The sequence below is a fragment of the Cryobacterium sp. TMT2-10 genome (assembly GCF_004403075.1).
GTDB classification, from domain to species: domain Bacteria; phylum Actinomycetota; class Actinomycetes; order Actinomycetales; family Microbacteriaceae; genus Cryobacterium; species Cryobacterium shii.
The window spans coordinates 1-113,396 of record NZ_SOGW01000120.1; the positions used below are offsets into that span (position 1 = coordinate 1).

Consider the following 113,396-nt stretch of genomic DNA (forward strand, 5'->3'; position numbering starts at 1 on the left):
GCCCGAGCGTGCCGACCGCGGCGACCGCGCCGAGCGCGCCCGCGCCGATGCCGGTCGCGGTGACCGCCGTGACGACCGCGGCGAACGCGGCGAACGCGGCGAACGCGTGGAGCGCGTGGAACGACGCCCCCGCGACAGCAACCGGTCGATGGCCTCGTACCGGATCGAGGTCGGCAAGCGCCACAAGGTGGAGCCCCGGCAGATCGTCGGAGCGCTCGCCAACGAGGGTGGCCTGAGCCGCGAGGACTTCGGTCACATCCAGATCAACCCCGAGTATTCGCTCGTCGAACTGCCCGCCGACCTTCCCAGCGACGTTCTGGCCCGCTTGGACAACACCCGCATCAGCGGCAAGCTGATCGAGATCCGCGCCGACGGCGGCCCGGTGCGCCGTGAGGACCGGGCCGAACGCCCGCCGCGCCGGCCTCGCGACTAGTCGCGACGCTGATAACGACGTGAGGGGCTCGGAGTAGCCGGCTCAGCCCGCGAGGCCGCTGTTGGCCACTTCGAACTCCTCCACGTCGATGATCTGCATGGCCTGCTCCGCGCTGCTGTCGGCGCGGACGGCACTCGCTGCCTCCCGGCTCGCCGCGAGGGCATACGTCGTCTCCCACAGGGTGATCGACAGGGCCTTGCCCTCCTCCAGGCTGGTTAGAAAGTAGACCCCGCGGCATCCGGGGATTGCCAGCACCCGCGCAACGGTCTCCTCGGTGTGGTCCACGACGGTTTCCGGCCCTGTCCGATAGGTGCTGACTCGAGCGAACATGACTTCTCTCCTTCTGGCGACGGCTTCTCACGAGTACTGACACCAGTAAGGACCGAAGGTCGTCCTCGCACAATGCGGCTATGACACAACCCGGATTCGAGGAACACTGGGCGTAGGCCCGAGGGCAGGACGCATTCTCGGATCTCACGGCGGGAGATGAGCATGCGATCTGTGGTGAAGGGTGGTGCGCTGGTCGTCGCGGCAACGACGTTCCTGACCGGGTGCACGGCGCAGGCAGCCACGGATGCGCCGGACGGCCTGACCTGGGCCGAGCGCTGGTCCGAGACCTGGAACGGCTTCTTCGACAGTTGGCTGGCACCGCTCGCGTCGCCGGGGTGGGCAATGCTCATGCTGGCCGCGCTTGCCCTCGTCCTCGCCCGGCTGCTCGCGTTCATCCCGATCATGTGGAGGGGCAGGACCAGCCAGACAACCGTGAATCGATTCAAAGGGTGGGGACTCGCACTGATCCTGACCGGAGCCGTGGCGGTGGTCTCGTGGGCGGGCGGCGCCGGGGCCCGCTGGCTGTTGGCCGCTGCCGGGACCCTTGCGGTCGTCGCCGGCACGGCCGCCTTCTCCCGCGGGCTGGCCACCGACCGCCGGATCTCCGTTCAGGTCCGCGACGACACCGGCAAACCCGTCGAGTCGCGCACGAGGAATGTCATGGTCCTGTTGACCGGGCTCGGCGGGAGCAAACCCGAAGGATTGCACTTCGCGATCGGGAGCGACGTCGAGGTCCTCTCCGATGCGTCGCTCTCGGGCGTGCTGCCGGGCAAGGTGCTGGCCGTGCTGCAGGCCGTTTCGACCTTCGTCTTCGGCACCGCTCCCTGGCGTCTGTGGGTGGATGCCACGAGCCAGGACAATCTCGCCGTGAGCCTGACCCGCCACGGCCGGCAGGTTGACGCCACGGCCATCAACCGTGACGAGCTGAGATTGACCGAGGTCGATGGGGGCGGCGACGTCGACCTGGACAAGTTCGTGGCGGCATTCGCGCTGACGGCCCTCACCGAGGGCTACACGGATCTTGAGGGGCTCGCCGGCGCATCATCCTGGCGTGCGCTCGGACTGCACTACGTCGCGTCCACCGATTTCTACGACGACGACCGTGCCGCGAGTGCTCTCCGGCTCCTGAGCAGCGCCGTCAACCTCGACCCGAACAGCCACGCCGCGAGGCTCCTGCTTCAGTTCAGACAGCACCGCTCCGCAACGGAGTTCGAGGAGCTCCGGCGCTACGCCGACTGGCTCAGCAATGAAGCGGACCATCTGGAGGCGAAGCACCAGCCCGCGCACAGGTCGCCGTGGTGGTCGCGGACCCCCGCATTCCCCGTTCCCACCGAGACGGATCCCGTGGCCGCGGATTTTGCGATGCACTACCGACGGGTGCTCCTGAACTATGTGATCACCGTGGAGAACCTCGCGTCGATCCCGGATCAAGGGTCCGACCCGAGTACCACTCCGCAGGTGAGCCACGCGAGGGAGCGGGCTCTGCAACTGGTGCGCCTGATCGATGGCAGCAGAGGCGCGGAGGGCAGTCGGGGGCCAGAACTCACCCTGCTGGAACAGAACATGCGACTGGTGGCCGCCACCGGCTACGTCGCCCTGGGCGGGTCACAGGACCTCGCCGAGATCAATGGCCGGATCAAGGAAGCCGGCATGTCTGCCTCGCCCTGGGTGCGCTACGACCTGGCGTGCATGCTCTACGCCCAAAGCCGGGAGCAGACGAACGAGAAATGGAAGGAAGAGTTGCGGAATCTCGCCCTCGAGCACCTCGAGTACGCGATGATCGCCGAGCGACCGCGCAACTTCGTCTGGAAGGACCCGATGCTGGTCGAGCTGCACCCCGATCCCCGGTTCCAGAAGCTGGCGCGCATACCCCGCACCGACTTCTGGGATCTGGACCCGCTCGCGCCCTACCGGGAGAAGTTCGCCGACCTCGGCATCAGCAGCCCGCTTCATCTGTCGACTTTCGTGGGAACCAGGGCGGAGCTCAGCGACCATCTCGGGGCCAGCCGGCTGCACACGGCGCTTCTGCTGGACATCTCCGAACTCGCGAACCGCACGGAAACCCTCTCGCTCCTGCCGTGGGCGGGGCCTCTGCACAGCACGTACAAAGTGGAACTCGTATCCGCACTCCTCAAGGAGGGCATTGTCAGCGCCGCGGAACTCGGAAAGCTGGGCGAGCAGGAGCGGGACCTGCTGATCGCGAAGGTATTCCGCTCACTGGACCAGGGGTTCCCCTACGAGACGTTCGACTTCCTGATTGTCGCCGCCTGGGTGGATTCCCTGGTGCCGTGAGCCGGTGCCGTGACCCGGTGCCACTAGGCGGACTGGGTTCGCGTCGTCAGTGAGGCAATCACGCCGCCGTCGACGAGCAGGTCGGTTCCGGTGATGAAGGTGGAGTCCGGACCGGTCAGGAAGGCGACGGCCGCGGCAATGTCAGCCGGCGTTCCGATCCGGCCGGTCGCGCTGCCCGCGATCATGCCCCGCATCTGTTCACCATTGGGACCCGCGAGCTCCTGGGCGCCCATGGGTGTCGAGATGATCCCCGGGCTGATCGAGTTCACGCGGGCACCCCGCTCGCCCCAGGCCACCGACGCCGCGCACACCCGCACCGCGTTCGCCCGCTTCGAGAGGGAGTACGCGGCACCGGAGTCGGTGATCCCGCTCACTTCCAGCTCGGCCAGCCGGAGCAACTCTGCCGTGGGCGTCATCGCCAGCTTCACCTCCAGCTCCGGGGTGAGCCGGGCCAGATGGCCCGCCATCGAGGCGATGAAGACCCCGGAACCACCGGGCGCGATCACCGCGCCGAAGGCGTCCAGGACGAGGGCGGTGCCGAGCAGGTCCACCGTCAGGATCGCGTCGACGGAGGCCTGAACGGGTGAGAGTCCGGCGGTGTGGATGACGGTGCTCACCGGGCCCAGGGCCGCGGCATCCGTCGCCAGCCTGTGCACCGACTTCGCCTGCGCGACGTCGACGAGGTGTACCACGACGTCGAAGCCCTCGCCGCGAAGTCTGTCGGCCGCCGCCTGCAGCGCGACCTCGTCGAAGTCGGCAAGCACAACCGTGGCACCGAGACCCGTGCGGCGAACCGCCGCCAGCCCCATCCCGCCGGTGCCGATACAGACAACGATTCGCTTCTGAACGCTCATGGGAACCGGACCTCCAGGGCCTCATCATCACGGGACGCGCCGTCCCGTGCCTCTTCGCGTCCACCGTGGTCCAGGTCCAGCGGGAAATCAACTCCGGGAAGCCAGTCCAGGCCCTCACGTTTGCGCCGATGAGTGCGAGTATTGCGGATTCCACCGAATCCCCTCAAGCTCTGGGCATGGCCCTCCACCTCGACCGACAGGCAGAAATCGTTCGGATTCTCTCCCGCAACGGCTTTCACCTGCTCGCCGCGCGGTCGGGGCTGGCCCGGCGGATCCTGAAACCGGGATTCCTCGACGCTTTCACGCCGGACGGACCGCCCCACGACGAAGCCTTCGAATCACCGGAGATCATCCGTCGCACCCTGCAGGAACTCGGCCCGACCTTCATCAAGCTCGGCCAGATCCTGTCGACCCGGCCAGACCTCGTGCACCCGGACCTCGCGACCCAGCTGGCGAAGCTTCAGGACCAGGACCCGCCGATGCCGATAGACCAGACCCGGCGCCTCATCGCCCGGGAGCTGGGCACCCCGATCGACGAGGCGTTCTTGTCCTTCGACGAGGAGGTCGTCGGAAGCGGGTCCCTCGCCCAGGCCCACGGCGCGGTGCTGCCCGACGGGTCACGGGTGGTCGTGAAAATCCAGCGCGAGGGGATCGTCCACACGATCAACGCCGACCTGGAGATCCTGCAGAACGTCGTGCGCGAGCTGGCGAGACAGTCGCCGTCCATCAATGAACTCGGGGTGGCGGGTTTCTTCGAGGAGTTCAGCCGGCAGCTGAGGGGGGAGCTCGATTTCGAAGCCGAGGGACGCAACGCCGAGCGAATCCAGGCGAACTTCGCGCAAAGCCCCGGGCTGCACATTCCGCGCATCGACTGGTCGCGCACCACCACCCGGATGCTCACCGAGGAGCGCCTGTCGGGCGTCAAGATCACCGATGTGGACGCGCTGGACCTGCTCGGCGTCGATCGCAGCGCGCTGGCCGATCGGGCCACGACGGTGATCCTCGACATGGTGCTGCGCGACGGGTTCTTCCACGCCGATCCCCATCCCGGCAACATGCTCGTTCAGCCGGACGGGGTGATCGGTCTGCTCGACTACGGCATGGTGGGGTCGCTGACCGACAACATCCGTAATCAATTGATCGACGTGGTGATCGCGCTGTCCCTGCAGCATTCCGACCGGCTCGCCGCGATGCTGCTCCGGCTGGCCCCGCCGCCAGGCCGCATCGATCGCACGGATTTCGCCGAGGCGCTGGCGCGGATCATCGACCGGTACACCGGGCTGACGCTCAAGGAACTGCCCGCGGGCGAGCTGATCACGGCAGTCATGGACCTGATGCGCCGGTACCACCTGCAGGTTCCGCCCGCGGTGGCGATGGTGTCGAAGATGCTCGTGATGTGCGAGGGCACGGGACTGGTGCTCGACCCGGAGTTCAGCATCAGCACCGCACTCAAGCCCTACGCACTCGACCTCCTGCAGCGCAGACTGCAGCCGTCGTACCTCGGGGGGAGGCTCCTGACCGGCTTTCTGGACGTGGCCGACCTGGGGCTCCCCCTGCCCGCACGCCTGACCCGGATCCTGGACCGCTACGAGCAGGAGGGCATGGGCATCAGCATCGACCCGGAACAGGCCGAACCCTACGTGCGCCGGGTGGAAGACATCAGCGAGCGCCTGGTGGCCGGGATGCTGCTGGCGTCGCTGATCAATGCGATCGGCGTGCTGGGCTCCACCGACAATCGATGGCTGTCCCGGGTTCGCGGCCCGCTGCTGGTGATCGGCTCGGTTGCGGCAGCGGGCCTGGTGGCATTCATCGCCATCAACACCAGGCTGGCCCTGGTGCGGCTGGAGCGGATAAGGTGACACCGCGTGTTTGTTCCGCCCCCGGGCAGACCCCGTACAGGTCTCCGTCACCTGCCGGAAACCTGGGCGGACTTGTCTGATCTGCGGGTCGGGCACCAGCCCCCCCCCCCNGAGGAGGACACGATGAAGTTCACGAAAATCGGTGTGACCACGGCGGTGGGCCTGGGACTGGGTCTGGCCGTGCTCACCACAGCCTCGCTTCCCGCGACGGCGACGCCGGACTCGGGCACCGCCGGAGTCGCAGCCAACTCCGCGTTCGGCGTCCAGAACAATGTGCTCGCTGCCGGCCTCGAGCAGAGCCCCGTTGCCTACGGCCAGCTTCCACTGGCAAACCCGCACGGCGGAGTGTCCCACTACGGGTACAACACGGCCAACGGCGGACCGCTGACTCAGGACGCGAAAGAGGCGTTCAAGACCGAGCCGGACAAGAACGTCTACCTCGTCTTCGGCGCAAAGCACTACCTGTTCCAGGGCCACGAAGGCGGACCGCAGGGCTACGTCACCCGCATCGATCTCGACGAAAAGGACCTGACCAAGAGGGTCACCCTGATCGCGGACACCCGTTCGGACGGGGCCGCCGTTCCCACCTTCGACGGCATCACCTGGGATCCGTTCACACACCAGCTCCTCTTGGCCGCCGAAGCCACGGCGCCCAAGGGCGGCGTCTTCGGCATCACCCTCGATGACAAGGGCGACCCGGTCGACGGCAAGATCGTGCCGCTCCCGGCGCTCGGCTCCGGCGGCTATGAGGGCATTCAGAACGACTCCGCCGGCAACGTGTGGCTGGTTGAGGACATCGGCGGCGCCAAGAAGGCCGGCGGCAAGGTCCCCAACAGCTACGTCTACCGCTTCACCCCGACGAAGGCGGGCGACCTGTCCACCGGCACCCTGCAGGCCCTGCAGGTGAACCGTGCCGACGGCTCCCCCGTCACGGCCAAGCAGCTCGCGGACAACCCGTCCGACCAGTTCGTCACCGACCTGCACAGCTACGGTGCGTCATTCAACACGACGTGGGTCACGGTCACCACCGGGGCCAACAACAGCGCGACCGCTGCCGCCGCGGCCGCCGGCGCCACCCCGTTCAAACGTCCCGAGAACGGCGTCTTCCGCCCCGGAACGAATTTCGGCGAGTTCTACTTCACCGAGACCGGCGACACCGACAAGGGCAGCACCCTCCCGGGCGCCTTCGGCGGCGTGTTCCGCCTGAGCCAGTCGTCTCCGACGGCGCAGACCGGCAAGCTGTCCCCCGCGTTCCTCGGCGACCTGGAGCACACGGGCCTGGACAACATCCAGTTCGCGAGCAAGGACAAGCTGATGGTGGTCGAGGATGCCGGCGACTCCCTGCACGCCCAGCGCGACGCCCTCGACTCCGGCTACCTTCTGGACCTCGCCGGGAAGGGCAAGAAGGCTCCGGAGGCCGTGCGCTGGCTGGCCGAGGGCCGCGACGCCTCCGCGACCTACGACCACAACACCAGCCCCGGCTACAACGACGGCGACAACGAGATCACGGGCATCCACGTTTCCAACGGTGACCCGACGGCCGCCGGAATCCTCGGCGCCCAGACCCCGCAGATGATGGGCGGCGACTGGCGCACGTTCTGGACCCAGCAGCACGGCGACAACGTGACGTGGGAGCTGCACACCGCGGCCGCCGCGGACTCGCACGGCGACGACCGGCACGACGGCAAGAACGACCGGGACTAGCCCGCAACCCGTTCCGCACCACGAGAGATGCCCCGGTTGCCGCCAGCAACCGGGGCATCTCTCGTGTGTGAGAGCGAACCCGCGGTTCGTGGCGCACCCTGTGACCGGCGGCGCATGGTCTAACGGGCGCCCGCGTCCCCAGGGTGGGCCGCGAGTGGGAGCCTGCCGAGGACTGCGGCACGATCAGGCACCCGCTCAGGCGCTGACGTCCTCGGCGAGCAGCGTATCGATCTGCCCCAGTGCCTGCCGCATGCCCTCTTCCATGCCCATCTCGGTCATCTTCTGCAGCTGGTCCAGGCTCTCGAACGTGGACACCATGGTCATTCGGGTGCGCCCTCCGGCTTCGTCCAGGGTCACCACCGCCCGCACCGAGCCCATCTGGGCGACCGGATCGCCGTTCTCGTCGGCGAACCCGTCCTCGAACTCCAACCGGTGCGGCGGCTCAATCAGCGTGGTCACCCACCAGCCGGCCCCCTTCTCGCCCTCCGGGCCGGTCATGAAGTAATTCGACCGGCCGCCGGGCACGAAGTCGTGCCGCTCGAAGGTGGCCGGCCAGGTCGGCGGGCCCCACCACCGCTCGAGCTGGCGAGGGTCCTGCCAGAGGCGCCACACCCGCTGCACGCTCGCGTCGAAATCGGCCACGAATGTGAGGGTGAGCGCCTCGGTGTCGGTTTGTGAACTAACGACGGTCATGATTTCTCTCCTTCTCGATCCTGTTCATTTCCTGGTTCATTGGGGTCTTCCCGCAGGATGTCGCTAATGCTCTGGGCGCGAAACCGCCACACTTCCTCGTAGTGCTCGAGCAGGCGGGCCGCCCGGCGCACGGTCTCGAGGTTTCCGTGCACGATCTGCTCCCTTCCCCGGCGTTCCTTGACGACGAGGGACGCGCGTTCCAGCACCGCCACGTGCTTCTGCACCGCGGCGAAGCTCATGGCGTAGCTCGCGGCGAGCGCCGTCACCGACTGCTCGCGCTGCGCGACGCGCACCACGATGTCCCGGCGGGTCGCATCGGCGAGCGCCTGGAAGATGCGATCCACTTCGTCGTCCTGCATGTTTTGTGCAACCATTTGGTTGTACTTTAGACCTCCTGGGCACCGAGGCGCAAGCATTATTTCCGATCCATAGATACCCCACGGGTATAGGGGTGGTGTCGACGCAACAGCACCGTTACTGAAAATGTGGGGTCTGAAATGGCACATGTCGTCGTCCTGGGAGCCGGGGTATCCGGCCACACCGCAGCGCTCTATCTGAAGAAGCGTCTCGGCAAGCGCCACGAGGTCGTCGTGGTGTCGCCCAATTCGAAGTGGAACTGGATCCCCTCCAACATCTGGGTCGGGGTCGGCAGGATGAGCCCGTCCAGGGTCGTCTTCCCGCTGGCCCCGATCTACCGGCGCAAGGGCATCGGCTTCCGGCAGGCGAAGGCGGTGACGCTCTACCCGGAGGGCGATGCGGAAAGCCCCCGCGGCGCCGTCGACGTGGTCTACACCGACCCCGCGCGCGTGGGCCGGACGGAGCGCATCCGTTATGACTACCTGGTGAACGCCACCGGGCCGAAACTCAATTTCGAGGCCACGCCCGGTCTGGGCCCGGATGCCGGGAACACCGTGTCGGTGTGCACTCCGAGCCATGCGGTGGATGCCGCCGCCCGGCTCGCGGAGGTCATCGCCACACTCAGGGCGGGCACCCCTCAGACGCTCGTCGTGGGCGTCGGACACGGTACCTGCACCTGCGAGGGCGCCGCCTTCGAGTACGCCTTCAACGTGGAGCAGGAGCTGCGGAACGCCGGGGTTCGCGACCTGGCCCAGGTGATCTACCTCACCAACGAGCACGAACTCGGCGACGTCGGCGTGGGCGGCATGACCTTCTCCACTGGGGGCCGGCGCGTCACCAGCGAGGCGTGGATGGAGTCGCTCTTCCGGGAACGCACGATGAAGGCGATCACCCAGGCCGCCGTCACCGGGATCGAGCCGGGACTGATCCACTACACCCAGATCGACGGATCAGAGAACACTCAGTCGTTCGATTTTGCGATGCTCCTGCCCCCGTTCCGCGGGGTCGAGCTAACGGCCTTCGACCGAGACGGCGTCGAGATCACCGACAAGGTCTTCGCCCCCAGCGGGTTCATGCGCGTCGACGCGAACTACGAGGCCAAGCCCTACGAGCAGTGGACGGCGCAGGACTGGCCGAGAACCTACCAGACGCCCTCGTACCGGAACGTGTTCGGCGTCGGGATCGCCTTCGCCCCGCCGCATGCCATCTCCCGCCCCTACGCCACACCGGGCGACGTCGCCATCGCGCCTTCTCCCCCGCGCACCGGCATGCCGTCGGGCGCGATGGGCAAGATCGTCGCCCTGACGATCGCGGACATGATCCTCACCGGAGCGACGGAGCCCACCCACCACGGGTCAATGGGAGAGATGGCGGCTGCCTGCATCGCCTCCACCGGCACCGGGATCCTCTCCGGCACCGCGGCGGCCATGTCGATGTCCCCGATCGTGCCCGACCACGCCCGCCACCCGAACACGGGCGGACGGGATCCGAAGGAGACAACCGGCGACATCGGTCTCGCCGCCCACTGGGTCAAGCGAGTGCTGCACACCATGTTCATCTACAAGGCCAAGGCGTACCCGCTCTGGTATCTGATCCCCGAAATAACCGAGACCCGGCTCCAGGAGAACCCCATGGACAACGCACAGCATCGAATCGACACCGCCCCGCTGCCCGACGCGAGGGAGTTGCGTCGGCGCAGCAACCTCTTCGTTCAGTTCGTCCGGTTCCTCAGGCTGAACTTCACGATGTTCATGCCGGCCAAGCGGCATCACTAGTCGAGTGAGTCGTCACGGACGTGGCCGATGAGGATGCGCGGAGGACGTTCTGAGGCGTGACGCCTCAGAGCACGTCCGTCCCTGACGAATTCGACGGAGATTTTGCCCGGATCGGCCCAGAACACTCCAAAAAGGGGGTTTTAGGCGAAAATCTCCGTCGAATTGGTTCGCGAGGGGGGTGGGAGCGGGGTGGTCAGGTCGGCGGGCGCAGCCAGCGGAGGTTCTCGGCGTCGCCGAGCAGTTCCAGCCGGCGCCACAACACGCTTCCGGGCACGGCCTGGCTGGCGTGAGCCTGGATCGCGGCGTGCTGCCTCTCCCGGTCGACGCTGATCCGCAGATCGATCTCGGCGTCGGGGTGCCCCGTGAAGGCGGCTCCGTATTCCCGGTTCAGGTCCAGCGCCACGCTGCCCGGAAGGGTCCAGCCCAGGACCGGGAGGTTCAGGGTCTCTGCCGCGGCCAGGGCGACCGCCGTGGCCGCAACGTGGTCGGGGTGACCGGTCACGCCGGAGTCGTCGAAGACCAGAAGCCCGTCGGGACGCGCGGATTCGGCCGCGGCGACCACCTCCGCCGCCAGAGTGTCCAGATTCACGGCGTCGAGCGCACCGTCCGCGTAGTCGCGGAGCGTGGTCCGCTGCACGCCCAGGGCCGACGCCGCGGCATCCAGCTCGGCCTTGCGCACCTGGGCGAGGTCCCCGGGGACTCCGTGCAGCGTGGACGCCTCCCCCTGGGTGAAGCAGAGCAGGTCGACTCCGGCTCCGGCACCGGAGAAGGCGTTGAGGATCGCGCCCAGCCCGAATGACTCGTCATCGGGGTGCGCGACGACCACGAGCACGGAGGACCAGGTGGGGAGAGAGCTGGCAGTGGGATGCGGCATGGTCTCGACAGTACCGCCCACCCTGGCCCAGTGCGTCAGTCAGTGCGTGAGGGGCACGACCGTCGGGAAGCCCAGGGCCGCCCACTCGAGCATGCCGCCGGCCATCGTATACGCGTCGAACCCCACCTGGGACAGCTGATCGGCCGCGCTGGCACTCCGGCGGCCGCTGCGGCAGACCACGATGACCGGCCTGGCCCTGTCCAACTCGCCGTGGCGTTCGGGAACGGTACTGAGCGGGATGTGGATGGCGCCGTCGATCATGCCGTCGGCGAGCTCCGCCGTTTCCCGAACGTCGACGATCTGGGCGTCGGCGAGTGGGGTGTCGGCCAGCCGGGCGAAGACCTGCTGCGGGGTGATTTCCATCATGGGTGCCTTTCGGGTGAAGGGGCGGAGCGGAATCTCCACCACAGGGTCGCGGAGAGCCAGGCCAGCGCGAAGGCGCCGATCAGGATCACGCCGAAGAATTCAAGGTCGACCGCCGCGAACAGGTCCGCGGTTCCGCCGCCGATTCCGAGGTCCGCGAGCATGGACATCAGGCCCATCCCGCCGACGAAAAAGGCGACGAACACGGACACGCCGGTCACGATCAGGTTGTAGTACACCTTCCGCAGCGGGTCGACGGATGCCCACTGGTAGACGTGGTTCATCAGGATTCCGTCCGCGCTGTCGAACAGGGTCATCCCGGCCATGAACACGACCGGGAGGACCACGGCCGCATACCAGGGCAGCTCCGGCGTGAGGGCGCCGGCGAAGACGAACAGGCTGACGGATGCCGCCGTGTCCAGGCCGAGGCCGAAAAGCACCCCGATCGGGAACATCTTCCAGGGGGCATCCACGAGCCGTGACATCGGTCGGAGCAGCCGGTTGACCAGGCCGCGGTTGTCCAGGTGCCTGTCGAGTTCGCTCGGCACGAACCGCCCGGCGCGGATGTCCCGCAGCACCTGTCGCAGACCTTTCAGGGAAGACAGGTTGAGGGCCCCCATCAGGATGAGGAACCCGCCGGAGACGGCGGCGCCCCACACGCCGGTGACCTGGCGGAGCGCGGAACCCTCGTCCGCGAGGCTGCCGGCGAAGGCGTTGATGCCGACGACCAGCAGCACCACGGAGACCAGGACGACGGTGGAGTGCCCCAGCGCGAACCAGAACCCCACCGAGACGGGACGGCGCCCGGCGGCGACCAGCCGGCGGGTGGTGTTGTCGATCGCGACGATGTGGTCGGCGTCGAAGGCGTGCCGAACCCCCAGCAGGTAGGCGCTGACCGCCAGCCCGAGCAGGACGGCGGTGTTGCCGCCGGACCGCGCCAGGTGCGGCAGCACCAACAGGAACAGGGTGCCCCAGCCGATGACGTGGAGGGCCAGAACGGCCGCCCCCATGCCGAGGAGGCTTCGCTTCTCGGCCGGGAGGGCGGCCGTTCGGAGCACCGTCACGGGATCAGGCGGCCTGCGCGGCCATCGTGACTCCGGCAGCCTCGGCGTCGCCGAAGTTCGCGTCGACGTGGACGACGTCCCGTCCGGCGCGCTGCAACAGGCTGGCAGCGACGCCAGCCCGGTAGCCGGAACCGCAGTGCACCCAGACCTTGCCCGCGGGGATCTCGTCCATCCGGGACAGGATCTCGTGCAGGGGAACATTAACGGCGCCGAGCAGGTGGGACGCGGCGAACTCGTCGATTCGACGCGTGTCCAGGAGCACGTCTTCGGCCGCACGGCCCTGCAGCATCCCGTCCCAGCCCACGCGGTCGTAGGAGGCGAGCGGGGCGTCCGGGGCCAGGGCGTGCGGGTCGGTGCCGATGGCGGCATCCGGGGAATCGATGCCGATCCTGGACAGGTCACGGATCGCGTCTTCGACGTCGGCGTGGGCGCCGACGAGGGTGAGCTGCTCGTTCCAGGGCAGAACCCAGCCGAGATAGGTGGTGAAGTTGGATCCGTTGCCGTATTCGAAGCTCACGGCGCCCTGCAGGTGGTTGCTGGAGAACGCGACCCGGTTGCGCAGGTCGATCACCCATTCCCCGTCGGCGAGCCGGCGGGTGAGTTCGGCGGCGTCCAGGGACTCGGGCACCTGCAGGTTCGCCGGGCCCGGACCCTGGGTGTTGGCGGGCGCCATGTGCGCGTAGTACGACGGGTAGGCGGTGAGGTTGGCGATGAGGTCGCGCACGAAGTGCTCCTCATCGGCATCGGTCAGGGCGTGGTTGGCCGTGAGCTGTTCTCCGATGGTGGAGGAGCCTGCGCCGGTCGCCGGGCCGCTGGAGCAGAACGAGCCGAACCCGTGGGTCGGGAAGAGGGCGGCGTCATGCTCGGCCTCGTGCACGAGCTTGCGCACCGAGGCGTACTGGTCGTGGGTGAGTCCGACCGTGTCGGTGGCCGCGACCAGGTCGGTGCGCCCGACGGATCCGAACAGCAGGCTGCCGCCGGAGAACACGGCCTCGGTGGTGCCGTCGCTGACGATGTAGGAGACGTGCGTGTGGGTGTGACCCGGGGTGGCGACAACGGTGACCGTCAGGTTTCCGACCGCGATGACCTGGCCGTCCGTCACGGGCTCCCGCTCGAACTTCACCGGGTCGGCGGCGTTGACCAGGTACTTCGCATCGTGCGAGCGAGCCAGCTCGAAACCCCCGGTCACGTAGTCGTTGTGCAAGTGAGTCTCGGCGACGTGGGTGATGCTGACTCCGGCTTCACGGGCCGCGTTCTCCACGCGGTCGGTGTCCCGCTGGGGGTCGATGACCAGCGCGACAGCGCCGTCATGGACCAGATAGCTGCGGTCCCCCAACTGCGGGGTTTCGATAACGATGACGTCCATGGTTCGAAGTCCTCCAGGTCTGAATGCGGATCGGGTTTCAGGCCAACATACCCCCCGGGGTATCTGGAAGCAAGTCCTTGCACAAAATACCCCAGGGGGTATATTCTGGATGCATGGCAACCATTGACATCACCGAGAAGACGTTCGACGAGACCATCACGACCAACAGCATTGTGCTGGTGGATTTCTGGGCCGGCTGGTGCGGCCCGTGCCGCATGTTCGCGCCCACCTTCACCGCGGCATCCGAGAAGCACCCGGACATCGCCTTCGCCAAGGTCGACACCGAGGCAGAGCAGAGCCTGGCCGCCGCCGCCGGCATCCGCTCGATTCCAACCCTGATGGCCTTCCGTGACAAGGTGCTCGTGTTCTCCCAGCCCGGCGCGCTGAATGCGTCTTCCCTGGACGAGCTCATCGCGGGTGTGCGGAACCTGGACATGGACGAGGTGCGCACCACCATCGCCGCCCAGCAGGCCGCCGCCCAGGCCCAACCGGCCTCCGCCTAACCGGCAGTCTCGGCAGCCGACCGCCGTGAGCGCCCGCAATACCCCCGCGACGGAACGAGTACCGATGCTGGGAACAGTCGCGCTCGGCCTGCGGCAGAACCTGCCCCAATTCATGCTGCTGGTGGCCGTCAACGCCCTCGTCGGCGGCACCCTCGGCCAGGAACGCACGGTCCTGCCGCTCCTGGCGGACCAGGTCTTCCACCTCGACCGCTACACGAGCGCGCTGACCTACATCGTCGCGTTCGGCCTGGCCAAGGCCGGCACCAACTACTTCGCCGGCACCCTCTCCGACCGGTTCGGGCGCAAGCCCGTGCTCGTCGCCGGCTGGTTGATTGCGCTGCCCGTGCCGTTGCTGCTGATCTTCGGCCCGACCTGGGGCTGGATCGTGGCCGCCAACGTCATCCTCGGCATCAGCCAGGGACTGACCTGGTCCACCACGGTGATGATGAAGATGGACCTCGTCGGCCCGAACCGGCGAGGCCTGGCCATGGGGTTCAACGAGGCGGCCGGCTACCTGGGCCTGGCCAGCACGGCCCTGGCCACCGGGTACATCGCCGCCGAGTACGGGCTGCGTCCCGGCCCCTTCCTGCTCGGCGCCGTCTACATCGCCCTGGGCACCGGGCTCTCGGTGGTCTTCGTGCGCGAAACACACCAGCACGCGAAAGCGGAGGCGGCCGGCCATGTGTCCGTGCACGCCCATGCCGGCGGCGACCTGAGCAACCGGCAGGTGTTCACCCTCACCAGTTTCCGGGACCGGTCGCTGTCCTCGGTCAGCCAGGCCGGCCTGGTCAACAATCTCAACGACGGCTTGGCCTGGGGGTTGTTCCCGATCCTGTTCGCCGCAGGCGGCCTGAGCATCGCGCGCATCGGCATCCTGGCGGCCGTCTACCCGGCCGTCTGGGGAGCCGGCCAGCTCATCACCGGCGGCCTGTCCGACCGGATCGGCCGCAAGTGGTTGATCGTCGGCGGGATGATCGTGCAGGCACTCGCCCTCGGCCTGGTCGCCGGCGGCCACAGCTTCGAGATCTGGCTGGTCGCCGCCGTGCTGCTCGGCGCCGGAACGGCCATGGTCTACCCGACCCTGCTGGCCGCGATCGGGGACGTCGCCCACCCGGAGTGGCGAGCCCGATCCGTGGGCATCTACCGCCTGTGGCGTGACGGCGGATTCGCCGTGGGCGCGCTGCTCTCCGGCCTGCTGGCCGACGCCTTCGGAATCCCCGCCGCGGTCGCCGTCGTCGCGGTCCTCACCGCCGCCTCTGGGCTGATCGTCGCCGTCCGAATGCGCGGCAGCGACCACGTCCCACGGACCGCCTGAATAGGTGACCGTATACCCCATGGGGTATCTTGGTTTTAACGAGTTCAACGAACAGGAGAAACATATGTGCCGAGCGGTTACGTGCAAGAAGTGCGGGAAAACGACATGGGCGGGGTGCGGTCAGCACGTCGACCAGGTGATGCGCGGCGTCCCCGGCGCCGAGCGGTGCCGCGGACACGAGAATGACGCCCCGACCAAGGGCTTCTTCGCCCGGCTGTTCTCCGGCAGCTGATCAGTTCAAAGAAAGACAGAAGTCGCCCCTGAGTATCCTCAGGGGCGATTTTTTTGATTGCCCTGTCGCCGACCCCGGGCAACACTGGGGAACGCGGTCTGTTGCTCTTCACTTCCGACAAGGAGGCCGGTTATGGGCAAGAAGAAGAAGAAAAATTCCGACCGCAGGACGGGGCGAAGCTCCGCCGCAAGCAGTACGAGGCAGAACTGGCCCCGCTGCAGGGCGAGTTGGTCGCCATGCAGGAGTGGGTGAAATCCACCGGGGCCAAGATCTGCATCGTCTTCGAGGGACGCGACACGGCCGGCAAGGGCGGCACGATCAAGCGCATCGTCGAGCGGGTCAGCCCCCGGGTGTTCCGGGTGGTGGCGCTCCCCACCCCGACCGAGCGGGAAAAGTCCCAGATGCACATCCAGCGCTACATGGAGCACTTCCCGGCCGCGGGCGAGGTGGTCATCTTCGACCGCAGCTGGTACAACCGCGCGGGCGTCGAGCCCGTGATGGGCTTCTGCACGCCGGAACAGACCGAGCATTTCCTGAGCATGACGCCGCTGGTCGAGAAGGCGATGGAAGACTCCGGGATCATCCTGCTCACGTACTGGCTGGAGGTCAGCGCGGACGAGCAGACCCGGCGACTCGAGAGCCGCATCAACGATCCCCGCAAGACCTGGAAACTCTCGCCGATGGACCTCAAGTCCTACGGCCGCTGGTACGACTACTCGCGCGCCAGGGACGCCATGTTCGAGGCGACCGACACCGCCTGGGCGCCCTGGTACGTCGCACACACCGACGACAAGAAGCGCGGCCGGCCCAATATTATCAGCCACCTGCTCAGCCAGGTGCCGTACGAACCGTTCCCCGGGCTCGACGTCGAGCTGCCGAAACGGCAGAAGGCCGGCCACTACCGCGAACCGACACTGATGATGCGGCAGATCCCAACCCCGTACTGAGCGATGCCCCGCGTTGGACAGCGGTGCCCGAAGAAGTCACTGCTGGGAGAAAACACGGGGGAACAGGTGATCAGGAGAAGCTCATGAAGCACAGTTACGAAGTCCCCGCAGGGCCCGCGGCTGCCGCCTCGGCGGCGAGCTGGTACGCACTCACACCCGAGGAGGTGGCGAGCCGGCTGGGGGTGGACCCGGCCACGGGGCTGAGCGCCGACACGGCCCGGCAGCGGATGCAGGAGAAGGGCCCGAACGCGCTGGTCGCCGCCAAGCCGGAGCCGGTCTGGAAGCGGTTCTTCAAGCACTATCGCGACTACATGCAGATCGTGCTCGTCGCCGCCGTGCTGGTCAGCCTGCTGATCAATGAGTACGGGACCGCTGTGGGGCTGGCCGTGCTGACGCTGTTCAACGCCTGGCTGGGATACCACCAGGAGGGCAAGGCTGAAGCGGCCGCGGCCTCCCTGGGGAAGATGATGAAGTCGGTGGCCAAGGTGCGCCGCGACGGCGACATCGCCGAGATCCCCGCCGACCAGATCGTGCCGGGCGACATCGTGGTCGTCGATGCGGGCGACCGCGTGCCCGCCGACGGCCGCGTGATCCTGGCGGCGACCCTGCAGGTGGAGGAAGGCGCCCTGACCGGCGAGAGCGTGGCGGTCGAGAAGAACACCGAGGCCATCGGGCGTTCCGACGTGCCGCTCGGCGACCGCCTCAACATGGCGTTCATGAACACCAACGTGACCCGCGGCCACGGTGAAATCCTCGTCACCACGACGGGCATGGGCTCAGAGGTCGGCCACATCGCCAACATGCTGGCCAGCCAGAAGGTGGAGAAGAGCCCGCTCACCAGGCAGGTGGACCGGCTCACCATCTTCATCATCATCGCGGCACTCTTCGCCTTCGTGGCGATCGTGGTGATGGGCCTGATCCAGGGCGAATCCTTCACGGTGCTCTTCGGCATCGGCGTGGCCCTGGCCGTCGGCTCCATCCCCGACGCGCTGCCTGCCGTCGTGACGACGATCCTGTCCGTGGGCTCGGTCAACATGGCCCGGAAGAACGCCATCATGAAGGTCCTGCCCGCGGCCCCGACGCTGGGCTCCACGTCGGCCATCAACTCCGACAAGGCCGGAACCCTGACACTGAACCAGATGACGGCGCGAGAGATCACAACCGTGCAGCACCACTACACCGTGAGTGGGGAGGGCTACAGCTTCGACGGTCAGGTGCAGCGCACGACCGGCGACGCCGAGCGCAACCTGGACTACGTGATGTTCTCGTGCGCACTGTGCAACGACTCCGACATCTAGGACGGCCAGGTGGTCGGTGACCCCACCGAGGGTGCCCTGTACGTGCTCGCCCAGAAGGGCGGCATGGACGTGCGGGAGTTCCGCCGGAGTCATCCGCGCGTGGCGTCGGTGCCGTTCGACTCCGACTACAAGTTCATGGCCACCTTCCACCTGATGACCGGGGCCGACGGCCGGCCGGTGATCCGGGCCTATGTGAAGGGCGCCCCCGACGTGCTCCTCTCCCGGTCTTCGTCGGGACGGATGCCGGGCGGCCGAGCGGAACCCCTCAGCGCGGAGACGCGCAAGAAGGTGCTGGCCGAGAACGACCGGATCGCGGCCAGGGTCGACGGGTGCTCGCCCTGGCCCAGCGCGAGTTCGACCCGTCGACGTTCGACCCGGCCGGCGGCCTGATGGCGTTGATGCAGGATCTGGAACTGTCGGCGCTGATCGGCGAGGTCGACCCGCCGCGCGCCGAGGCGGTGGCCGCGATCGCCACGGCGAAGCGGGCCGGCATCCGGGTGCGGATGATCACCGGCGACCAAGCCGTCACCGCGGCCGCGATTGCGGCGGAGCTGGGCATCGAGGGCCGCGCGGTGACCGGTGCGGAGTTCGCAGCCATGAGCGACGCGGAGGCCGACAGCCAGGTGGACGAGATCGGCGTGATCGCCCGGGTAGCCCCGGAGCACAAGGTCAGGCTCGTGCAGGTGCTCAAACGCAAGGGCCACATCGTCGCGATGACCGGCGACGGCGTGAACGACGCGCCGGCCATCGCTGCGACCGACATCGGGATCGCGATGGGCATCACGGGCACCGACGTCGCCAAGCAAGCGGCCAAGATGATCCTGGCCGACGACAACTTCGCCACCATCGTGGCCGCGGTCGAGCAGGGCCGGCTGGTCTATGACAACCTGCAGAAGTTCATTCGCGTCCAGGTTGCCAACCTGTTCATGTTCATCCTGGCGTTCCTCGGCTCGTCGGCCTTCGCCATCGCGGGGACGGCGCTGCTCGACCCGGCCCAGGTGCTCTGGATCCACATGGCGATCGTCGCACCCATCGGCGCCGTGATGGGCCTGGACCTGTCGACGCCGGGCATCATGGACCGAAGGCCCCGGCCGTTCAACGAACCGATCATCGTGCGCGCGATGATGATCCGGCTGCTCCTGGTGGGGCTGTTCATGGCCGCCGCGACGCTGGTCCTCGTGCAGATCGGCAAGACCAGCTATGACTCGCTCGAGGTCGAACAGACCATGGCCATCGTCGGCCTCGGGTTGATGAACATCAGCGTCGCGCTCAACCTGCGCTACCCCACCGAGAGCGCCTTCGGGCCGTCCACGTTGTCCAACTCGAGACTGCTCTGGGCCTTCGCCCGGGCCGTCATCGGCTCGATGCTGATCACGCAGATCCGGCTGCTGCAGGACGTGTTCGGCACCGTTCCCCTCACCGGCGCCCAGTGGGCGATCTGCCTGGTGCCGGCCGTGGCACTGCTGCTGCTCGGCGAGCTGGGCAAGTTCTTCATCCGGGCCCGGACCCGGACCCGATACGCCGAGCCGGCCACGGCCCAGGTGGCTCTGCCCGTGGCCGCCGACCGGGTGGACTTGTAGTCAGAACAGACCGCGGCGTTCAGGGGCGCGGAGGCCGCGCCCCGGTCGTGTCGGCGGGATCGCGCTGTCGTCGGCTGGCGAACAGAATCGGGATCCCGATGAGTTCCACGAGGCCGCCGATCACCAGCGAGGTCCCGTATCCCCAGAGGTCGGCGGAGCGACCGAGGCCCGGCTGGATGAATACCCCACCGAAGCTTCCGAACAGCGAGTCGAAGGACAGCACGGTCGCGCGCTGCTTCGACGGGATCATGTCGTTGAGGTAACCCTGCCGCACCGGTGCGGCGACGGCGACCACGAACCCCCAGACCGCCAGGAATACGACCGCGAGGGAGAACAGACTGTTCAGGCCGAGCACGACGAGCGCGGCGACGCTGGTGAGGGAAGCCCCGATCACCATGGTGGTGCGCCGGGCGAACAGGCCGCGGATCCGGGGCGCAAGAATGCCGCCGGCCACCTGCGCCACGGAGAGGATCGCAGCGGCCAGCCCGGCGATGGAATACGCCGACGGGTCGCCGTAGAGGTCGAGCAGGTAGGGCTGCAGCGCATAGAAGGCATAGATCCCGACTCCGGAGGCGAACGGCGCGGACAGAATCACGTAGCGCACGGAGCGCTTCCCGAGCCCGTGCTCGATCGACTGGGTCAGCACGTTCCGGGTCGCCTTGAGCGGACCCGTCCCGCGATCAGGGGTGAAACCGAGGTCCTTCATCACGACGGACGCGAACAGGAACATCAGGATCAGCACCCCGGCGCGCAGCAGGAACGGAACCCCGAGATCGGTCGCCTGCGCGATCACGCCGCCGAGCACCGAGCCGGCGAACATCGCGATGCCCGTCACTGCGAGCCCGCGGCCGAACACGGCCTCCCAGCTGCCGGTGTACCCGGTCCACGTCAGCGCGTCGAACAGCCAGGCGTCCACCGCGCCGGAAAAGAAGGTGAAGCCGAGCCCCAGCAACACGGACACGACCGCCCACCAGACGAACGAAGCATGCCAGAGCCACAGCATCCAGTACAGCCCGGTGGTGACGGACAGGGTGACCGTCCCGAGCAGATAGGAGACCTTCCTCCCCGCCGTATCGGCGACCACCCCGGTCGGGATCTCGAAAATCACCATGCCCACGGTGAAGAACGCGTTCGCGGCGAAGGCTTCGAAGTTCGACAGCCCCGCGTCGAGCAGGAACAGGGTGTTGATGCCCCAGATGAACGACGCCGCCAGCGTGTTGCCGAGCAGCAGGACCAGGTAGATTCGCTGCACCCGCAGCGCCGCGGGGTTCACACCCCACGACCCATCGGCACGCTCCAGCCCGTCACACCTGCAATCATCGACCCGGTCGGCGTGGATGGCTACGCCTCGGAAGCCACGAAGAGCGGATGATCGCGGCCGGACGGCGACGATGACCGGCGGTCACGTCGCCGCCCGAGCGGCGCCCCGGGTAACCCCCGGCGTTACTTCAGGATGCGGATGAGCTTCTTGTTGGCGAACTCCGCGATGCCGAAGCGGCCCAGTTCCCGTCCGAAGCCGGACCGCTTCACTCCGCCGAAGGGAAGTTCCGGACCGTCGAGGAGCGAGCCGTTGATGAAGACCATCCCGGCGTCGATCTGATCGGCGATGCGCAGGGCCTGCTCCGGATCCGTCGTGAAGAGGTAGGACCCCAGGCCGTAGGGGATGTCGTTGGCCACCTGCACGGCCTCGGCCTCGTCCTGCACGCGGTAGACGGCCGCGACCGGGCCGAAGAACTCTTCCCGGTAGGCGTCGCTCTGCGGGGAGACTCCGGTGAGTACCGTGGGCGAGAAGAAGGCGCCGTCGCGGCGCCCGCGGGCGTGAACGGTGGCGCCCTGGGTCTCGGCGCGCTGGAGCTGCTCCTCGAGGCCCTCGGCGGCACCGAGGGACGAGAGCGGGCCCAGCGTCGTGTCCGGAGACAGGGGGTCTGCAGGGATCTTGCCGGTCATCTTCGCCGTGAAGCTCTCCACGAAGGCGTCGTACAGGCCGTCGATCACGATGAACCGCTTGGCCGCGTTGCAGGACTGGCCGGAGTTGTCCATGCGAGCCTCGACGGCGGCGTCGACGGCTTCCTCGAGGTCGTCCGTGCTGAGCAGAATGAACGGGTCGGATCCGCCGAGTTCGAGCACGACCTTCTTGAGGTTGCGGCCTGCGACCTCGGCGACGGCGGCTCCCGCCCCCTCAGAACCGGTCAGGGACACGCCGCAGACGCGGGGATCCGGGATGATGATGTCGGCGATCTGGGCGCTGGACGCGTAGAGGTTGCGGTACGCGCCCTCCGGGAAGCCGGCATCCGTGAATATCTGCTCGATGGCGGCGGCCGATTCGGGGCACTGCGAGGCGTGCTTGAGCAGGATCGTGTTGCCGAGCACCAGGTTCGGGCCGGCGAAGCGGGCGACCTGGTAGTAGGGGAAGTTCCACGGCATGATCCCGAGGAGCACGCCGAGGGAGGCGTTGCGGATGAAGGCGGAGCCTTCCCCGCCGAGGAGCTCGATCGGTTCGTCGGCGAGGAACGCCTCGCCGTGGGTCGCGTAGTAGGAGTAGATGTCGGCGGAGAAGTCGACCTCGCCGAGCGCCTGCTCGACGGGCTTGCCCATCTCGCGCACGATGAGTTCGGCGAGGTGCTCGCGGCGCTCGGTGTGCAAGTCGGCGACGCGCTGCATCAGGGCGGCACGCTCGGCCACCGACGTGCGGCGGGAGAAGTCGCTGTGGGCACGGTCCGCGGTGCCGACGGCGTCGGTCACCTCCGTGTCCGTTGCCAGGGCAAAGCTGGTTCCGCTGGCCCCGGTGGCGGGGTTCGTGACTACGTATTTGTTCATGTTTTCTCCACAGGTTTCTTCGCTGACGCCGATTGAGAATGGGCCCGTTGCTGCCGGAGCAGGCCGGGTTCGTGTCGTTACAGTCTGCCGCAATCAGAGCTTTTAGGGAGCATTTGCGCCGACCGATCTCGGGCCCGCCGGCTCTCACACCCGGCCCCGGCGCTCAACGGAGGTTGTAGTACTCCCGGTGCACGTTCGCCGCCCTGACGCCTGACCGCTGCAGGCCCTTCTGGAAGGCGTTCACCATCACCTCGGGCCCGCAGATGAACGCTGACAGTTCCCGGGGCGGGCACTCGGCCGCCCCGAGGACGCCCGCCAGGCTCAGCCGCGGCTCGGTTGAGGTGTCGATCAGGTGCAGGTGGATGGAATCGTGGCGGGCCGCCAGCTCGCGGATCTCCGCGCCGTACGGTGCGGGCCCTCGGGAACTGAAGTAGAGGTCGACGCGGGTGGGCAGAGTGCCGGGTGTGGCGTCCCGGAGCCAGCTGAGGATCGGCGCGACGCCGATGCCGCCGGCGATCCACACCTGCCGCTCGGTGCCCCGACGGTAGTCGAAGTGACCGTGCGGGCTGTTGATCACCGCCGGCATGCCCGGGGCGACCAGGTTCGCGATGTCGGAGGTGAAGTCCCCGAGCGCCCCGACCGCGACCCGCACGTTGGCGTCCGCGGGTGCGCTGGCGATGCTGAACGGATGCCGGTGCCAGCCGTCCCTGGCCTCGAGGTGCAGGATGGCGAACTGGCCGGCCCGGTACTCGAAGCGTCGGCCCAGCGGCTTCAGCGCAATCTCGACCAGCTTGTCGGAGATCGGCTGCACGGACTCCACCTGGTAGTCGTAGGTGCGGGCGAAGCGACGGGCGAGCAGTTCCCGGTAGAGGTAGAAGGCCAGCCCCGTGCCGCCGATGACGAGGTAGGTCCACCGGAGCACGGCCGAGCCGAACATGCTTCCGTCGAGCAGGCCGTGCACGAAGCCGAAGGCGACGAACACCCCGGTGAAGCGGTGGACGAAGCGCCAGAGGGCGTAACTGCGGAACGGGATGCCGGCCAGGCGCACCACTCTCGAGCCCGTCACTCTGGGGAGACTCCCCAGCACCTGCAGCCGCAGCCGTTTCGGCACGAACGAGAGCCAGCGCGGCGCGATCGCCCAGACGGTGAGCAGGGCGAGGCCGATGAGCCCGATCTGGCCGAGCTTCGGGCCGATGTCCGTTGCCTGCACGTCCGCGGTCACCAGGGCGTGCAGGGAGATCGCGACCATCCCGGCGATGTTGACCCTGCGGTGCCACAGCGCGGCGTGGTCGATCCCGTTGAACCATTGCTCGACCGAGCGGAGGGTGCTGATCAGAACCAGGCCGATGGAGAGCAGGAGCACGCCCTCGGCGCCGAGGAATTCCCCGAGAAGCTGGGGAAGACCTTCGCCGGCCGGCCGGAACACGACCCACAGCACGGCGAGGGCGCCCACGAGCGCGGCGATGCTGAGCGGCCCGATCAGCTTGGCGTCGAGCCAGGCCCTGCGATAGTGCGGTCTCTGCGGGGCAAGCTCGGTATCCGGGGTCATCGGCATACGTTACCCCGGAGCAGAGCACTTCTCCCCCGATTTCCGTTCAGCCGTCGGGTTCGACGACCCGGTCGCGGTCCCACGGCGTCGCCCAGCGGAGCTCTTCGAACATGCGCGAGAGGACGATGGCGGTGAACCCCCAAACCAGTTTGCCGTCGACGGTGAACGCCGGGGCGCGGTAGCTGCGGTTGCCGTAGGTGTGCGTCGTGCTCACCCGGTTGGCCGGGTCGAGCAGGTCCGCCACGGGCATCCGGAACACGTCGACGGTTTCGTCGTGGTCGATCGCGGCCACCTGGGACGGGCGCGTCCACCACGCCGGCACGGGCGTGACGAGATGGTTGCTCACGGGCACCGCCAGCGCCGGAAGGGTGCCGAGCGGTTCGAGCCCGTGCGGGTCGAGTCCCGTCTCCTCGACGGCCTCCCGCAGCGCCGCCGCGATCGGGCCGGCGTCGGCGGCCTCGAGTCGGCCGCCCGGGAAGGCGATCTGCCCCGGGTGACTCCCGAGGGTGGCCGCCCGCCGCAGCAGGAGCACATCCAGATCTCGTCCGACGTGCCCGTTCCCCTGCCCCGGCGTCCGCGCCGGCCCACTGGCGGGCGCACTCGCGGGCGCGGAGTCGAGAACACCGAACAGCACGAGCACGGCGGCGTGGCGGGCGCGGGACGAGTCCGGCAGCACCCGCGACAGGTCGGTGCGCCAGTCGAGACCGCGCTCGCAGAGCGCCGCCAGCTCGGCACTGGGGTGGTCGGCACTGGGGTGCTCGGCACTGGGGTGGTCGGCGCGCGGGTGGTCAGGCACGTCGGGTGGTCAGGCACGTCGGGTGGTCAGGCACGTCGGGTGGTCAGGCACGTCGGGCATGCTACCAGCCATCCTGCAGCACCTCGTCGAGCCGGTCCACGAAGAAGTCGGCGCTCTCCCGGCTCAGGCACAGGGGCGGTTTGATCTTGAGCACGTTCTGCCGCTCCGAGGTGGGCTGCACGATCACGCCGAGCTCCAGCATCCGTTCGCAGATCGCTGTCGTCTCACTGGTCGCCGGTTCCAGGGAGTCCCGATCGCGCACGAGCTCCACTCCCAGATACAGGCCCATGCCGTGCACCATCCCGATCAGAGGATGCCGCTCCGCGAGGAGCGCGAGCCGGCCCGCCAGGTGCCGGCCGACGGCATCCGCATTCTCCTGCAGGGATTCGTCCCGGATGACGTCGAGCACGGCCAGGCCCGCGACGCAGCTGACCGGGCTGCCGCCGGCCGAGGAAAAGAAGTTGCCCTCGCGGGCCAGGGATTCGGCGATGTCGCGGCGGGTGAGCACCGCGCCGAGCGGATAGCCGTTGCCCATGGCCTTGGCCACGGTGATGATGTCCGGGACGACGCCCTGCTGCGCCGAGCCCCAGAAGTGGCTGCCGAGGCGGCCGTAGCCGACCTGCACCTCGTCGGCGATGCACAGCCCGCCGTGGGCACGGATCTGTTCGTAGACGAGGCCGAGGTAGCCCTCCGGGGGCACGACGCCGCCGGCGTTGCCCAGCACGGGCTCGGAGATGAAGGCGGCCAGGTCGCCTCCGGGGCCGTCCGGGTCGGCCAGGAGGTGCGCCAGATCGGCCGCGTAGTCCGCCGCCGCCGCGGCGCCTCGGTGCCGACCCCGATAGGAGTTCGGTGCATCGATGATGTGCACCCAGTCGGGCCGCGAGGCCACGGCGTGCGGGTTGTCGAAGGCGGAGGTCGACACGGCGTCGGACGCCATCGTCCAGCCGTGGTAGCCCTCCCGGAGGGCGACGACGCCGCCCCGGCCGGTGTGGATCCGGGCCAGGCGCAGGGCCAGGTCTACGGCCTCGCTCCCGCTGTTGACCAGCAGCACGGTGTCGAGGCCGGGGTCGGGCGATTTGGCCACGATCCGCTCGCAGAGGTCGGCCAGCGCCGAGTAGAGGAACCGGGAATTCGTGTTCAGCAGCCGCAGCTGGTCGCCCACGGCCCGGCTGAACCGGGGGTGGCTGTGTCCGATCACGGCGACGTTGTTGACCATGTCGACGTAGGAGCGGCCCCGGGTGTCGATGAGCAGTTCGCGCCACCCCCGTTCGATCTGCGGCGGCTGCTCGTAGTACTTCTCCTGCGCGGCGGCCATGACGGCGGCGCGCCGGGCCAGCTCCCCCGCGGGGTCGACGACGGATGCCTGCGGCGCCATCCCGAGCCACCGCGCCGGGTCCGGGGCGAGTCGGGCCCAGGCGGCGGCGCGGGAGGGCTGCGCGAAGTGCGGGGCCGGCAGGCCCGGGCGGGTGAGCTCCTGCACGGTCACCCGGCCGGCCGGGCTCGAAACGCCCAGGGTCTCCCCCGCGGCGACCGCTGCCCCGGGTGTGAGACCCGACGTGACGCCGCCGATGCGCAGCTCGATCCCGGCCAGGGCCAGGACCAGGCTGTCCCCGTCACCCTCCTCTGTGACCTCGACGGCGGTGACCACGGCGTCCGCGGGCGCGATGAGCTCCGATCCGGCGGGCAGGAAGACCTCGGTGAACAGGGCGAACGTGTGCGGTTCCCGCCGCGACAGCGACTGGGTCCGGGTGAGCCGGAACTGGCCGTAGGGGGCGACGGCGACGCGGCGACGGGTGAGGGCTGCGCGCGCGAGCTGCCCCTCGGCATCCGTTTGCTGCCAGAGGCCGTCGGCCAGGGCCGGGCTGGTCACCGTGAAGTCGAGCAGTTCGCAGTCGCCACCGGCGAGCGCGGGGATCAGCGGCACGATCCTGTCGGGGGCGATCGTTTCGGGCTCGGCACCGGCCCGGGACGGCCGGCCCAGCGCCTGCCGGATGGCCGCCTCCGCCTCCTCCCAGCCGATCGCGCTGGCCGCGGCGAACACGTGCCATTCCGCGTCCATCCGGTGGCGGGCGTAGTCGTTGTCCTCGTCGATGCGCACCTGCTGCTCGCCGCTGGCCACCAGCACCGCCCCGCGGAGCACGATCAGCGGCCAGAGCGCTACGATCTCGTCGTCGGTCAGGGGAACCACCTCGTCGAAGGCGACGATCGCCTCGAGGGCCGCGAACGGATTGTCCGGAACGTGGTGCAGCACGGATGCGGTGGTGACCGCGAGCTCCGCGACCAGCCACCCGGTTCCGAGGTCGCCGAAGTCGATGACCCCCTCGGGCAGGTGGTGGCCGTTCGGCAGCACCCGGCAGATCACGTTGTCATCGGTGATGTCCCCGTGGATGGTCTGCAGCCGGAGGCCGGACACCACGCCCGCGAGGCGCGCGGCGGCGCTGTCGGCGATGGCGCTCAGCCGCGCCCGGGTCTCCTCCTCGGGCACCCAGTGCACCAGCAGGTCGATCACGGCTTTCGCGTTGCGCAGGTCCCACTGCAACGTGCGGTCGAGCCCGTCCGCCGCGAAGTCCCGCAGGTGCATTGCCGTCGTGCCCGAGAGCCGGCCCAGCGCCCTGACCACCGGCGGGGCCAGATAGCCCTGCGCCTCGAGCGAGGGCCCTTCGATGAACGTCAGCAGCCGCACGGGGAGGGTGGCCTCCGCGGCCGGCCAGTGCTGACGGATGCTGCCGTTCAGTCCGTGCACCGGCCGCGGCACCCGCATCCCGCGTGCGGACAGGTACTCCATCACCGCGTCCTGCGCGGCCAGCTCCGTGGCGGAGAAGGCGGGGTTGTCGACCTTGAGCACGTACCGCTGGGCGCCTGGAGCCGCGTCATGGCGCGTGATCAGGAAGTTGCGGTCCTGCTGGCTGCCGAGTTCGCGGGCCGTGCCCAGGACCCCGAAAAGCGACGCCGCCATGGACTCGGCGTCCGTCGTGGTGATGTCCGGGCGGACGAGTCCCTCGCCACTGAAGAAATCAAAATCGGACACGTCGACGCTCCTCGCAGTTCGCGCACTGAATCCCGGCCGCCTGCCTGCACGACCACGGAATGCGGATTCCGTACTTTTTGGACTTGTTTTGGTTGTTTACGTCCGTTATTTTGGGTGACAATGACGGATAGCCTAATATAGCTTCAGAGAATGAAAATTCTTCTAGTTGGAGCCGGCGGCGTCGGCGACGCTTTCGCCAAGATCATCGCTCGCCGTTCCTTCTATGAACTGATCGTGGTCAGCGACTACGACCTCCGCCGCGCGGAGCGCACCGTCGCTTCGATCTCAGCCAAGCACGGAGAAGACGTCTCCGCTCGGTTCAAGGCCGTGCAGATCGACGCATCAGACCCCGAGCGGGTGGCAGCAGTTGCCCTCGAGCACGGGGCCACCCACGTGATGAATGCCGTCGAACCGAAGTTCGTTTCCAGCATATTCGCGGGATCCCTCGCTGCCGGTGCCGACTACGTCGACATGGCGATGAGCATGTCAAAGCCGCATCCCACCGACCCGCTCGCCCAGACCGGGGTCAAACTCGGCGACGAGCAGTTCGCGCAGGCCGCCGATTGGGAGAACACCGGACGCCTGGCCCTGGTCGGGATGGGCGTGGAGCCGGGGCTCTCTGACGTGTTCGCGCGGTACGCTTCCGACCACCTGTTCAGCGAGATCGACGAACTCGGCACCCGTGATGGCGCGAACCTGATCGTCCGGGACGAGAACGGCAATGAGATCTTCGCACCGTCGTTCAGCATCTGGACCACAATCGAAGAGTGCCTCAACCCTCCGGTGATCTTCGAAAGGGACCGCGGCTGGTTCACGACGGCCCCGTTCAGCGAGCCCGAGATGTTCGACTTCCCCGAGGGGATCGGCCCGGTCGAGTGCGTGAACGTTGAGCACGAAGAGGTGCTCCTAATGCCGCGCTGGCTAGAAGCGAAGCGGGTCACCTTCAAATACGGGCTCGGTGAGGAATTCATCGGCGTTCTGAAGACCCTGCACCTGCTCGGCCTCGACAGCGTCGAACCGGTGCGAGTGCGAGCCGCGGCCGGTTCCGCGATGGTCGCTCCCCGCGACGTCGTCGCGGCCTGCCTGCCTGACCCGGCGTCAATCGGACCCCGAATGACGGGAAAGACCTGCGCCGGCGTATGGGTCACCGGCTTGGGGCTGGACGGTGCCCCCCGAGAGGTCTACCTGTACCACGTCAGCGACAACGAGTGGACGATGAAGGAATACGACGCCCAGTGCGTGGTGTGGCAGACCGCACTCAATCCGGTGATTGCGTTGGAATTGCTCGCCGGAGGCGAGTGGGGCGGCGTCGGAGTACTGGGCCCGGAAGCCTTTGATGCAAAGCCTTTCCTCGAGTTGATGCAGGCACCCGAGCCCGCCGGCTACGGCCAGTCGTGGGGTTTCCAGGACCGCTTGCGCGGCTGAATGCGAGGAATCAGACCACAGGACGGTCGGTCGACTCGCGGGCACGCAGCACGTTCTTGACGGACGGCGGGCCGCTCCGCGAGTCACCATCGAGCCGGCTGAGCAGGAAATTGACCGCCGCTGTGGCCGTTTCCTCCGGGCTCAGGTCTACGGAGGTGATCGCCGGAGTGCTACTGCGGGTCTGCTCGGAATCAGACCCGGCAACGATCATCACGTCTCCGGGGATGGTGATGCCCGATTCCCAGAGACGCGCCTGCAGTCCGGAGGCATGCCGCCCCGTCAAACAGTAGATTCCGTCGGGTACCGGCTCCCCCGACTGCAGCATCGCCTCGGCGACGATTCGACCACCGCTCTCCCCGGAACGCTCGTCCTCCCGGTAGACGATCGCCTTCTGGCCCCGTCCGGCGCACCAGGAGCGATAGGCAATCTCGCTGTCCGCATTCCAGGCATTGGCATCCGTACCGGCGACGAGTGCGACACGCCGCGCGCCGCGGTCGAGCAGGTGGGCGAAGACCTCCGCCGCATCGGCCACGGTGCCCGTTCCGATCCAGTCAGTAAAGTCAGGCCGTTCCACGTCTCGGCCCACCGACACCAGAGGGATGCCGTTGCGCTTCAGCAATCCGATCACGGGATCGTTGCCGACCGGATCGGAAATGATGAAGCCGTCCACGGCGAGCGCGATCCCCGGCACGCTTCCGGTTGTCGGGTCACGCACCAGCATCAACCCGAACCCGCGGTCAAGCGCGGCCACGGCGGCGGCCCCGGCGAACCGCACGAAGTAGTCCACACCGACCGGCAGGTAGGAATCCAGGGTGTCGAGAGGGCGGATCACCAGCCCGAGAATGCCGAGACGATTGCTGCGGAGCCCCCGCGCGATCGCATCCGCGCTGTAGCCGAGGCTCGAGGCGGCATCGAGGACTCTCTGCCGCGTGGCCTCCGCCACCACACCCTTGCCGTTCAGGGCATGAGAAACAGTTGTGATCGAAACCCCGGCATTGCGCGCGACATCGTGAATGGTGACTCGCCGACCTGAAGTGCTCACGAGGAGCACTCTACTCCGTCAAATCAATTCACAAATCGTTTTGCATATTTCTCGACCAAAACGTTTTGTTCCGCTAGGTTCCTAAACACTGCACGGTCCGCCATCTCCCTCTCCAAGAAAATTAGGGGCTCCATATGAAGAAGAAAGCAGTCACCGCTCTGGCGGTACTCACCCTGGCTCTGACCGGCTGCGCCGGTGCGCCCCAGAGTTCCGAGGGCCCGAGCCTCGCCACCGACGATCTCCTGGTCACCACGCCAGAGGCCGCTGGCGAGCTCGACCTCGCCACCTGGAACCTACCCTTCGGCGAGCCTGCATCGCTCGACCCGATCAAGGCCTTCAACTACCCCGAGAACACTGTCGTCGCAAACCTCTGCGAAGGTCTGATGCAGCTGCAGCCCGACTACAGCATCACACCCAACCTGGCCGAGAAGGTGGAAAGCCCCGACGCGTCGACGTACATCTACACCGTGCGTCAGGGTGTCACCTTCTGGGACGGCCAGCCGATGACCACCGAGGACGTTCTCTTCAGCCTGGGTCGTCAGCTCGACCCGAACGAGGGCAGCTACTGGGCCGGGGGCATTGTCGACAACATCGCTTCCATCAACCAGACCGGTGATTGGGAGGTCACCGTCAAGCTCAAGGCACCGGATGCGACCTTCAACTCCTACATGGTCACCCCCGTGGGCACTGTGGTGGAAAAGGCACACCGCGAAGCCGCCGGCGAAGGCTACGGAACCCCCGCCGGCCTGGTCATGTGCACGGGCCCCTTCTCCGTCGGCGCTTGGAACGAGGGCCAGTCCATCTCCCTCCAGCGCAATGACAGCTATTGGAACGAGGACAGGGCAGCCAAGACCGCGCAGGTCGACATCAATTTCATCGTCGACTCCGCAGCCATCGCCAGCGCCCTGTCCACCGGTGCCATCGACGGCTCCTACGACGTGCCGTTGGGTGCGCTGAGCACCCTTCAGGACTCCACCGAGGGCACTCTCAACCTCGGACGTTCGCTGCAGCTGGTCGCCATCATCGGCACCGGCAAGGGCGCGTTCGCTGACCCTGCCGTGCGCAAGGCCCTCATGATGGCCACCGATCGGGAAGCCATCGCATCTACGGTGTTTGAAGGAACGGCCCAGGCCTCCCGATCGCTGATCCCCGACAACGGCTGGGCTTACGGCACGACAAAGTTCGAATCCGGCCGGGCCAAGCTCGCGCCGACCGGCGTCGACATCGACGGAGCTAAGGAAGCGCTCAAGGCTGCCACGGTCGACCTGACTCAGCCGATCAAGATCGTTTACCCCTCCGAGCGCACGTACTACGCCGACATCATCTCGGAGATCGCCAACGGCGCTGCTGCCATCGGGCTGACGGTGGAGCCGGAAGGAATCCCGAGCGCCCAGTTCGGTGCGTTCTTCTCAGACCCGAAGGCACGCGAGGGCCACGACGCGTTTGTGACCAACAACTACATGGACGTGCCGGACCCGCTCGCCTTCCTCCGGACCATTATGGGCACCGGCGGATCTCAGAACTACAACGAGTACAGCAACCCGGAGGTCGACGACCTGCTCGCCGAGGCCGCCGCCACGACCGACGAAGACAAGCGCGCTGCGCTCGTGAATCAGATCCAGGACATCGCCATGACAGACCTGCCCTGGATCCCGATCGCCGACCCCTCGGTGCGACTGTTCCTCAACAAGCGGGTTACGGGCGTCCCGGCATCCTTCGTCTACCTCTACTACCCCTGGGCCGCTGACCTCGGGGCCGCGGCCAAGTAGTTGATCGGGATCGAGAAGGGGTTATCTCAGTGATGTTCATGACGCGAAGGCTGCTCGCTCTGGCCGGGGTGCTCGTTGTGTCGAGCTTCCTGGTGTTCGCCGCCATGTACGCGGCACCCGGCAGCCCGGAGAACTTCCTGGTTCAGGGGCGCACCGTTTCGCCGGACGTGTTGGCCGCGATCCGCGAACAGTACTCACTGGATGACCCCTTCTTCGTCCGCTTCTGGAACTGGCTCACCAACGTTCTACAGGGCGACTTCGGGCAGTCCCTTGCCAACCGTCAAGAAGTGGGCGATCTGCTCGCCAACCGCCTGCCCACCACGCTGATGCTCGTGCTGCTCGCAGCCATCGTGATCGTGGTGCTAGGTGTCGGACTCGGCATCGGGGCCGGCGTCCGCGATGGAATCGTCGACAAGGTCGTGCTCCTGGGTTCCAACCTGGGATTCGCTGTTCCGACCTTCTTCGCGGCTCTGCTCCTGATGAGCATCTTCAGCGTCGGCCTGGGCTGGTTCCCCGTCTTCGGTTCCGGGACGGGCCTTCTCGATCGCATCTGGCACCTCACGCTCCCGGCGCTCGCCCTTGCCCTGCCGTCCGCTGCCGTGGTCGCCCGCATCACCCGCACCGCCATTCGGGAGGAGCGAGACTCCGAGCACTCCGTCATGGCGAGTGCCCGCGGAGTTCCTGCCATGCTCGTCCTGCGCCGCCACGTCATACGCAATTCCATGCTCCCGGTGAGCACCATTGTCGGCGTTCACATCGCAGGGCTGATCGCCGGATCCTTCGTCGTGGAATACGCCTTCACCCTCGACGGGCTCGGCACTCTGCTGGTGGGAGCGGTTCAGCGAAAAGACTTCGCAGTCGTGCAGGCAATCGCGATCATCCTGGTCGCGGCATTCGGCATCATCAACCTGCTCGTCGACGTGCTGTACGCAGCCATCGACCCGCGGGTAGGAACGAGGCGCAGCAAGTGAGCAGGTTCTTTCAACGAATGGGCCCCCTCGGCTCCATCGCCGTCGGCTTCGTCGCCCTGGTTGTGCTCGGCGCCCTGCTGGCACCGATCATCGCCCCTTACGACCCGACCATCGGCTCCGTCACCCAGCGCTACCAAGGCCCCAGCATGGCCCACCTGCTCGGCACGGACCAGGCAGGTAGAGACATCTTCTCCCGGCTGCTCTGGGGAGCGCGCTCCAGCCTGACCGGCCCATTGATCGTGGTCGTCATCACGGCGGTCTTCGGCACGACGCTGGCACTGACCAGCGTCTGGTGGGGTGGAATCGTGGACTCGTTCATGAGTCGGGTGCTCGACCTTCTGTTCGCATTCCCCAACCTCCTGCTCGCGATGCTCGCCATCGCCGTCTTCGGACCCAGCCTCACCACAGCCGCGCTCGCTCTGTCGATCGCGTACATCCCGTACACGGCCCGAGTCATCCGCAGCACGGCCATGCGCGAACGTAACCTGCCCTACACACGATCGCCACAGCTGCAGGGTATCTCCGGTGTCACCATCACGACCCGGCACCTGCTGCCCAACGTGGCTCCACTCATCGTGACCGGGGCGACGATCAACTTTGGCTTCGCGATGATCGAACTCGCCGCCCTGTCTTTCCTGGGTCTTGGTGTGCAGCCACCCCAGGCCGACTGGGGCCTCATGGTCTCCAACGGGCAGCAATCCCTGCTCAAGGGATACCCGGCCGAGAGTGTCCTTGCCGGGTTGTGCATCGTGCTGACCGTGGCCGCCCTCGGCTACATCGGCGAACGACTGGGTGGCCGCGCGGCCGCCGGAAGGAAGGCCTGATGCTGGACATTCGTGGTCTCAACCTAGCCATCGCCGGTGAGCACTCGTCGCGCCAGATCCTCAATAACGTGTCGATCACCGTCGATTCCGGCGAGGCCGTCGGGTTGGTCGGCGAATCGGGCAGTGGAAAGTCGATGACCCTGCGGTCGATTCTCCGCACTGAACCAAGAAATGCTAGGGTCACCGGCAGCATCACCCTCGACGGGATCGACGTGCTCGCGCTGCGGGGTGAGCCGCTACGCCTGATGCGCGCAAGGGACGTCTCGATGATCGCCCAAAACCCGCACGCGGTGCTCAACCCAGTGCTTCCCATCCGGCAGTACCTCGTCGAGGGCATGCACGATGCCCAGGGGCTCTCCGTTCGATCAGCCCGGCTCCGCGCCGGCGAGCTCCTCGAGCAGGTCGGCATCGACCACGTGGACCGCGTCCTCGGTTCGTACCCACACCAGCTCTCAGGGGGAATGCTCCAGCGGGTCGTGATCGCGGGGGCGATCGCCGGGAGACCGCGACTCATGCTCGCGGACGAGCCGACGACTGCCCTTGACGTCACCACCCAGGCGGAGGTAATGGCGATCCTTGACGATTGCAGGCGTGAACTCGGCATGGCCATGCTGTTCGTCACCCATGATCTCGACCTTGCCGCCGCGATCTGCGACCGGATCAACGTCATGAAGGACGGCGTCGTAGTGGAGACCGGCGCGCCGGAACAGCTCCGCGACGATCCGCAGCATCACTACACACGGGAGTTGATGGACTCCCGCCCGGCCGGCGTGATCTGGACCCGCACAGCAGGAGGCGCCGAATGACCACGCCCGCGATTACCGTCGAGTCGCTCACCAAGACGTTTCACACCGGTCACTCCAGCGGGGCAGTGACGGCGCTCGATGCGGTCACGCTGACGGTCGAGTCCGGGTCTTGTCTGGCCGTGGTCGGCGAGTCAGGGTCAGGCAAGACCACGCTGGCACGCATCATCGTCGGGCTGGAGACCTCAGACTCGGGCACCGTCAGGGTTGCGGGCCACCCGGTCGCAGCCAAGGCGAACCGGCGCGAATTGCGCCGCCGGGCGCGTCAGATCCAGATGGTTTTCCAGGACCCGCAGAGTTCACTCAACCGCCGCCTGCCGGTGCAGACCGCCGTAGACGAGGTCCTGCGCGCCCACACCTCCCTCGATCGTGCGGCCAGACGGGCGCGCTGCATCGAGTTGTTCGCACAGGTGGGCTTGGAACCGCACCAGCTGGGAGCGCTTCCGGGCGAGCTCTCCGGCGGCCAAAGGCAGCGCGTGGCCATTGCCCGCGCCCTCGCCGCTGATCCTGCCGTCATCGTGTTGGACGAGTCTGTGGCGGCGCTCGATGTCACCGTCCAGGCACAAATCCTTGCCCTCCTGACCGAGCTGCGCCAGTCCAGGGGGCTGACCTATCTCTTCATCACACACGATTTGTCGGTCGTACAGATGATCGCCGATCAGGTCGTCGTGATGCGCCGCGGAAGCATTGTGGAGCGCGGCTCCACCGCCGAAGTATTGACCAACCCGCAGCATCCGTACACTCAACTGCTTCTCGAGTGTGCACCTCGCCCCGGCTGGAAACCCCAGCGCGGCGTTATCCGTGCCCTTCGGGAGGAAATCACCTCATGATCACTGACCCTCCGATCACAATCCAAGTCGACTCAACGGATCCCTTCGGGCGCGGTCTGCAACGCGGCCGCGCGATCCGCGATGTGCTGGCCGAGAGCCTCTCCATCTACCTCGCTCTCTTCGCCACTGCCGGCATCAGCCCGGAGACGGTGCAGTTGAACGCGGAACTCGCGCTGCGGGCCACCAGGGAATGGTGCATGGACCTGGCCTCGGAGATGGAGGGAACCGCCGAGGGTTCCGGACTCGCCGTCTGGCAGGTGGCTGCCCTAAACGCACGCACCGAAATCCTCTCTGGAGGCCTCGGTGCGAAGCCGGGTGAATGCTCGACAATCGTGAACGCGCGGAACAATCCCATCGGCGCCCAAACGTGGGACTGGCATGACGAGTTGTCGGACCACTGGCACCTGCAGGAGGTACGCGGGAACGCCCGCGACTTCGTCGGCCTGACCGAGTACGGCATCATCAGCAAAATCGGCATCAACGATGCCGGCGTCGGCATTCTGCTCAATATCCTGGGCCACCGGGCCGACCGGGCCGACGGGGTTCCCGTGCACCTGGTCGGAGCCCGGGTGCTGGCTCAGGCGTCAACCCTTGCAGAGGCGGTCGACATTCTGCTCAGCGCACCCGTCAGCACATCCAGCGCCATTACCGTCGTGAGTCCGGAAGGCGCCGTGATCGTTGAGTTGAGCCCGGTGGGTGCAGCGGTTGTCCAGCCGCAGAACGACGTGCTGCTCCACACGAACCATTTCCTCGATGACCGGCTGGCCCAGGGCGAAAAGCCGGGCCTGTACGACCCGGACTCTCAGTTGCGCCTCGCAACGCTGACAGACCGGGTACGTCTTTCGCCGCTTCCGCCTGATGCGTCAGGCCTCTTGCCGTTCCTCGTATCCCAACCCGGTGACCCGGCCCAGCTCTGCTGCGTTCCCGCGGATGGTGCCGTTCTAGGCGACCGCTGGGCAACCTTGGCAACGATAACCCTGGACTCCGCCGCGCGAGGGATGACGGTGTCGGCGGGCTCTCCTGCGGACACAATCGACACCGAGACGGTGCGATTGGTAGCTGAACACCGAACCGGCGGTGTGGGGCGCTGATCCTGGAGGTGACACCATCTCATCGTCTCGGACATGGACGGCACCCTGCTCGACGACGACGGCCACGTGCCGGACGCGTTCTGGCCTCTCCTCGATGACCTCCTGCGGGCCGGAATCGTCTTCGTTCCCGCCAGCGGCCGGCAGTACCAGACCCTCCACGGCATGTTCGGCGAGCGCGACGGACTGATCTACATCGCGGAAAACGGCACCAGCGTGATGCAGGGCGGCTCCAGCCTGCACCGCGAACCCGTCGAGGACGCGGCCATCGCCCCGCTCGTGGAGTGGGTGCGCACCACCGTGGCCGACGGAGCCGACCTGGGCATCGTCGTCTGCGGCGCCCGGACCGCCTACATCGAGCGCACCGATGCGGCCTTCGTCGACCACGTCCGCCGCTATTACGCCGCCGTCGAGATCGTTGCGGACGTGCACGCCGCCTGCCTCGATGACGATGTGCTGAAGCTGGCAATCTACGACGCAGGCCGGGCCGAGACGCGCAGCGGCCCGGCCATCCGGGGCCTGGGGCTGCCGGCCGATGTCGTGGTCTCGGGCCCGAACTGGGTCGATGTGATGCACCGGGGCGCGAACAAGGGCCGGGCGCTGGTGCGGCTGCAGCGACATCTGGGGGTCAGCCGGGAGCAGACGATGGCATTCGGCGACTACCTCAACGACGCCGAGATGCTCGACGCCGCCGGGCACTCCTACGCGATGGCCAACGCGCACGCAAGCATCCGTGCGCGTGCCCGCCACACCGCGGCGTCGAACGCGGAGGCGGGCGTGGTCAGCAGCATCCGTGAGGCCCTGCCGAACCTGAAGCCGGTGCTTGTCCCCTAGCGCTTGTCTCCTGGCGCGGGCAGCCATATGATATATCATTAGTGAAGCGATAATCGAACTCTGCGTTCTATTATCGAACGCGCGCTTTACCCGCAACAGCCAGCACGCAACGACAGTGACGTCCGTTTCGCCCGCAGATCCGCCCACAAAGAAGTGAGGAAGCCGTGCAGTTCCACCACCACGGATACGTGTCCACAGACCCGCGCATTCAGGACGCCGCGGGGGTCGGCATCGATCGCCCCGACGAGCTCCCCGAGAACGTCGACGTTCTCATCGTCGGAACGGGTCCCGCCGGCATGATCACCGCCGCCCAGCTCTCCCACTTCCCCGGCATCACGACTCGCATCGTGGAGCGTCGCGGCGAGCGCCTGGCGATCGGCCAGGCCGACGGCATCCAGGCCCGCAGCGTCGAGACCTTCCAGGCGTTCGGTTTCGCGGAGCGCATCATCGCGGAGGCGTACCGCATCACCGAGATGGCCTTCTGGACGCCGGACCCCACGGATGCGTCCCGCATCGTCCGCTCCGCCCGCGCGGTCGACGACCCGGCCGGCATCAGCGAGTTTCCGCACCTCATCGTCAACCAGGCCCGCGTGCTGGACTACTTCGCAGAGGTGATGGCCAATTCGCCGACGCGGATGGAGCCGGATTACGGCTTCGACTTCCGCAGCCTGGTGAACACCGACGAGGGCGACTACCCCGTGACGGTGACGCTGGTGCACACCGACGGTGAACGGGCGGGCCAGGAGCGTATCGTCCATGCCAGGTACGTTGTCGGCGCGGACGGCGCCCGCAGCGCCGTGCGCGATTCCATCGGCTGCACGCTCGCCGGCGACCAGGCGTTCCACGCCTGGGGAGTGATGGACGTTCTCGCGGTCACCGACTTCCCGGACATCCGGATGAAGTGCGCGATCCAGTCCGGGACCGGCGGCAACATCCTGCTCATCCCTCGTGAGGGCGGCTATCTGTTCCGCATGTACGTCGACCTGGGCGAGGTGTCCGCCGACGACAACGGAGCGGTGCGCAAGACGACGATCGACGAGATCATCGCGAAGGCCAACGCCATCATCCACCCCTACACGCTGGACGTGAAGAACGTCGCCTGGCACAGCGTCTACGAGGTCGCCCACCGTCTCACCGACCGATTCGACGACGTGCTGCCGGCCGAGGTCGGCACCCGCACACCGCGGGTCTTCATCACCGGCGACGCCTGCCACACGCACAGTGCGAAGGCCGGTCAGGGCATGAACGTGTCGATGCAGGACGGCTTCAACCTGGCCTGGAAGCTCGCCTATGTACTCGAAGGCCGCAGCCCAGAATCCCTGCTCGGCACGTACTCGGCCGAGCGTCAGGTCATCGCCAGGAACCTGATCGACTTCGACAAGCAGTGGTCGACCCTGATGGCGACCAGGCCGGAGGACCTCGAGGTGCCGCTGGAGGACTTCTACACTCGGACGGCGGAGTTCCCGTCCGGGTTCATGACGGAATACCCGCCGTCGATGCTGATCGGTGCGGCGGCCGACCAGCCGCTGGCCGCAGGGTTCCCGCTCGGCAAGCGCTTCAAGTCCGCCTCGGTGGTGCGCGTCGGAGACGCCAACCCCGTGCAGCTCGGACACCACCACCGAGCGGATGGCCGCTGGCGTCTGTACGCGTTCGCGGATGCCGCGGCATCCGGTGAGGCCTCGGCGCTCTCGGACTGGGCCGAATGGTTGCAGACGTCGCCGGAGTCCCCGCTGATCCTGCACACTCCCGGCGGGACCGACATCGACAGTGTCTTCGACGTCAAAGTGATCTACCAGCAGGACCACACCGGCGTGGACATCGGCAGCGTTCCGGCCGCGTTCCTGCCGAAGATCGGCCCGTTCGAGCTGATCGACTACGAGAAGGTGTACTCCACCGACCCGGAGCACGACATCTTCGAACTTCGCGGGATCGACCGCGGCGGCGCCGTCGTGGTGGTTCGACCGGACCAGTACGTGGCGAACGTGCTGCCCCTGGCCGAGACCGAGGAACTGGCGGCGTTCTTCCGGCAGGTGCTGCTCGTTCGGTAGACGCCCCCGCGGGGCGCCCCCTTTGGGGCGCCCCGCGGCTACTCGGCGGTCGGCCGCTGGCGTTGACGTTTGGTTGCCGACCGCTGCTGCTTCGCGGCGAGGTGCCGACGGCCCGAACCCCGGGTGGGTTTCGTCGGCCGGCGGGGCGCCGCGGCGGGAGCCAGGCATCCGGCCACGAGGTCGGCGAGCTTGGCCCGGGCGATTTCTCGATTGCGCAACTGGGAGCGCCGCTCCGACGCTGTCACGGTGATCACCCCGTCGACGAGACGTTTGGCGAGGCGGGAGAGCAGCAGCATCCGCTGTTCATCGGAGAGCGCCGCCGACTCGGCGACGTTCCAGAAAAGCTCGACCCGGCTGTCGGACGTGTTGACGTGCTGACCGCCCGGACCGGAGGACCGCGAGAACCGCCAGCCGAGTTCGCGCTCGGGAACGGTCAACGCGGGCGTTACCTCCAGGTCCATGCACCCAGCGTCGCACGATCTGCGGCATTCGGCCTGAGGGGAGGCCGCATGGTAGCCTTTCCCCCTATTTGAGGAGTGCTGTGAACACGGCTTTGACTAACCCCGCGCCCATCGGCGCTTCTCGTTTCAGCACGCCGATGATGAGAGTTTCCGTCCTCGCCGCGGCGCTCCTCCTCTCGGTTCTGGGCCTGACGTTCGCCCCCTCCGGCGGACCCGCGTCGGCTGCGGAGACGATCGCCCAGTGCAACAATGTGGACAACACCCCCGGTCTGGGCCTGAACTGCGACGTGACCGTGGTCAACAACCTCAACGTCGCCACCGGAGTGGCCAATTCCACCGTCACCGTCAAGGAATGCCACGGCCCCGCGAACACGGAGCCGACCTGCACGACCTCGACGAAGAGCTATGACGCGCTCACCACATCGGTCAGCCAGTGCAACTATGCCGCGAACGGCGGCGGCGCCAGCGTCATCTGCAACGTAGACGTCACCAACAACATCACCGGGGCGGCGTCCACGGGCGTCACCGGCGCAACCGTCAACCAGTGCAACGGATCCGGGGCGGAAGGCACCGCACCGACCCTGAACTGCGACCCGTTCCCCGCCAACGTATCCGGCGCGACGATCACCCAGTGCAACGGATCAGTGAACGGCGGCGGCGCTTCCGATCGCGTCACCTGCACGGTGACCCCCTCGACCATGAGCGCGCAGCTGCCGGTCTCGATCAACCAGTGCAACAACACGGCCAACGGCGGCGGATCCGTCGTCACCTGCGCCGCCTCGCTGAAGAACATCAGCCTTGCCTCCTCGACGACGCCCACACCGAAGGCGTCGCCGGTCGCCAAGAACAAACTGCACGACTCCAAGACCGACGGCTTCACGCACGTCTCAGCCGGCGGTAACGACTCCCCCGTCTTCCTCGGGGCCGGAGCGCTGCTGCTGGCCGGGCTGCTGACCGCAGCCTTCGCCGCACGCCGGATTGGTGCCCGTCGCTAAACCGGCGCTGCTCGGCGGAGTAGCGGCGCTTCTCTTAGTGATGTCGGTCGGGTGGATCCTTCTCCACCCGACCGGCCCGGAGACAGCCCCGACGGCCCTGCCGACACCCTCGATTCACCGCGTCACACCGGCGACACCGGCCGCGCCCCTGCCCGTTGCCCCGGACGTTCCCTCGGCTACACCTGCGCCTGATGTCGTGATCAACGCATCCGTGCCGCTGCGTCTCACGGTCCCCTCGATCGGGATCGACGGAGCCGTCTCCAAATACACGCAGTCGATGATCGACAGCCGTGGCGGCTTCGATCCGACCGAACTCACCACCATCGCCTGGGACACGACCATTGCCGGCGGTCTGGCCGGCACGGACTCGACCAATACGGTCTACCTGTACGGACACTCCTGGGTTGACACCGCGGTCTTCAACGACCTGAAGGATCTGCGTCCCGGAGCCGTCGCGAGCATCGACACGGCAAACGGGAGGCTATGCTACGTCGAGCAGAAGTCCCTCAAGCTGGACAAAGCGCAGTACAAGAACAACGACGAACTCACCGACGCCATCCCCAACCGTCTGGTTCTCGTCAGCTGCTACCGCCCCGTGGGCTACGACCCGAACTCCGCCACCGTGCAGAACATCGTCGCGGTGCTGCAACTGGACCAGGACAAGACAAACGTCGGTTGCTGATCACTCGGCCCGCGCGGCCTCGGCAGGCAACGGAAGTGTTCGCACGCTCTCGAACCGGCGCAGCTCCCCGTCGATGGGATCGGTGAACGTCACCTCACTCGCCAGGAGCTGCAGCGGCCGGGTGAAATCGTCGATCGCGACATCCTGAACGACGGGGTACACCGGGTCATCGATGATCGGGATCCCCAGGCCCAGCATGTGCATCCGCAGCTGATGGGTGCGGCCGGTGCGCGGCGTCAGCCGATAGACGCCGATGTCCTGCACGCCGTCCTGCACACCGCCCTGCAGGACGGTCTCCAGCTCGATCAGCGACTCGGCGTTGGCCGGATCGTCGGTCACCTCGGCCTGCCAGTGGCCTCGCCTGGTGGCGAGGTGGTTGCGGACGGTGACGGGGAGATCAAGTTCCGGCCGCAGGGGGGCCAGCGCACGATACGTCTTGCCGACCTCGCCGCGTTGGAACATCGTTTGATACGCCCCGCGCCACCGTCGCTCGGTCGCGAGGACCAGAAGGCCCGACGTCACCCGGTCCAGGCGATGCAACGGCGAGAGCTCGGGCAGCCCCAACTCGGCGCGCAGGCGCACCACCACACTCTGCAGGACGTGCCGACCACGCGGAATCGTCGACAGAAAGGCCGGCTTGTCGATCACGACGAGTCGGGCGTCCCGATGGACTACGTGGATGATACCGGGCACGAAGGCCTCATCGGCGAGGTCGCGATGAAACCAGACGAAGGTATGGGGCTGGTAGGGGTCGCTGCCGACGACCGGCTCGCCCGACTGATAGGCGAAGCGCTCCCCGGCCAGAAAAGCGGCGACATCGACGAACTCGGCGAGACGCTCGAGCAACCAGGCGCCCATGGTCGGCCACGGATGCGGCCGGGCGCGGTCCCGATCGGGCGTGCTCACCCAGGCGGCATCGAGCCCGTGGCGTTGCGGCAACGGTGAGGGCGGGGGCATTCACTGATCGTACGTCGCCCGGTATCCGTCTCACCAACTCGGTGGCGGCCGCGGCGAGCCGAAGCGAATCGCCGCCAACCCCTACAGGTAGTATGGAGATCACACCCCAACCACTACATATGGTTCCTTCGCCCGGCTCAACCCCCCCGCCCGATTGTCGTGGGTGCTGACCCCAAGGAGATGGCACAGAGTGTTGAAAATGGAAAACCCCGGCGCAGGAACCGTCCCGACGGGGAACACTCCGAGCACGCTCATGGTGGCCAAACGGGATGGACGCCGGCTCGCCTTCGATGACGCCCGCATCTACGCGGCACTCGCCAAGAGCTTCACGGAGGTCAACGGTGAGCTGACCCCGCTCACGCACCGCACCATCCGTGATCTGGTCGCTCGCGTCAATCGCGAGATAGCCTCCCGCTTCGCGGTGGACATAAAAATCTACGAGGTGCAGAACATCGTGGAACATGCCCTGCTGGACAGCAAGGAATACGACGCAGCCGAGGCATACATTAATTACCGCATCCAGCGGGACTTCGCACGCAGCAAAGCCACCGACATCAACCACTCGATCGTCAAACTGATCAGCAAAGACCAATCGGTCGTCAACGAGAACGCCAACAAGGACAGCGACGTCTTCAACACCCAGCGCGACCTGACCGCCGGAGCCGTGGGCAAGGCCATCGGCCTGAAAATGCTGCCCCCGCACGTCGCGAACGCCCACCAGAAGGGCGACCTGCACTACCACGACCTCGACTACCACCCCTATGCGCCGATGACGAACTGCTGCCTCATCGACTTCAAGACCATGCTGAGTCAGGGCTTCCGGATCGGCAACGCCGACGTCGATCCGCCCCGGTCGGTTCAGACGGCCACGGCCCAAATCTCCCAGATCATCGCTAACGTCTCATCGACCCAGTACGGCGGATGCTCCGGCAACCGCATCGACGAGGTGCTCGCCCCCTACGCCGAGAAGAACCTCGAGAAGCACCTGGCCGACGCCCGGAAGTGGATAACGGACGAGTCGCAGCACCAGCCGTACGCCGAGGAGAAGACCCTCAAGGACATCTACGACGCGATGCAGAGCCTCGAGTACGAGATCAACACCCTGTTCACCTCGAACGGGCAGACACCGTTCACTTCCCTCGGCTTCGGCCTCGGCACCAGCTGGTTCGAGCGCGAGATCCAGAAGGCGATCCTGCAGATCCGGATCGAGGGGCTGGGCAGCGAAAAGCGCACGGCGATCTTCCCGAAGCTGATCTTCACCGTCAAGCGGGGCCTCAACCTCGAACCGGCCGACCCGAACTACGACATCAAGCAGCTGGCGCTGGAGTGTTCCACCAAGCGCATGTACCCGGACATCCTCAACTACGACAAGATCGTCGAACTCACCGGCAGCTTCAAGGTGCCGATGGGCTGCCGCTCGTTCCTGCAGGGCTGGACCGACGAGGACGGCAACGACGTCTCCGAAGGCCGGATGAACCTCGGAGTCGTGACGCTCAATCTGCCCCGGATCGCCCTCGAGGCCGCCGGCGACAAGGGAAAGTTCTGGAGCATTCTCGCCGAGCGGGTGAGCACGGCGCGCGACGCTCTGCTCTTTCGAATCGAGCGGTGCAAGGAAGCGACCCCGCAGAACGCCCCGATTCTTTACGTCTACGGCGCCTTCGGCCAGCACCTGTCGGCCGGCCAGCCGGTCGACACCCTCTTCAAGAACAAGCGGGCCACGGTGTCCCTCGGCTACATCGGCCTCTACGAGGTGGCCGCGTCCTTCTACGGCGGCGACTGGGAAACCAACACCGAAGCCCGTGACTTCACCATCGACATCCTGCGCACGCTGCACGAGCGCACCACTGCGTGGAGCAACGAGTACGGCTACCAGTTCAGTGTGTACTCGACGCCGAGCGAGAGTCTGACCGACCGGTTCTGCCGACTCGACACCGAGAAATTCGGCTCCGTGCCGAACATCACCGACAAGGACTACTACACCAACAGCTTCCACTACGACGTGCGCAAGAACCCGACGCCGTTCGAGAAGCTGGACTTCGAGAAGATCTACCCGACGTATTCCTCCGGCGGGTTCATCCACTACTGCGAGTACCCGATCCTGCAGCAGAACCCCAAGGCACTCGAGGCCGTGTGGGACTACTCCTACGATCGGGTCGGCTACCTGGGCACCAACACCCCGATCGACCACTGTTACGCCTGTGGTTTCTCGGGCGACTTCGACGCCACCGAGCGCGGATTCGAATGCCCCGAGTGCGGAAACGCCGACCCGATGACCTGCGACGTCGTCAAGCGCACCTGCGGCTACCTCGGCAACCCGCAGGCCCGCCCGATGGTGCACGGCCGGCACACGGAGATCACCTCCCGGGTCAAGCACATGGCCGGCGCCACCGGCATCCGTGGGGCGGATGCCGCCGCATCCGTGGCCGCGGATGCGTAACCCCCAGCCCGGCGAGTGGCTGTCGGAGAAGCTGAGCCAGCAGCACGTCGGCGACTACAAACCCTTCGTCTTCGTCGACGGCGAGGGGGTGCGGTGCAGCCTGTACCTGTCCGGGTGCCTGTTCGCCTGTGAGGGCTGCTTCAACGAGGCCACCTGGAGTTTTCGCTACGGACAGCCGTACACCGGTGAACTCGAGGACCAGATCCTGGCAGACCTCGGCCAGGAGTATGTGCAGGGCCTCACCCTGCTCGGCGGCGAGCCGTTCCTCAACACCGGGGTGTGCCTGTCGCTCCTCGACCGGGTTCGCCGGGAACTCGGCTCGTCGAAGGACGTGTGGTGCTGGACCGGCTACACGTTCGAAGAGCTGCTGCTGGAAAGTGCGGACAAGCTCGCCCTGCTCGGCGCGATCGACGTTCTGGTCGACGGCCGGTTCGAACTGGGCAAGCGCGACCCGGGCCTGCAGTTCCGGGGCAGCAGCAACCAGCGGATCATCGACGTCAAGGCTTCCCTCGCCAGTGGCCAGGTGACGCTGTGGGGCGAACTAAAGGATGCGACCAGCAGCTATGAACAGATCGAGAAACGCAACCTGATCTAGAAGTTCTGGAAGTCAGAACAGTGGCCAGGGCACCGCGGGCATGTCGCCCCGCGGTGCCGGGAACCGGCCCTCAGTGCGGAGCCGATCGCAGCGCGCGGCCAGGGCGGCGATCTCGACGTCGCTGAGCAGCTCGGCGAGGGTGTCGCCGAGCTCGCCGGTCAGCCGGGACGTGACCCGGTCGATGCCGGCGAGTTCGTCGGCGCTGAGCTCTTCGCCCAGCCAGCCCCAGAGCACGGTGCGCAGCTTGTGGTCGGCGTGGAACGTGAGTCCGTGGTCGACGCCGTGCCGGTGCCCGCCCGGCATGGCGAGGATGTGGTCTCCCTTGCGATCGGCGTTGTTCACGACGATGTCGAACACGGCCATCCGTCGCAGCGCGGCCGAGTCTTCATGGATCAGCGTCACCGCCCGATTGTGCTCGTCCCGGCCGTCGAAGACCCGGCGCCAGCCCGGGGCCGGGGCGGCTTCCCACGGGACCAGATCGACGGCATCCTGTTCGGGATCCGGCTCCTGCCACAGCTGCACCATCCCGGGGCCCATCGGGCCGCCCCGCAGCCAGGTGCGGGGCACGACGTTCCAGTCGAAGGCCTGCGAGACCCGGTAGGCCGCGACCTCCCGGCCGGCCAGGTTGCCGTCCGGGAAATCCCACAGGGGATGCTCTCCGGCGATCGGCTTGTAGACCACTACCACGCCGCCGATGCTGCCGAGAAAGGTCGCGTTCGAGGCCGTCGTGATGCGGCCGGTGAGTTCGAGCTCGCCGTCGGCGAAGTCGGCGGCCATCGTCAGGGGCCGTCGGGGAAGCTGCAGACGTGCCCGTCCGGGTCGATGGGGCTGCCGCAGAGCGGGCAGAGGGGTCGACCGGCCCCGACCACCTCGTGCGTGCGCTTCGCGAATGCCCGGGCGGTGCCGACAGGCATCCGTACCAACAGCAATCCCTGCGGCTCCTTGGGGCCGGTCAGGATTTCGGCGAAGCTCTCGATCTCACCCGGGGCCTGGTGCGCCTCGATCACGATCTGCACGGTGGAGGGGTCCCAGACCAGGCTCATCGCGCCGGTTGTGAATTCTTCCGTGAGGGGCTGCTCCAGCGGCTCGTTGTCGACGAGCTCGATCGGAGTGTCGGTCGGGATGCCGAACGGATTGCCCTCGCGGGCCCGCAACTCGTCGAGCATCTCATCGACGGCATCCGCGAGCACAGCCGCGTGTTGCTTGTCCAGGCCGATGCTGATCAGGTGAGCCCCGGTGCGCGCCTGCAGGTAGAACCTGCGTGACCCGGGGAGGCCGACGGTGCCGACGACGACCCGATCCGGCCAGGCGAACTCATGGACGATAGTTGGCATGTGGGTATTTTAGGGGCCGGATGTGTGCGGCGCCTGACCGGCTCCGCCACCGACCTGCGCGTCGGCCGAGGGGGTGGCTGCGCCGAGCCAGGAGAGGTCGCCGGCGTCGGTGTTGATGGCGTGCACACTCGGGCGATTGACGCCGTATCGAACGATCGACACGGATGCCGGACCGACGTTGATGCGCTGGAACAGGTCAAGATGCATGCCGAGGGCGTCGGCCAGAACGGACTTGATGATGTCGCCGTGGCTCACCGCCACCCACACCGCACCCGGGCCGTGCTGAGCCTCGAACGCCGCGTCGTGACGGCGGATCGTGGCGACCGACCTGGCCTGCATGGCGGCCAGCGACTCGCCGCCGGGGAACACGGCGGCGGACGGCTGGGTCTGCACCACCGACCACAGCGCCTCCTTGGCGAGATCGCCGAGGGCCCGGCCCTGCCATTCTCCGTAGTCGCACTCGGTGATGCCCTCCTCCTCCACCAGGGTGCCCGGCGAGCGAGGCGAGCCCTCCGAGCCCGGCGTTGCCGACGTGATGGGCCCCACCAGCGAGCCGGCCTGGTGGTCGAGGATCAGTTGCGAGGTCTGCCGGCAGCGCTCGAGGGGGCTGGAGACCACGCCGACCAGGTTCACCGCCGCCAGGCGCTGGCCCGTGAGGGCTGCCTGTTCCTGCCCGATCTGGTCGAGCCTGACGCCGGGGGCGCGTCCGGCTAACATTCCGTCGGCATTCGCGGTGGTGCGTCCGTGCCGCACGAGGATGACTGTGGCCATGGGTACAGCCTAGGCATTGGTTCAGGGCAGACTCCCTCTCAGCCACTGGGCCAGTCCGACGCCCGGGGCCCGGCCTCCACCCGTCTGCGACAGCTCCTGTCCCAAGCGCGTCGAACCAATTCGACGGAACCAATTCGACGGAGATTTTGCGGAAAAACGCCCGTTCAGGCCTGTTGCAGCCCGTTTTGGGCAAAATCTCCGTCGAATTGGTTAGGGCACGGATCGCCCTGCACCGCTCGTCTTTCGATCGCGCCGGACCCTCTAGCATTGCCTGATGGACGCGCAGATGAACCCAGAAGTTGCAGCGAAGCCGCGCGCCAAGCGCGTCACGCACTGGTGGCCGCTGGTGAGCGGGCTGATGGCCCTCGGACTGGCCTTCATCCTCGGCGCTCTCATCGTGGTGCGCGACCAGGGCCTGCCCCTCTCCATCGACACCGAGTGGATGAAAGAGCTGATCGAGAATCGGGCGCCCATCTGGCAAACCCTCGCCCTGGCGATGGACACCCTGGGCGGCGGACTGGTCGCGATCATCATCCTGCCCGTTGTGATCGCCGTCGCCCTGCTGCTGGCGAAACGCCCCTGGGCCGCCGGTTACTTTCTCGCCGCAACGGTGGTGACCGGTGGAGTCGTGCAGCTGCTCAAGAATCTCTTCGGTCGGGCCCGCCCGGAGAACCTGATGACGAACCTCGATTTCGGATCGTTCCCCTCCGGGCACGTCGCCAACGCCGCGACCATGGCCGTGGTTCTGGGCATCCTCTTTCCGCGGGTCTGGGTCTGGGTGGCCGGTTCGGTATACACGATCGTCATGATGATGAGCCGCACCTACCTGGGTGCGCACTGGCTCACCGACACCATCGGTGCGCTGCTGCTCGGAATCGGCGTCGCCGTCGTCATCTGGGCGCCACTGGCCGCGAAACTCGACGGTGAGCACGAGCTCGCCAGAAGCCGGCCACCCGGACGGTTCTCCTGGTCGGTCCTTCACGACAAGCTCATGGTCGAACCACGGATGCTCGAAGCCGCCTCCCGCCGCCGGCTCTACCTGACCTCGATCGTACTGGCCGGCCTCGGTGCCGTGTTCTTCACGGTCATCCTCCTGTCCGTGCTGAACAAAAACGGCTTGACCGTCATCGACGAACCAGTGCAGGCATGGCTGGCCACGTGGCGCTCGCCCGCTCTGACGTCGGTCATGATCGGTCTGGCCATTCTCTTCGGGCCCATCGCGCTACCGATCACCCTGCTCGTCCTGACGCTCGCCTGGGGTGTCATCGGCAAGCACGCGCGGCGACCCGTGATCCTGGCTGCGGCCATGCTGGTCGGCGTCGTGCTGGGCCAGATCATCGGGCATTCGGTCAACCGCCACCGTCCGCCGACGGAACTCATGCTCTTCGGCCCCGATCCCTCGTTCTCCTTCCCGTCCGGGCACGTCCTCGGCGCGACAGACTTCGTGCTGCTCACGGCCTACCTCGTCTTCTCACGTCGCGCGAGCATCCGTGGAACGGTCGCCGGGTTCGGCTTCGCCGTGGTCTGCATCGTTGCCGCGGCCGTCAGCCGCGTCTATCTGGGTTACCACTGGGCCACGGATGCGCTGGCATCCGTTTCGCTGTCCCTGATCATTGTCGGCGGCGTGATCGCCTTCGACACCTGGCGCACCGCGCGCGTTCCCGAGGAGACGCGAGGTCTCGAGGGCACGAAAGAGGAGACTAAAGAGGAGACGAAAGAGGAGACGAAAGAGGAGACGAGGGGCGTCTAGTAGAGCCGGGCGCGCCACGCCCGACCGAAACAGTACGCCCCGTAGGCGATGAGCCCGATGGCGATCGCCGTCAGGATGATCTCGCCGGACGGCAGCGCGGCCAGGCTTTTCAGCGCCCCGTCGAGGCCGGTCGACTTGCTCGGGTCCAGCGTGAGCGCGGCGACACCGATCAGAACCGCCATCACACCCAGCGCGATGCCCTTGGCGATGTAGCCCACCATCCCCAGAGCGATGATGGCCGATCCGGCGGGGCCGCTCGGCACCGAGATGTCCGCGGTGAATTTCTTGAGCGCACCCTTGCGCACGAAGTAGCCGCCGATGGCGAGCACGACCAGAGCCACAGCCAGCAGCACGAACACACCGCCCGGGGCCGACATGAGACGGGCACTGGTGTCACGGGTGCTGCCGGCCGAATTCGTCGTTCCTCCGAGCGCGAACGTGGCAGCCGTCCCCGCGAGAACGAGGTAAACCGTCGCCTTACTCGTTTCGACCACTCGGTGCGACCATTTGCGCTTGGGATCGGCTCCCTGAATCAGGAACGCGCCCAGGAGCAGCCACAACCCGAGGGCGAACAGGCCGACCACGACGGCCCACAGCACAAAGACCCCGCCCGGGCTCGCCGCCAGCTGCCCGAACGCACCGGACTGATCGGCGGTGCCACCTCCGCCGACCGCAATGGCGATGGCGAGCCCGGCGATGAGAAGGTGCAACAAACCGTTCACGGCGAAGCCCAGCCGGGCCAGGATCTGCAGACTGTCGCTGCGCTTGGCCGTACGGGCGACTTTGGCCGCTGAATCACTGATCATGGGCTCAGCTTAGGACAGACCTCCGTCACTCCCCCGGAGCAGGTCGTGGGCGCTTGATTCTATGACGTCGTTGCCGCGCCGTGACCACGCAGGCGCCCCTTGGCACCACGTTCAACCAGCACAGGAACATACTCTCTGACCGGCCGCCCATCCAGGGCTTTGTGCTCTTCGAGGACCGCTCGCTCGATGCTCGACCGTGGAATGTGAGGGAATCTCTCGGCGAGTCGATCGACCACCTTCGCGATGGCCCTCAGTTCCTCATCAGTGCTCACGAGGCCATAGTCCTGCCGAACGGCCCGATCGTCAATCCGCTGCGCCGCGGGTGGCCGGCCCGATTGTTCCAGCCGCGGTTACGAAAGATCCTTCGGGGCGACAGGCCGGGAAATGAGGTAGCCCTGCACCGTGTCACAACCCAGATCCCGCAGGAGCCGGCGTTGGCTTTCCCGTTCGACACCTTCCGCAGTGACCTTGAGGCCGAGGGCGTGGGCGGTGTCGATGATCCCGCCCACGAGCAGGGCGTCGGAGGGCGCCGAATCGATGTTGTCGATAAAGGTCTTGTCGATCTTGACCGTGGTCAGGGGCAGGCTGCGCAGCAGGGACAGGGAGGAGAAGCCGGTGCCATAGTCGTCCAGGGCAATGCTGATCCCCGCATCCCGGAGCTGTTGGAGTTGACCGACCGCCCGCGGCAGGTCGGTGATCGCCGCGCCCTCTGTGATTTCGACCTGGATGAGGTACGCGGGAACGCCGTGCCTGTGGAGTGCCTCGACCAGTTCAGGGACGATGGTTCGGGCCGCGAGTTGGAGCGGAGACACGTTGACGGCGATACGGCGCGGGGTTCCCGAATCCAGCCAGCGCCTGGCCTGGGCGCACACCTCGTTGATGACCCTTTCTCCGATCCGGTGGATGTCGCCGGACAGTTCCATGATCGGAATGAATTCCGCGGGCGACACCGCGCCCAGAACCGGGTCGGTCCAGCGCAGCAGCGCCTCCACCGCCGAGCAGTCGCCACTGGCCAGATCCATCTGCGGCTGGTAGCGCAAACTGAACGCGCGGGTCTCGAACGCCTCCGGCAGTCGCCTTCGGATGAGGGCATTCCGCACGATCGGCGCGGCCTCACCGTGCCCGTCAAGACGGGCAACCTGGCGTTTGCCGGACTGCTTGGCCTTGAGCATGGCCCCGTCCGCGTGGCGGAGCAGCGCGTCAAGCTGGGTCAGCTCTCGTTCCGCTGCGACATCGCCGGCCATCGCGACGCCGACGGACGCGGTCACGTGCAGAAGATGGCCGTCGCAGACGAACGGGACCGACGCGCCGAGCACGACCAGATCCGCGATGGCGAGGAGCTCTCCTTCATCCACGTCGATCAACAACACCGCGAATTCGTCGCCGCCCTGGCGGGCCAGGACATCGGTGGGGCGGACAATGTGGCGCAGCCGTTCAGCGAAACCGATCAGGATCTCATCCCCGGCCTGGTGACCGAATGTGTCGTTGATGGCCTTGAAACCGTCGAGGTCGATATAGAGAACCGCAACGCGGGCCATATCCCCGGTACCCCCGATCGCCGCGGCACCACTCTCTTCCAAGTGCCGACGGTTGGGCAGACCGGTCAGGGAATCGTGCAGCGACGCGTAGCGAAAATCCGCGGATAGCCGTTCGAAAATCTGTGACACCGACACGACTCGTGGACCGTCGTCGGTCAGGACGAGCACGTCCCGGTACCGGTTGCCCTCGGGCAGCTCCAGGATGCGCTGGGCCGCGTTCGCCAGGATCATCCGACCGGGAAGCGCGAAGGAATTCTCAGACACCATCTGGATGGCCGTCGAGCGGGCATGCAGGCCGCGACCGTACCCCAGCCGTCCGGTCAGGGTGAACTCCACCTGTTCACGTGTCAACAGGAAGTATGCTCCGCCTTCCTGCACAACGAGCGAACGAAGCTGCTGGTCCGCTCGAAATACCCGGTCGATCTCCGTCATCGGCGTTGTGGCGGACACCTGTTCGACGCTGGTGGCCAGGTCCGCCAAACACACGACCCGGTCGACCCGGCCCGCAGGGTCGAGAACGGCGTCAAGAATGGTGCTCATCCTTCATCAGTATCCGATCGCGACCTCCGGCCCAACTCAACCCGCCGAAGTTTGCCGGCTGTTCAGCCGCCTGTCATCTCTCGTCACAGCCGACAGCAGAACCGGAAGTCTGAACGTCTCCGGGACCCCAGGCCGCGCCGCCACAAGGAGTTCGGCAAACCGTCTGTGCAATAATCTGCGTATGGATGCAGATTCTCACGTGTGTGGCCGCACACCCGACAGCCAGTTCGTCGAGCTGGCCGTTGAAGTGTTCGGCATGCTGGCCGATGCGAGCAGGGTGCGGATCATTCTTGCCCTGCGAGACGGGGAGCTATCCGTGAATCAGCTGGCGGAGGCAGTCGACAAGTCACCGGCGGCCGTCTCCCAACACCTGGCCAAGCTGCGTCTGGCTCGCATGGTGACCACGCGCCATGAAGGGACCCGGGTGTTCTACCGCCTGGAAAACGAGCATGCGAGTCAACTCGTGTCGGATGCGATCTTTCAGGCGGAGCACTCCCTCGGCGGCACTCCGCGCCATCACCACACCCGGAATGAGGCCAGCGCATGAGCGCCCCACACGTGCACTCCCCCGCAGACGGTCTTCCCGGCCACGCCCACACGCACGATCACGAGCACGAGCACGATCATGGACGCGATCACGATCACGATCATGGCGACGGCCATTCCCACGCGCACCCGACCGGGGTCAAGGGGTTCTTCTATGGCCTGTTCGTGCCGCACAGCCACGATGCCGCCGACTCGATCGATGACGCGTTGGAGGCCAGCACCCAGGGCATCCGTGCGGTCAAAATCAGCCTGCTGATCCTCCTCGCAACCACCATCCTGCAGTTCGCGGTCGTACTCGTCAGCGGCTCGGTGGCCCTGCTCGCCGATACCATCCACAATTTCTCCGACGCCCTGACCGCGATTCCCCTGTGGATCGCGTTCATCCTCGGCCGGCGCATCGCGACCCGCCGGTACACCTACGGTTATGGGCGGGCCGAGGACCTCGCCGGGCTCTTCATCGTCGGTGTCGTCGCCCTGTCTGCCGTCGTGGCGGCCTGGCAGTCGATTGACCGGTTCTTCAACCCTCAGCCGCTGCACAACCTGGGCTGGGTGATCGCCGCCGGCCTGATCGGTTTCGCCGGCAACGAGCTGGTGGCGATCTATCGAATCCGGGTCGGCCAGAAAATCGGATCGGCGGCCCTCGTCGCTGACGGCGTTCACGCACGGATGGACGGCTTCACTTCGCTTGCAGTGGTCGCCGGCGCGGTCGGCGTCATGCTGGGATTCCCGTTGGCCGACCCGCTCGTCGGTCTCCTGATCTCCGCGGCGATCATCGTTTTGCTGTGGGGAACGGTGCGGAGCATCGGTCGGCGCCTCATGGACGGGATCGAACCGGAGCTCGTGGACCGGGCGCGGTCGGCGCTGGCCCACAGCCCGGGGGTCCTGGACGTTTCCACCGTCCGGTTGAGATGGGTCGGGCACCGACTTCGCGGTGAGGCACGAATCGTCGTCGCCGACACTTCACTGTCCGTGGCAGAACTGGTGGCCGCCGACGCCGAGCGTCAGGTTCAGCGGGCATTGCCGAATCTCGATCACTTTACGATCCAAACCGTCGCCCCGGAGCCGCCGACGTTGGGACGGTAGGCCATCCGGTCGATTTCCGCTCACTGACGTCCTCGGGAGCGCCTGGCAGCACCCGTGGGCTACGGGATCTTCGCGAGGACCGCGTTGACGACCGCAGCGCCCTCGGCGGCGGCGGCCGCGGCGTCCAGGGTCGGGGCGCTGTCGCCGGACACGTCCTGCGTGTAGATCACGTCGATGCCACCCTTGCTGCCCCCGACCCAAACCTTGTCGGCCCGAGGCTCGGTGTCGCTCAGTTGCGAGACGGAGAAGGACTGCGGGGAATCGACGACGTTGGGCAATTGGGCGACCACTGTGCCTGAGCCCGCCCTCCTGCCGGCATACACGCGGATTTCCTGGACCGAGTCGCAGGATGCGTAGGCCGCGAGCCTCTGCTGGAACTCCGTCTTCGCGGTCGCTCCCTGCGACGCCTGAACAACGCTGATATTCCGATAGTGACGAGACATCGCGTGCTCCATGCCCGCGCGGCCCGGGCGGGACCCGGCCACTGTGCCTGGATCGTAGCGCAGCGTGGCATCCGTGGCGGGCGAAGATTCCTAGGGCAGAGGGCCGCGCCGCGCCAGCATCCCTGCGAAGAGGGCGTGCAGCAGCGGGAGCAAGGAAACGGCCATCAGCACCGTTCCGAACACGACATCGTCGGCACGGAGCAGGACGCCGCCGATCAGCAGGGCGGCGAAGAGGACAGCCGAGATGATCTGCCGTCCGGTTCGCTCGAGACTGCCCAGGCGACGCTCGATCCGAGGGGTCTGCACCGAGACGGTGCCCTCCTCGAACCGCGTCGCGAGGGTGTCGAGCCGCTGGGGCAACCGAGCAATGGTGCCCGCAACCGACATCGCCTGCTTCGCGACCCCCTGCACCAGGTTTCCGCCCTCGGCCCGGATCAGCTGGGCTGAATACGGCTCGACCGAGTTCCAGATATTGAAGGCGGGGTCGAGCGAACTGCACATTCCCGAGGTCAGCGACATCGCCCGCACGATGAGGAGAAAGTTCTCCGGAAGCTGAAACGGCAGCGAGCGCACCACATCACCGAACTCGAGGGCGAAGGCGCGAAACTCGCGCGGGTCGACGTCCTGCAGCTCGGCGAAACCCATCCCGCCGAACCGGGCGAACAGCTTCGTCATCGCCCGTTCGAGTTCGGCGGTGTCGGCGGAGGGCAGGAGTACACCCACCCCACGGATGCCGTCCACCATCCCCTTGCCGTCGCGTGACGCGGCGGCGATCAGCAGCTTGCGCAGACCCTGACGCAGGGCATCGGGCACATCCCCCATCATCCCGAAGTCGATGAAGGTGAACTTCCACGCCCGGCGGCCGTCCGCTGCCCCCGCTCCCCCGACACCTGCGCCGACCAGCGGCGTGACGAAGATGTTGCCGGGGTGCGGGTCGGCGTGGAAGTAGCCGTGCACGAAGAGCTGGTCAAACATGACGGCCGCGAAGTCGGTGGCGACTTCGGACGGGTCGATGCCGGCCGCCCTCAACCCGTCGACATCGTTGATTTTGATGGCGGTCACATCCTGCAGGGTCAGCACGCGCCGGGTGGTGCGCTCCCACACCAGGTCGGGAACGCTGACCCGGGCATCCTCCGCGAAGTCCTGAGCAAACCGCTCGGCGCTCGCGGCCTCGTGCAGATAGTCGATCTCCTCGAGGCTCGTGAACGCGAACTCCTCGACCAGGGCCGGCATGTCGACGCGGTCGGAGACGAGACGGATGTGGCTGAGCCAGCGGGCGACCCGGCGGAGAGCACTGAGGTCGACATCGACGATCGTGCCGATGCCGGGCCGCTGAATCTTGACGACGACGTCGAGCAGGCCTGTGTCGGCCGCATCCAATTGCGACAGCCGGGCGCGGTGCACCTGGCCGAGAGATGCCGCGGCCAGCGGGGTCGGATCGATGAAGGAGAACGCCCGCTCGAGCGTCACACCCAGCTCGGCTTCGGCGAGGGCCCGGATCGCCGGGAACGGCACCGGCGGAACCTCGTCCTGCAGGCCCTCCAGCTCTTTGGTGATCTCCGGCGGGAGCACGTCGAGGCGGGACGACATGAACTGGCCGACCTTGATCATGAGGCCGCCCAGGTCGACGGCGAGCACGTGGAAGCGCTGCGCAATGCGCTGAAGGCGGGCCGACCTGTTGCGGGCGGCTACCCGCGCGAGTCCGACCCGTGGGAGGAACAATTCGTACCACCAGGTCTGCACCAGATAGCGGGCGGCGAAAATCAGGATCCGGCGGGTGCGGGCGCGCATGTTCCCGACGTCGGTCATCTAATCTCCTTGATGCCGACGTGCTGTGGGCACTCGGTCAGTCCTGGGCGAGGATCAGGTAGAGCTTACGACGCGCTTCTTCCAGAACGGCGACGGCCTGCTTCACGTGCTCCGGGTTGCCGGAGCGCCCGACCTGGGCGGCGGCCTGAGCGAGGTCGATGCCGGCCTTGGGCAGTGCGCCCGCCCGACCGCTATCCCGAGCACCCTGGGTTTCCCAGGGCGCCGGCTGATCGGCCGCGGCATCCGCTACCCCTCGCCCCTCGTCCGTGAGCGAGTACGTCTTGCGACCGTTGGACTCCTCCGCGCCGATGAGCCCCTCGTCGGCCAGCAGCTGAAGCGTGGGATACACCGAGCCGGGGCTCGGCTTCCAGGCCCCGTTGCTGCGTTCATCGATCTCGTGGATGATCTGGTAGCCGTGCATCGGCTGCTCGGCGAGCAGCGCCAGCACCGCCGCACGCACGTCGCCGCGCCCCATCCTGGGCCCGACCTTGCGGTCGAACTGTCCGCGAAGTTGCTCCATCGCTTCCCACACGCCGGTCGGCCAGCCCTCGCCGCTGCCGCCGCGGCGCCCCTTGAACCCGTCGCCCATAAATGAACCGCTCATGATGTCCTCCTCAGCGCCGACGCCATCCGGCTCGACGATACCTAACGATATATCGCCCAGACAGATGACGAAACAATGTTCCCATATTCATTCGATCGTCTGGGAAGCTCCTGTGCCCTCATTCACCCGACACACTGGGGGGGGTCATTTTTTGACCAGCCTGCCGCAGGCCGCATCCGCGTCATAGGCTGAATCACACATGCGATGGACGGGAGACTGAGTTGGCCCAGACGACGACAGCCGGGACGACGGTGGCCGAGGTACTGGCCGAGCTGGCAGCGTTGGAGGACCCGCGGTCTCGCGAGGTGAGCGCCAGGCACGGCGACGACCACGGGGTGAACCGCAGCAAGCTGCGCGCGCTAGCCAAACGGCTGAAGACCCAACAGGAGCTTGCCTGCCAACTGTGGGAGACCTCGGACACGGCAGCCCGACTGTTGGCGATCCTGATTTGCCGTCCGGCGGCGTTCGGGCGGGATGAGTTGACCGTAATGTCGCGGCAGTCGAGCACTCCCAAGGTGCAGGACTGGCTCGTGAACTATGTGGTGAAGAAGAACCCGCACGCCGAGGAACTGCGCGTGACCTGATTCGCCGATCCGGACCCGACGGTCGCGAGTGCCGGCTGGGCCCTGACCACCGATCGGGTGGCGAAGAAGCCCGAGGGCCTCGACCTTGCGGGGCTGCTCGACCACATCGAGACGGAGATGAAGGATGCCCCGGGTCGCCTGCAGTGGGCGATGAACCATTGCCTGGCCCAGATAGGAATCGAGCATGCCGGGTATCGAGCTCGTGCCATCGATATCGGCCAGCGCCTGGAGGTGCTGAAGGACTACCCGACTCCCCCGAACTGCACTTCTCCGTTCGCACCCATCTGGATCACCGAGATGGTGAGCCGACAGCGCGATCAACGGCAGGGCTGAGGAGCAAACGGAACGAAACTAGGATGGTCCGATGCAGTTCTCTCTGTGGTTGGCCCTTGTCGGCGCGGGCACCCTGATCAGTTTCACGCCGGGCGCGGGGGCGATAAACACCATGAGCAACGCCCTGAACGCCGGCTTCCGCCGCTCGATCTGGGGAATCCTCGGCCAGCAGGCCGCGCTGCTCATCCACATCGTGATCGTGGCACTCGGTGTCGGCCTGCTCGTGGCCAGTTCCCCGGTCGCCTTCAACGTCATTCGCTACGCCGGGGCCGCCTACCTCGTCTACCTCGGCATCCGTCAGTTCCTGGCCAAACCGGAACTCGATGCCGGGCGTGCCAGTGCCCTCCGCGACGAGCCCCGCTGGTCGATGTTCCAGCGCGGACTGTGGGTGAACATTCTGAACCCCAAGGCGATTGTGTTCTTCCTGGCGTTCCTGCCCCAGTTCATCCGGGTCGACCGGCCGATGCCGACCCAGTATCTGATCGTCGCCGCCACCGTCGTCGCGATCGACGTTCTGGTGATGTGGTTCTTCTTCGCCGGCACAGCGCGTTCGTTCCAGCGATTCACCCGCGACGCTCACGGTCAGCGCGTGCTGAACCGCACCTTCGGCGTGCTCTTCGTGGGCGTCGGAGTGCTGCTCGCGGTCATCCGCTGAGGGCCTGGGACTCATCACCGACCGAAGGAACGAGGTCGGTGATGACGCCCGGCGAGTAGGTTTAGGAGCATGGAAAGCGGATTCGTCACGTTGTCGCCGCTTCAGGCGCTTGGCATCCCCGTTGCGCTCGTCGGCTCCGTGTTCCTGGCGTTCGGTGCAGAGTTCCAGCACCGCGGCGTGAACAAAGTCGACGCTGCCAGCCACTACAGTGCGAAGACCGGCCTCGGCATCGGGCAGCTGCTGGCCCTGGCCCGCCGCCCCTCCTGGTTGCTCGGAACCCTGATGCTGGGCATCGCGATTGTCCTGCAGCTCATCAGTCTGTTTCTTGCCCCGCTGACTGTCGTGCAGCCGCTGGGCGCCCTGGCACTCGTCATCACCGCCGTCCTCAACGCCCGGTTGACCCGGACCCGACTCACCCGGAGGGCGATCCGAGCGATCTTGTTGTGCGTCGGCGGGATCGCGGTGTTCGTCGGGGTGGCCGCCGTGACGACAACATCCGTGCCCATCCAGACAGAGCAGCTGGTCATCGTGCTGATCATCCTGGCCTTCGTGCTCGCGATCCTTGCCGTTGGCTTCGTCTTCCTCCGGAAGCGGTCGCCGACGGTGTTCTACATCCTCGCCGGCGGCGTTCTCTTCGGTTTCGTCGCGACCCTGGCCAAGGTCGTCATCGCCCGCGTCCAAACCATCGTCTTGCACGGGTTCCAACTCGAGCCGGGAGACGGACTCACGATCGTCGCCCTCGTCGGGATCATTGTCACGGCGTTGGCCGGCACGTACCTCGTGCAGACCGCCTACTCGAGCGGACCGCCGGAGCTGGTCGTCGCCGGCCTGACCGTGATCGACCCGATGGTCGGAGTCACCATCGGCATCGTCGTTCTCGGTGAAGCCACCGCCGCCCCCTGGTGGGCCGGCGTCGTCTTCGTTCTCGCGGGAGCGGTCGCTGTCTTCGGGGTGTTCCAGCTGTCCCGCCGGAGCTCAGCTTCCGGAGGGGCCGTCTGAGGGTGCTTCTGCCGCGACCCGGGCTGCGAACTCCTCCATGCCCGTGGCGATGCTTTCCTGCCGCAGGTCGTCATCTTCGGGGTCCTCGGGTGCTTCGTACGACCAGGACATGTACACGTTGGGGTCGATCATGAGGAACGCGGACAGCGAGCTGCGCGGGATCGCTTCATAGTCGCGCACCTGATCGTCCGAGTCGTCCATGCCCATCCACGCGATGCCCGTGTTCTCTGGCAGGACAACCCAGCCTTGACCTCGGAACACGTCGGCGAGGTCCGGCGGGACGCTGGCATGCACCTGAGCGAAACCACGGGTGGTGAGGGCCGGCGCGAGAGTGTTGAGAAGCTCCCGGCACACCTCCGCGGATCCACCGGTGATCAGCAGCTCGACGACGGCGGTGCCGTGGTCGAGCACTATCGCATCGTCAATGTCCTCGTCGGTGGAGTCTTCGTCGAGCTGGTCTTCGTCAACATAGCTGTCGGGTTCGGTGACGATGGCGCCGAGAAGCCGGCCGTCATCGGTTTCGGCGACCAGGGCGAATGCCTCGGACACACCCTGAAGCTCGACAGTGTCGTCGAAGTAGATCTCGGGTGCGTCATCGATGTCGGCCTGCGGGTGCTCAACGAGCAACGCGACAAACGCTGCCCGATGCTGCTTCCCCAGACGTCGGACTCGGAAGCTCGGTTGCTCGCTCATGCTTGAGCCTTTCGACGATGTTCTGCGTGCTGTCACGCTCCGGTTCCGGAACACTCGAGCCTACTCGGTCGGGTCGGTGAAGAAACCCTCCTCGACCATCCAGGCGTAGGCCACATCGGCGGGTTCCGCGCCGTCGACGTCGATCTGTCGGTTCAGGCCGCGCAGCACCTCGTCGGTGAGCCGGGGTGAAATCTCGGCGAAGATCTCCTCCAGGCCGGGGTTGGCCTCGATCGTCTCAGTGAAGAAGACCGGCGCCACGTTGTATGCAGGGAAAAACGCGAGGTCGTCGGTCAGAACGACGAGGTCGAGTGCGTCGAGGCGGCCGTCCGTCGTGAAGACCTCGCCGAAGTTGCAGGCTCCGTCGTCGTCGTCGGTCGCGCTGTAGATCGCACCGGTGTCATAGATGCCGATGTTGCCGTCGGGCACGCCGTCGGCGGCCCCGCGTTCCAGTCCGTAGCGCTTGAGAATGGGATTCATGCCGTCCGGCCGGGAGTTGAATTCGGACTCGACGCAGAACGTGCGGTCTTCGACCGGCAACGCCGCCAGTTGGGACATGGTCGTGATACCGCCCAGCTCGGCGACCGCCTCACTGCGCACAGCCAGGGCGAAAGTGTTGTTCATGGGTGCCGGCGTGCCCCAGGTGAGGCCGTTCTCGATGTCCCGGTCGTGCACGGCCTGCCACATTTCGCCCTGATCGGCGATCGCCTCGGCCTGACCGAGGTAGGTCAGCCACGCGGTCCCGGTGTATTCCCAGAGCACGTCGGCCTGACCGGAGAGGATTAGTTCGCGGGTCGGCTGGCTGCCGGGCAGATTGCTCAGGTCGGTGACGTCGAATCCCGCCGCGGTCCCGGCGAGCACCGCAATCTTGCCGAGCAGCAGCTGCTCCGTGAAGCTCTTGGACGTGACCGTGAGTTCGACGCCCTCGGCACCGTCGAGCGGGGTGATCGATCCGGGACCAACCGCGGGCACGTACGAGGTCGACGGTTTCAGGCCGCAGCCGGTCAGGGCGACGGCGGACAGGGCGAGCACACCGGCTGCCAGACCCCAGCGGCCGAGGGGCATGCGGCGGGCGCGAGGAGAGGAACGGTACATCTAGAGTCCCCTTCGGGCGGGCAACGTGTTCGACAACGCGGCCGACCCAGTCGATGAGCAGGGCGAGGAGAGCCACGAGCAGGGCTCCGGTGACGAGCACGGGGGTGAGGCTGAGATTGACGCCCGTGATGATGAGGATGCCGAGCCCACCGCCGTTGACGAACGTGGCCGGGGCTGCGGTGCCCACCAACAGAACGAGGGCGGTGCGCACTCCCGACAGCATGACCGGAACGGCGAGCGGGAGTTCCACGCGAAACAGCACGGCTGCGGAGCTCATGCCCATGCCACGTCCGGCCTCGACCAGGCGGGCATCGACCTGCTGCAGCCCGACCATGGTGTTGCGCAGCACGGGAAGCACCGCGTAGAGCACGAGGCTCAACGTCGCGGCCCAGAAGCCGAAACCAACCCAGAACGCGAGCAGCACGACGACTCCGATCGCGGGGGCGGCCTGCCCGACGTTGGCGATCGCGAGCACCGGAGCGGTCAGAAACCGCAGGGGCCTGCGGGTCAGGGCGATCCCCAGAGGAATCGCGACGACCAACACGATCACCGCGGCGAGCAGGGTGAGCTGGATGTGCCCCACGGTGTAGACCCAGAGCGCGGCCGGGGCGAGGGTGGTGAGCTCGATCGGCGAGAGGTTGGCCGTCAGCAGCCAGATCAGGAGCGTGAGGAACGCGGGCAGGATGCCGGCCAGCTGGTAGACCAGTCCCCGCCAGGAATGCCACACGGCGCGGGCACGGCTGACCGGTGCAGCCTGCGCGGACGCGTCGTCGGGCGTGACGGCGAAGTCGTCGCCGACACTGTCGGCATCCGTCTTCAGGGTTGTGGTACTCACTGAGCGGCCCGCGCGTCAGCGCCGCTGCTTTCGGAATCGCTGCTGTCGGTCTCGCTCAGGTCGGCCTCCGCGGCAGCCGCCTGCGCCTGGAACAGTCCCGTGTTCAGGCCGATGGGCGCCTGATCTGACTCGAGCACCGCAGCGGTCTGTGACCGGGTGATGGCGTCCATCACGGTCTGTACGTCGATAACGCCCTTGAACATCTCGCGGCGGCCGGTGACGAGCGCGGCCCCGGCGCTGGAGACGAGCATCGTGTCGAGCGCGTCATTGAGCGTGGCACGGTAGCCGACGACCGGGAGTTTCGGGTCGGGAACGTTGCCGATGACCTCGAGGCGGCCGAGCTTGCGCCGGGAGAGCCTTTGGACGGGACGGCGACGCTCATCGACGATGACCGCGTGCCCCTGGCCGGCCTCGACGACGCGGGTCAGGACATCCGCTGCCCGTTCGCCGGGAGTTCCCACGACGGCGTCGCTGAGGCCGACCTCCGCCACCCGGGTCAGGGTGAGCTGTTTGAGGCCGGCGCCAGACCCGATGAAGTTTTCGACGAACTCGCTGGCCGGGTCACCGAGGATGCGTTCCGGGGTGTCGTACTGCTCCAGCTGGGCGCCCTCGTTGAAGGTGGCGATCCAGTCGCCGAGCTTGACGGCCTCGTCAAAGTCGTGGGTGACGCAGACGATGGTCTTCTGCAGTTCTTCCTGGATGTTGATCAGCTCGTCCTGCAGGCGAAGGCGGGTGATCGGGTCGACGGCGCCGAAGGGCTCGTCCATGAGGAGCACGGGCGGGTCTGCCGCGAGGGCGCGCGCCACGCCGACGCGTTGCTGCTGGCCACCGGAGAGCTCCTTGGGGTACCGGTCGCGGTAGAGCGCGGGGTCGAGGGAGACGAGCTCGAGGAGTTCGTCGACGCGGGCCGTCATCGGCGCCTTCATCCCCTTCATCAACTACGGCTCGGGCCTCCTCGCGCTCGTCGGCGCTGTCCTCGGCCTCGTCGCTGTGCTTCAGAAGCGCGCGCGGACCACCGCGATCGCCGGGCTCGTCATTTCCGTCGTCGCCATCATCCTTTCTGTCATCATGGCCGTCGTGTACATCGCCGGGTTCGCGGCCGCGGTCGCGGACTCCGTCAGCACCAAACCGGTCGCCGAGGCGCCCGCCGCGGACGCTCCCGCTGCGGACGCGCCCGCTGCCGACAGCGCGGCGGTCGGCACCTGGGAGAACCCGGCACCCCTTGGCACAACGGTTGTCGTCAAGAACGCGGGCGTCCCCGCATGGGAGGTGACGTTGAACGCGTCGACCCTCGACGCGAACGCGGCGATGGCAGCGGAGAACCAGTTTAACGACGCGCCTGCCGCCGGTAGCCAGTGGGCGATGGTCCCGGTCACCGTCAAATACGTCGGCACGGAGACCGGCAACCCGGCCTTCGACCTCACATTCAGCTTCGTCAGCGCCGCGGGCACGACCCACCAGGTGTTCGACCACATTGCTATGGGCCCGAACGAGCTGAGCGCGACCAACGACCTGTACCCGGGAGCCACGGCCACCGGCAACGTCGTCATCGAGGTCCCGTCCGCCGATGTGGCGATAGGCACATGGACGGTGAAGTCGATCTTCGGCGAGGACTTCTTCTACGCCGCCCAGTAAGAACCGAGCACGATTGAACGCCGTTCACACCGTCGTGTGGGCGGCGTTCCTCATTTCTGCTTGCGCTCCCCGCCGAGCGCGGCTCGTGCAGCTCGTCCGTGGCACAGCCCGAATTATTTGCGTTCGAGTGTGACTGTCTTGGTTACGCCCATCGCTGAGACGTCGTAGCTGATGACCTTGTCGTTATACGAGAACGTTTTGATCGGGTCGCTTGAGGCGAGCATCGCGCCCGAAGTCTTCTCTGTGTCATTCTGCGAGTCCCAGGAGTAAACACCTGACTCGGTCGGAGCCTCGTAACTGCCAGCCCAATAGAGGGCCTTTGTATTGCCACCGTCGCTGACCCAGTTGATCTTGATCGAGCCCGAATCAATCGTGGCGGACTGATAGCTGTCCTCGGACCCTGAATTGGTCGACATCCACTCGCCGGTGAGGTCGGCAGGCATCTCCGGAGCAGGAGCTTCCGAGACCTTTGGCGACTGTGAAGAGCTGGCGGCCTCTGAGTCAGGAACCGCAGCGCACCCGGCAAGGCTGCCTCCGAGGAGCGCAAGAGCTGCTGCAGCTGTGAACAGGATTTTTGCCTGGGTTCGGTTCAATGCGATCTCCTTCGTTGCTGAGCGACCCAACCATATCAGCGCGACTCCGACACGATCGCGGCAGCTCTCCGCTGCCGATCTAGCGCCACCGAAGGGAAGCCCACAACTCTGCGGGCGGCCCAGTCCACACGCCCAATCCCGGGGAGGTGCTCGAAACCAGTCAACGTGGCTAATGTGAAAACGAGTTCGGCAGGTCAGAGCAGCGCATCGGAGTTTTGAAACGAGAGGAAGGCGATGACCCGACCAGTGCGAACCTGGAGGAGGGCGTCGATCCCGGCGGTCGCTGGAGGCCTGGCATTCTGGGCCGCCAACTTCGCGATCTCGCTGACCCCCATCGCCGCGGAGTACAGGGCCGCGCTTTCGATTGCCTACGTGCCGATGCTGCTGGAGGCCATGTTCGGTGGCATGGTTCTGGGATTCGGTGTCAGCTATTCCCTGGTTCGCTTCTACGACCGGCTGCCCACGCAGAGTCCTGTTCTCAAGTCATTGCTGCTGAGCCTCACCGCCCTGGTCGTCGTCACCGCACTCGTCGAAGTCCCCGCCAAGCTACTCACCCCGACGCCTGACGCCTGACGCCTGACGGTACTTCCTGATCGCGGCGCTGTTCAACGTGATCAGGATCGCGGCTCTCGGAGTTGTCATCGGCCTTCTCTACGGCAGGCTCTACGGGCCCGCGAGGGAGTGACCTCGAGTTCTTCCGGTTCCCCAGCAGAGGGACGGCTGCTACCCTGCCGATCAGCAACGCGACTCGGTCGAAACAGGAGATGAGTGGGATGCCAGCGGGAAAAGTCAATGACATGGCGCCGCGCACCGTAGCCCCCCTCACGGGTGCCTTCTACCTGGCGTTCGTGCTGGCCTCGCTGCTTGCCGGGTTGGTCGGCCACATCGGCATGGGCGGGGCCGAGCAGGTCTACGAGTCGATCGCCACGAACCCCTTGTCCTTTCGGCTCGCCCTTGTCATCGCGTATTTGTCGGCCTTCTTCTTCCTCGCGGCCGCCTGGGGCTTGTACGTTCTGCTCCGACCTGTCAACCGGCATCTGGCGCTGCTCTTCCTCCTGCTCAACGCGGTGGGCGTCGGCATCCAATGCGCCAGCATGATTCCACTCATTTCCGCTCTCCTGCAGCAGGATGGGGCCGGTCACCTTCAGGCCTACTCAGCTGCGCAACTGGAGGCGTCGGCGTATTTGTCGATCGACGTCTACAAGACGGCCTTCGCTACGGCCCAGCTGTTCTTCGGCATATGGCTGTTCCCGCTTGGCTATCTCGTGTTCAAGTCGGGGTTCCTTCCGAAATTCCTCGGGGTCATTCTGATCGTCGATGGGGTCGGTGTCATCATCTGGTTCCTTCAGGCACTGCTGCTGCCGGACTACCCCGCGATCAGCTACCCGTCGTTCGCCGTGGGGTTCATCGCCGAGGTCGGACTGGCGCTGTGGCTGCTCATCATGGCCGTGAAGGTCGTCGACGCCGAGGAGGATCTGCCCGACTGACGATGCAGGACGACGACGACGGATGGCCTGCGGCTCACACCGTCGTTCCTTGGTCGCATTCCTTGTCGCTGCGTTGCTGCGCGATATCGTCAGCCTCGTCGACAGTGACCGCGCCTCAGCGCAGGATGATCGGTATCAGCATGTCGATCTGCGTGAACGGTGATAGCCGTGACCCAGCCGCTGAGAAGTTCCGCCCAGAAGCGCAAATCTCTACTCACCGGCACGAGGACAACATGGAAGAGGGAATTGGGTTGTCGCCCGGCTCGTGTCACCGCCGGCTGAAGTGGTGATTGATTCCCAAGAGCTTCAAACGCTGGCGGGGCGTTCGTTGCTTATATGAGCTACTAACGCGAATCCCGCGGTGAGGAATGCAAACCAAATGAATGGGTTCCGCGGACCGCGGCTAAGCAGGTACAGCTGGTATGGGTCTCCGAGGGTGTACGTCTCCGGGTTGCCGAAAAGAAGCCCGAGCCCCACGAGAAAACATGCCATCATTCCGATCGTCACTCCAACGGCGAAGGCACGCGGAAGCATCAGACCGCCCAGAAGTAGGACACCAAATACGAGGATCGTAAGGGCCATTCGCGGCAGCACACTGAGCAGCGCGGCTCCGGAGAACAGTCCCGCCCACCCTCCTTCCGAGAAACCAAGTAGCGCGTAGAAGAGAGCACCCGAGAGGATGCCGGCGACAGACAACACAACGGTTTTCATCGCACGCCGTGGGACGCGTGCGAGAGTCGTTCCGTACGTTCGGACACCATCGTCCTCCTTACGCGCAAGTCACCGCCTGGTCGCTCAACGGCGTGAACGGACACTACCGACTTCGGTTCACCTCCACAAGGGTTGAAGGGTGACCCAGTACCCCTGACGGCGGTAGCGTGTGAGGCACGGACGCACCGGCGCGCAGGCCCGGCAGGGTGCTCGCTCACATCACCTGGACCCGGCAGAATTGAACCATGACCCCGCTCCCCCGCAGCACCCCTGAAGCCGAGGGAATGTCTTCCCAGGCCATTCTCGATTTCGTCGCCGCGGCGGAGCAGCTCGAGAGCCTGCACAGCCTCATGGTCGTTCGACACGGCCGCGTCGTGGCCGAGGGCTGGTGGCATCCCTACGCGGCGCAGCATCCGCACCTTATGTTCTCGGTGAGCAAGAGCTTCACCTCGACCGCCATCGGGCTCGCCATCGGCGAGGGCCGGCTGACGCTCGACGACCTCGTCGTCGACCTGCTCCCCGATGACCTGCCCGCGCAGATCGACCCGCACCTGGCCGCGCTGAGCGTGCGCCACCTGCTCACCATGACCACGGGGCATCCGACCGACACTGTGTCGCTCGCCGACGACTCTCACGGCGACAACTGGGCCCGCACCATCCTCACCCAGCCCCTCGAGTTCGCGCCGGGCAGCCACTACGTCTACAACAGCGGGGCGAGCTACCTGCTCTCGGCGATCCTCCAGCGACTCACCGGTGAGCGCCTGTTCGACTACCTCACCCCTCGGTTGTTCGACCCGCTCGGCATCGTCAGCGCCACCTGGCAGACCTGCCCGCGCGGAATCGACGCCGGCGGTTGGGGGCTCTCCATCACGACCGAGCAGCTCGCGACCTTCGGCCAGCTGCTTCTGCAGCGAGGCGAGTGGAACGGCACGCGACTCGTCGCGGCGGAGTGGATCGACGAGGCCACCTCCACGCAGGTGGACACGTCGGGCACCGAGCACGATGTCGACGGACGGGAGGGCTACGGCTACCAGTTCTGGCGGAACCGGCCGACGGGCTACCGCGCCGACGGGGCCTTCGGCCAGTTCTGCCTCGTGCTTCCAGAAACGGATGCCGTGATCACGCTGACCTCGGCGCTCCCGACCGCGCAACGCGCCCTCGATCTCGTCTGGGAACACCTGCTGCCCGCCTTCACCGACCACCCGATCCCCGAACTGAAGACCGGTCTCGCCGGAACGCTGGCGTCCCTCACCCTGCCGACCGTCATCGGGGAGCGCACGTCACCGACGGCTGCCCGGGTGGCGGGCATCCGCTTCAACTTCGATGATGCGGAAGTGACCGCGGCCACTCTCGAGCCGGGTCTGCTCACGATCATCCGTGGCGGCACGGCGCGACCGATAGCATTCGGTCACGGCGAGTGGGTGGCATCCGGTGATGCCCGGGTGCTGGCCAGCGGCGCGTGGGTCTCCCCCAAAACCCTGGTCGTGCGGGCGCACAACGTGGGCACACCGTTCTCGCGCACGTACACACTCGACTTCGGGACTGACGCGTTGACCCTCGACATCGAACAGAACGTTGCGTTCGGGGACCTGCCCCACACTCGCCTGGTCAGCCGCTAGCCGATTGCTGGGCCGCAGCCTCCCGACGCGGAGCTAGCGCTGGGCCTCTTGCGGGCGCTTTCCGACGGTGCTGGAAGACAATCTTTAATGACGGGATTTCTCCCATTTCGTCACGCATTCTGGCAAGATTCGCGAGTTTTCTCAGCTTGCTTGCGCTGCCTCCCGGCGCCGAATCATGATGAATGCCACCCGGGAATGCCGTCGGTCATCGTCGACGGGCCCGTCCACATTTCGAAGGAGAGCCATGTCCAACGCCGATCCAACATTTGCCCCCGGTGCCGCCGGATTTGACTTCAACACGGCCAGAGAGAGCACCTTCAACACGGACACCGTAGAGTCCAGCCGCCTCGACAGCAACGTCGCCCCCGTCACAGCGGACCAGAGCCCCACCGTCGGAGACCGGGCCGCCGATGTCAAGGACACATCGGTCGCCGCCGGTCAGCACGTCGCCGGCGTCACCAAGGAAGAGATTCATAAGGTCGGCTCTGAGACCAAGAAGCAGGCCAAGGACCTCTACCGCGAAACCCAGTCGGAACTCGCCGACCAGGCCGCAGCCCAGCAGAAGCGGGTAGCCTCAGGCATCCGTTCACTCGGCGACGAGTTCGGCGCGATGGCCGGGAAATCCGAAACCCAGGGAGTGGCCAGCGACCTCGCCCAGCAGGCCGCCACGCGAGCCGCCGGGATCGCAGACTGGCTGGACCAGCGCGACCCGGGCTCCCTCCTCGGCGAGGTGAAGAACTACGCCCGGCGCAAGCCCGGAACCTTTATTGCCATCGCCGCCGTAGCGGGTGTCCTCGCCGGACGGCTGACGCGCGGGGTGATCGAGGAGTCCAAGGACTCTGCCGAGGAGCCCACCCGCGAGTCCAAGGTCACGCCCGGTTACGCCGCCGCGACCCCCGGATACGCCGTCACCAACCCCGACTACACCGCCACTCCCGCGTACGGATCCAACTCCGAGTACTCCACCAACCCCGACCTCGGTGGGATGCCGCGATGACCGACCTGCACACCCCGTCCGAGGTCAAGGCCGCCGAAACCTCCCTGGGTGACCTGCTCACCGAGGTCACCCGTGACGTGTCCACACTCATGCGCCAGGAGGTCGCGCTCGCGAAGGCGGAAGTGCGCCAGTCCGCCACCCGCGCGGGCAAGGGAGCCGGCCTGCTCGGGGGCGCGGGCTATGCCGGCCATCTCACCGTTCTCTTCCTCTCGCTCGCGGGCTGGTGGGGACTCGGCCAGGTCATGGACATCGCCTGGGCGGCGTTCATCGTCGCCCTGGTCTGGGGAATCGTGGCCGCCGTGCTATATGTCCTGGGCCGCAAAGAACTCAATACCGTTCAGGGCGCGCCACGCACCGTCGATTCTTTGAAGCACATTCCAGACGCACTCAAACGAAATGAGGAAAACCGATGAGCACCGACATTTCTCCCAGCACCAGCACCAGCACCGACCCGGACGTCCTCCGCGCCGAGATCGAAATCACGCGCCGCGAACTCGGCAGCGACGTCGACGCCCTGGCCGACAAGGTCACGCCGGGCAAAATCATGCAACGCCAGACCGACAAAGTGAAAGGAGCCGTGGGCTCTGTGAAAGACAAGTTGATGGGTTCCGCCTCCGACGCGGGCGATTCGCTGAGCGGCCTCGCCGACGACGCCTCCGACGCAGCACACCACGCCGCACAGAAAGCGAAGGGCAACCCCCTGGCCATCGGCCTGATCGCCTTCGGGGTCGGCTGGCTGGCGTCGTCGATGGTCCCCGCGAGCACCACGGAGAAGCGAATCGCCGGCAAGGTCACCGAAGCCGCTGAGCCGCTGGTGCAGGAAGTGACCGACGCCGCAAAGCAGGTCGGCGAGCACCTCAAGCAGCCGCTCACCGATGCCGCGGATGCCGTGAAGGACACGGCCACGGATGCGGCAGCCACCGTCAAATCCGAGACCACCGACGCCGTCAGCGAGGTGCGCGACGAAGCAAAGCACGCGGGGCAGACCCCGGGCCATTAGCGCCGGCTCCCGGCGGCACGGTCGACCCGCTCACGCAGTTGGGTCTGACCGGCCGCCGGGTTTCACCTCGTTTGCACCTCGTGCTGTCCCTGGAAAGGAACCGATGACCCCCTCTCTCCTGGCCACGACGCTCACTCGGCAGGACGGCGACGCCGACGTCAACGACCGCCACGACCTGATGCACCGTAACCTGATGGCCACAATGCTGTTCTCGGCGGGCCTGCCCATGATCCTCGGCGGCGACGAACCAGGCCGCAGCCAGGGCGACGACAACAACGACTGCTGCCAGGACAACGAAATCTCCTGGTTCGACTGGGATGCGGTCGACCACGAGATGCTTGCCTTCACGCGTGACCTCCTCACGCTGCGCCAAGAAAATCCGGCCCTGCGCCCCAACTGGTTCCGGCAGTCCCCCGATGCCGGCACGGGCGACACAGTGCGGGTCTTGCGAGCGGATGCCGAAAAGTTCAGTGACGCGGATTGGGATGACGTGGACGCCCAGGCGATGGCCTTCATTCTGGAGCACGTCGGCGCGGACGCGTTTGCGTCCCTGCTTAACGCCGGCCCGAAGGAGGTGGAGTTCACCATTCCCTCCTCTCCCAACCAGGAATGGGAACTCGCCACCTCCAGCGATCCAGGTCAGAGGGTGTCATCCTCCGGGAGCACGCTCCCCGTGAGAGATGGGTCCTTCACCCTGCTTCGTTCCCGGGCCTGGAGATCGGGCCTTACGGGAGGGCGTGTCCCGCGGCCGTGAAGAGGCGGTACCACTCCTCACGGCTGAGCGGGATATCGGACCCGGCGGCGGACTCCACCACTCGCGCGGGCTTGGTCGTGCCCAGGACCACCTGAATGTTGGCCGGGTGCCTGGTGATCCAGGCGACAGCGATCCCCGTGGGCGTGACGCCGTGGGCGGCGGCGATTTCCTCGAGCGCGTCATTGAGCGGGCCGTAATGCTCCCGGTCGCCCACGAACGCACCGTCGAAGTTGCCGCTCTGGAACGGCGACCAGGCTTGCAGGGTGATGTCGTTCAGTCTGCTGTACTCGAGGAGCCCGTTGTCCCGAACAACGGACTGTTCCAGCCCTGCCATGTTGGCGGCGACTCCCTGGGAGATCAACGGCGCGTGGGTGATGCTCAGCTGCACCTGGTTGAAGGCGAGCGGCTGGTTGACTGATCGCTTCAGAAGTTCGATCACCCCAGGCGTCTGGTTGGAGACGCCGAAGTTGCGCACCTTCCCCGCGGCGTGCAGGGCGTCGAACGCCGAAGCGACCTCCTCGGGCTCGACCAGGGTGTCCGGACGGTGCAGCAGCAGGATGTCCAGGTAGTCGAGGTTCAGCGCCGCGAGGGACTCGTCGACCGAGCGGAGGATGTGTTCCCTGGAGAAATCGAAGAAGCCCTGCCGGATGCCGACCTTGGACTGGATGATGACCGACTCACGCTCTGCGTCCGTGAACGTGACCGCGTCACCGAACCGCTTTTCACACCCGTGGGCCCCACCGTAAATATCGGCGTGGTCGAAGAAGTTGATGCCGGCATCCCGAGCGGTGCCGACGAGAGTGCGGATCTCCTCATCCCCCAGTTCCGAGATCCTCATCAAGCCGAGAATGACATTGGATGCTTGCAGGTTCGTGCGTGGAGGGTTGTAGATCTTCATCAATCCATCCTGCCTTACTTCGAATTCCCGCGGCGCGGACGCTTTGAGGGTCCCCAAGCCCAGCGTCGCTTAGACCGGTTCCGGAGGCGCGCGGCCCCTCCACAAATAGCGTTTGATCAGGTTCTCCACAGGGCACTGGTGGGTGCCCGTTTGGGCCGTTGAATGTCGGTGGGTGCCCGTATCGTGTGTCTCATGAAGCCCTCAGTTGTGGAGCAGATGGAGACCCTGGGTCGTCATTTCGACGCGATCCGGGAGACGCAGGCGGAGGCCGCCCGGGTGGACGCTCGCCTCGCCGAGCAGGTCGATCAGGCACGGCGGTTCGCCGAGGCGGTGGTGCGGGACGCCGCCCGGGACCCGGCGGCACTCTCGCTGGCCGCGCGGGTGCCCCGCGCCGGGTGGGACGCCGCGATGATCGCCGAGCGGGAGTTCGTGACCGAGCTGGCCTGCACGCTGCGGTTGCCGGTGCGGTCGGCGGAGACCCTGATCGCCGAGAGCCACACCCTCATGAACGAACTGCCGGGCACCCGGGCAGCCCTGCAGAACGGGGCGATCACCTACCGGCACGCGCAGGCGCTGATCAATCAGGCCTGGTCCCTCCCAGCCGAGGCGCTGGCCGGGTTCGAGCAGGCCCTGCTGAAGTCGGCACCCCACCTGACCGTCTCGAACCTCAAACACCGGGCCCGGGTGCTGCGGGAACGGCTGCACCCGGAATCGATCAGGGCCCGGCATCAGAAGTCCGTGGCCGACCGCAGAGTCTTCTTCGAGCCGGAGCCCGATGGGATGGCCTCGCTGCACTGGTACGACTCCGCGGAGAAGGTGAAGGCCGGGTACGACCGGCTCACGGTGACTGCGTTGAGTTCGCAGGGCCCGGGCGAGAAACGCACGTTGACTCAGCTGCGCGCGGACACGTTCGCGGACCTCATCCTCGACGGGGTCACCGCGTCGGGCGTCGGCAGGGGAATCCGCGGCACCGTGCATGTCACCGTCCCGGTGATGACGCTCCTCGGCCACTCCGAGGAGCCCGGCGAGCTCGAGGGGTACGGGCCGATCGACCCGGATACGGCCAGGGAGATCGCGGCGCGGGCCCCGAGTTTCATCCGCATCCTGACCCATCCCGAGACCGGGGCGGTGCTGTCGGTGGGCCGCACCCGGTACAAGGTGCCGAAAGACCTGAAACGGTATTTGAGGGTGCGAGATGCGACCTGCCGGTGGCCGGGTTGCCGGCGGGCGGCAGCGCACTGCGACCTCGACCATACCCTGGACTGGCAGTTCGAGGGGCTGACCGCGCACGACAATCTCGCGCACCTGTGTCCGGCCGACCACGCGCTGAAGTCGGAGACGCGATGGAGCTACGTGCACCTACCGGACGGCACACTCGAGTGGACATCCCCGACCGGGCGCAGGTTCATCAGCGAACCGGTCACGATCATCCGCCCGCCGGAAAGTTGGCGAAGATCGAAGGCTGGGCCACCACCGGAGCAGGTGCGGCCGGCCGACGCGAAGACGCGGCCGCCGGAGTCGGACGAACCCCCACCGTTCTGAGGGGCACGCCGAGCTCTATTGGGCACACCGAGATGGACACCGAGACAGTGAAGCGACAGCACATCAGTAGCGCTGTCGCGCTGATTCACTCTCGGGCCCAGCACCGGGCCCGACGGATGTCCCATCGGGCCCGGTGCTCACTGGCGATCAGTGATCGGCGGCCAGCCGATCGAGCATTATCAGTGGTCGTCGTTCTCGTTGGTCGAGCCCGCCGGGATACCGGGGACATCGTCAGGCCCGTAGATCTTCGCGTCCCCAGGGTACGGAGACGTCCAGTGGTGGGTCTGGTACCAGGTCCAGCGGTTCATCAGGTCCGGGTTGTTGAAGTCCGCCACCGCGTCGTGGTGAGCGGTTCCGGTGAAGTGCTGCTTCTCGGCCCACCTCTGCCACTTGGCAGCGACGGTTTTCTCAGCCGCAGGGATCTCAGCGGCCTTGGCGGCGGCGGCGTTCACCGCGTCCGCCTCTGCGCCGGTCGTGCCGAGCGTGTCGTAGCCGCAGGCGGGCGCGGTCACCACGCCCTCGGTCAGCGGCACCTGGTTGAGCACCGCGTCATACGGAGTCAGGTCGGCTTTGTTGGTGAACGCATCCGTCATCGGCGTCGCCGCGGCGAGCTTCTGGTTCAGCGGTTGGGCGCCGAGGATCTGCTCGATGGTGCGGACCATGCTGATCTGCGAGTAATACGTGCTGACGGTCTTGCCGTGCACCGCATACGGGCTGATCACCTGAACGGGAGCGCGGTGGCCGTCGACGTGGTCGGCGCCGTCCTGGGTGTCGTCCTCGGCAATGAAGATCGCCGAGTCTTTCCAGTAGGGAGAGTGGGAGATCTCTTCGACGATCTTGCCGACCGCGAGGTCGTTGTCAGCGACCTGGGCCTCCGGGTCTGCGGTGCCGCCGGTGTGGTCGCTCGACAGCCACATCATGTTGAGGTTGGCCGGACCGTTCTTCTCGAAGTTCTGCTTCCAGGTCTGGTAGCGGTAGATGTCGGGTATCGCGAGGTCGAACGGCGCGGCGTTCGGGTCCGTGATCGCGTTGAGAGACGGAATGACGGAGCTGGCGTGAAGCTGAAGCGACGGGGTGAACAGCTGGGCGGGGTCACCGCCGGCCGTGACATCCTTCGCCGCGCAGTAGTACTGCTGCCAGGTCGCACCGGCCGGCTTGCCCTCGCCGTATTCGAACTCACCGAAGTTCCTGGCGGTCTTGCCGGCGGCCTGGATCGAGTTCCAGAGGAAGCCGGAGCGCTGGTGGCCCAGCACGTCCTCCTCCGTGTCGTACGAGCGGGCGTACTCGCCCGCGCTGGTCTCGCTGTATGCCGGGTTGTCGCCCTGCATGAGCCAGTTGTGGCCCTCAGCCGAGTTCGTCCCGATGTCGTACGTGTTGTCGTACAGGCCGAACTGGGTCGCAAGCGCGTGCTGGTTCGGGGTGACTTTCTGGCCGAACTGCGTGAGCGAGGGGTCGCCGTTGCCTTGCTTCATGTCGCCGAAGAGCTGGTCGTAGCTGCGGTTCTCCTTGACGATGAGGAACACGTGCTTGATGGCCGACGGATCCCCGATGCGTTTCGGGATGGCCTGGACTGACTCGTTCTCGCCCTGGGCCTGCTTGAGCGAGGTGGCATCCCAGCCGTTCTGGGCAAATACCGTCGCGGTGTATTTCTTGATTTCCTGGTCACTCGGCAGGGTGAACCGGGTGAGCGAGGCGGTCGTCGAGTGACTGCCGTGACCGGTCGCGGGGGTGGTGCCCTGCCCCTTGTCGTAGGTCAGCGCCGGGCCGCGCGCGTCGATGCCACGCGTGTTGGTGACCACGATCTGGCCGTTGACCGAGCTGACGTTCTCCGGGAAGTAGTCCGTCGGTAGCAGGCCGATGGAACTGGCCGGGTCGCGCGGGTCCTTCCTGTTGACCGTGTACACCGCGATGGCGTTGGCGCGGCCGAGAGACACCAGCAGGTGGTTGTCCTGCATGGTGATCGCGGTCGGCTCGTAGCCGGTCGTCGAGGAGGCCCACGGCTGGGTGGCGATGGTCTGCATGACCGTGTTGGTCTTCGTATCGATGACCGAGATGGTGTCGCTGTTCGTGTTGGCCACGTACAGGGTGGTGCCGTCGAGGTACATCGCTGTCGGGTGCAGTTCAACCGGGATCGACGAGACCGGCGTCGACGGGTTCGCCGTGTCGATGACGCTGACCGTGCCCGTCGTGGAGGTGCCCAGAGTGGTGTCGGCGGGCACCTGCGTGCCGTAGGAGTCCATTGTCGTGTCACCCGCGACGGCCTGGCGACCGCCCTCGTTCGTGACGTAGAGCATGCTGTCGATGAGCTTCAGCTGGCGCGGAGCGATGCCCACGGCAAAGGTCTGCTTGATCGTGCCCGTGGCCGGGTCGATTGCGACCGCCGAGTTCTGACCGTTGACGGCAGCGTAGAGGGTCGAGCCGTCGGCAGAGAAGGCCATGCCGGCGGTCAGCGCCTTGTGGCCACCGACGGTCGGGATGCTGATCTTGGTGCCGGCCCCGAGCGAGCCGTCCGCGTTGAACGGATACCGGACGATGCCGGTGGCGACTGACACGAAGAGGAACTTCCCGTCTGGGGAGAAAATCGGTCCCTCCTGACCGACGGTGCCGTCGGAAATCTTGAGGTAGGCCATGTTCCCGAACCCGGCGTCAGTCGCCGCGGTCGCGAACTTCGCGGCAGCAAGGGTGCCCGCTGCTGCGACCGGCTTGTACGTCTTGAGGTCGAAGACCTGCAGGTCGACCGAACGGTCGGCGCTGGTTCCGGCGAGGAAGCGGCCGTCGGGGCTGACGACCGAGCCCATGAGCTTGCCGAACGGCGTCATCAGTCGGTCACCGATGGGCTGAAGCGTCTGATCTGATGAGATCTGTTCCGCGCCGCTGTACAGGCTTCCGACCTGCTGGTCGCCGAACCCGAGCGTCGACGCGGTGGCGATGCCCCCGCCGAGTAGAGCAAGGGCGCAGCCTCCGGCGGTGACAGCGAGAATTCGATGGCCAGCAGCCAGGGAACAGAGATGGCGCAGGCGGGAATGCCCGCTCCGCGGTGATTTGCTGTTCATTTACATACCCATTTTCCGGAGTCCGTTGTGCCGATGTAGCCTCGTCAGAGGCGCAAAACAGACACTTACAGAACCCCAGGGTGTGCAGCCAAACAACCGATGAATGGGCGGTTACCGCTGACCAACGGCAGGAAGCGCGATCAGCGCAGGGGCGCCCGCCGGATTGAAGCAGTGCTCTGCAGCGCTTCAACCCGGCGGACTCCAATCACTGGGACTGGAGCTTCTTCGCCCTCCGCACCTGGTGCAGGATCGGCTCGGTGTATCCGTTGGGCGAGGATGCGCCCTCAAGGATGAGCCGACGGGCAGCCATGAATGCGAGCCCGGGTCCGGTCGACCCGATCAGTGCTTCGTAGGTCGGGTCACCGGCATTCTGCGCATCGACGACCGCAGCCAGTTGCCCGAGGCTCGCGTCGACATCCGTCTTGCTGATCACGCCGTGGGTGAGCCAGTTCGCGAGGAGCTGACTGGAGATGCGCAGGGTCGCGCGGTCCTCCATGAGCCCGACGCCGTGAATGTCGGGAACCTTGGAACAGCCGACCCCCTGATCGACCCATCGAACGACATAGCCGAGGATCGACTGTACGTTGTCGTCGAGCTCGGTCTGGCGCTCTTCGTCGCTGAGCTCTCGTTCGGCGAGCGGGAGGACCAGAATCGGGTCGAGCGCCTGACGAGTGCGCCCGGCCAGTTCGCGCTGACGGACGGCCACGTCGACCTCGTGATAGTGGGTCGCGTGCAGTGTCGCCGCCGTGGGAGACGGGACCCAGGCGGTGGTGGCGCCGGACAGGGGGTGCGCGATCTTCTTCTCGAGCATGTCGTGCATGAGATCGGGCATGGCCCACATGCCCTTGCCGATCTGGGCCCGGCCGGGGAAACCCGCCGCGAGGCCGGCGTCGACGTTCGCGTTCTCGTAGGCCGCCATGAAGGGCATGGAACGGATCTCGCTCTTGGTGGCCATCGGCCCGGCGTGCATGGAGGTGTGAATCTCGTCGCCGGTACGGTCGAGGAATCCCGTGTTGATGAAGACGATGCGCTCCGCGGCGACGGCGATGCACGCCCGCAGATTCAGCGTCGTTCGCCGTTCTTCGTCCATGATCCCCACCTTCACGGTGAGCGGGGGCAGGCCCAGGAGCTTCTCCACCCGCGCGAACAGGTCGACGGTGAACGCCACCTCGTCGGGGCCGTGCATCTTCGGCTTGACGATGTACACCGAACCGGTGCGGGAGTTGCCGCCGCGGGTCTCGCCGACGAGATCGGGGAACGAACCGAGCACGGTCAGCACCGCGTCGAGAATTCCTTCGAAGACCTCGACGCCGGACGCATCCCGCACGGTTTCGGTCTGCATCAGGTGCCCGACGTTGCGCACCAGCAGCAGGCTCCGGCCGGGCAGCGTCAGCTCGCCGCCGTCGGGTGCCGTGTAAACGCGGTCGCCGTTCATGGTGCGCGTGAAGACGCCGGCACCCTTCCGGACGGTCTCGCTCAGGGTGCCGCGCATGAGCTCGCGCCAGTTGCGGTAGCCGAGCACCTTGTCCTCGGCGTCGACGGCTGCAACCGAGTCTTCGAGGTCCATGATCGTGGTGACCGCGGACTCGAGCACGATGTCCTGAATGCCCGCGGCATCCGTGGCCCCGATGAGTGCGGCCCGGTCGATGATCACGTCGAGGTGCAGTCCGTGGTGCAGGAAGAGCAGAGACGACGGTTGCGACGGCTCGCCTCGATAACCGACCAGCGCCGACGGGTCGGCCAGGGCGACGGATGATCCGTCCCCCAGAGCCACGACCAGCTCACCGTTCTCGACGCGGTACGCGACGGCATCCGTGTGCGAGCCCTTTTCGAGTGGAATGGCCTGGTCGAGGAGAGCGCGTCCGCGCGCGATGACCTGTGCGCCCCGGACAGCGTTGTAGGAGTCTCCGCGGGCCGCGCCGCCGTCATCCGCGATCGCGTCGGTGCCGTAGAGCGCGTCATAGAGCGAACCCCAGCGGGCGTTCGCCGCGTTGACAGCGAACCGCGCGTTAAGCAGCGGAACAACAAGCTGCGGCCCCGCCTGCGACGCGATCTCCGCATCAACGTTCGAGGTGGTGATGGTGAAGTCCCCGGGTTCGGGCGCGAGGTAGCCGATCTCGGTCAGGAAAGCGCGGTACTCGGCCGGGTCAGGCTGGCCGGGGTGAGCCTGATGAAAGGCATCGATTTGGGCCTGCAGGTCATCCCTGATGCCGAGCAGCTCAATGTTTTTGGGTGTGAGGTCGCTGATCAGCGTGCTCAACCCCTGCCAGAAAGCGTCCACGGCGATGCCGGTGCCCTGCAGGGCTTCATTCTCGACGAACGCGGCGAATGAAGCGGCGACATCGAGATCTGCTCGCTGTTCGCGTGGCGCGAGGCCGGCGACAGGCAGTGATACGGATGCTTCGACGGGCATGTTCATCGTTGAACTCCTTGGTAAGAACAGCTAGTGCGGGTGCGCCCGCTGGGCCGACTGTGTCTGGCCAGTCTCTCACCCGCCACCGCCCCTTCGTAACGAACTCACGTCGGGGCGGACTCGCCAGCCCTCACCGAAAACAGCGAATGAATCCGCGTCACCACTGACGACGACCACGTCATTATCCAGACGAAAGCCCCACCGGAATTCTCCGGCGGGGCTCTTTCATTCGCGAGCATCGTCAACGACGATGACGCCGCCACCGTCAAATAACGCGACGGGCGACCAGTGGGACCGCATGGTTGACCCCGGCGCCGGCCTGCCCAAGCAGCAACGGCAGGAACCAGGACCAGCCTTGCATCGTGGCTTCGGCTGGGTTCACGCGTCCGTTACACGCCTCGGCGACCCGACATCGAGCGCACCAAGAATGCAATCACAGCAATCACCAGCAGGACCACGCCCACCCACAAGAGGAAGTTCAGCGACTGCACAAAACCGCCCGTCAGCAAGAGGACGACCGCGATGATGGCCACGACGATCAGCAGAATGTTCATGGTGTTTCCTTTCCAATGTTTTCGAAACCTTCGGGCGACCGTCCTCGTTCGCTATTTCTCGAACACGTCTTTCACATGTTCGCCGGCCTGCTTCAGACTCGCCTTGGCCTGGTCGGTCTTGCCCTCAGTCTCGAGCGACTCGTCCCCAGCGATCTTGCCTGCGCTCTCCTTGAGCCTTCCCGAGGCCTTGTCAGCCGCGTTCTTGATCTTGTCAGCCTCACTCATTGTTTACACCTCTCAGCAATCAAAGACAGCGAGGCGGCGCCGGCCGATCGGATCCTCAGCGTTCTGGACGAGCCCCGTTCCGACCAACCTACTCTTGCGGTCGGGCTTCAACAATGGACTAGACACCGGCTCCCGCCTCATCCACCCGTAATTCCGGCCCGAGACCTGCGGGGTTGCGGAGCAGCGACACCCGTTTTGTCCGAACCCCGCACTGCGCTCGTACCACCCCCGGAACAACAAACCGGAAGGAGCCCCGGCCTCCCCGAATGACCCACCGCTACTATTGTGTGAATCACGCCCCGAAATGGCAGATGAGCGACGATACTCGGAAATGGCAGGCGCAAAATGAGCACACGCGGAACAGGCAGGCGAGGTATAGGTCTGATTGGGATCGTATATCTGGTCATCGGAGTCGTGGTCGCCGCCACCCACGGCTATCTCGTGGCATGGAACGTTCCCGCTAACATTCTTGAAGGTCTGGCGGTGATTGTGCTCTGGCCTCTCGTGGTCCCCTTCGGGGTCGATCTGCACTCCTTGATCGCATAGGGACCCGAGTATTACAACCGGATGCCCGCAGCGAGATTACGGTGCTGGCCTTGATCCCGGAGAGTGGACACGGGTTTCACCCACGAATCTCGGGTAATGCGTGCTGGCGCGGCTATAGACCACACTCCAAATCACTCCGGTTAGCTGGAGTGCCCAGAACGCTTCGGCTCTCTCGGTGAAGCATGCCTGTTCCTGAGCCGTTTCGTTGAGGGCTGCAACCATACCCACCACCACACCGGCATCGGCTTGAACTCACGCCCGCAGACGTTCACCACGGCCTTGCTGCCGGCCGCGCCGTCGAACGCGCCAAGTTTCTGGCCGCGGCCCGGGCGCAGTCAAACTATGCCGCCCGCTCTTCGCTGTACCGCGGCGCCATCGACTCCATCTGCTCCATCACGAGCTTGATGGCGACCGGCTGGCGGTCCGGCGGATAGCCGTACTTCACGAGCAACCGTTTGATGGAGGAGCGCAGCTTGGCGCGCACATCGTCGCGCACGGTCCAGTCGGTGCGCACGTCGCGGCGCATCACGGCCACCAGTTCGCGGGCGATGTCCGCCAGCACGGTCTCGCCCTGCACCTCGACGGCGGACTCGTTCTGCGCCACCGCGTCGAAGAACGCGAGCTCGTCGTGATTCAGCGGCGGATTGAAGCCGGCCCCGCGGTTCGCCTCCGCGGCGACCTCGCGGGCCAGGGCCACGAGCTCCGCGATCACCTCGGCCGAGGTGAGCTGCTGGTTCGTGTACTTGTTCATCAGCTCGAAGATCCGGTCCGAGAAGGCGCGCTGGCGCACCAGGTTGTTGCGCGTCGTGCGCACCGCCTCATCGGTGAGCAGCTTGCGCAGCGCCTCGATCGCGAGCTGCGGGTTGCGCGCGTGCTGCGTCTTGGCCATGAACGCCGGGCTGAGATCATCGAGCGACGGCTTCGGCATCCCGGCAGCCTCGTAGATGTCGAGCACCCCGCCCGCGCTCGTCGCCGATGCGATCAGCTCGCCCAGCAGACGCTGCACGTCCTCGGGCACCGGCTCACCGCGGGCCTGACGGTCCGAGGCATCGAACTTGGCCATCCACACCCGAGCCTCTTCGTACAGCTGGATCTCCGGCCGGCGCTCCTCAAGCTCTTGCGACCCGGCACCCGAGCACAGCGCCCACGCCCGCGACAGCTGCCCCGAGTAGCGGCGATACGCGGCCGCCAGGGTCTCTTCGCCCTCGGCAACCTGGTTGCCGGGTGTCGCCGGATCCCGCAGGTAGTTGACCGAGCCGGTCACGGCGTTCAGGTAGCGTTTCGGCCCGCCCTTGGCGAGCTCTGCCTTCCAGTCGTACCCGGCAAGCATCGCGCGCAGCATGTCGACGAGCGACAACGTCAGCACGATGGCGTCGTCGACGTCGCGCCCGATGGGCTTCAAGACCTGGTCGGTCTTCGTGTATTCGCCGAGTGCCTTGGCCAGGTTGTCGGCGAGCGGCGCATACGCCACGAGCAGGCCGTCTTCCTTGCCGCGGAACGTGCGGTTCACGCGCGCGAGCGTCTGCATGAGCAGCGCACCCTTGAGCGGTCGGTCCAGGTAGAGCGTGTGCAACGGCGGCGAGTCGTAACCGGTGAGCATCATGTCTTTCACGATCACCAGCTGCAGTTCGTCGTCGACGTCCTTGAGCCGGGCCTTAACCACGGCGTTGGCCGAATCGCGGCGCACGTGGTCGATGACGGGCGGCGTGTCCGATGCGGTGCCGGAGTAGACGACCTTGATGACGCCCTTGTCGAGGTCGTCGGAGTGCCATTTCGGCCGGAGCGCCACGATCGCCGCGTACAGGTTCGCGCAAATCTCGCGGGTTCCGCCGACGATCATGGCCTTGCCGGGCGACTCGATGAACTTCGTCATTTGGCCGCTCCGGTTCTCCCAGTGCGTCACGATGTCCTCGGCCAGCGCGGCGATGCGGTCCGGTGCGCCGTAGACGGCGTTCACGACCGCGACGGATGCCTCGATCCGTGCCCGTTCGGTGTCGTCCAGTCCCAGGGTGGCTTCGTCTGCTGCCTCGTCGAGGGTCTCTTCCATGACATCCGTTGCCAGGTTCACCTTGATCAGGCGCGGCTCGAAGTAGACCGGCACCGTGGCGCCGTCGTCGACGGCGCGGGAGAGGTCGTATATGTCGATGTACTCGCCGAAGACGTCGCGGGTGTTGCGGTCGTCGAAGGAGATGGGCGTGCCGGTGAACGCGATTAGGGTGGCGTGCGGGAGGGCGTCGCGCAGGTGGCGGGCATAGCCGTCGAGGTCGTCGTAGTGGCTGCGGTGCGCTTCATCGACGACCACGATGATGTTGCGCCGATCGGAGAGCAGCGGATGCTCCGCACCGGCCTGCTTCTCGGCCTCGCTGCGCCCGAACTTCTGCAGCGTGGTGAAGTAGATGCCGCCCGTGGCGCGGTTGCTGAGTTCGTCGCGCAGCTCGCTGCGCCGCTTGATCTGCCGGGGCTTCTCCGGCAGCAGCAGGCTCGCCGCAAACGTCTCGTAGAGCTGCCCGTCGAGCTCGTTGCGGTCGGTGATCACCACGACCGTGGGGTTCTTCAGCTTCGGATGCCGCGACACCAGGTTGGTGTAGAGCTCCATTTCCATCGACTTGCCCGAGCCCTGGGTGTGCCAGACCACGCCGGCCTTGCCGTTGCTCTCCACCGCCTGCGCCGTGCTGCCGACGGCCTTGGTGACGGCGAAGTACTGGTGCGGTTTGGCGATACGCTTGGCGAGCCCGTCGGCGCCCTCGTCAAAGGCGGTGAAGGAGCGCATCAGCTGCAGGAACCGCTCCTGGTTGTACAGGCCGAGCAGAGCGATCTCCATGCCGGTGGTCGCGTTCCAGTCGTTCGTGTCGCCGGATTTCACCGGGGTGCCGTCGTCGTCGACGTTCCAGGGCGAGAAGTGGTTGAGCGGCGTGAACGGGGTGCCGTATTTGGCGAGGATCCCGTCGCTGGCCAGCGTGAACACGCAGAACCGGAACGCCATCGGAAACTCCCGCAGGTAGGTCTGCAGCTGGGCGTGGGCCGCGGCGACATCCGCCGTCTCGCTGCCCGCCTTCTTCAGCTCGATTACGCTCACCGGCATGCCGTTGCAGTACAGCACGAGGTCGAAGCGCCGCTTGTAGTCGCCGCGGATGAGCGTGACCTGGTTCACCGCGAGCCAGTCGTTCTCCGACGGTTCGGCACTAACCAGACGGATGCTCGGATTCACCTCGGTGCCGTCGTCGCCGATGTAGCTGAGGCGAAACCCGTCGATCAGGTAGTCGTGGATCCGCTGGTTCTCGGTGATCGCGTCCTGCGACTTCGGCGAGGCGATCTCGGCGAGCGCCTGCACCAGGTACTCCCCCGGAACCGTCGGGTTCAGCCGCCGCAGCGCGTCGAGCAGCCGCGGTCGGATGAGCAGCTCATCCCAGCTGTCCCGCTGTCCGCTGCCCGGCGCGATCTGCTCGCCCGGCTTCGGCTGCCAACCGAGCGGTTCGCTGAGCAGGTCGAGCGCCACCTGCTCCCACTCCGCTTCCGAAAATCCCGCCATCAGAGCACCCCCTCAAGTACTTTCTCTGCATCCCTCACCCGAAGCTTGCCAGACATGAGCTGCGGGAGGAGTGCGTCGCGTGTTGCTGCGAGGGATTCGCTCTCGCGTTCAGCAAGAAGCGCGCTTTGCCACAGAGCGGTCATCAAGTCATCAATTTGATCAATCGCAGACCTGCTCGGGACAGCTACCAGTTCGTCAAGGTGTCGCCTCTGAATGTGACCCATCGTCGTCGCTTTGTCGGCGGCGATCCCCTTGAAATACGCGAGGCGTTCTCGTAGCAACTCATAGATAAGCCACGACGGTTGCTCGTTTGGCATGACCTTGAAGATGTGCTGATTAACGATGCCGTCCCCTCGGAACCACCGGTGGAGCGTAAGGGAGCCAGACCACGCGAAGAGTATGTCACCCGACCGTGCGAGAAATTCATCGCCGACTTCAGCGTCACTGAACACGGTCGATCCGCTGATGCCGGAGTTCAACTCCGCGATGCGAATAACCACTTTGCCGGTGCCACTGGCGCCCTTCGTGAACGCTTTGCCGTTCACGAAACGTGCCATCTCGGAGAGAGGTACCAGAGTGGACGCTCCTGCAATTGACTTGAACAAAGTCTGAGACAGACTTTCAGCGCCTTCGACGAGTTTCGCGTTGGCTGCAAGCTTGGCGTCGAGTGCCCCGAGCACACTCGCAATTCCTTCTTGATCTCTCCGAGGCGGTATCGACACGTTCATTTGGCGAAGGTGACTGGGCCCAAAGTGGCGCATCACGCTGCCTACGCCCATTTCCTGGATCTGCTGTTTGAACGTCGGCGCGGTCAGCACAAAGGGAATGAATCGCTGGCAGAGTCGTTCGTCTCGAGCTCTAAATCCGATTATTCCTGTGTAAGGAATTGCTCCGACCGCAGAAGGATCCACAGTCGCAACTTCACCAAGTGAAGCGGAAGAACTGAGCAGCACATCCCCAAGGGCGAGCCTGAACTGCGACCACCGAGTTGAGGCGAGCTCTGGATCGAGGAAATTGCAACCCTGCAGGAGGCCCGCCCCCACCTTGAGCCCAGCCAATCGAATGAGCGGTACACCTCGATCGTGAAAATCCTTCGCCAGTACCCCTGGCCCCTCGCGAAACTCCATCACTTCGACCAACGGAAGCGTTGTCCACTCAGACATGGACACGCCCCAGCTGCTCGCGCACGATGTCTGCCAGACGTTCGGCCTCCTCGAACTGAGTGAATAGCTCCGCCTTCAAACGCGCGATCTTGTGCTCGATTGGCACACCGTCGTCCTCGATGTCTACCGCTCCGACATACCGGCCTGGGGTGAGCGCATATTCTGCGGCCTTGATCTCGGCCAGCGACGCGGAGTAGGCGAAGCCGGGCTCGTCCGCGTAGGTGAGGCCAACGTCCGTTGCCGAAGCCGTGCCACGCCAGGCGTAGTACGTCCCCGCGATCTTCGCGATGTCCTCATCGGAGAGGGCGCGCTCAGCCCGATCGACCATGTAGCCAAGGTTGCGTGCATCAATGAATAGCACCTGACCCGTGCGGTCGATGCTGCCGTGCGCGCCAGCCATTTTGTCCTTGGCGAAGAACCAGGTGCAGACCGGGATTGCCGTGCTGCGGAACAGCTGGGTGGGCAGCACGATCATGCAGGAGACGAGGTCGGCCTCAACGAGCTGGGCGCGGATTTCGCCCTCACCGCCCGAAGTCGACGACATCGAGCCGTTGGCCATCACGACGCCGGCGCTTCCGCCCGGGGCGAGCTTGGAGATGATGTGCTGGATCCAGGCGTAGTTGGCATTGCCGGCCGGGGGCACGCCGTACTTCCAGCGCGGATCGCTCTCGCTGCGAGCCCAGTCCTTGATGTTGAAGGGCGGGTTGGCGAGCACGTAGTCGGCCTGCAGGTCGGGGTGCTGGTCGCGGGCGAAGGTGTCGCCCCAGCGGCTGGCGAGGTTGCCGTTCAGTCCGTGGATGGCGAGGTTCATCTTGGCCATGCGCCAGGTGCGCTCGTTCATCTCCTGCCCGTAGACGGAGATGTTCGAGCCCTCCTTGTGGTGGGACTCGAGGAACTTCTCGGTCTGCACGAACATGCCGCCCGACCCGCAGCAGGGGTCGTAGACGCGGCCGTGGGTGGGTTCGAGCACCTCCACGAGCACGCGAACGACGCCGGCGGGCGTGTAGAACTCGCCGCCGCGTTTGCCCTCTGCGGCCGCGAACTTCTCCAGGAAGTACTCGTAGACCTCGCCGAGGATGTCGCGGGCCTTCGTGGCGCCGTGGCCGGTGAAGCGGGCCGAGTTGAGCAGGTCGAGCAGCTCGCCGAGGCGGCGCTGGTCGACGCCGTCGCGGTTGTAGATGCGCGGCAGCGAACCGGCGAGGGCGGCGTTGTCGGCGGAGAGCAGGTCCATGGCCTCGTCGATGAGCAGGCCGATCGACTTCGGAGCCTCCCCCGGCGCGGCCGGCAGACCCTTCGCGTTCTCGGCGAGGTAGGTCCAGCGGGCGCGGGCGCCCACCCAGAACACGCCGCGGCCGGTGTACTCGTCGACGTCGTCGATCAGCTGGGCGATCTGGTCCTCGTTGAGGCCGTCGGCCTCCAGCTCGGTGCGGATCTGCTCACGGCGCTCGTCGAAGGCGTCGGACACGTACTTGAGGAAGACCAGGCCGAGGATGACGTCTTTGTACTGCGAGGCATCCATCGAGCCGCGCAGCTTGTCGGCGGCCTTCCAGAGGGTGTCTTTCAGCTCTTTCATGGTCGACGGCAGGGCCGCGACTTTGATCTTGGGTGCCACTAGTTGGTTCCTTCCAATGGAGCGAATGCGTGGGAAATTTGTGGGCCTGCGGTCTGGGAGACCGTGAGGCTGCCGGCGGTGACGCCGGCCATGAGCAGGGCGGCGAGCTCGTCGAGGTGGGCGAGGCGCTCGTGCGCGCGCTCCTGCTCCAACCGTACCGAGGCGAGGGCGTCGGCGAGCGCACGACTCTGCCGGTGATGCACCTGGCGCAGCGGCCAGCGCTGCCAGCGCCGGTGCCCGGGCGGAAGCGCCGCGATATCCGCGGCGACGACCTCGCCGAGTAGGCCGTTCGGGTCCTCGGGATTGATGCGCAAGATTCGGGCGGGGAAGAGCACCACCGAGGTGCCCTCCCGGTCGACGATGGCGGCGGGGTGCGGGGCCGTGGTGAAGACCAAGTCTCCGGGTTCCGTCACGCGGCCAGCGGGGTAGTCGGCGGCGAAGCGGAGGCGGTCGATGCGTCGGCGGCCGAGCGGGTTCTCGCCGAGCACCTCGGCGGGGCCGATGAGACGGATGCCGGCGGCATCCGTCTCGCCCCGGGCGATGTCCTCGGGGTCGAGGCGGTTGCCCTGGACGTACCGCAGGTGCTTGGCGGCCAGGAGCTGTTCCACGGTCTGAGTCCCGGCCGAGCCGGCCTGAGCGGGAAGGGTTGAGTCTCGCTGGTCGGTTGGGACGGTCGGCTCGGCGACGAGCCCGGCCAGGCCGGAGGCGGCATCCGTTTCGGTGTTCAGCATGGTGAGGAGGTCGTCTACCCGCACGGCGAGCGCGGCGCCCTGGGTCGTGCGCCCAGGTGCGGCGCGGCGTGCGCCGGCCACAAGGGAGTCTCGGCTGGCGAGCAGGGTGCGGGTGAGAACGAAGCGGGCGAAGCGGAAGGCGTGGGCGCGCACGGTGCCGCGGTCGCCCAGGGTGGCGATAAGGTCGCTGACCAGGTCGGCGATCACCGTCGGTTCGAGGGCCGTCGCGGTGAGGTCGGCGACCATGGTCCAGCGTTCGGCGAGTTGCACGTGCGCGTGGGCGGCGCCGAGCACCCAGAGGGCCTGGGACTGCTGAGGCTTGTGACGGATGACGCCGGCCGGCAGGCGCACGATGGCTCGCACCCGACCCGAACGCAGGATCGTGGAGCGCAGGCCGTCGGTGTCGCGCGGGAGGCCGGCATCCGTGAGCACCGACGCGGGCGCCAGGATCACGCCCAGCTGGTCGTTGTCCATCTGCAGCACGATCTGGTCGATCGCCGTCAGGATTGCGGTCGCGCTCATCGCCGGGTGATTTGCGGAGGGGAACTGCGCGAGGTGCACCGCAGTGCCCGTCACGGTGAACGCCCCCGATTCGTGCACCTCGAGGCCCGCGCGGGTTATGCGGTGCACGAGGAGGCGCCGGCGCAGGAGCCGGGCGGCTTCGTTGTCGGCATTGGCCGTGATCACCGTCACGTCACCGGAGGTGCTTTCGGCGCGGGCGATGGCCAGGATGGTGTCGCTCGCGCTGCCCATCGCATCGACGAAGACCGGATCGCCGGGCTGGGTTGCGGCGAGCGCGGCCGCCGTCTCGGCTATCAGGTCGAGAGCCGGGTCGCTGAGCGCTGTGTCGCTGAGGTCACGCAGGTCACGCTTGAAACGGTCGGCCATGAGGCGTTCGAAGGCCGCGGCCTCGCCGTAGGACGCCTCGACGAGGTCGTCCACGTAGCCCGCCAGCGACACCAGGCCGTCGCCGAGGCCTTCCACCTCACGGTAGAACAGGGCGTCGTCGGGATCGTGCTCGTCGGCGGCGTCGAGTAGGTCCCGGGCGGAGAGGGCGCCGAGCGGGCCGCCGGTGACGCTGCGCAGCGCGAGCAGGGCCGTCACCGCGCTAAAGGACTGCTCCGCTGCACGGGTCTCGTCGTTGAGAACGGCGTGGGCTGCGGCATCCGCTGACGCCTCGGGGTTGTTGCCGCGGTGCGTCTCGGCCAGCCATTGGCCCACCTGGCGGGCGTCGAACAGCTCCCGCCCGCGCAGCCGAGTGACGGGCGCCGGGAACGGGGAGTCACTGTCGGCGGCACGGGAGCGCCAGACCGAGACAACCGGGCGCTGCACACGGGCCAGGGCGGCGACGTCGGACATCGTCAGCAGGAGGGCCGGGCCTTGCTCGGTCATCTGCGCTCCCCCCTATCGTCGTGTGAGTTCAGGCTAGGGCACGTGGGATGTTTTCAGGTCGCGATGCTGATAACCCCTGTTATCAGATTGTTTAGGTTCTTGGCCATCTGCTGGGCCCTAGCGTGACGTTGTGCCTGATTCACCCGAAGTTTCAGGCACCGGCAGGCGGTGCCGGCTCCGGGGGGAACAACCGGTGCCGCCTGCTCCAGCTACTCGACACACACAGCCCGCAGTTTCAGCGACAAGTTTCAGCGACAAAGGAGTTCATTGACATGACCACAGACGACCACGGCGTTTCGGGGGTTCACGCGATAGTCGCGGAGGCCGGGCCGGCACCAGACCCGGTGGCCGCTTCCGCTGGGGCATCGGCCCCCGCACCGGCATCCGCTCGGGCATTCTCGACCCGGGAGCTCCGAATCGGCGGGGCGGCTCTGGGCCTCGGGGCGGTCGTCGGCGTGATCGCATCGCTGCTCGTCGCATCCGTCGCCGGCAGTATCGGCTCTCTCGTGGCTGCGAACCCCATGGCCGACGCGGCCGCGGCCTGTGACGTCGAAGGTGGCCTGTGGATCACCGTCGGCGACGAGGGCCGCAGCATCACGATGGATGGCGAGGGCGAGGAGTCGGTGGGCGCCGATTACGCGGATATGGCCTGCATCCTCAACGAGCTCGGCACCCCGGACAGCGTGATCAGCCGGATCGACACCACCCGGGCACTGGACGGTCGCCAGACCGGCACCTGGGACGGCTACTCCGCGTCGTGGGGCTACCACCCCGACAACGGCCTCGACATCGTGATCGACGTCACGAAATAACGACCTCTCTACCTCTTCTTTTGTACTCACGAACGACCATCCGAACTGGAGACCACCACAATGACTGACACCACCAATCGTTCCCCGATCGCCGGGGTTCCGGCATCACAGCAGGAGCAGGCCATCCCGTTCACTCCCCCGGGCCTGCCGCAGAACGTGCCGCTCACCCCGGGCCCTGCGTCCGTCTCGAACAAGTCGTTCGTGATCAACTGGCTGTTCGCCCTGCTCCTCGGCCTCTTCGCCGTCGACCGCTTTTACCTGGGCAAGATCGGCACCGGCCTGCTCAAGCTGTTCACCTTCGGCGGTCTGGGTGTGTGGGTGCTCGTCGACCTGATCCTGGTTCTCACCGGATCCCAGCGCGACAAGCAGGGACGGATGCTGGCCGGCTACGACCAGAACAAGAAGATCGCCTGGATCGTCTCCGGCGCGGTGATCGCCCTCTCGATGCTCATCTCGGGCGTGAACGCAGCCACGAACCCGCAGGATGCAACGCCTGCAGCGGTGGCGCCGGACGCGACCGCCGACTCGGTTGAGGCGGCGGAACCGACGCCGGTCGAGACTGTGGCACCAGTTGAGGAAACGCGGGCTCCCGAGCCTCCGGCCCCAGCCGTGCCTGCCGAGTTCGCGTCCGCGCTCGTCAAGGCCGCGAGCTACTCGAAGACCATGCACATGAGCAAAGTGGGACTCTTTGGTCAGCTCACATCGGAGTACGGCGAAAGATTCTCGCCGGAGGCCGCTCAGTACGCGGTGGACAACGTTCAGTCTGACTGGAACGCCAACGCCCTCGCCAAGGCTAAGTCCTACCAAGAAAGTATGGCCATGTCACCCGAGTCGATTCGTGAACAGCTCACCAGCGAGTACGGGGAGCAGTTCACCCCAGAGGAAGCCGACTACGCGATTCAGCATCTGAACGACTAGTCGGTCGTCACAGCGAGGATCCTGCCTGCCCTTGGGCAAACAACGAACCCCCTGCTCAGCAGGGGGTTCGTTGTGCACTCGGCTCGGCATTTCGGACTAGGAAGACGGTCCCTGCGCCGGCAGTGCGATTCCTTGTTCCTGCGCAAACTTCATGACGTTCGGCATGATCACCGCGGCTTGCTCCTTTGCGTCCTGGGTGGGAGTGAAGGCCACATACTCGCAGCCAGCGAACACGATCGGCGTGTGCCCGGGCTCGATTATGAACGCGTCCCCGGCCTCGAAGAATTCCTCGACCCCTTCGCCTGTCCGCACACCGAATTTGCCCTTGAGCACGTATCCGAAGTGGTTCGCCTGGCACTGATCATTGAGCGCACCTTTGAAGAAGATCGCCTGATCCATGTCGATGAGGTTGCTTTCAATGGTGACGGTCCAGCCACCGATCTCCTGCTCGTAGGCGTCTACATAGCCTGGGAACCCGGTGTGAGACGAAGCAGTGTCCTTCGATACCTTCGGCATCTTCTTCTCCTTCCAACGCGGTGATTCGCGCCGAGTCTGTGCCCCGGCCATCCGTCACTGCGCACGCCAGGCATCTTTGTACGGCGCGACCAGAAGGTATAGGCCTGTTCGGTGAGCAGAGCCTCGAGCGGCTGCGGCTTGGGAAGAACGCGCCGTCTACGCGTGGGCGATCACCCAGCAGCCTCAACTGACGCCGCACGTGGTGGTCAGAGGGGTTCAACCAAGGCTATGTGGATTCTAACCTCGGCCTCCGTTTAGGCATTTGAACGCCGACCCTCTGTGCCGGGCGCGTGAGTGCGCTTACGGTCAGCGTGAGGACCCGCCACCCGTGCGCCAATGCCCTGACAAAGGACCGAAGATGAACTTCTTGCCCGCTCCCGCCGCCCGCCACCTGGTTTCCTCTGCGCCCTCACGGCCGCATCCGAGCCCGGATTGGCGTCGTCTGTGGGTGAGCCTGGTCACTGTTTTGGCCGTGGTGCTGGGCGGGCTGACCGCACCGGCCGCGTTCGCCTCGTCCGCAAACGGCGCCACCTTCTCGGGCGGCGCAGGCACCGTGACAGTCGGTGGCGCGCTGTTCGCCACGAGCGGGGCTGGCGTGACCCTCACCGTGAGCACGTCCAACGATACGAAGTGCGTCGACGTCACCGGGGCCTTCACCGCTCACCAGATGTCCACGATCGGCAAGACGACGTGGACATTCACCACTACGGCGAGCACGGGCGACGGGGCCCGCGCCGTGACCGCGACGGCCTCCCCGAGTGAAAATTCGCAGGGGAAATGCACCGGGTCGTCAAGTTCGGCGCAGGCTTCCTACACCGTGGACAACACCGGTCCCGTCCTGCAGTCGACCCTCACCCCTGCCGCTAACGCCGCCGGGTGGAACAAGACCGACACTGTGGTCGCCTGGACCGCCACCGACGCAGGTTCCGGCGTGGGAACCGGCCCGACGCCCGCGTCATCCACCGTGAACGCCAACGGAACCACCAACATCACGTCGACGGCGCGAGACAGGCTGAACAACCTTGCATCGGCATCCGTCACCGTGCGGATCGACAAGGGCTCCCCCACCATTACCGCGACCCAGGTCACGAACCCCGCCGGCACTACAACGGTGACCTTCACCTGCAGCGACCCGACCTCCGGCATCGCCAGCTGCCTGGCCCAGGGCAGCACCACCAACGCAGTCACCGTGCAGCCGGGCAGCACCGTCATTGGCACCGCCACCGACGCTGCCGGTAACAGCAGCACGAAAACGGTCTCCGTAGCCGCCGGCGATACCAGCGCCCCCACACTCAGCGGCACCCCCACCACCCCTGCGAACGCCTCCGGCTGGTACGCGAACGACGTCACGGTTCGCTGGACCGCCGCAGACCCCGAGTCTGGAATCCCGACCGCACCGGTAGACACCACTATCTCCGGTGAGGGAACCGGCCTGACCAGCTCAACGTCCGTTCTGAACGGTGCCGGGCTGTCGACCACCGCGACCAGCCCTGCCGTGAAGATCGACCGTACCGCGCCCACGACCGGCATCAGCGGCAGCTCCAACACCTGGACCAACAACGCCGTGACTGTGTCCCTCTCGGCCGCCGACAATCTGTCCGGCGTCGCCCGCACCGAATACACGATTGACGGTGGCCCGACCCAGACGGGAACCGGCTTCACGCTCTCCTCCGAAGGCGATCACACGGTGACCTTCCGCAGCATCGATGCAGCCGGAAATGCCGAAGCCGTGCGGACCGCCCAGGTCCGCATCGACAGGACCGCTCCCACCATCGGCCACGTCTTCACGCCGCTGAGCTACGCCGATGGCACCTGGACCAATGCCAACGTGACGGTGACCTTCAGCTGCGCCGACCAGGGCGGATCCGGCGTCGCTGGCTGCACCGCGCCGTCGACCATCACCACTGAGGGCACCTCCGCCGTGGTCGGAACGGCAACTGACGGCGCCGGCAACAGCGCAACGGATTCCGCCAGCGTCCGCGTCGACAAGACGGTGCCCACAATCAGCGCCGTCGCGTCGGGCGTGCAGAACGACTCCGGTTGGTACCGCGACGACGTCACAATGAGCTACACCGCCAACGACGAGCTGTCCGGCGTCGCCGGAACACCGGCGAACGTCGTTCTCAGCGAAGGTTCCGAACAGTCCGCATTCGCGACGGTGACCGACGCGGCCGGCAACAGCAACAGCGCCGGAGTGACGGGCATCAACATCGACAAGACGCCGCCGGTGCTCACCGCCGAGTACTCCGCTGCCGCCTGGAACACCGACGACGTGACGGTGACCTGGACGTGCACGGACGCCCTGTCCGGTCCGGCCGGCCAGCCGAATAACACCAGCGTCACCGGCGAAGGCATCAACTTGTCATCGACTGCGAGCTGCTCCGACGTGGCCGGAAACGTCACCACCAAGACAGTCACCGGCATCAAGATCGACCGCTCGGCGCCCGCCACCGTGGCCGATGTTCCTGACCCGCTGGCCAGCGGCTGGTACGGCGACGCCGTGCTGGTCACCCTCACCGGCAGCGACAATCTATCGGATGTGGTGGCCACCAGCTACACCGTCGACGGCGGTGCGGTACAGGCCTACACCGAAGCTTTCAGCCTCGACAGCACGGGTGAGCACACCGTCCTGTTCTGGAGCACCGACGGTGCCGGCAACGTTGAGAAGGCCGGCGCACCGCTCACGCTGAAGGTCGACACCATCGCACCGACGACGACGGTGGTGAACCCGATCTCGCCGGCCAGCGGTTGGTTCGTGACCAGTGGCATCCCGGTGGCATTCGAGGCGAGCGACACCGGCTCCGGAATCTCCGCCACGCATTACACGATCGACGGCGGTGAGACGCAAACCTATGGTGCACCGTTCACCGCGAATCTCTCCACCGGCACCCACACCATCACCTATTGGAGTGTCGACCTCGCCGACAACACCGAGGAACACGCGACAACGAACACCGTCAACGTCAACGTCGACACAGATGCCCCGACGATCGTCGGCGCCGCCAGCCCCAAGGCCAACGCCGCGGGCTGGAACAACACCGACGTCGACGTAACCTTCAGCTGCAACGACCTCGCCTCAGGACTGCAGACCGGAGTCGCCGGTTGTGCGGGAGACACCACACTGACCAACGACGGTGCCGGCCAAACGGTAGTCGGCGATGCGGTCGATGTGGCCGGAAACACGCGCACCACGACCTTCGGCCCCGTCAACATCGACACGGTCAAGCCCACCCTGATGGGCGTTCCGGCCGACGGTAACGCGGCGGGCTGGCACACGGATGACGTGCTGGTCAAATGGATCGGAGATGATGCGCTCTCTGGCATCGACCCGACCACCCAGCCGGGCGACTCCTACGTCACCGGAGAGGGCGCCGATCTGGGCGCCGGTCCGGTAACCATCGCCGACAAGGCCGGCAATCTCAGCGACCCCGCATCGGTGACGGGTGTGAAGATCGACCGGACCGCGCCGCACATCGACGGCTCCCCCACCACGTCGGCGAACGCCGCCGGCTGGTACTCAGGCGACGTTACTGTCGACTACACCTGCACCGACGCCCTCTCTGGCATCGCAAAATGCCCGACAAGCAAGCTGATCACCGGCAACGGTGCTGACCAGAAGGTGACCGGCGACCCGGCAACGGATGTCGCGGGCAACCAGGCGGCCGGAGTCACGGTTTCCGGCATCAACATCGACGGCAGTGCCCCCAGCACGGTCAGCAACAACACCTGCACGGCGGTCAACGACTACTGCAAGGGTGACTTTGCCAACGTGGTGCTGACGGCGACCGACCAGGCCGGCCTCTCCGGCGTGAAGGAGATCCGCTACAGCGTTGACGGCGGCACCGAACAGGTGACGGCGGGAGCGACCGCAACGGTCCGTGTTCCGCTGACGGGTAGCGGAAGCGGCTCTGTGCAGTACTACGCGGTCGACAAGGCCGGCAACGTGGAAGCCTCGAACGGGGTTTCTCTCAAGTGGGACAACATCGCCCCGACCGTGACCCACACCGTCTCACCCACGCCCAACGCCGACGGGTGGAATAAGGGTGACGTCACCGTCACCTTCACGGCGAAGGACGACGACAGGGGCTCCGGTGTCACCGGCATCAGTGCTCCGGTCACGGTTTCCACCGAGACCGCCGGGCGGGTCGTCACCGGCTCGGCCACGGACACCGCCGGCAATGTCGGTACCGACTCGGTCACGGTCAAGCTCGACAGGACCGCACCGACCATCACTGGCACCATCACGGCCGGCACCCGGACGGCCAGCGGCTGGTACACGGGCCCTGTTACCGTAACGTTCACCTGCACGGATGCCCTGTCGGGCATAGTCACCTGCCCCGACCCGGTGGTGCTCTCCGCCAACGGTGCCAACGCCGCGTCGGGTACCGCCACCGACAAGGCCGGCAACAGCACCACGGCCAGCGTTCCCGGCATCAACATCGACCAGGAGAAGCCGACACTCACCACCGCGAATGTCAATGTGCAGGATGGCACCTTCACCGTCGGCTCCGTGCCCGCGCCGACCTGCACGGCCACTGACAGCTTTTCCGGGGTGGCGTCCTGCCGGGTGACCGTCACCGGTGGCAACGCGAACGGCGTCGGCACCTTCACCTACACGGCGACGGCCACGGACAAGGCGGGGAACTCGACGACCATCACGGGCACCTTCCGGGTGGTCTACCGGTTCGACGGGTTCCTGCAGCCGATCAATGACACCGCCCACCAGATCGGCGTCGCGACCAGCGTGTTCAAAGCCGGCAGCACTGTGCCGGTCAAATTTCAGCTGCGGGACGCCGCAGGCAACCTCGTGCAGGCTGCCTCCGCCCCGATCTGGCTGACGCCGGTGAAGGGCGTTGCGATGAACGTTCCGGTGGATGAGACGGTGTACACCGCAGTCTCCGACAGCGGCAGCGTCTTCAAGTACGACGCGACAAGCAAGCAGTACATCTACAACTGGAAAACCGGAAGTGCCAGCGGAAACTACTGGCGCATCGCCGTGATTTTGGATGACGGGCAGACGCACTTCGTCAACATCGGACTTCGCTAGCCGTTGATCAGGCACAAGGCCTCGCACCCTCTCGGGCGCGGGGCCTTGTGCCGCCCGCTACATGAAGCAAAGAGAGGACAAGCACATGCACTGCCCATCCTGGTGCACGACCCGTCATAGCCCCGGTCTTGGTGAAGAGAATTGGCTGCACGTGAGCGAACCGCTGGCCCTCGACGATGGCGCGCTTGCCCGGTTGTGCCTGTCGGTCGACCCTGACACCGGCACTGCGGATGGGCCCTACGTACTCATCGGCAGCACGGAGTACACGCTGAAGGAAGCCGAAGGGCTGGGCGCCGCGCTGGTCGCCCTGGCGGGCAGTGGGGGCGACATCGGCACTGCTGAGGTCGGCGCTCCCTAGTCGTTGCGGAGTAGCTTGAAAGCTGAATCGCGGTCAGGAACGACGAGTTTGCGCAGCACCGAGGAAACGTGCACCCGCACGGTCGTTGGCGACACGAACAGTCGTTTCGCCACCTGATCGGTGGACTCGCCCTGGCCGAGCAACTCCATGACCTCCCATTCGCGGGCGCTGAGCCTCGCGGCGGCAGCAGACCGCCTGAGATGGCGCCGGGCCGGGCCTCGGAACTCCGCGAGGATGCGGGTCACCAGACCCGGGCTGATCGCCGAATCGCCCGCCAGCACGCTGCGCAGGGCATCGGGCAGTTTCGCCGGATCGGTGTCCTTGAGAAGATAACCGGATGCCCCGGCCCGCAAGGAATCGAACAGGTCGTCATCCTCTTTGGACTGGGTGAGCATGACGACGGCAGTGTCCCCCAGCTCGAGATTGATCCGGCCCGCGGCGTAGATCCCGTTGCCGGGCATGTGGATGTCGAGCAGCACCACGTCGGGCCGGTGCTCGAGCGCCAACACGATAGCTTCGTCCGCGCTCGCGCCCTCAGCGCAAACCTCGCAGCCGCCGTCCTCAAGCGCCGCCCGAATCTGACCGCGCACCCGAGCGTGATCGTCCGCGATGATTACCCGAATCCGCTCACCTACCATGTGACCTTCACCACCATGCCGTGACCGAAGGCCCGGTCCACCTCGAACGAACCGGGAAGAGCCTGAGCCCGTTCCCGCATGCTGAGCAGCCCATAACCGGCATTCTGCCCGAGGGTTTCGGCCACGTTGAATCCCAAGCCGTTATCCCGGATCAGCAGCTGTCGCTCACCGCCGACAGAGCCCAGGTGCAACAGCACTCTTTGCGCTCTGCCGTGATGCACCGCATTCGCGACGGCTTCCTGGGCAATGCGCATGAGCGAGTGTTTCTGGTCCCAGTTAGCGACGATGGACTCGTCGATGTCGACGTCCAGGGTTACGGAATAGCGCATGGCCAGTTCTCGCGCTGTGCGACGCAGCACGATGCCCAACGGCTCGTCGTTTGGTCGTCCGAGTGCCTGCACGGCAGCGCGTATTTCGTCGAGGGCCCGGTCGCAGGCGGCCAGGATGCGGGCTGCGGCGTTGCCTGGAGCAATGGTATTACCGGGTGCGCCACCGGCGACAACGACTTCCGCCGGGATCGCGTGGCTTGCGGAGCGGATGTAGATCAGCTCCTGGACGACGCCGTCGTGCAGTTCCCGCGCGACGCGGTGCCGATCATCCTCTACTGCGGCCAAAGACTGCGCGCTCCAGTACTGCCTGAGCTCTCGCGCGGCGCCCACCAGCAGCAGCACGTAGCATCCGGCGCGGAGCAGGTCGCCTGCGTAGAGCCAGTCACTGTAACGGGACGGAAACATCGTGTAGTCCAGGCGCGAGAACCCCGCGAGGGCGCACGCGGGCCCCAGCCAGCGAAGCAGTTCGTCTGTGTACCGTCGTGACTGAACGGCGAAGGCGACGGATGCGGTGAAGAAACATACCGCCGCGACGCCCTGCGCAATCGGAACCAGAGGGTGCCACTCGGTGATGCCGTCCTGACCCTGCGCCGGAAGGCCGCCCCGGTCGAGTGTGACCGGAAGGCTCAGCCGGGCCGCCCAGAGAGCCAGACAGGTCACCACGAGCAGCATGATCACCGCCATCGGCACGAACTGGGACCGGCGGATGTCGGCGAGCTTTCTGGGACGTCCGAAGTTTGCCATCGCCGCCGCGGCGATGACGGCGGCCCCCATCACTCTGATCGTCAGCGGCAGCCACACATCGAGAGCGCCGGGGAGCGGACCGCTCAGCGCTTCGGCCGCCGCAGAGAGACCCAGTCCCGGCACGGCCAGGAGAACGAGGCCGTTGGCCAGAAGCAGGTCCGACAGCCGGCGCCGGCGCGCATACTTGCCGAACACGAGATAGGCCACCAGGAGTGCCACACAGGAGTACACGGTATCAAGCGCCAAATGCGCATTCGGGCTCCGGAATCCCGAATCCAGCCAGGGGCTCCACAGGATCAGGCCGGTGACTGTGGACCCAAACATCCACGCTGCAGTGGTCAGGCTGACGCTGGATACGCGATGTTCACGCACGGGCGGCCATCCAACGACAGTGTGCAGCGGGCAAATCTAGTGTGCTGTGCGAACGACCGCACCGTCGGTGTCGGGCAAGACCCATGGGGCGCCTCGGTTCAGCTAACAGCGGCTGTCGGGTCAGCTGCTCGGGTGAAGTGAGTGTAGCGCCGCACCTGAAATGCGGCGCGCCCCCAATCCAAGGGCCTGAATGTGACTGGAACGCCAATGCCCTCGCCAAGGCGAAGTCGTACCAGGAGACTATGGCCATGTCGCCAGAGTCGATTCGTGAGCAGCTCACCAGCGAGCATGGGGAGCAGTTCACCGCAGAGGAAGCCGACTTCGCAATCCAGCACTTGAACGGCTGACCAGTCGTCGAGCGCAACCAGCGCATAGCGGCAGACGTGCTCGCCGCGTATCGAGCGGGACGGAACTGCCTCGTTCTCTCGACCCGAGTTGAACATGTCGCTCGGCTCGCGGCGCTCCTGGGAACGGAAGCCGCCACGGTCGTTGTCCTGCACGGGAAGCTGGCCCCCAAGGAACGGCGCCGGATCCGGACCGAAATGTCCGACCGGGACCCCTCCGATCCGTTCATTCTCGTGGCGATCGACAAGATCGCCGGCGAAGGTTTTGACCTGCCCAGCCTCGACGCTCTCTTCCTCGCCGTTCCGATGGCGTTCAAAGGCCGGATCGTGCAACAAATCGGCCGCATCTCCCGCGCCTCCCGCCCCGCGACCGCAAAGCCCGGCCCTACCACGTCACAGGTGCACGACTACTGGGACGCCGAGCTACCGGTGTTTGATCGAATGTTCCGCAAGCGCCAGCGTGTCATCGCGAAGCTCGGCTTCACCGCGTCGGGCGGGGCCGACGCTAGGCCCCTGCCATCGGCCTCGCGACAAGTGCCCTGATGAGCGCAGCCAGTCTGTCCGCAGGGGCGCCCGCGTTGGCCACGACAAGGCCCTGGCGCGCCGAGTCCGCCAGGGTATGCAGGATTCGAGCGGCGTCGAGCCTCGTCCCGGATACGGGAGCGGTTCCGATCTTCCAGCCACCGAGCTCGACCGGGGGCACGCGGACCACGAAACCAAGTGGAGTTCCGTCCGTCAGAATCACGCCAACATGGAGGACGATCGGATCAACAGAGAATGCAAGCCTGAGGCCTGGAACGGCATCAAATCCGCGGCCGCCGACGGTAGCCGTCTCGAATCGCGCACCATACGAAGGCACCAGAATGTCAATTTCGAGATCGCCCTTCACATAGTGATTGCCAGTCGTGTCCGTGTAACCCGCATCGACCAGGGCGCGGTGGATCGGTTGCGTCCCGTGGATCGGCGGTGAGGGTTGAACTCCATTTCCTCCGCAGCCCTCATTCTTTTCCTCCAGGAAGGCCAGCGCCTGACCACTGACTCCCGATCTGACCCAGCGCGAGGCGCGAATTCATTCGCTGCTCGGCCTCAGACGAAGGCGACCGCGCGCACCGGCGCCCCGTCGCCGCCGAGTCGCAGGGGGAAGAAGCCAATCCGCACCTGTGAGGGCAGGTCATCCAGGCCGCAGAGGTTCTCGACGATCAGCCCGCCGCGGCCCAGCACGACCTCGTGCACGGGGAAGGCGGCCGACGACGTACCGGTCGGGTCGGGACTCAGCGTGTCGACCGCGAGGATCCGCATCCCGCGAGCGACGAGCTCGCTGGCAGCACCGGCATCGAGGGCCGGATGTCGCACTGCGCGTGCGTCGCCGAACCACCGCGCCCAGCCCGTGTCGATCACGACTATCGGGGGCAGTCGATCCGGTAGCGGATGCTCCGCATTCAGCCGGTCCCACCCGTATACCTCGCCCTCGGCGAGCGCTCGCACCCGCACCACCAGCGCATCGCCGAGGAGCTCGTCGAGGGCCACATCGGCCATTGTCCGGCCACCGGCGACGGTATGGGACGGCGCATCTATGTGCGTCCCGGTATGAGACCCCATTCGCAGCCCCGTCACGGCCACCCCGTCGCGGTCGAGGTCCAGGGCGGCGTCGACGTGGACCGCCGGGTCGCCGGGATACACCGGCATCCCGTCGGTGATCGGGTGGCTGAGGTCCCGGAGCGCCGTGCGCGGCGGCGCTCCAAGGCCGTCAGCGAGAGGTGTCGGCATCGGCGAGGTGCCGGCTGGGCTCGAAAGGAGTCTTGCTGCGGCGCGCGAGCGAGAAGGCCAAGTACACGGCGAAGGTCAGGAGGAATGCGGGAACGGTCGCACCGAACGGAAGCGGCCACACGTACGCCCACACGTAGGCGGACGCCGCACCGGCCACCCACGACGCGACAGCGAGCCAATTGATGCCGCCGGCGTACCAGTAGCGACCGCCCTGGGCCTTCAGGATGTCGGCGCTGTAGCTGCCGCGCGCGACGATGTAGTAGTCGACGATCATGATCGCGAAGATCGGTGCGAACAGGGCGCCGATCGTGACCAGGAACGTCGTGAACTGGGCCAGCAGCCCGAAGAAGGTCGAACCGATGATCGAGATGAGCCCGAGGACGATCGCGGTGGACAGGAACTTCACCCGGCGGCCTGGGAGCGCGTTGACCACACTCGTGACCATGCCGTAGACGACCATCGTGTTCGTCGCCATCACGGACAGGAAGATCGCGACCGCGAACAGGGCACCGAAGGGTTCGATGATCGTCACAGGGTCGAACGGCATCGCGTCGCCGCCCCCCAGGACGACGTAGCCGATCGCGCTCGCTCCGAGCGACATCGAGATCACCGTCGACAGGGTGTAACCGATTCCCGAGCCGACCACGCCCGCGCGAGTCGTCGATGCGAAGCGGTTGAAGTCGGCCGAGAGCACCGTCCACGATATGGCGGTCGCGACCACGACATCGAACGCCAGTCCCGGGGAGTAGAACGGCTCGAGCGGCGCCGGGATGGCCGCGAAGTCTGCCGGCGAGAAAGTAGTGAACGCCACGACGAAGATGTAGGCGGCGATCGCGAGGATGACCACGGCGAACCACGGTTCCACCCGAGCGACTCCGGCGTGGCCGAAGATCGCGAGGATCACGACGATCGTCTGGCAGAGCACCGCGAAGATGACGGGGTTCGAGAACCCGGTCATCGACGCGACGATGTAGTTGAGGGCGATCCCGGCGAGCATCGCCTGCACCCAGCTCCAGCCCATGAGGATGACCACGTTGGCGGCCACCGGCAGCAGGCTCCCGCGCGTCCCGAACGGTCCGCGCGTGATTGCCATCGTCGGCAGGCCGGTGCGCGTTCCGATCGCGCCGACCGTCACGAGCACTGCTGCTCCGACGATCGTTCCGCCCACGATCAGAGCGATGACGAGACCGAACGGCACATCCGGCACGAAGAGCGTGCCGGTCAGAAGGGTGGTGACCACAAGGTTCGCGGCCAGCCAGATCATGAGCACGCGGCCGAGCGAGTAGGTTCCGCGAACCGGGCCCGCGTCATCTGAGTTGGTGTCCAGTCGGCGGTCGAGACGGGTGTAGAGCGACATCTTTGGGCTCCTCGATGAAAGGGGTCGGGTCAGGGCTGGGGTGAGAGGTGTTCGTGGATGGCGATGAGGCCGCCAGAATTAGACCGGAAGACGATCGTTTCGCGCTCCCGGTAGGACATGGGTCCGTCCGCGGTGCTCACGCTCGTGCTGACGGAGTGGGTGAAGACGGCTCCGCCGGGAAACGCCTGCACCGCGGCCGCGCTCGATGCGCAGGATTCCACGCTCCAGCCGCCGCCCACCCATTCCTTCCACATGGCTTCGTAGGCAGCCCGGTCCTCGATGCGCGCAGGTTCGGTGTGGAAGACGAAGGTTGCGTCGGGTGCGAACAGTGAGAAGTAGCGCGGGCCGTCGGTGGCGGCGAACGCCTCGACGATGGCGGATGCCGCGGCACGGACTGCTTCGTCCGTCGGGGTGGGCAGTGTCATGGGTGTCTCCTGTGTCGGGCTTGTCGGTCGGGTTCGGCACTTCTACGTCGGGTCGGGGCTTTGTCCGTCGGGGTGGGTCACCTCAGGCGCCATCGCGCTCAGCAGCTCGTAGACGACGTGGCTGGCCGCGACCGCGGTCAGTTGGGCATGGTCGTACGCAGGGGCGACTTCGACCACGTCGGCGCCGATGATGCGCAGGTCGGCCAGGGCACGCAGCATCCGGAGCAGTTCTCGACTCGTGAGCCCGCCTGCCTCCGGTGTTCCTGTTCCCGGCGCGTGGGCGGGGTCGAGTACGTCGATGTCGATCGAGATGTAGAGCGGCGCGTCTCCGACTCTGGCGCGGATGCGTTCGACGGCGGCCGCGACGCCGTGCTCTTCGACGAATTCGCTCGTGACGATCGCAAAGCCGAGCCGGGCGTCGTCCTCGAGGTCGTCCTTCGAGTACAGGGGGCCGCGGATTCCGACGTGCATGCTCGCGGTCAGGTCGATGAGGCCTTCTTCGGACGCCCGCCGGAAGGGGGTCCCGTGAGTCATCGGCGCCCCGAAGTACGTGTCCCACGTGTCGAGGTGGGCATCGAAGTGCAATACCGCGACGGGCCCGTGCTGGGCGTGCGCGACGCGAAGCAGCGGCAGAGCGATCGTGTGGTCTCCGCCGATGGCGATTAGTCGGTCGGCGTGCTCGCTGAGCTGGCGCGCGCCTGCCTCGATCTCGGCTACGGCAGCAGCGATGTCGAACGGGTTCGCGGCGATGTCGCCGGCGTCGGCGACCTGCTGGGCGCCGAACGGGAAGACGTCCTGAGCAGGGTTGTACGGTCGCAGTAGGCGCGAGGCCTCGCGCACATGCGCGGGGCCGAACCGAGCACCGGGTCGGTAGCTCACTCCGCTGTCGAAGGGAATCCCGACGATCGCGATGTCTGCCCGCTCGACCTCGTCGAGCCGCGGGAGTCGCGCAAAGGTCGCGATTCCGGCGAACCGGGGCACGACACTCGCGTCCACCGGCCCGCGGGGCTCATCCGTCGCATCTTTGCTGAACGGTTGCATATTTGACAACTTTCGGTACGCTATAGACAACTACACCGCTCACGGTACGCTGCCCCGGGCAGATCGTCAAGGACGAATGTGTGAGCAGCTTCGAGGAGGAACTGTGCGCGCCATCCACCCCACCGCGGAAGGCACCGCGACACCCATCGGCGCCAAGCTGCGCTCCGCTCGCACCGCTCAGGGCATGTCACTCGCCCAGGTCGCTCAGACGACGGGCCTCAGCAAGGGCTTCCTCAGCCGGGTCGAGCGCGACGAGACGTCACCGAGCGTGGCAACGCTTGTCCAGTTGTGTCAGGTGCTCTCGTTGCCCGTCGGAGCGCTCTTCGCCGAGCCCGATGTTCACCATGTCGCGTACGCCGACGCTCCGCGGATCAACTTGGGCGGAGTGCACGCCGACGAGCGACTGATGTCGCCGCGCGGCGAGGAGCGGGTTCAGCTGCTGCGATCAGAACTCGAGCCCGACGCGCACGGAGGGTCCGATCTCTACACAATCAACTGCGACGTCGAAGCGCTCCACGTCGTCTCGGGATCACTCACCGTGCGATTCGCCGGTCGCACCGTGGCCGTCCACGCCGGCGACGCGCTGACCTTCCCCGGTCGAGAGCCGCACACCTGGCAGGTCGAGGGCGGCGAGCCGGCCGTCGTGCTGTGGGTCATCGTGCCCGCGCCGTGGAGCGGCTCGGCCTGACCGAGACCGCGTCGTATTCGAACCCCAGCGTCCAGTTCAGCGCAGGCAGGGGCGCGGCCGCCCCGAAATCGTTGAGGAATCCGCGGATGGCATCCAGGAGCCCGGCAGATAGAACCCTCTCCAGGTCGGGACCGAGGCCGGTCATCCACTTCGTCCCTTCCGCAGCGAGGTGGTCCGCCACAGCTTCGTCGACGCGTTCGAGGGCGACGCTCGGGCCGTCGAACTCGGCCGCCCGCAGCGCATCCGGGTCCACGTCGACCGCTTCACGCTAAACCCTGTCCGCGTCTCACTCTGAACGTTAGGCTGGCCAACAGAACCCTTGAGATCGGAGGACCAGCATGAATGGTGACGGCACACAGAGTGAACCGATCCAAGACCAGCATTCTCAATCGGACGAGGACAAGGTGGCGGGGATTCTCGCACAGGAGGAAGCAGACCTCGCCGGCCACAGTGAGCCCCAAGTCCTCGACGCGCTGCGTGAACGATTCGCAGATGCTGGACACACCGTGAGCGAAGAAGCACTCCAAGACCATGCGCGTCGAATCGCCGGCCTCGACCCGAACGATTTCTCCAGCAAAACACGGTGACTTCCTAACGACGATGCAGCGCCACCATCGCGGATTCCGACAGGGTTCTGCGTGGGCATTCAGGAGCGGCGTAGGAACCGGATCAGAACCGCGGACCCAGGCCAGCGACAAACAGTAGCGTCGCCGCTGCCGGCCGAGCACCCCTCGACATGTGCGAGTCCTCATCGCGTCGGCGGAATCTGGACGGGGCGGCCTGGGTGCGAGCCTCTTCGGTCACCCCACTCTCGGCGAGCGGATCGGCGTTACTGCCCATCAAGGCGGCCACCCGTTCTCCACCGCGTCGACGCGGTCGGATGCCAGAAGCGGGAGCGAGTGAACTCTAACTCTCTCCCGGCTTCATCAGCAAAAGGGGGTCGTCCCGTCCCCTTCCGAGTATCGCCAAGAACACGGATCTCAATAAGAATCCCTCAACGATGGTTCGGCGACCGCAAGGTGGTGCGCGAGGGAGAACGCTCCGCACGGTCCCGGATGCCCCGGAGCATCCGCTCGGTCATGAGGAAGCTCACCATCTCGATCGGCTCCACGAGCACCTTGGCCCAGTCGGTGAGGTGCCGTACCGCTCGTGAACGACAAGCCGCGTCGACCCCTCGGTTCGAGGTTGAAGGACAAACGCCCACGTGAAGTCGTAGGGTGCTCCGGCGCCCGTGCCGTCGAGGGCGACCGCTCCGCCCAACACGAGATGGTGCTCATCCTCGAGATGGACAACCGACAACACGACCTCGGGAGCAAGATTCACATCGTCGCCGACGGAGCGGATCTGTAGTTCGGGCTCGACAGTGTCGACGCTGTGAATCTCGACGCCGGCGAGGTTCTCGACCCAGTCGTAGGTGTAGAAGCCGCCGCGGTTCTGGCCGAGCTGCGCAAGCCAAGGCCACACCTCGGAAGGTGTCGCAGAAATCGATATACCGCGGGTCGCTGTGAGGTCGGGGTTGGGCAACGGAGCTGCGGTCCAGCATTGAGGGTGCTTCCTCCTTGTCTCTGATCTTGACCGGGATCAGCCATTGGTCCCACACGTCCGGGGTCAAGAACACGAGCATGCGGTCGTGGATCTCACCTGACGCATCACGCGCTGCACGCGTGATGATCGTGAACGTGATCTTCCACATGTCGTCCTTTTGGCGGGCCGCGTAGAGGCCGGCCGCAGCCAGCACATCGCCATCTCCGTGGATGAAGTAGGGCTGCTTGCCGTCTTCCAGCCAGAGGAGCGCCCACAGAACGTTCCGTTGGTGGCGGATTATAGTCAGGCCTCGACGGCCGAGCCTGTCGTGCCAGACGGGGCCTAATAGCCGTCGTCTCGGTCGTGATCGGTCGACGTCTCGGCCAGTGGTCGGCGAGTCAGGCGTACGAGCGCGCTCGCTCGTTTGCTCGCTTGCTCGCTGCTCGCTGAGGGCGCAGTCACCGTCTCACTTTGCTGAGATCGACGAGGGCGACAGGCTCACCTGGCGAGCTCTGCTAGCTCCTCGGCGAGCAGATCCTGCAGCGTGGCTAAGTCGGGGCAGGCATCGGGGTCGGCGATGAGAGTGATCGTGAGATCGCCTGCGTATGAGAGCACGGTGAATGAGACGGTCACGTTTCCCGTCGAGGCGCTCAGCGGGACAATCGCGGTGACCGGGCAGCCAAAGATTGACAGGCGCTGTTCTGGCCCGCGCAGACTGCTTACAAAGGTGTGGATTAGACGCTGCCGGTCGACGAACCATTGGAATAGTCCCAGCTGGGCGAGTATCCGAAAGAACGGGCCGAGCAGGGCGGTCGTCGCACCGGGCGACGATCGTTTGGCCTTCCGGGTCCCCTCTGCTACGAATCGCAATCGACTCGCCGCGGCGCCGACTCCAGGCACCCGGATCGGGATCACCCCGCTGCGATTGCCCAAGTCTCCGTGCGTCGCGGCGCGCCGCTCGGAGAACGGCACCGAGACGATGAACCGGTCGACAGCCTCGCCGCGCAACGCGAGGAGCCGGTGCAGCGCGCCACCGATCGCGGTAAGCACGACGTCGTTGACCGTGGCTTTCTGGGCGTGACCGGCGTTGCGGATCCCGACCAGCGCCACCGTGACCGTAACGAGGCTTCGTCGCGGGCCGGTCGGCCGGTTGAGCGAGGTTGGCCTCAGGCGCGTCCACCGCACCGACCGCAATTCCCGGGCCGCGTCCTGGAGGCGGCGCAGCAAAACGGGGAGACCTCGCAGCGAACCTAGCCGACGGGTCCAGGCGTCGATGGCGAGCTGGCGAATGGACGCTTGCCGCCGCGGAAAATCGGATTCACGCGTCTTCGGGCCCACGGCCCGGGGCTTCCCGGTGGCTTCCGACTGGTCTACGAGCCCGCCCAGCACAGCCAGGCCAGCCACGCCATCGGCGAGCACGTGGTGAAAGACGACGATCAACGCGGCTTGGTCCCGCGCTACTCCGGTGACAAGTGTGGCTGCCCAGAGCGCACGGGTGCGCGGCAGCGGAGTGACCAGCAGCACTGCGGCTAGATCAAGTACCGCCTGCTCGTCCCTGGGGGACGGGCAGGGGATGACGCTCACATGCTCGGTCACGTCGAAATCGGCATCGTCTACCCAGATCGGCCGCCCACAGCCGAACGGCGCAGGCACGAGCCTCTTCCGTAGCCGCGGCACGCCCGGAAGACGCTGGGCGAGAAGGTCGACAGCCCGCTCGACATCGAGCCCAGTCCCCGAACCGAGCACGTCAACCGTGTCGATCATCAGCACGGCACCCACCTGCAACGGCGAAGCTCCGTGCTCGGTTGCCAGCGACATCAGATCGTCGGTACTCACCCGGTCGATCGAAGACGACACCCCCATATCTCCAAACTATACCCACGGCAATCGGGTATGTCGCGCCTGTGATTGAGCCTGGCAAAAACACGGACAATCTCGACCATCGGCGGTGTGGCGAACCCCGACAAAAGCCGGTCTCTCGGTGCGTGGATTTGGTGACGGATGTCCCATCACTGGTGCCACCGGATGTGCGGCCTTAGGATCCTTCGGCTCCGATCCATCCGAACAGCACGTTGGCAATACGGCCAAGAGCGCGGGCCACTTATCAAGAGTGCCCGCACAACGTTCGCTATCCGATTGGTCCTCGTCCGGGCGGCTTGACGGCCTGACCATTAGTCCGATCGCTCGAGGCTCACACCGACGGCAGCCGGCAGGGGTGCGCGGCACCCGAGCCGCGGGAGTACGCTGCGACGAATGACGGGACGCTGACGACCCGAGGAGGTGCCGGTGGGCCATGCACGGACGGGGAGACTCGTCGCATTCGAGTGGCTGGTCATCCTCGGTCTCGTCACTGGTGGGGTCGTCTTCGGGGTCCTGGGAACGGGCTCTGCGGACATTGACCTGCCGGAGAACCCGCTCGATATCAAGGTCGGGCAGAGCGTCGCAGAAGGGGCGCCAGAGGCGTCAGTAGATCCACTGGATAGGGATGTCATCGTGCGGCTCCAATGGATGATGTCGTCAAGCGGTGAAGTGGAGATAAATGCGTTCGCCACGAGTCACGCAGAGGCTCCCGATCCTCCTTTCACGATCGTCCTTTACTGTGGCGCCCGGTTGAACGACCTCGAAGGGATTGCGAAGAACCTCGATGGCACCGGCATCCAAGACATCTTCGCGGCCGCCGCGATGGACCATGTCGAGCGGGGAAAACCGAGGGGCGAGCCCGCCAAATTATCCACGTCGTAGGATCGGCGCAATTCACCGGATTTCTGGAAGGCAACTGGACAGACGCAAAGGCAGGCCAACGAGTCGCGCGAACACCGTCAGTCGGGTACTCGGGAGCGGAGCCCGACCTCCTTGAGGTCTCGGCGGAGTCGAAGTTTTTGGCGATTCTCACCGCACCAGCAACCGCCCTGTTCGAGAGTGCGACACCTGGTCAACTGGATGAAGGTGACGTGGTGTACGGCTCACCGAACGCAATGATCGACCGGAATGACAATTATGAGCTCGCTGCCGTGCAGTGGGAGACCGAACCAAAGCCGCTCAACACCCAGACCATGCTGCTTGGAAGCGGCATCGCCCGGTGGACTCTCCTGGGAGGGCAGGCGAGGGTTCCGTCCGTCAGAATCACGCCAACATCGAGGACGATCGGATAAACAGAAAAGGCGAGCCTGAGTCCTGGAGCGGCATCAAATCCGCGTCCGCCGACGGTAGCCGTCTCGAACCGCGCACCATCACTCCCGCGGGCGTTCGAAGTGGGTGGGGGAACGGGCATCCCAGCAATCACGCGGCTACGGCCGTTCATGGTGAGCGCAGACGGCTCGGAAAGCGAAGAGATGCTCGCCCCCAGGAACCCCGGATGCCGCTCGCGACATGGACGTACTCCCCTCCCCACCGGATGTGAGTTACGGCCCTGCCCGTCGCGGCCCTGCCCGTCGCGGCCGGTCTAGAGGTCTACGAGGTCGCGCCACTGTGCGGCAACGGACCGCAGCTCATGAGGGTGGTTTCGACTTCGCTGCCGGGCCACGCCGTGTTCATGTGAACATCTCCCGCGTCCACGGCGATCGTTCTGGGTAGGCGTTCGCCGGGTCGGATGACGAATGTCGGCTCGACGGGTTCGGCGATAAGTCGATTCGTTGGCCTCACGGGGGGCACGGCAAGACGACTCAGATGTTTATCGGGCCGGGCGACGGCGGTGCCGGCGTTGGTTCGCCGTTGAGGATGGCGTTCACGATCTTTTCCGCACGTGGAACTAGGGCATCACCGGGGTAAAACTCTTCATAGAGTTCCTCCGCGTCCTCGAGCGTGTGCACCTGACAGAGAGCGAGCAGAAGCCGGATATCGCGAGTGTCGCGTCCGGGGCGGTTCGCGCGAAGCTTCATTGCAAGCATCCCCTGTTTGGATGCCACTTGAATGACGATGCCGTCCTGATCGTAAATTGTCTCCCACTCGACGACGCGGCCGAGGGTCGGGACGGCATCGGCCTTCGTGACCTCGAAGTTTAGCCACTTCGCGTCCCACCCATGCTTCAGTGCGACTCGTTCGGCGGCGGCAGCGACGGAATCGTCCGAGCCGGGGCGGACGTGAAGGACGTCCAGGTCCTGCGTGGTCCCCCGATCGAAGTAGCACAGGGCGAGCGCCGCACCGCCCACGAGACGGATGCCGGCCACCTCACCCGAATTACGAAGCTCGGCGACGAGATCACGGAGGCCGATGATGATCGCGTTGCGGTCCAGCGCGGTGCCGGACATCAGACGCTCGCGAAGGTATCTGCCCATGCAAGAACGCCGCGTTCGGCGAACTCGTTCGGCACGTCATCACGTTCGGGCGCGGGGTCGGCCGGGTCGACCCGGAACACGACAGGTTCGGTCAGTGCGCGATCGGGGTTGTTGACCCATCCAGGCAGCGGGATGTTCTCTTGATTGAGCCGCCATGCCACGAGAGCCGCGATGGCGGCATCCCACATATGATCGCCGGTGGGTTCCGGCTCTGTCAGCCCAAGGATTCCTCGAACGAGTCCGTGTTCGGCGATGAGATTATCGTTCAACTGAAGCAAAGCCCGGAGCGCGCGGTCTGTATCCTTCGCTCGAAGATACTCTCTGATCGCCTCTGCGGCGCTGGCAGCGTCATCACGACGCGTGGGAGCGGCATACAGGCGGTGTCCGGCGCCGGCAAGCAGCCGATCGACCGTACTGTAGGCAGCATCCCGTCCACGCTCATGATGGGAGACGCTGGCCTGGTCAATGCCGGTTAGCTCTGCGAGTCTCGCCTGAGTGAGGCGTTTGCTCCGGCGAGCGGCGCGGACGAGAGTAGATGAAGCTGCCACAATCGCCTCCTCCTTATTTCCAATATGACTTTCACATCATATTCTAGCGCGCACTCGATGCAACCCGTGCCTGAGGGTCTGGCCTGCACCGGCAGGATTGGCCTGCAGGGACGCCACTGCCCCGAGGTTTCGATACTCAGGTCTCGACGGGTTCCGGGTCAGGGCTTCGGGTCAGAGCCAGCCTCGGTGAGTGACCAGGCCGTGACGGGGACTTCGCCGCCCGCGACGTTGCGAAGCTCGTCGACGAACCGGCCCTGTAGGCGTTATTGCGCCGCCAGAGTGTCTCAGTTAAAAAAGCGAGCATGGATAATCTTCGGTTCAGCGTCGATGTCGACGCTCCCGCGCAGCACGTCTGGACGTGAATGGACGGGCGCCTTCCACGAGGGATCGACCTACGAGGGCGGCTGGAACGAGGGTGACGAGATCCGCTTTCTTGGCCCGAACGACGACGGCAGCGTTGCGACGGTTGCTTTCCAATGGGCGGCTGATTTCTTGCCACTTTCGGTCACCCTCGCAAGCCAGCGAGTTTTTCACTTGGTCAGGGTTTGTTTCTGACCTGGCCGGTGCGATTCCCACCGCGCGGCATACGTTAATCAAACGATCGAATCTCGTTGCGCGTGCGACCTACGGATCTCAGCACCACCGGCAGAGGAGTAGAAATGTCATTCCAAGCGTACCTCGACAACATCGAAGACAAGACGGGACTGACCCCGCGCCAGTTCATCGCGCTGGCCCAGGCGAAGGGTTTCGACGATCCGTCCACGAAAGCCGGGGTGATCGTCGATTGGCTAAAAGCGGACTTCGACTTGGGCCGCGGCCATGCCATGGCGCTGGTGCACGTCATCAAGAACGGCGAAAAGATCGACACCAAGCATGTGGGTACCGGTACGGCGCACAGCGACCCATCCGACACGCTGTGGCTCGACGGGAAGCAGAACCGCCCCGCGTGAGCCATTCGCACCTGGCCGCCGCTGTTCGTTTGGACGGCTCTCAGCTCCCGCTGACCGTTCGGTTTGGGGGCACTACGCCTCACGCTTCGTGCGGGGCCAGGTGGCGGGGTTCCTCTCCCAAGACCGGGAAGGCCCTGTTAGGATCGCCTGCCAGCAGGGCGGCGCCGCGATTTCGATCCCACGCTCATCCGACGGATCGGAGAAACGTCAGCGTGCGGTGCAGTAGCAGCGCGGCCGCGGCCGCGTCGTACGACGGCAACGAGCTGTCGGCGAAATAGTGTTTGTCGCCGGGATAGAGGAAAAGCTCAGCGGAACCAGTCGACTCCACGAGCACCCGTGCTGCGTTGATATCGCCCTCGCCGACGAAGATCGGATCGGCGTTCATGCCGTGCACTTGTACCGGCACGCCGTCGGGCCAGGCGGAGCCGAACTCCGAGACTGGGACGCAGCTACCTCCCACCCATCGCAGCCGAGAGCAACTACTACTCACAAACGCCCACCATCACCGTGATGGAAAGGACCTACCCAAGCCTCCACAAAACCCGGGGCGAGACACTTGAGCAAGGACTGAGCCGGCCATCCGGCCACCGGCGGCCATGCTACGCGTTCAGCGCGATGGTCAGCCGTTCGATTCCAAGGTCAGCCCCGTCGATGGCGGGGACGATTGTCCCATCCATTCGGATGGCCCCGATCGCGTTACCGAGCAGCTGGCGGTCCCGCTTGCTCATCTGCACGGCCAGCTGGTCTCCACGGGTGACCAGGGTGCTGAGGACGGCGAAGTCTATGAGATGCCGTTTGACGCCCTGGTCAAGCGGCACGGTGAATGCGGCAGCTTTGAGGACGAGTGCTCCGAGCAGGTTCGGCCGCCAGATCTGGGCCTGGCGCCCGTCATGGTTGACGGTGACCAGCTCGGCTCGGTCGATTGCTTGGTTGGATCCTCGGGCTTCCAGGGTGGTGCCGCCTGTGACTCCTCGTCGTGCTGCGGCCTTCTCACCGACGTGCTCGGCGATGAGGACGTCGATGGTGGCATCGCCACGGGTCCACCGGTGCTGATGGCCTTCTGGGCTTTCACCGGCGGACTCGAAGCCGATGTCAACGAGGGCCTTGGTGACCTGATGGAGGATGGTCGGCTGCGCGCGCACATCCAGGACAGCATCCGCGTCGTCGGTCGGCCGGTTCGGCGTGGTGTCGCGTTCGACGCACCAGAGGTGCACCATCTGGCCGCCAACCAGGCACCAGTTATTCGGCACCTTCTCGGATAGGTCGAAAAGGGCGTGCCAAGCCAGCGAGGACCTCGGACCGAGTACCGGCATGTCGATGACGGTCATCGGTTGCTCAGCAGTTCCTTGATCCGCTGGCTTTCGCGTGGCCCGGCGTGGTCGGCGAGGTCAGCGAGGACAAGGCCCAGCGGCCCTCGCCCGTCGGCGTCAGCTTGGACGCGAGCCAGGTGGAGCCAGACATTCGCGTTCTTCGCCTTCACCAACAGGTACTCGTTGATGAGCTGCTGGGCGATCTCGGGGTCAACATACGCTTCAACCTCATGTTCGCTGCTGAGCCCCGCGCGGTCGTCACTGATTCCGGAGAGGACTATTCGCTTGTCGCTACGGAGGTCACCGAGATCATCGGCGTTCGCGTGCAAGGCACGGACCGGTGCGCGATTCCGGAGCCAGCTGGCAAGGAGGAGGGCCGGCGCATTGCTTTCTGCGAGGGCAGCGCACTTGCGATTCAGGAGCCAGCGAGCCTTCGCCTCCATGTTCTCGGGTTCGACGCCCGACAGCAGAGCGATGAGCGACCATGAGTTGGCCGGGCTCAGCGGGCGGGAGAGCGGAGGCTGCCGACGGAGCTCCGACTCGTCGATTCCCCAGCTTGAGCCGATCTTCTCGGCATCGACCTTGCCCTCGCGGATCAGCTGGTGCACGCGCGCGACAGAGATGTCCTGGCGGGCGGCGTACTCTTTCACACTCAACATGTCACAAGGGTACAACCGCTGAAACCCTTGTGACAAGCGACAGCACCAATGAATGTGTCAGGCTCGTCCAGATGAGGGACGGCCCAACTCCCGGCCCCGCAGCGCGACCACCTCCG

The 113,396-nt window shown here is 66.3% G+C and carries 102 protein-coding genes and 4 pseudogenes; 49 read left to right on the forward strand and 57 right to left on the reverse strand.

The genetic code is table 11. The annotated features are described in order from the left end of the window. On the forward strand, positions 1-433 hold a 433-nt coding region (locus tag E3T37_RS14580; RefSeq protein ID WP_174844104.1), incomplete at its 5' end, for a DbpA RNA binding domain-containing protein. A 42-nt stretch (positions 434-475) separates the two neighbouring features. Here the strand turns inward: E3T37_RS14580 and E3T37_RS14585 are convergent. Continuing rightward, complete coding sequence (locus tag E3T37_RS14585; RefSeq protein WP_134368002.1) at positions 476-763, reverse strand: hypothetical protein; 288 nt, start codon at positions 761-763, stop codon at positions 476-478. A gap of 156 nt (positions 764-919) precedes the next feature. Here E3T37_RS14585 and E3T37_RS14590 point away from each other — a divergent pair, with 156 nt between their 5' ends. Further along, positions 920-3,055, forward strand: coding sequence for a hypothetical protein (locus tag E3T37_RS14590; protein WP_134368003.1), 2,136 nt, complete (start codon positions 920-922; stop codon positions 3,053-3,055). 23 nt (positions 3,056-3,078) lie between these two features. On the opposite strand, the gene E3T37_RS14595 is transcribed toward E3T37_RS14590, so the two are convergent. Further along, positions 3,079-3,909, reverse strand: coding sequence for an SDR family oxidoreductase (locus E3T37_RS14595; RefSeq protein WP_134368004.1), 831 nt, complete (start codon positions 3,907-3,909; stop codon positions 3,079-3,081). Positions 3,910-4,085: 176 nt separating this feature from the next. Here E3T37_RS14595 and E3T37_RS14600 point away from each other — a divergent pair, with 176 nt between their 5' ends. Both E3T37_RS14600 and E3T37_RS14605 read left to right on the forward strand, forming a co-directional pair. Continuing rightward, complete coding sequence (locus E3T37_RS14600; protein ID WP_160141008.1) at positions 4,086-5,768, forward strand: AarF/ABC1/UbiB kinase family protein; 1,683 nt, start codon at positions 4,086-4,088, stop codon at positions 5,766-5,768. A gap of 123 nt (positions 5,769-5,891) precedes the next feature. Further along, entirely contained in the window at positions 5,892-7,472 is a 1,581-nt protein-coding gene (locus E3T37_RS14605; protein ID WP_134368006.1) for an alkaline phosphatase PhoX, read from the forward strand. A 195-nt stretch (positions 7,473-7,667) separates the two neighbouring features. Here the strand turns inward: E3T37_RS14605 and E3T37_RS14610 are convergent, their stop codons facing one another. Together E3T37_RS14610 and E3T37_RS14615 are read right to left on the reverse strand one after the other, a co-directional pair. Next, complete coding sequence (locus E3T37_RS14610) at positions 7,668-8,165, reverse strand: SRPBCC domain-containing protein (protein WP_134368007.1); 498 nt, start codon at positions 8,163-8,165, stop codon at positions 7,668-7,670. Further along, positions 8,162-8,539 (reverse strand): helix-turn-helix transcriptional regulator, encoded by a 378-nt coding sequence (locus E3T37_RS14615; RefSeq protein ID WP_134368008.1) that lies wholly within the window; start codon positions 8,537-8,539, stop codon positions 8,162-8,164. The genes E3T37_RS14610 and E3T37_RS14615 overlap by 4 nt, the downstream gene beginning before the upstream one ends. Before the next feature lie 123 nt (positions 8,540-8,662). On the opposite strand from E3T37_RS14615, the gene E3T37_RS14620 reads away from it, so the two are divergent. Continuing rightward, positions 8,663-10,297 carry an NAD(P)/FAD-dependent oxidoreductase gene (locus E3T37_RS14620; RefSeq protein WP_134368009.1) on the forward strand — a complete coding sequence of 545 codons (1,635 nt, stop codon included), beginning with the start codon at positions 8,663-8,665 and terminating at the stop codon, positions 10,295-10,297. Between the two features lie 193 nt (positions 10,298-10,490). Here the strand turns inward: E3T37_RS14620 and E3T37_RS14625 are convergent, their stop codons facing one another. The 4 genes from E3T37_RS14625 to E3T37_RS14640 are packed head-to-tail and all read right to left on the reverse strand — an operon-like array spanning position 10,491 to position 13,964. Further along, entirely contained in the window at positions 10,491-11,171 is a 681-nt protein-coding gene (locus E3T37_RS14625) for a PIG-L deacetylase family protein (protein ID WP_134368010.1), read from the reverse strand. A 39-nt stretch (positions 11,172-11,210) separates the two neighbouring features. Continuing rightward, positions 11,211-11,534: a rhodanese-like domain-containing protein gene (locus E3T37_RS14630; RefSeq protein ID WP_134368011.1), complete on the reverse strand. Its 324-nt coding sequence runs from the start codon at positions 11,532-11,534 to the stop codon at positions 11,211-11,213. Continuing rightward, entirely contained in the window at positions 11,534-12,598 is a 1,065-nt protein-coding gene (locus E3T37_RS14635; protein WP_198416051.1) for a HoxN/HupN/NixA family nickel/cobalt transporter, read from the reverse strand. The genes E3T37_RS14630 and E3T37_RS14635 overlap by 1 nt, the downstream gene beginning before the upstream one ends. Before the next feature lie 4 nt (positions 12,599-12,602). Beyond that, on the reverse strand, positions 12,603-13,964 hold the full coding sequence (locus tag E3T37_RS14640; protein ID WP_134368012.1) for a rhodanese-like domain-containing protein: 1,362 nt from the start codon (positions 13,962-13,964) through the stop codon (positions 12,603-12,605). A 113-nt stretch (positions 13,965-14,077) separates the two neighbouring features. Here E3T37_RS14640 and trxA point away from each other — a divergent pair, with 113 nt between their 5' ends. The 6 genes from trxA to E3T37_RS17455 all read left to right on the forward strand — a co-directional run bounded on the left by trxA (position 14,078) and on the right by E3T37_RS17455 (position 19,839). After that, complete coding sequence (gene trxA, locus E3T37_RS14645) at positions 14,078-14,467, forward strand: thioredoxin (protein ID WP_134368013.1); 390 nt, start codon at positions 14,078-14,080, stop codon at positions 14,465-14,467. Positions 14,468-14,531: 64 nt separating this feature from the next. Then, positions 14,532-15,782 carry an MFS transporter gene (locus E3T37_RS14650; RefSeq protein WP_166787161.1) on the forward strand — a complete coding sequence of 417 codons (1,251 nt, stop codon included), beginning with the start codon at positions 14,532-14,534 and terminating at the stop codon, positions 15,780-15,782. Positions 15,783-16,115: 333 nt separating this feature from the next. Beyond that, on the forward strand, positions 16,116-16,961 hold the full coding sequence (gene ppk2, locus E3T37_RS14660; RefSeq protein ID WP_198416052.1) for a polyphosphate kinase 2: 846 nt from the start codon (positions 16,116-16,118) through the stop codon (positions 16,959-16,961). Positions 16,962-17,044: 83 nt separating this feature from the next. After that, positions 17,045-18,259 (forward strand): HAD-IC family P-type ATPase, encoded by a 1,215-nt coding sequence (locus E3T37_RS17445; RefSeq protein WP_241975754.1) that lies wholly within the window; start codon positions 17,045-17,047, stop codon positions 18,257-18,259. 9 nt (positions 18,260-18,268) lie between these two features. Beyond that, positions 18,269-18,649 carry a hypothetical protein gene (locus E3T37_RS17450; protein ID WP_241975753.1) on the forward strand — a complete coding sequence of 127 codons (381 nt, stop codon included), beginning with the start codon at positions 18,269-18,271 and terminating at the stop codon, positions 18,647-18,649. Further along, positions 18,589-19,839: an HAD-IC family P-type ATPase gene (locus E3T37_RS17455; RefSeq protein WP_241975752.1), complete on the forward strand. Its 1,251-nt coding sequence runs from the start codon at positions 18,589-18,591 to the stop codon at positions 19,837-19,839. The genes E3T37_RS17450 and E3T37_RS17455 overlap by 61 nt, the downstream gene beginning before the upstream one ends. A gap of 19 nt (positions 19,840-19,858) precedes the next feature. Here the strand turns inward: E3T37_RS17455 and E3T37_RS14670 are convergent, their stop codons facing one another. The 5 genes from E3T37_RS14670 to E3T37_RS14690 form a co-directional block, all read right to left on the reverse strand. Then, complete coding sequence (locus tag E3T37_RS14670; protein ID WP_134368015.1) at positions 19,859-21,112, reverse strand: MFS transporter; 1,254 nt, start codon at positions 21,110-21,112, stop codon at positions 19,859-19,861. 170 nt (positions 21,113-21,282) lie between these two features. Next, positions 21,283-22,656: an NAD-dependent succinate-semialdehyde dehydrogenase gene (locus E3T37_RS14675; RefSeq protein ID WP_134368016.1), complete on the reverse strand. Its 1,374-nt coding sequence runs from the start codon at positions 22,654-22,656 to the stop codon at positions 21,283-21,285. Positions 22,657-22,819: 163 nt separating this feature from the next. Next, positions 22,820-24,205: a hypothetical protein gene (locus E3T37_RS14680; protein ID WP_160141111.1), complete on the reverse strand. Its 1,386-nt coding sequence runs from the start codon at positions 24,203-24,205 to the stop codon at positions 22,820-22,822. Positions 24,206-24,251: 46 nt separating this feature from the next. Beyond that, positions 24,252-24,932 (reverse strand): CoA pyrophosphatase, encoded by a 681-nt coding sequence (locus E3T37_RS14685; RefSeq protein ID WP_134368098.1) that lies wholly within the window; start codon positions 24,930-24,932, stop codon positions 24,252-24,254. A 130-nt stretch (positions 24,933-25,062) separates the two neighbouring features. Continuing rightward, positions 25,063-28,029 (reverse strand): aminotransferase, encoded by a 2,967-nt coding sequence (locus tag E3T37_RS14690; RefSeq protein WP_134368018.1) that lies wholly within the window; start codon positions 28,027-28,029, stop codon positions 25,063-25,065. A gap of 150 nt (positions 28,030-28,179) precedes the next feature. On the opposite strand from E3T37_RS14690, the gene E3T37_RS14695 reads away from it, so the two are divergent. Further along, positions 28,180-29,454: a saccharopine dehydrogenase family protein gene (locus E3T37_RS14695; protein ID WP_134368019.1), complete on the forward strand. Its 1,275-nt coding sequence runs from the start codon at positions 28,180-28,182 to the stop codon at positions 29,452-29,454. A gap of 10 nt (positions 29,455-29,464) precedes the next feature. Here E3T37_RS14695 and E3T37_RS14700 read toward each other — a convergent pair whose 3' ends face one another. Next, entirely contained in the window at positions 29,465-30,496 is a 1,032-nt protein-coding gene (locus E3T37_RS14700) for a LacI family DNA-binding transcriptional regulator (RefSeq protein WP_134368020.1), read from the reverse strand. Positions 30,497-30,630: 134 nt separating this feature from the next. On the opposite strand from E3T37_RS14700, the gene E3T37_RS14705 reads away from it, so the two are divergent. From E3T37_RS14705 to E3T37_RS14740, 8 genes are all read left to right on the forward strand, one after another. Beyond that, positions 30,631-32,265: an ABC transporter substrate-binding protein gene (locus tag E3T37_RS14705; protein ID WP_134368021.1), complete on the forward strand. Its 1,635-nt coding sequence runs from the start codon at positions 30,631-30,633 to the stop codon at positions 32,263-32,265. A gap of 38 nt (positions 32,266-32,303) precedes the next feature. After that, positions 32,304-33,236, forward strand: coding sequence for an ABC transporter permease (locus tag E3T37_RS14710; protein ID WP_241975751.1), 933 nt, complete (start codon positions 32,304-32,306; stop codon positions 33,234-33,236). Further along, the gene (locus tag E3T37_RS14715; protein ID WP_134368023.1) at positions 33,233-34,060 is read left to right on the forward strand and encodes an ABC transporter permease; all 828 of its coding nucleotides are present in this window, start codon (positions 33,233-33,235) and stop codon (positions 34,058-34,060) included. The genes E3T37_RS14710 and E3T37_RS14715 overlap by 4 nt, the downstream gene beginning before the upstream one ends. Further along, the gene (locus E3T37_RS14720) at positions 34,060-34,866 is read left to right on the forward strand and encodes an ABC transporter ATP-binding protein (RefSeq protein ID WP_134368024.1); all 807 of its coding nucleotides are present in this window, start codon (positions 34,060-34,062) and stop codon (positions 34,864-34,866) included. Before E3T37_RS14715 ends, E3T37_RS14720 begins: the two co-directional genes overlap by 1 nt. Next, the gene (locus E3T37_RS14725) at positions 34,863-35,693 is read left to right on the forward strand and encodes an ABC transporter ATP-binding protein (protein WP_134368025.1); all 831 of its coding nucleotides are present in this window, start codon (positions 34,863-34,865) and stop codon (positions 35,691-35,693) included. The genes E3T37_RS14720 and E3T37_RS14725 overlap by 4 nt, the downstream gene beginning before the upstream one ends. After that, the gene (locus E3T37_RS14730; RefSeq protein WP_134402329.1) at positions 35,690-36,784 is read left to right on the forward strand and encodes a C45 family peptidase; all 1,095 of its coding nucleotides are present in this window, start codon (positions 35,690-35,692) and stop codon (positions 36,782-36,784) included. Before E3T37_RS14725 ends, E3T37_RS14730 begins: the two co-directional genes overlap by 4 nt. Positions 36,785-36,805: 21 nt before the next feature. Then, a complete protein-coding gene (locus tag E3T37_RS14735) occupies positions 36,806-37,615 on the forward strand; it encodes a Cof-type HAD-IIB family hydrolase (RefSeq protein WP_304992822.1) in 810 nt (269 codons plus the stop codon). A 164-nt stretch (positions 37,616-37,779) separates the two neighbouring features. After that, positions 37,780-39,663 (forward strand): FAD-binding monooxygenase, encoded by a 1,884-nt coding sequence (locus tag E3T37_RS14740; protein WP_134368028.1) that lies wholly within the window; start codon positions 37,780-37,782, stop codon positions 39,661-39,663. A 38-nt stretch (positions 39,664-39,701) separates the two neighbouring features. Here the strand turns inward: E3T37_RS14740 and arfB are convergent, their stop codons facing one another. Further along, positions 39,702-40,124, reverse strand: coding sequence for an alternative ribosome rescue aminoacyl-tRNA hydrolase ArfB (gene arfB, locus E3T37_RS14745; RefSeq protein WP_134368029.1), 423 nt, complete (start codon positions 40,122-40,124; stop codon positions 39,702-39,704). 140 nt (positions 40,125-40,264) lie between these two features. Here arfB and E3T37_RS14750 point away from each other — a divergent pair, with 140 nt between their 5' ends. Continuing rightward, positions 40,265-41,119 carry a hypothetical protein gene (locus E3T37_RS14750; protein WP_134368030.1) on the forward strand — a complete coding sequence of 285 codons (855 nt, stop codon included), beginning with the start codon at positions 40,265-40,267 and terminating at the stop codon, positions 41,117-41,119. Positions 41,120-41,315: 196 nt separating this feature from the next. After that, positions 41,316-41,801, forward strand: a complete 486-nt coding sequence (locus E3T37_RS14755) for a class F sortase (protein ID WP_160141109.1) — start codon at positions 41,316-41,318, stop codon at positions 41,799-41,801. Here E3T37_RS14755 and E3T37_RS14760 read toward each other — a convergent pair whose 3' ends face one another. Further along, positions 41,802-42,659, reverse strand: coding sequence for a pseudouridine synthase (locus E3T37_RS14760; protein WP_241978598.1), 858 nt, complete (start codon positions 42,657-42,659; stop codon positions 41,802-41,804). It abuts the gene before it with no gap. A gap of 298 nt (positions 42,660-42,957) precedes the next feature. Between E3T37_RS14760 and nrdD the strand changes: the two genes are divergently transcribed. After that, positions 42,958-45,195 carry an anaerobic ribonucleoside-triphosphate reductase gene (nrdD, locus tag E3T37_RS14765; RefSeq protein ID WP_134368033.1) on the forward strand — a complete coding sequence of 746 codons (2,238 nt, stop codon included), beginning with the start codon at positions 42,958-42,960 and terminating at the stop codon, positions 45,193-45,195. Beyond that, entirely contained in the window at positions 45,188-45,790 is a 603-nt protein-coding gene (nrdG, locus tag E3T37_RS14770) for an anaerobic ribonucleoside-triphosphate reductase activating protein (protein ID WP_134368034.1), read from the forward strand. Before nrdD ends, nrdG begins: the two co-directional genes overlap by 8 nt. A 12-nt stretch (positions 45,791-45,802) precedes the next feature. Here the strand turns inward: nrdG and E3T37_RS14775 are convergent, their stop codons facing one another. The 3 genes from E3T37_RS14775 to E3T37_RS14785 are packed head-to-tail and all read right to left on the reverse strand — an operon-like array spanning position 45,803 to position 47,895. Further along, positions 45,803-46,567 carry an SCO1664 family protein gene (locus E3T37_RS14775; RefSeq protein ID WP_134368035.1) on the reverse strand — a complete coding sequence of 255 codons (765 nt, stop codon included), beginning with the start codon at positions 46,565-46,567 and terminating at the stop codon, positions 45,803-45,805. Between the two features lie 2 nt (positions 46,568-46,569). After that, on the reverse strand, positions 46,570-47,124 hold the full coding sequence (locus E3T37_RS14780; RefSeq protein ID WP_134368036.1) for a DUF3090 family protein: 555 nt from the start codon (positions 47,122-47,124) through the stop codon (positions 46,570-46,572). 9 nt (positions 47,125-47,133) lie between these two features. Then, positions 47,134-47,895, reverse strand: coding sequence for a histidine phosphatase family protein (locus tag E3T37_RS14785; protein WP_134368037.1), 762 nt, complete (start codon positions 47,893-47,895; stop codon positions 47,134-47,136). 274 nt (positions 47,896-48,169) lie between these two features. Between E3T37_RS14785 and E3T37_RS17460 the strand changes: the two genes are divergently transcribed. Continuing rightward, positions 48,170-49,645 (forward strand): phosphatase PAP2 family protein, encoded by a 1,476-nt coding sequence (locus tag E3T37_RS17460; protein ID WP_241985435.1) that lies wholly within the window; start codon positions 48,170-48,172, stop codon positions 49,643-49,645. On the opposite strand, the gene E3T37_RS14800 is transcribed toward E3T37_RS17460, so the two are convergent. The 3 genes from E3T37_RS14800 to E3T37_RS14810 form a co-directional block, all read right to left on the reverse strand. Then, the gene (locus E3T37_RS14800) at positions 49,642-50,451 is read right to left on the reverse strand and encodes a DUF1206 domain-containing protein (RefSeq protein ID WP_134368038.1); all 810 of its coding nucleotides are present in this window, start codon (positions 50,449-50,451) and stop codon (positions 49,642-49,644) included. The two genes, E3T37_RS17460 and E3T37_RS14800, sit on opposite strands and share 4 nt — an antisense overlap. A 59-nt stretch (positions 50,452-50,510) precedes the next feature. After that, a complete protein-coding gene (locus E3T37_RS17465) occupies positions 50,511-50,723 on the reverse strand; it encodes a three-helix bundle dimerization domain-containing protein (RefSeq protein WP_134368039.1) in 213 nt (70 codons plus the stop codon). A 78-nt stretch (positions 50,724-50,801) separates the two neighbouring features. Continuing rightward, positions 50,802-52,529: a bifunctional diguanylate cyclase/phosphodiesterase gene (locus E3T37_RS14810; protein WP_134368040.1), complete on the reverse strand. Its 1,728-nt coding sequence runs from the start codon at positions 52,527-52,529 to the stop codon at positions 50,802-50,804. Positions 52,530-52,710: 181 nt separating this feature from the next. Here E3T37_RS14810 and E3T37_RS14815 point away from each other — a divergent pair, with 181 nt between their 5' ends. Continuing rightward, positions 52,711-53,076, forward strand: coding sequence for a metalloregulator ArsR/SmtB family transcription factor (locus E3T37_RS14815; RefSeq protein ID WP_166787164.1), 366 nt, complete (start codon positions 52,711-52,713; stop codon positions 53,074-53,076). Here E3T37_RS14815 and E3T37_RS17470 read toward each other — a convergent pair. After that, complete coding sequence (locus E3T37_RS17470) at positions 53,046-53,204, reverse strand: hypothetical protein (protein WP_241978597.1); 159 nt, start codon at positions 53,202-53,204, stop codon at positions 53,046-53,048. The genes E3T37_RS14815 and E3T37_RS17470 overlap by 31 nt on opposite strands. 36 nt (positions 53,205-53,240) lie before the next feature. On the opposite strand from E3T37_RS17470, the gene E3T37_RS14820 reads away from it, so the two are divergent. Then, on the forward strand, positions 53,241-54,158 hold the full coding sequence (locus tag E3T37_RS14820; protein ID WP_241975747.1) for a cation diffusion facilitator family transporter: 918 nt from the start codon (positions 53,241-53,243) through the stop codon (positions 54,156-54,158). Between the two features lie 59 nt (positions 54,159-54,217). On the opposite strand, the gene E3T37_RS14825 is transcribed toward E3T37_RS14820, so the two are convergent. The 3 genes from E3T37_RS14825 to E3T37_RS14835 form a co-directional block, all read right to left on the reverse strand. Continuing rightward, a complete protein-coding gene (locus E3T37_RS14825; RefSeq protein WP_134368042.1) occupies positions 54,218-54,601 on the reverse strand; it encodes a hypothetical protein in 384 nt (127 codons plus the stop codon). A 90-nt stretch (positions 54,602-54,691) separates the two neighbouring features. Then, positions 54,692-56,410: an AarF/ABC1/UbiB kinase family protein gene (locus E3T37_RS14830; RefSeq protein ID WP_134368043.1), complete on the reverse strand. Its 1,719-nt coding sequence runs from the start codon at positions 56,408-56,410 to the stop codon at positions 54,692-54,694. A 37-nt stretch (positions 56,411-56,447) separates the two neighbouring features. Next, a complete protein-coding gene (locus E3T37_RS14835) occupies positions 56,448-57,014 on the reverse strand; it encodes a PadR family transcriptional regulator (RefSeq protein ID WP_134368044.1) in 567 nt (188 codons plus the stop codon). 221 nt (positions 57,015-57,235) lie between these two features. Between E3T37_RS14835 and E3T37_RS14840 the strand changes: the two are divergent. The 3 genes and pseudogenes from E3T37_RS14840 to E3T37_RS14850 all read left to right on the forward strand — a co-directional run bounded on the left by E3T37_RS14840 (position 57,236) and on the right by E3T37_RS14850 (position 59,585). After that, positions 57,236-57,931: pseudogene (locus E3T37_RS14840) on the forward strand (DNA alkylation repair protein). A 31-nt stretch (positions 57,932-57,962) separates the two neighbouring features. Next, a complete protein-coding gene (locus tag E3T37_RS14845) occupies positions 57,963-58,586 on the forward strand; it encodes a LysE family transporter (protein ID WP_134368045.1) in 624 nt (207 codons plus the stop codon). Positions 58,587-58,655: 69 nt separating this feature from the next. Next, a complete protein-coding gene (locus E3T37_RS14850; RefSeq protein WP_134368046.1) occupies positions 58,656-59,585 on the forward strand; it encodes a DMT family transporter in 930 nt (309 codons plus the stop codon). Here E3T37_RS14850 and E3T37_RS14855 read toward each other — a convergent pair. The 4 genes and pseudogenes from E3T37_RS14855 to E3T37_RS14870 all read right to left on the reverse strand — a co-directional run. Next, positions 59,562-60,278: a hypothetical protein gene (locus E3T37_RS14855; RefSeq protein ID WP_134368047.1), complete on the reverse strand. Its 717-nt coding sequence runs from the start codon at positions 60,276-60,278 to the stop codon at positions 59,562-59,564. The genes E3T37_RS14850 and E3T37_RS14855 overlap by 24 nt on opposite strands. 60 nt (positions 60,279-60,338) lie before the next feature. After that, entirely contained in the window at positions 60,339-61,370 is a 1,032-nt protein-coding gene (locus E3T37_RS14860) for a glycine betaine ABC transporter substrate-binding protein (protein WP_241975746.1), read from the reverse strand. 7 nt (positions 61,371-61,377) lie between these two features. Then, a pseudogene (locus E3T37_RS14865) lies at positions 61,378-62,097 on the reverse strand (ABC transporter permease); the annotation flags it as partial. Positions 62,098-62,201: 104 nt separating this feature from the next. Beyond that, a pseudogene (locus tag E3T37_RS14870) lies at positions 62,202-63,128 on the reverse strand (ATP-binding cassette domain-containing protein); the annotation flags it as partial. A 67-nt stretch (positions 63,129-63,195) separates the two neighbouring features. Here E3T37_RS14870 and E3T37_RS14875 point away from each other — a divergent pair. Continuing rightward, positions 63,196-63,840 (forward strand): DUF4190 domain-containing protein, encoded by a 645-nt coding sequence (locus E3T37_RS14875; RefSeq protein WP_134368050.1) that lies wholly within the window; start codon positions 63,196-63,198, stop codon positions 63,838-63,840. Positions 63,841-63,953: 113 nt separating this feature from the next. Here E3T37_RS14875 and E3T37_RS14880 read toward each other — a convergent pair whose 3' ends face one another. Beyond that, positions 63,954-64,433: a hypothetical protein gene (locus E3T37_RS14880; protein ID WP_198416053.1), complete on the reverse strand. Its 480-nt coding sequence runs from the start codon at positions 64,431-64,433 to the stop codon at positions 63,954-63,956. Between the two features lie 234 nt (positions 64,434-64,667). Here E3T37_RS14880 and E3T37_RS14885 point away from each other — a divergent pair, with 234 nt between their 5' ends. Both E3T37_RS14885 and E3T37_RS14890 read left to right on the forward strand, forming a co-directional pair. After that, entirely contained in the window at positions 64,668-65,006 is a 339-nt protein-coding gene (locus tag E3T37_RS14885; RefSeq protein ID WP_134368051.1) for a hypothetical protein, read from the forward strand. A 224-nt stretch (positions 65,007-65,230) separates the two neighbouring features. Further along, positions 65,231-65,920, forward strand: coding sequence for a DUF4386 domain-containing protein (locus tag E3T37_RS14890; RefSeq protein ID WP_166789035.1), 690 nt, complete (start codon positions 65,231-65,233; stop codon positions 65,918-65,920). 306 nt (positions 65,921-66,226) lie between these two features. Here E3T37_RS14890 and E3T37_RS14895 read toward each other — a convergent pair whose 3' ends face one another. Beyond that, on the reverse strand, positions 66,227-66,631 hold the full coding sequence (locus E3T37_RS14895) for a hypothetical protein (RefSeq protein ID WP_134368053.1): 405 nt from the start codon (positions 66,629-66,631) through the stop codon (positions 66,227-66,229). A 245-nt stretch (positions 66,632-66,876) separates the two neighbouring features. On the opposite strand from E3T37_RS14895, the gene E3T37_RS14900 reads away from it, so the two are divergent. The 5 genes from E3T37_RS14900 (at position 66,877) to E3T37_RS14920 (ending at position 71,001) form a co-directional block, all read left to right on the forward strand. Further along, positions 66,877-68,250: a serine hydrolase gene (locus E3T37_RS14900; protein WP_134368054.1), complete on the forward strand. Its 1,374-nt coding sequence runs from the start codon at positions 66,877-66,879 to the stop codon at positions 68,248-68,250. Positions 68,251-68,494: 244 nt separating this feature from the next. Then, on the forward strand, positions 68,495-69,247 hold the full coding sequence (locus E3T37_RS16940; protein ID WP_160141107.1) for a hypothetical protein: 753 nt from the start codon (positions 68,495-68,497) through the stop codon (positions 69,245-69,247). Then, on the forward strand, positions 69,244-69,660 hold the full coding sequence (locus E3T37_RS14910; RefSeq protein ID WP_134368055.1) for a phage holin family protein: 417 nt from the start codon (positions 69,244-69,246) through the stop codon (positions 69,658-69,660). Before E3T37_RS16940 ends, E3T37_RS14910 begins: the two co-directional genes overlap by 4 nt. Next, positions 69,657-70,247, forward strand: coding sequence for a DUF3618 domain-containing protein (locus E3T37_RS14915; protein WP_134368056.1), 591 nt, complete (start codon positions 69,657-69,659; stop codon positions 70,245-70,247). The genes E3T37_RS14910 and E3T37_RS14915 overlap by 4 nt, the downstream gene beginning before the upstream one ends. A gap of 103 nt (positions 70,248-70,350) precedes the next feature. Continuing rightward, positions 70,351-71,001 (forward strand): hypothetical protein, encoded by a 651-nt coding sequence (locus E3T37_RS14920; RefSeq protein WP_134368057.1) that lies wholly within the window; start codon positions 70,351-70,353, stop codon positions 70,999-71,001. On the opposite strand, the gene E3T37_RS14925 is transcribed toward E3T37_RS14920, so the two are convergent. Continuing rightward, positions 70,973-71,899, reverse strand: a complete 927-nt coding sequence (locus E3T37_RS14925) for an aldo/keto reductase family oxidoreductase (RefSeq protein WP_134368058.1) — start codon at positions 71,897-71,899, stop codon at positions 70,973-70,975. The genes E3T37_RS14920 and E3T37_RS14925 overlap by 29 nt on opposite strands. Before the next feature lie 192 nt (positions 71,900-72,091). Here E3T37_RS14925 and E3T37_RS14930 point away from each other — a divergent pair, with 192 nt between their 5' ends. After that, on the forward strand, positions 72,092-73,441 hold the full coding sequence (locus tag E3T37_RS14930; protein WP_134368059.1) for an HNH endonuclease signature motif containing protein: 1,350 nt from the start codon (positions 72,092-72,094) through the stop codon (positions 73,439-73,441). Positions 73,442-73,620: 179 nt separating this feature from the next. Here E3T37_RS14930 and E3T37_RS14935 read toward each other — a convergent pair whose 3' ends face one another. The 8 genes from E3T37_RS14935 to E3T37_RS14965 all read right to left on the reverse strand — a co-directional run bounded on the left by E3T37_RS14935 (position 73,621) and on the right by E3T37_RS14965 (position 88,659). Further along, the gene (locus E3T37_RS14935) at positions 73,621-76,494 is read right to left on the reverse strand and encodes an alkaline phosphatase family protein (protein WP_134368060.1); all 2,874 of its coding nucleotides are present in this window, start codon (positions 76,492-76,494) and stop codon (positions 73,621-73,623) included. Positions 76,495-76,699: 205 nt separating this feature from the next. Further along, positions 76,700-78,913, reverse strand: a complete 2,214-nt coding sequence (locus tag E3T37_RS14940) for a malate synthase G (RefSeq protein ID WP_241975745.1) — start codon at positions 78,911-78,913, stop codon at positions 76,700-76,702. Positions 78,914-79,296: 383 nt separating this feature from the next. Beyond that, positions 79,297-79,461: a hypothetical protein gene (locus E3T37_RS16945; RefSeq protein ID WP_166787179.1), complete on the reverse strand. Its 165-nt coding sequence runs from the start codon at positions 79,459-79,461 to the stop codon at positions 79,297-79,299. Between the two features lie 51 nt (positions 79,462-79,512). Continuing rightward, on the reverse strand, positions 79,513-79,686 hold the full coding sequence (locus E3T37_RS14945) for a CsbD family protein (protein ID WP_134368061.1): 174 nt from the start codon (positions 79,684-79,686) through the stop codon (positions 79,513-79,515). Between the two features lie 886 nt (positions 79,687-80,572). Next, a complete protein-coding gene (locus tag E3T37_RS14950) occupies positions 80,573-83,761 on the reverse strand; it encodes a type I restriction endonuclease subunit R (RefSeq protein WP_134368062.1) in 3,189 nt (1,062 codons plus the stop codon). Next, positions 83,761-84,924 carry a restriction endonuclease subunit S gene (locus E3T37_RS14955; RefSeq protein WP_134368063.1) on the reverse strand — a complete coding sequence of 388 codons (1,164 nt, stop codon included), beginning with the start codon at positions 84,922-84,924 and terminating at the stop codon, positions 83,761-83,763. The genes E3T37_RS14950 and E3T37_RS14955 overlap by 1 nt, the downstream gene beginning before the upstream one ends. After that, entirely contained in the window at positions 84,917-86,536 is a 1,620-nt protein-coding gene (locus E3T37_RS14960) for a class I SAM-dependent DNA methyltransferase (RefSeq protein ID WP_134368064.1), read from the reverse strand. Before E3T37_RS14960 ends, E3T37_RS14955 begins: the two co-directional genes overlap by 8 nt. Next, positions 86,536-88,659: a hypothetical protein gene (locus E3T37_RS14965; protein ID WP_134368065.1), complete on the reverse strand. Its 2,124-nt coding sequence runs from the start codon at positions 88,657-88,659 to the stop codon at positions 86,536-86,538. The genes E3T37_RS14960 and E3T37_RS14965 overlap by 1 nt, the downstream gene beginning before the upstream one ends. Positions 88,660-88,931: 272 nt before the next feature. Here E3T37_RS14965 and E3T37_RS14970 point away from each other — a divergent pair, with 272 nt between their 5' ends. After that, a complete protein-coding gene (locus E3T37_RS14970) occupies positions 88,932-89,471 on the forward strand; it encodes a hypothetical protein (protein WP_134368066.1) in 540 nt (179 codons plus the stop codon). Between the two features lie 60 nt (positions 89,472-89,531). Continuing rightward, positions 89,532-90,389, forward strand: a complete 858-nt coding sequence (locus E3T37_RS17475) for an Ltp family lipoprotein (protein WP_134368067.1) — start codon at positions 89,532-89,534, stop codon at positions 90,387-90,389. A 96-nt stretch (positions 90,390-90,485) separates the two neighbouring features. Here E3T37_RS17475 and E3T37_RS14980 read toward each other — a convergent pair whose 3' ends face one another. Then, positions 90,486-90,905 carry a hypothetical protein gene (locus tag E3T37_RS14980; RefSeq protein ID WP_134368068.1) on the reverse strand — a complete coding sequence of 140 codons (420 nt, stop codon included), beginning with the start codon at positions 90,903-90,905 and terminating at the stop codon, positions 90,486-90,488. Between the two features lie 358 nt (positions 90,906-91,263). Here E3T37_RS14980 and E3T37_RS14985 point away from each other — a divergent pair, with 358 nt between their 5' ends. Together E3T37_RS14985 and E3T37_RS14990 are read left to right on the forward strand one after the other, a co-directional pair. Then, positions 91,264-95,952 carry a PxKF domain-containing protein gene (locus tag E3T37_RS14985; RefSeq protein ID WP_134368069.1) on the forward strand — a complete coding sequence of 1,563 codons (4,689 nt, stop codon included), beginning with the start codon at positions 91,264-91,266 and terminating at the stop codon, positions 95,950-95,952. An 85-nt stretch (positions 95,953-96,037) separates the two neighbouring features. Further along, positions 96,038-96,310 carry a hypothetical protein gene (locus E3T37_RS14990; protein WP_134368070.1) on the forward strand — a complete coding sequence of 91 codons (273 nt, stop codon included), beginning with the start codon at positions 96,038-96,040 and terminating at the stop codon, positions 96,308-96,310. On the opposite strand, the gene E3T37_RS14995 is transcribed toward E3T37_RS14990, so the two are convergent. Together E3T37_RS14995 and E3T37_RS15000 are read right to left on the reverse strand one after the other, a co-directional pair. Next, positions 96,307-96,948, reverse strand: coding sequence for a response regulator transcription factor (locus E3T37_RS14995; RefSeq protein ID WP_134368071.1), 642 nt, complete (start codon positions 96,946-96,948; stop codon positions 96,307-96,309). The genes E3T37_RS14990 and E3T37_RS14995 overlap by 4 nt on opposite strands. Continuing rightward, the gene (locus E3T37_RS15000; RefSeq protein WP_134368072.1) at positions 96,942-98,393 is read right to left on the reverse strand and encodes a sensor histidine kinase; all 1,452 of its coding nucleotides are present in this window, start codon (positions 98,391-98,393) and stop codon (positions 96,942-96,944) included. Before E3T37_RS15000 ends, E3T37_RS14995 begins: the two co-directional genes overlap by 7 nt. Before the next feature lie 83 nt (positions 98,394-98,476). Between E3T37_RS15000 and E3T37_RS17665 the strand changes: the two genes are divergently transcribed. After that, positions 98,477-98,740 carry an Ltp family lipoprotein gene (locus E3T37_RS17665; protein ID WP_134368073.1) on the forward strand — a complete coding sequence of 88 codons (264 nt, stop codon included), beginning with the start codon at positions 98,477-98,479 and terminating at the stop codon, positions 98,738-98,740. A gap of 36 nt (positions 98,741-98,776) precedes the next feature. Continuing rightward, positions 98,777-99,280: a DEAD/DEAH box helicase gene (locus E3T37_RS15010; protein WP_166806116.1), complete on the forward strand. Its 504-nt coding sequence runs from the start codon at positions 98,777-98,779 to the stop codon at positions 99,278-99,280. 543 nt (positions 99,281-99,823) lie between these two features. On the opposite strand, the gene E3T37_RS15015 is transcribed toward E3T37_RS15010, so the two are convergent. From E3T37_RS15015 to speB, 4 genes are read right to left on the reverse strand one after another with little or no spacing between them, the layout of a single operon-like run. Then, positions 99,824-100,504, reverse strand: coding sequence for a cyclase family protein (locus tag E3T37_RS15015; RefSeq protein WP_134368075.1), 681 nt, complete (start codon positions 100,502-100,504; stop codon positions 99,824-99,826). Then, positions 100,485-101,861, reverse strand: coding sequence for a cytosine permease (locus E3T37_RS15020; RefSeq protein ID WP_134368076.1), 1,377 nt, complete (start codon positions 101,859-101,861; stop codon positions 100,485-100,487). Before E3T37_RS15020 ends, E3T37_RS15015 begins: the two co-directional genes overlap by 20 nt. A 29-nt stretch (positions 101,862-101,890) precedes the next feature. Then, positions 101,891-102,286, reverse strand: a complete 396-nt coding sequence (locus tag E3T37_RS15025) for a nuclear transport factor 2 family protein (RefSeq protein WP_134368077.1) — start codon at positions 102,284-102,286, stop codon at positions 101,891-101,893. Positions 102,287-102,328: 42 nt separating this feature from the next. Beyond that, the gene (gene speB / locus E3T37_RS15030) at positions 102,329-103,327 is read right to left on the reverse strand and encodes an agmatinase (protein WP_134368078.1); all 999 of its coding nucleotides are present in this window, start codon (positions 103,325-103,327) and stop codon (positions 102,329-102,331) included. 103 nt (positions 103,328-103,430) lie between these two features. On the opposite strand from speB, the gene E3T37_RS15035 reads away from it, so the two are divergent. Next, on the forward strand, positions 103,431-104,015 hold the full coding sequence (locus E3T37_RS15035) for an XRE family transcriptional regulator (protein WP_134368079.1): 585 nt from the start codon (positions 103,431-103,433) through the stop codon (positions 104,013-104,015). Here the strand turns inward: E3T37_RS15035 and E3T37_RS15040 are convergent. Continuing rightward, the gene (locus E3T37_RS15040) at positions 103,981-104,268 is read right to left on the reverse strand and encodes a hypothetical protein (RefSeq protein ID WP_134368080.1); all 288 of its coding nucleotides are present in this window, start codon (positions 104,266-104,268) and stop codon (positions 103,981-103,983) included. The genes E3T37_RS15035 and E3T37_RS15040 overlap by 35 nt on opposite strands. Before the next feature lie 85 nt (positions 104,269-104,353). Here E3T37_RS15040 and E3T37_RS15045 point away from each other — a divergent pair, with 85 nt between their 5' ends. Next, positions 104,354-104,602 (forward strand): hypothetical protein, encoded by a 249-nt coding sequence (locus E3T37_RS15045; protein WP_134368081.1) that lies wholly within the window; start codon positions 104,354-104,356, stop codon positions 104,600-104,602. Positions 104,603-105,104: 502 nt separating this feature from the next. Here the strand turns inward: E3T37_RS15045 and E3T37_RS17485 are convergent. The 3 genes and pseudogenes from E3T37_RS17485 to E3T37_RS15055 form a co-directional block, all read right to left on the reverse strand. After that, positions 105,105-105,539 (reverse strand): hypothetical protein, encoded by a 435-nt coding sequence (locus E3T37_RS17485; RefSeq protein WP_241978602.1) that lies wholly within the window; start codon positions 105,537-105,539, stop codon positions 105,105-105,107. Positions 105,540-105,558: 19 nt separating this feature from the next. Beyond that, positions 105,559-105,846 (reverse strand): annotated as a pseudogene (locus E3T37_RS17670) (SOS response-associated peptidase family protein); the annotation flags it as partial. Between the two features lie 191 nt (positions 105,847-106,037). After that, the gene (locus E3T37_RS15055; RefSeq protein ID WP_166789069.1) at positions 106,038-107,375 is read right to left on the reverse strand and encodes a wax ester/triacylglycerol synthase domain-containing protein; all 1,338 of its coding nucleotides are present in this window, start codon (positions 107,373-107,375) and stop codon (positions 106,038-106,040) included. Positions 107,376-107,825: 450 nt separating this feature from the next. Between E3T37_RS15055 and E3T37_RS15060 the strand changes: the two genes are divergently transcribed. Then, the gene (locus tag E3T37_RS15060) at positions 107,826-108,281 is read left to right on the forward strand and encodes a hypothetical protein (RefSeq protein ID WP_134368083.1); all 456 of its coding nucleotides are present in this window, start codon (positions 107,826-107,828) and stop codon (positions 108,279-108,281) included. A 920-nt stretch (positions 108,282-109,201) separates the two neighbouring features. Here the strand turns inward: E3T37_RS15060 and E3T37_RS15065 are convergent. Both E3T37_RS15065 and E3T37_RS15070 read right to left on the reverse strand, forming a co-directional pair. After that, positions 109,202-109,813 carry a hypothetical protein gene (locus tag E3T37_RS15065; RefSeq protein ID WP_134451659.1) on the reverse strand — a complete coding sequence of 204 codons (612 nt, stop codon included), beginning with the start codon at positions 109,811-109,813 and terminating at the stop codon, positions 109,202-109,204. Next, entirely contained in the window at positions 109,786-110,361 is a 576-nt protein-coding gene (locus E3T37_RS15070) for a helix-turn-helix domain-containing protein (protein ID WP_134368085.1), read from the reverse strand. The genes E3T37_RS15065 and E3T37_RS15070 overlap by 28 nt, the downstream gene beginning before the upstream one ends. Before the next feature lie 659 nt (positions 110,362-111,020). On the opposite strand from E3T37_RS15070, the gene E3T37_RS15075 reads away from it, so the two are divergent. Continuing rightward, positions 111,021-111,311 (forward strand): DUF4287 domain-containing protein, encoded by a 291-nt coding sequence (locus E3T37_RS15075; RefSeq protein ID WP_134368086.1) that lies wholly within the window; start codon positions 111,021-111,023, stop codon positions 111,309-111,311. A 184-nt stretch (positions 111,312-111,495) separates the two neighbouring features. Here the strand turns inward: E3T37_RS15075 and E3T37_RS15080 are convergent, their stop codons facing one another. From E3T37_RS15080 to E3T37_RS15090, 3 genes are all read right to left on the reverse strand, one after another. Continuing rightward, the gene (locus E3T37_RS15080) at positions 111,496-111,801 is read right to left on the reverse strand and encodes a dienelactone hydrolase family protein (protein WP_370292626.1); all 306 of its coding nucleotides are present in this window, start codon (positions 111,799-111,801) and stop codon (positions 111,496-111,498) included. 109 nt (positions 111,802-111,910) lie between these two features. After that, on the reverse strand, positions 111,911-112,639 hold the full coding sequence (locus E3T37_RS15085) for a hypothetical protein (RefSeq protein WP_134368088.1): 729 nt from the start codon (positions 112,637-112,639) through the stop codon (positions 111,911-111,913). Then, entirely contained in the window at positions 112,636-113,271 is a 636-nt protein-coding gene (locus tag E3T37_RS15090) for a hypothetical protein (protein ID WP_134368089.1), read from the reverse strand. Before E3T37_RS15090 ends, E3T37_RS15085 begins: the two co-directional genes overlap by 4 nt. Positions 113,272-113,396: the final 125 nt, after the last annotated feature.

What these genes read in the sequence shown, in the direction of transcription:
- E3T37_RS14585 (WP_134368002.1), bottom strand. Translation starts at nt 763, where the DNA reads ATGTTCGCTCGAGTCAGCACCTATCGGACAGGGCCGGAAACCGTCGTG.
- E3T37_RS14590 (WP_134368003.1), top strand. Translation starts at nt 920, where the DNA reads ATGAGCATGCGATCTGTGGTGAAGGGTGGTGCGCTGGTCGTCGCGGCA.
- E3T37_RS14595 (WP_134368004.1), bottom strand. Translation starts at nt 3,909, where the DNA reads ATGAGCGTTCAGAAGCGAATCGTTGTCTGTATCGGCACCGGCGGGATG.
- E3T37_RS14600 (WP_160141008.1), top strand. Translation starts at nt 4,086, where the DNA reads ATGGCCCTCCACCTCGACCGACAGGCAGAAATCGTTCGGATTCTCTCC.
- E3T37_RS14605 (WP_134368006.1), top strand. Translation starts at nt 5,892, where the DNA reads ATGAAGTTCACGAAAATCGGTGTGACCACGGCGGTGGGCCTGGGACTG.
- E3T37_RS14610 (WP_134368007.1), bottom strand. Translation starts at nt 8,165, where the DNA reads ATGACCGTCGTTAGTTCACAAACCGACACCGAGGCGCTCACCCTCACA.
- E3T37_RS14615 (WP_134368008.1), bottom strand. Translation starts at nt 8,539, where the DNA reads ATGGTTGCACAAAACATGCAGGACGACGAAGTGGATCGCATCTTCCAG.
- E3T37_RS14620 (WP_134368009.1), top strand. Translation starts at nt 8,663, where the DNA reads ATGGCACATGTCGTCGTCCTGGGAGCCGGGGTATCCGGCCACACCGCA.
- E3T37_RS14625 (WP_134368010.1), bottom strand. Translation starts at nt 11,171, where the DNA reads ATGCCGCATCCCACTGCCAGCTCTCTCCCCACCTGGTCCTCCGTGCTC.
- E3T37_RS14630 (WP_134368011.1), bottom strand. Translation starts at nt 11,534, where the DNA reads ATGGAAATCACCCCGCAGCAGGTCTTCGCCCGGCTGGCCGACACCCCA.
- E3T37_RS14640 (WP_134368012.1), bottom strand. Translation starts at nt 13,964, where the DNA reads ATGGACGTCATCGTTATCGAAACCCCGCAGTTGGGGGACCGCAGCTAT.
- trxA (WP_134368013.1), top strand. Translation starts at nt 14,078, where the DNA reads ATGGCAACCATTGACATCACCGAGAAGACGTTCGACGAGACCATCACG.
- E3T37_RS14650 (WP_166787161.1), top strand. Translation starts at nt 14,532, where the DNA reads ATGCTGGGAACAGTCGCGCTCGGCCTGCGGCAGAACCTGCCCCAATTC.
- E3T37_RS17445 (WP_241975754.1), top strand. Translation starts at nt 17,045, where the DNA reads ATGAAGCACAGTTACGAAGTCCCCGCAGGGCCCGCGGCTGCCGCCTCG.
- E3T37_RS14675 (WP_134368016.1), bottom strand. Translation starts at nt 22,656, where the DNA reads ATGAACAAATACGTAGTCACGAACCCCGCCACCGGGGCCAGCGGAACC.
- E3T37_RS14680 (WP_160141111.1), bottom strand. Translation starts at nt 24,205, where the DNA reads ATGACCCCGGATACCGAGCTTGCCCCGCAGAGACCGCACTATCGCAGG.
- E3T37_RS14695 (WP_134368019.1), top strand. Translation starts at nt 28,180, where the DNA reads ATGAAAATTCTTCTAGTTGGAGCCGGCGGCGTCGGCGACGCTTTCGCC.
- E3T37_RS14705 (WP_134368021.1), top strand. Translation starts at nt 30,631, where the DNA reads ATGAAGAAGAAAGCAGTCACCGCTCTGGCGGTACTCACCCTGGCTCTG.
- E3T37_RS14710 (WP_241975751.1), top strand. Translation starts at nt 32,304, where the DNA reads ATGACGCGAAGGCTGCTCGCTCTGGCCGGGGTGCTCGTTGTGTCGAGC.
- E3T37_RS14720 (WP_134368024.1), top strand. Translation starts at nt 34,060, where the DNA reads ATGCTGGACATTCGTGGTCTCAACCTAGCCATCGCCGGTGAGCACTCG.
- E3T37_RS14725 (WP_134368025.1), top strand. Translation starts at nt 34,863, where the DNA reads ATGACCACGCCCGCGATTACCGTCGAGTCGCTCACCAAGACGTTTCAC.
- E3T37_RS14730 (WP_134402329.1), top strand. Translation starts at nt 35,690, where the DNA reads ATGATCACTGACCCTCCGATCACAATCCAAGTCGACTCAACGGATCCC.
- arfB (WP_134368029.1), bottom strand. Translation starts at nt 40,124, where the DNA reads ATGGACCTGGAGGTAACGCCCGCGTTGACCGTTCCCGAGCGCGAACTC.
- E3T37_RS14750 (WP_134368030.1), top strand. Translation starts at nt 40,265, where the DNA reads ATGAGAGTTTCCGTCCTCGCCGCGGCGCTCCTCCTCTCGGTTCTGGGC.
- E3T37_RS14760 (WP_241978598.1), bottom strand. Translation starts at nt 42,659, where the DNA reads ATGGGCGCCTGGTTGCTCGAGCGTCTCGCCGAGTTCGTCGATGTCGCC.
- nrdD (WP_134368033.1), top strand. Translation starts at nt 42,958, where the DNA reads ATGGAAAACCCCGGCGCAGGAACCGTCCCGACGGGGAACACTCCGAGC.
- nrdG (WP_134368034.1), top strand. Translation starts at nt 45,188, where the DNA reads ATGCGTAACCCCCAGCCCGGCGAGTGGCTGTCGGAGAAGCTGAGCCAG.
- E3T37_RS14775 (WP_134368035.1), bottom strand. Translation starts at nt 46,567, where the DNA reads ATGGCCGCCGACTTCGCCGACGGCGAGCTCGAACTCACCGGCCGCATC.
- E3T37_RS14780 (WP_134368036.1), bottom strand. Translation starts at nt 47,124, where the DNA reads ATGCCAACTATCGTCCATGAGTTCGCCTGGCCGGATCGGGTCGTCGTC.
- E3T37_RS14785 (WP_134368037.1), bottom strand. Translation starts at nt 47,895, where the DNA reads ATGGCCACAGTCATCCTCGTGCGGCACGGACGCACCACCGCGAATGCC.
- E3T37_RS17460 (WP_241985435.1), top strand. Translation starts at nt 48,170, where the DNA reads ATGGACGCGCAGATGAACCCAGAAGTTGCAGCGAAGCCGCGCGCCAAG.
- E3T37_RS14800 (WP_134368038.1), bottom strand. Translation starts at nt 50,451, where the DNA reads ATGATCAGTGATTCAGCGGCCAAAGTCGCCCGTACGGCCAAGCGCAGC.
- E3T37_RS14810 (WP_134368040.1), bottom strand. Translation starts at nt 52,529, where the DNA reads ATGAGCACCATTCTTGACGCCGTTCTCGACCCTGCGGGCCGGGTCGAC.
- E3T37_RS14815 (WP_166787164.1), top strand. Translation starts at nt 52,711, where the DNA reads ATGGATGCAGATTCTCACGTGTGTGGCCGCACACCCGACAGCCAGTTC.
- E3T37_RS14825 (WP_134368042.1), bottom strand. Translation starts at nt 54,601, where the DNA reads ATGTCTCGTCACTATCGGAATATCAGCGTTGTTCAGGCGTCGCAGGGA.
- E3T37_RS14830 (WP_134368043.1), bottom strand. Translation starts at nt 56,410, where the DNA reads ATGACCGACGTCGGGAACATGCGCGCCCGCACCCGCCGGATCCTGATT.
- E3T37_RS14835 (WP_134368044.1), bottom strand. Translation starts at nt 57,014, where the DNA reads ATGAGCGGTTCATTTATGGGCGACGGGTTCAAGGGGCGCCGCGGCGGC.
- E3T37_RS14845 (WP_134368045.1), top strand. Translation starts at nt 57,963, where the DNA reads ATGCAGTTCTCTCTGTGGTTGGCCCTTGTCGGCGCGGGCACCCTGATC.
- E3T37_RS14850 (WP_134368046.1), top strand. Translation starts at nt 58,656, where the DNA reads ATGGAAAGCGGATTCGTCACGTTGTCGCCGCTTCAGGCGCTTGGCATC.
- E3T37_RS14855 (WP_134368047.1), bottom strand. Translation starts at nt 60,278, where the DNA reads ATGAGCGAGCAACCGAGCTTCCGAGTCCGACGTCTGGGGAAGCAGCAT.
- E3T37_RS14860 (WP_241975746.1), bottom strand. Translation starts at nt 61,370, where the DNA reads ATGTACCGTTCCTCTCCTCGCGCCCGCCGCATGCCCCTCGGCCGCTGG.
- E3T37_RS14885 (WP_134368051.1), top strand. Translation starts at nt 64,668, where the DNA reads ATGACCCGACCAGTGCGAACCTGGAGGAGGGCGTCGATCCCGGCGGTC.
- E3T37_RS14890 (WP_166789035.1), top strand. Translation starts at nt 65,231, where the DNA reads ATGGCGCCGCGCACCGTAGCCCCCCTCACGGGTGCCTTCTACCTGGCG.
- E3T37_RS14895 (WP_134368053.1), bottom strand. Translation starts at nt 66,631, where the DNA reads ATGAAAACCGTTGTGTTGTCTGTCGCCGGCATCCTCTCGGGTGCTCTC.
- E3T37_RS14900 (WP_134368054.1), top strand. Translation starts at nt 66,877, where the DNA reads ATGACCCCGCTCCCCCGCAGCACCCCTGAAGCCGAGGGAATGTCTTCC.
- E3T37_RS16940 (WP_160141107.1), top strand. Translation starts at nt 68,495, where the DNA reads ATGTCCAACGCCGATCCAACATTTGCCCCCGGTGCCGCCGGATTTGAC.
- E3T37_RS14910 (WP_134368055.1), top strand. Translation starts at nt 69,244, where the DNA reads ATGACCGACCTGCACACCCCGTCCGAGGTCAAGGCCGCCGAAACCTCC.
- E3T37_RS14915 (WP_134368056.1), top strand. Translation starts at nt 69,657, where the DNA reads ATGAGCACCGACATTTCTCCCAGCACCAGCACCAGCACCGACCCGGAC.
- E3T37_RS14920 (WP_134368057.1), top strand. Translation starts at nt 70,351, where the DNA reads ATGACCCCCTCTCTCCTGGCCACGACGCTCACTCGGCAGGACGGCGAC.
- E3T37_RS14925 (WP_134368058.1), bottom strand. Translation starts at nt 71,899, where the DNA reads ATGAAGATCTACAACCCTCCACGCACGAACCTGCAAGCATCCAATGTC.
- E3T37_RS14930 (WP_134368059.1), top strand. Translation starts at nt 72,092, where the DNA reads ATGAAGCCCTCAGTTGTGGAGCAGATGGAGACCCTGGGTCGTCATTTC.
- E3T37_RS14935 (WP_134368060.1), bottom strand. Translation starts at nt 76,494, where the DNA reads ATGAACAGCAAATCACCGCGGAGCGGGCATTCCCGCCTGCGCCATCTC.
- E3T37_RS14940 (WP_241975745.1), bottom strand. Translation starts at nt 78,913, where the DNA reads ATGAACATGCCCGTCGAAGCATCCGTATCACTGCCTGTCGCCGGCCTC.
- E3T37_RS16945 (WP_166787179.1), bottom strand. Translation starts at nt 79,461, where the DNA reads ATGAACATTCTGCTGATCGTCGTGGCCATCATCGCGGTCGTCCTCTTG.
- E3T37_RS14945 (WP_134368061.1), bottom strand. Translation starts at nt 79,686, where the DNA reads ATGAGTGAGGCTGACAAGATCAAGAACGCGGCTGACAAGGCCTCGGGA.
- E3T37_RS14950 (WP_134368062.1), bottom strand. Translation starts at nt 83,761, where the DNA reads ATGGCGGGATTTTCGGAAGCGGAGTGGGAGCAGGTGGCGCTCGACCTG.
- E3T37_RS14955 (WP_134368063.1), bottom strand. Translation starts at nt 84,924, where the DNA reads ATGTCTGAGTGGACAACGCTTCCGTTGGTCGAAGTGATGGAGTTTCGC.
- E3T37_RS14965 (WP_134368065.1), bottom strand. Translation starts at nt 88,659, where the DNA reads ATGACCGAGCAAGGCCCGGCCCTCCTGCTGACGATGTCCGACGTCGCC.
- E3T37_RS14970 (WP_134368066.1), top strand. Translation starts at nt 88,932, where the DNA reads ATGACCACAGACGACCACGGCGTTTCGGGGGTTCACGCGATAGTCGCG.
- E3T37_RS17475 (WP_134368067.1), top strand. Translation starts at nt 89,532, where the DNA reads ATGACTGACACCACCAATCGTTCCCCGATCGCCGGGGTTCCGGCATCA.
- E3T37_RS14980 (WP_134368068.1), bottom strand. Translation starts at nt 90,905, where the DNA reads ATGCCGAAGGTATCGAAGGACACTGCTTCGTCTCACACCGGGTTCCCA.
- E3T37_RS14985 (WP_134368069.1), top strand. Translation starts at nt 91,264, where the DNA reads ATGAACTTCTTGCCCGCTCCCGCCGCCCGCCACCTGGTTTCCTCTGCG.
- E3T37_RS14990 (WP_134368070.1), top strand. Translation starts at nt 96,038, where the DNA reads ATGCACTGCCCATCCTGGTGCACGACCCGTCATAGCCCCGGTCTTGGT.
- E3T37_RS14995 (WP_134368071.1), bottom strand. Translation starts at nt 96,948, where the DNA reads ATGGTAGGTGAGCGGATTCGGGTAATCATCGCGGACGATCACGCTCGG.
- E3T37_RS17665 (WP_134368073.1), top strand. Translation starts at nt 98,477, where the DNA reads ATGGGGCGCCTCGGTTCAGCTAACAGCGGCTGTCGGGTCAGCTGCTCG.
- E3T37_RS15015 (WP_134368075.1), bottom strand. Translation starts at nt 100,504, where the DNA reads ATGCCGACACCTCTCGCTGACGGCCTTGGAGCGCCGCCGCGCACGGCG.
- E3T37_RS15020 (WP_134368076.1), bottom strand. Translation starts at nt 101,861, where the DNA reads ATGTCGCTCTACACCCGTCTCGACCGCCGACTGGACACCAACTCAGAT.
- E3T37_RS15025 (WP_134368077.1), bottom strand. Translation starts at nt 102,286, where the DNA reads ATGACACTGCCCACCCCGACGGACGAAGCAGTCCGTGCCGCGGCATCC.
- speB (WP_134368078.1), bottom strand. Translation starts at nt 103,327, where the DNA reads ATGCAACCGTTCAGCAAAGATGCGACGGATGAGCCCCGCGGGCCGGTG.
- E3T37_RS15045 (WP_134368081.1), top strand. Translation starts at nt 104,354, where the DNA reads ATGAATGGTGACGGCACACAGAGTGAACCGATCCAAGACCAGCATTCT.
- E3T37_RS15065 (WP_134451659.1), bottom strand. Translation starts at nt 109,813, where the DNA reads ATGGGCAGATACCTTCGCGAGCGTCTGATGTCCGGCACCGCGCTGGAC.
- E3T37_RS15075 (WP_134368086.1), top strand. Translation starts at nt 111,021, where the DNA reads ATGTCATTCCAAGCGTACCTCGACAACATCGAAGACAAGACGGGACTG.
- E3T37_RS15085 (WP_134368088.1), bottom strand. Translation starts at nt 112,639, where the DNA reads ATGACCGTCATCGACATGCCGGTACTCGGTCCGAGGTCCTCGCTGGCT.